The organism is Halioglobus sp. HI00S01, from assembly GCF_001635445.1.
Lineage (GTDB): Bacteria > Pseudomonadota > Gammaproteobacteria > Pseudomonadales > Halieaceae > Halioglobus > Halioglobus japonicus.
In genome coordinates this window covers 168590-282379 of the sequence record NZ_LWEE01000110.1, presented here as the reverse complement: position 1 = coordinate 282379, position 113790 = coordinate 168590, and the positions used below count along the sequence as shown (strand labels likewise).

Here is a 113790-nt window from a genome sequence, read left to right as displayed (position 1 = left end):
GAATACTCGCGCGAGCCCGGTGACATCCTCGTTGTTGTAGGTTTCGAGAGGCTGGCCTTCAGTATCCGTGCGCGGCGTGCCATCCGCATTCAGCTCGAGCAGTCCAATTGTGAAGAGCTGCATGATTTCGCGGGCGTAGTTCTCGTCGGGGACGCGACCGGTTTCCAGGTCCCCCTTCTCATTGCCCATGTAGGTCAGGTAGTGTCCCATCGCGGGTGCGTAAGTCACTGCCTCCAGCAGATCACGGTAATTGCCGAAAGCGTGCTCAATCAGCAGGTCCTGGTAGTAAACGACGGCATCGGGAATGTCCGTGAGGAGTCCGCCACCGCTGTTGGAAACCACAAGTAGCTCAGACAGGGCAAATGCCATGCGTTGTCGCAATTGGTCCCGACCGACAATGGCGTTGCGCCAGAAACCGAACGTGGCGGCCTCGTTCTCCAGCAGAACAACTTCCTCCTCGGCTTCAGGAGTGTTCTGACGATACTCGAGTAGAAACGGCATAAGATAGTTGGGCGGCTCTTGCAGTTGGTCGAGGAACCACGCTGAGGCACTGGTCTGGGCCAGGCGGCTGATCTCGTCTGGTCTGGGACCAAAAGTGGCCTGCGCTAAAAATCGAGCGGTCGTTTTCGGTGTTACGAAAGCGTCGTCTGCGGCGTGTACGGGCGGTAAAGACGCGAGAGCAGTGGTTCCGCAGAGAATAATTAGCGTTTTCCAATCGGGCATCCTGAATCTCCTGCATAGGCAATCGATGTTGGGCTGGCCCTAGTTTATGCCGTCCTCGGTCCCTGTGGGATTACAAAGAGGAGCGTGAATTTATACATATCTGTATAAGTTCATGCCGATCGCGCCTTGCAGTCCGGCGCCCTATGGATTGGTGGGAAAGATACAGTCAAACACCGTGCCTTTCTGGCCTTGTAGTAGTGTGATGTCGGCACCGTGCAGCTGAGAGACAGAGCGAACGATGGCAAGGCCCAAGCCGTTCCCCGGTTCCGAGCGGCTCGCGTCTGCGCGATAGAAACGTTCGAAAATCTGTGAGTGATGCTCTGGGGGAATGCCGGGGCCGTCGTCGCCCACCTGGAGTAGAACGCCGCTTTTGGAACTCTGAAGACGAACCCAGGTTTTTCCTCCGGGATTCCCATGTTCAATGCTGTTCTCCAGAAGGTTGGTGAGCATTTGTGTCAGCATGTTGGTGTCACCTTCAATCCTTAGATCGGGCAGGATCGCCGGCTCGAGCCTGCGGCCGGCGTCGACGAACACTGGTTGGTAACTTTCAACGACATCTTCGACCAGAGTGGAAAGCTCAACCTCGCTGAAGCGTTTGCCACGGTCAGCTGACTCGATTTCACTCAGCCGGAGTAAGTTACTGAATACCTGCAATACAGTCTGTACTTGCTGCTCGGCACTGGTCAGGTGCGCCTCTAGTGCCACCGGGTCTGCCAAATCTTGGTGCATAAGCTGCAGACGATTGGAAATGCGCGACAGAGGTGTCTTAATGTCATGGGCTATGCCTATCGAGACGGATTCGATATTGCGATGCATCGCCTCGAGCCGATCCAGCATGGAGTTGACCTGAGTCGCAAGCGTGTCAAATTCGTCATTGTGTTTGCTCACAGATGCGCGTTGATCAGAGTTACCCATGCCTATCTGCTCCACTGCGATGGCGAGGTCATCCAAGCGCCTGTGAACCCGCTTGCTCAACGCATAGCCTATCACCAGTGATAGTGGAATGCTGATAATGATGAGGAAGAATAGACCTGCGTTCAGCGTATCCTTGAGGACGAAATAATCCCAGCTTCGATTACGGGCCACGGTGATCACGTGATCACGGACCGCGTCCCCGCGATAGACCCGCGTCTCCAGTTCCTCATCCAAATCCTCAAAGTAAAAAAGTTGCTCGGACAGGCCTGTGGGTGCATCTTTCAGAAATGGTAGGCCCAGCAGCGGCGTTCCATCGATGCCACTAATCAGGGCGGCGAAATCTCCGTCTTCTAAGATCCAGAAAGCCTCCTCATCGGGTTGAAGCCAGGGCTCGTTTTCTTCGCCTAGTTCATTCGCCAGGGCATCGAGGCCGTCTTCCGCGAGCAACTCGGTAAGCCACCCGTGGTGGTCGAGCAGTTCTTCCTGCTCGCGGGCCTCTATGTCCTTCAGGCTAAGGGCACCCAGAAAACCACCCAGCAGTATCACCACCAGGAAAAAGCCAAGTGATGCTAATAGTGTCAGGCGAAAGACCGAAGATCTGAACACTGGCTCAATCCGCCTTCAGCATGTATCCAGAGCCACGCACGGTTTTAATCAGCTCGGTGGTGAACGGTTTGTCGATTTTTGTACGCAGGCGACTGACGTGGGTTTGCACGAGCGAAGTCTTTGGGTCAAAGGTATAACCCCAAACGCGATCCAGTAGCATAGTGCGGGTGATAACTTGGCCCGGGTGCATGAGAAAAAGCTCCAAGATTTGAAATTCACGCGGCAGAAGCTCAATAGTTTGGCCTGCGCGTTGGACAGTGCGCGATGCCCGATTCAAGGCCAGGTCTCCCGCTTGGAGCTCAATCTCATCTTTGAGCAGGGGCTTGCGCCGGGCCAGAGCCCTGACCCGGGCGAGTAATTCCGAAAAGGCGAAGGGTTTGACCATATAGTCGTCAGCGCCAGCTTCTAGTCCTGCCACACGGTCATCGATACCCGATAGGGCGGTCAACATGAGTATGGGCGTATCCAGTTTGCTACCCCGCAAAATGCGTACAGCGTCAATGCCATCCATGCCTGGAAGTAGCCGATCGAACACGATGACATCAAAGTCGCCAGATGCTGAGGCCAACACGCCCGAAGGGCTGTCGCTCTCGTGTTGAACTGCGTAGCCCTGCTCGCGCAGACCGCGAGTGACGAATTCAGCAGTGTCCAGGTCGTCCTCAATCAGCAGGATATTCACAATGTCTCCTAGTCATGTCACTCCTATGGTAGGTGATATTAGCGCAGCGTGAATATACAAATATGTAAAGCGGGCTGGTTTTCAGCTCTACAGTGCGCGGAAGAATCTGTTCAGCGCCTCAATTGCGTGTATCAAATTTAAATTCTGCGACGGGAGAAAACTTATGAATATCCTCATTGTACTGACTTCACACGATAAACTGGGTGATACAGGTGAGAAAACTGGATTTTGGCTGGAGGAGTTTGCGGCCCCTTATTACCGGATGCTCGACGCCGGTGTCGAATTGACTATCGCATCACCCGCCGGCGGTCAGCCGCCGCTGGACCCCAAGAGCGACGCCCCCGACGCCCAGACCGACGCGACACAACGATTCAATGCAGATACGGCGGCGCAAGCGGTGCTTGCTGGCTCGCGTGTGCTTGCAGAGCTTCATAGCAATCTACAGGCCGGCCGCTGAAATTGTCAGAGCCATGGTAGCGGATGTCAGTTCTGATGTCCGGGGCGTAGTCGATGAGATTGACCAGCACCTCATTAGCGATGGTCTTACCGCTAACGCCAAGTAGCAGCAGAGTCATCAGGAAACGCATAAGCATGTTGTGTGCTCCTGTCCGGTGGCTGTATTCAGTGCGAAATCGCTAGATCGACATGCCCAGCAGTGCAAAGGCGGCGGTGGCACAGCCGCCGGCGAGCAGGGCATAGGGTAACTGGGTGCGCACGTGGGCGATGTGGTCAGACCCTGAGGCCAGCGAGGAGATCACGGTGGTATCGCTGATGGGTGAGGAGTGATCACCAAAAATGCCCCCGGACAGCACCGCCGCAAGAAACGGTGCCGGTGGCAGCCCCAGGGCCATGCCGGCCGGAATGGCAATGGGAATCATGATGGCAAACGTACCCCAGCTGGATCCCACGGAGAAGGCGATAAATGCCGAGCTCAGGAATACCGCAGGTAGCAACAGGCTGGCGGCCAGATCCTGTGGAATTTGCGAGGCGACCCAGGGGCCGGTGCCGAGTGCCTTGGCGGTGTCGCCCAGCGCCAGGGCCAGCAACAGAATGATGGCCATCGGCAACAACCTACCCGCACCCTCCAGGAAAATATCCATGAGCTGAGAAACGTTCATCTGCCGTTGGCCCAGCATCAGCAGCCAGGTGCAGGCTAGCGCTGCCAGTACCGCCCACAGTACTGAGGTGGAGCCGGAACCCTGGGCGAGGTTGCCCTTACCGGTAATCCAAAGTCCGAGCGGCATGGTGGTAATCAGCACGATCAGCGGCAGTACCATATTGATGGCCTTGCCGCCCTCGGTTTCTTTGTCGCTCTCTGACACTGGATCCTGGGAGGCAGCCCGTGCCTCCGCTTCGCGCATGGGGCCAATATTCCAGTTAAAGGCGATGACCAGTGCGGTGAGTCCCACGGCAAACCAGGCATAGAAATTCATGCTGATGGACTCGGCGAATACGCCCAGTGGATTGTCTACATCCAGGTTGCCCAGCAGGCTGAGATTGAAAGCGCCCCAGGCATTGAGCGGAATCAGAATACAAATGGGCGCTGAGGTTGAATCGATGATGTAGGCGAGTTTTTCCCGGGCGACACGGTAGCGATCAATCAGCGGCCGGGCCACGGTGCCTGCCACCAGTACGGTGATATTGGATTCGATGAAGATGACAATGCCGCTGAAAAACGCCAGCCACTGGGCTCGCTTGCCGCTGTTACCCCAGCGTCTGGATTCCAGCCAGCCAATAAAACCACGCACGCCACCGCTGGCCTCAATGGTGGCAATGAGGGCGCCTATGAGCAGCGTAAAGGCAATGACTCTGGCGTCCCCGGCATTGCCAAGCACCGCGATAATACTCTCGATAGCATCCGCCAGCCCGGAGAGCGGGTTGCCGCCCGCCAGCAGCGTGGCTCCCAGCCATATGCCACCTGCCAGGGCCAGATAGACCTGGCGCGACCAGAGGGCCAGGCCAATGGCCAGCAGGGGAGGAAGGAGTGATGTCCATCCGGGTTCGTACATGGTGCGTTCTCACTCAGCAATGGTGTGCATGGCAGCTACTGCTGGCCATAAAAACACTGGTGCCTGTGAGGTTGCAAGTATGGGGGGCTATCGGACAGGCACAGGCCTGTCCGATTCAGTCCGTAGAGGTGGCCGCCTCGATTTCGACGACGATCTCATTGCGCCGCAAGAACGGTGGGGTCCAGGGTGGGTTGTACTGATTCAGGGTAGGCTCGCCCCGCAGGTTGATGCCGTTCTCGCTCAGTGTGGTGAGCAGGGTGCGACGATAGCGGTTAATTTTGCTGCTGGTGGCCCACCCGGAAAAGGTCACTGCTGCTACCAGCCGTTCCGGGGTCTCGTGCAAAGTCACACTACCGTTCTCTGGGGTCGGAAGATCGTCCATGCTATAGGCTCCGGGCATGGTGAAACTCATGACCGGATTGTCGCCCGACAGGGTCTCGCCAACCGGGGCGGTCATGGCAATCTTCGCTCCCTCGTCGTTGCCACCAAAAATGTAGCCCGCCAGTCGCTGAAAGCCGCCACTGCTCTCGCGACCGCTGCGTAGCGGCGTGCGCGCCTCGATGCTGGGAGCATAGCGCCTCAGCTCGACGTCACCGAGCGTGTCCAGCAAATCCCAGTGGGGTTCTTCCAGTGCTTTAGCCATATTGGGTATGAGTAATATGGCCACGCACAATAAGATCGATCGCAACATCATCCACGTGTCACCTCTGTGCTTACATTCACGAGTGTGTACGCACCAGCGGTAGTGGTAGATTAGTGGCCCTGGTCAGTTGGCAACGAGTGAGTTAGGTGTATGAGTGCACAGGATAGTGGGCGCGACGATCCGCGTTTCAGGCAAATTGAGTCCATCGGTGAGTACTTGGGTTCAGATCTTGCGCGCACCCACGGTATCACTAAGCGCGAGCAAGCTGCAGGTCTTGACCCGGACCAGATTCAACGTGAACACGACCAGTTAATGCACGACGGCTACATTATCCTGCACGGCCTGGTCAGTGCCGATGAGCTGCAGTTACTGCGCGATACTTCCGCCCCTTATCTTGAGAAGATGGGCCGTAATTCTTTCGAGGGCGAGCGTACCCAGCGCATTTATGGTGTGCCCGAGAAACTGCGTGCCGCGGATCGGTTTATTGAACACCCGCATATTCTCGCGCATCTCGATCGATTGCTAATGCCCAACTATCTGCTGTCCCAGGCGCAGGTGATTAATATCCTCGATGGCTCCCCGGCACAGCCGCTGCACATCGATGACGGTTTTTACCCCTGGCCTCGGCCGCGCCCGGCCTTGTCTGCGGCCACGGTGTTTGCGGTAGATGACTTTACTGACAACAATGGCGCTACAGTCGCGATTCCAGGCAGTCATGCCTGGGGAGAAGAGCGGCTTCCCGGAGACGACGACATTTGCGTCAAGGCAATTATGCCCGCCGGCTCCGCCATTCTGTTTCTGGGCAATCTCTGGCACGGGGGCGGCGCAAACTATTCAGCTCAGAGCCGCCTTGCAATCACCGCCCAGTATTGTGAGCCCTGGGTGCGCACTCAGGAGAACTACTTTTTGTCGGTGTCTCGCGAAACGGCGGCGAATGTGTCTGAAACCCTTCGCAGCATGCTGGGGTACTCGATTCATCCACCGTTTATGGGCATGGTTGAAGGCATGCACCCCAAACGCAAGCTGGACATCCACGGCTAGGTGTTATCGGTCGAATACCTGGCCGTCGAACAGAATGATGGATGGGTCAGGGCCATCGGGGTCTACCACCATCACCGCGCCCACATAGAACACGTGCTCGCTGTCGAGCATGGCGACGTGGCCGGGGTTTTGCGGATCGAGGTTGTTGGTGTTCAGGCGACAGACGGGGTCGGTGAAACCTGAGCATAGATGACTGGGAGCGTCGCTCCAGCGCTCGAACATATAGCCTGGCTCAGCGACCACCTGTAGGCGCATGTCCGTCGTGAAGTGTGCGAAGTCGATTTCGCAACGTTCTCCGGGCAGGCAGAAAAATGTCAGGTCGCCGGAGACAACCGCGCCGTGATCCGGCGCCACGACAACCACTTTGCAAGCGTTCAACGCGCAGACGAACAACAGCAAGCAAATCCTTCTCATCATCAGCCAGCGTCCTTGTGGCCGGGGCGGGGTGCCCCGATGAACCTGTGTCGCCATGATGACTAGATGGTGCGGCGGATAATTGCCTAGATTAAAACCTGATTTCAGCTAAAGCTTTTAAATATCAATTGCTTACTGGGGTTCGTTGGTGACGCGGCGGATATCGGCCCCGAGGCTGGCCAGCTTGTTTTCGAGGTGTTCATAGCCGCGATCGAGGTGATAGATACGGCTGACCTCGGTTTCGCCTTCGGCGACCAGGCCTGCCAGCACCAGGCAGGCACTGGCCCGCAGATCGGTGGCCATCACCTGGGCGCCGCTGAGGCCGCCGCGCTCGCCGCGCACCACGGCCACCTGGGTCATGGGGGTAATGTCTGCACCCAGGCGCACCAGCTCCTGAACGTGCATAAAGCGATTCTCAAATATGCCCTCGGTGACCACCGATGTGCCCTTGGCCTGGGTCATCAGCGCCATCAGCTGGGCCTGCAAATCGGTGGGGAAGCCGGGATAGGGCGCTGTCGAAATGTCGACGGCGCGACAGTTCTCGGCGGCTTTCACGGTGATGGCATCGCCTTCCACGTCGATACGGAAGTCGGCGTCGCGCAATTTGTCGATCAGTGATTGCAGGTGCTCGGGTACGCACTGGTTGACGGTGACCGTGCCACCGGTAATGGCGCCGGCCAGCAGTAGCGTGCCCGCTTCAATTCGGTCAGGAATAATCCGATGTCTGGCGGGCTTTAGCGTTTCCACGCCTTCAACCGTGATGACACTGGTACCGACGCCAGTGATCTTTGCGCCCATGCTGATCAGACAGTTGGCCAGATCCACCACTTCAGGCTCCTTGGCAGCATTTTCGATGACGGTGGTGCCGCTCGCCAGGCTGGCGGCCATCAACGCATTCTCAGTACCGCCGACGGTGACCTTCTCAAACAGAATGCGGCCGCCCTCCAGGCGCTGGGCCCGGGCGATAACGTAGCCGCCGTCGCTGGTGATGTCCGCCCCCAGGCGGCGCATGGTTTCAATGTGCAGGTCAATCGGGCGCGAGCCAATAGCGCAGCCCCCGGGCAGGCTCACCCTGGCCTCACCGTAGCGGGCCAGCAGGGGGCCCAGGCACAAAATGCCCGCTCGCATTTTGCGCACCATATCGTAATCGGCGACGTGATCGCCGTCGGAGCGAACCTCCACAATAAACTTGTCGCCCTCGCGGTGGCAGCTGGCGCCCAGGGAGTTCAGCAGCTGCTCGGTGGATTCAATGTCCTTGAGGTAGGGCACGTTGTCGAATTCGTGGCGACCGTCGGCCAGCAGCGATGCAAACAGAATCGGCAGGGCCGCATTCTTTGAGCCGCTGGTTGAGACTGTGCCTTCAAGGCGGCGGCCGCCTTTGACAATAATTGAATCCAAGTGAGTGCTCCGTGGGGAAGGGTCATGAAACTGGCTGCGAGGCTGTGCACCTGCAGAGGCGGCTAGGGTACCAATATGGCGGGAAAGAGTGAACCTTGGCGGCGCGGGTTTACCCCCTTCGGTTGAGGGGTTATGGTGGCCCCATTTTCCCCTTCGGATAGCCCCAGCCTATGACCGCAACCGCCAATATCTCCATTGAGCAGTGTGTCGCACTCAAGTTGATGGTGGATATCCGCCTGTATGACAGTGGCGACGGCGCGCAGCCAGTGCTCAACCTGCCGGCGGCGCTGGCCGACGGCCTTGCTCGTTTGCAGCCTGGCGGGGTGATTGTGTTCCGCGAGAACCTCGCATCCACATCCCAGGTGCGCGAGCTTACCGATGAGTTGCGAGCCTGTATCTCGCCCGAGCTCCTGATTGGCATCGATCAGGAGGGCGGTCGAGTGACGCGCCTGCCCCGGAGGCAGTGCACCAGTTTTAGCGGCAATATGGCGCTTGCGGCCTGTCCTGAAGACGACCGCAACTCCCTTGCCAGAGACATGGCCGTCGCCCAGGGCGAAGAGCTTCGGGCGCTGGGTATTAACTGTAATTTTGTCCCGAGCCTGGACGTGAACAGCAACCCTGCCAATCCCGTGATTCACGTGCGGGCGTTTAGTGATGATCCGGCACTGGTAGCGGAACTGGGAGCCGCGGTGACTGCGGGCATTCAGTCGGTTGGGGTTGCCGCATCGCTCAAGCACTTTCCCGGGCACGGCGATACCAGTCAGGACAGTCACACCGGCCTGCCGCGGGTCGACCGAACGTGCGCACAGGCACAGGCTATGGATCTAGCGCCCTTTGCCAGCGTCATCGACACGACTTCCCCTGCCATGGTGATGACAGCGCACATTCAGTATCCGGCGCTGGACAGCAGCATGTTGCCCGGCACCGATATTGTGCGCCCGGCCACCCTGTCCCGGACCATTCTCACCGATGTGTTGCGGTATAAGCTGGGTTTTGCCGGGGTGGTGATTACCGATGCGATGGATATGCGCGCTATCAGCGCCATACTGACGCCACAGGCGGCGGTGCTGGAAGCTTTCCGGGCAGGGGTTGATATTGCGCTGATGCCAATGTTGTTGCGCGATGCGCAAAGCCTTGCGGCCATGTTCACCCTCGTGGATGACATCGCAGCCGCAGTCCGTAGCGGTGAGTTGGACGAGCGCGAGCTGCGCGATTCCGCTGAGCGTGTACTGGCCCTGCGCCATGCCTATCCGATTGCTCCACACGGCGCGGAGCCGGCCGTGATCGGCAGTGCCTCACACCGCAAACTCGAACAACGCATTGCGGCGGGCAGTATCACCCTATTGCAGGGTGATGGCGTGCTCGGGCCTGAGGTAGGCGCCGTTCATCTGCTGATGCCGGGTGATTCAACGGCCCGCGCCCTGGCGGCAGCGCTGCAGGTGGCGAATCCCGATCTGGCGATCAGCTGGCAGTCGCTTGAGAACTTCGACCTCGATGCCGAGCGCCGCCAACTGGCCGCCTGCGATGCCTATGTGGTGGGTGTGAGCGAACCTGCCATCAGCGCGGTCGTCGCCGGCGGTGCTGAAGATTTGCCAGACCTACCAGACCTGCATCCGGCCACCGTTGTTAAAGCCTTGCTGGCCGGGGCGCAGGATAAGCAGCGTATTGTCGCCATGCTGTACTCGCCCTATAGGGCCGCCGAGTTTTTCGGTTGTGCCGACAGCATACTTGCTACCTATGAAGGTGCGGCAGAGGGATTTGGCGGTGCGCCGGGGCCTGCTTATGTGGCGCTGGCAAAGGTGTTGGTGGGTGAAGCTGTAGCGCCGGGTGCATTGCCCGTGACGCTGTAGGTAGATGCTGGCGCCGCGGTCGCGGCGCCTGGATGAGTCAGCGGTTTACAGCGGTGGGAACTGTGCGAGGACGCGCTGGGCTGCCTCATCAATCTCGCCTGGTTCATCCTCGTGTTTCTTGCCCTTGAGCTTGGACTGAGTTACCGAGCGCCATACACTCTTTTGCAGGTTAGGGTCGATCATGTCGATGATAAACGTACCCTCGGTATAGTTGCTGACGCGTACTTCGGTGTTAGTGCAGTTCCAGCAGTTGTACATGCTGTAGCGGTTATAACCGCCGTAGTACCCATAGCCCATGCTCATGGTGGCAGGCGTTTCGTAGGTGCGCACGTCGGTTTTTTCATGGGTGCCGAGGTGCCAACTCATCAGCATGTCGGCCTGGTTTGCGTCGTCTACTACATTGAAGCCCTTTGTCTGTAGTGCGCGCGCCAGGGCATCATCAATACGTTCCTTCTGGAAGTCGCTCAGTTGCAGCGGGTTGTCGCCACTGACTTCACCGGAGCCCTTATAGAAAGCGATATTGCGCACACCGCTGAAATCGTAGTCATGCTTGAAGTCGAACACCGGCTCGGGCGCTGTGGTACAGGCGCCGAGTAACAAGGCGATACTCAGGGTGATGAAGGTGGCGGAAATGCGCTTCCAGCGAGTCATGGTGTTCTCCAGCGGATATGGTTATTGCCATCTAGTGTAACGGAAACTATGACCGGAGACACCGCTGTCAGTTCCCGTTAATGCCGCCGCAGGGTTTGAGCAGGTTTTGCAGATTCTGAACGTGGCGTGCTGGCGCCTCACTATAGGCGCGCAGATCGCGATCCCGAGCCTGCTGCCAGTGTCGATAGTCTGTCGGCAGCACCGCTTGCAGTTGCGCCTCCAGTGCTTGCAGCGGGGGCATGAGGTCGTGATAACGCCTGCCCAGCATGGCTGCGCGGGGCTGGATTCCCTGGATAAAAAACTTCCTGACCACGGTTGGCAGCACATCCGCAGCCGCTGGCCTGATTCTGCCCTGGCATAGCGGACCGTTGGCCGCCCGTTGTCGCAGCACCTGGTCTGCGCCCTCCAGCCAGGCTGCCTGCTGGTCCAGCGCCAGCCACAGCGAGGCGCCGTCGCCGGTGGATAAGTCATACAGCAATAATTCAAATTCTCGGTTGTCGACCCGGTAGTCGCCAGCCAGCCACTGCCGAGCCAGGGCGTTGATGCTCGCCAGGGAGGTAACCGGCACCGACGATGTATTCTCCGGGTAGCTCGGATTGACTTCACTCACACGCCAGAATGAACCGAACTCGTCATTGGCCAATGTGGCATTGAAAATTCGGGCGGGCAATTGCTCCCGCTTAATCGTCACGTTGCGCTGCAACTGCTCCGCCAGCGCCTGCTGTCCGTTACTCATCAGCTTGTCTACGCAGGGTGGGGCGAGCCGCAAAAATTCCAGCTCCAGGAGCAGGCGCTGTGAGTCTCGCGCGTGACGCCCCAGAATACTGTTGCGCTTGCCAATCGTTTCTTGCAGCGCACAGCCACGCAATTCCATAAAGTCCAGAACATCCAGGTCATCAGCCGGCACTGCCAGGCGCAATTGCCCGGGCCGCGGACGGCGCGGCACACCGGTGGTGGGTGTTGGCGGGCTGATCCGCTGGTCGAGTGTATTTTGCAGACGCGCCAGGTATTGGGCGTAGGGGGTGTGCTGGTCGGGCCTGTCGCAGGCAGTGACCAGTAGGAGCAGCAGTGTGAAGAACCAGAAACGCATAGCGCTTTTATAACGCATTGCAGGGCAATTGTGGTCAACGATTCCGGCCTTTGTCTATACTGTGCCAATGCTATCTGGAAGAGTATTGCGCATGAAATGGTTTGCCCTGCTGGTGCTGCTCGTTGGCGGCCAGGCGGTTGCTAGCGATGATTTGGCGGCCCGGGATATTATTCGCAAGGCCATGGACCATTATCGCGGCCAGACGTCTTACTCAGAAATGACCATGGTGATTCATCGCCCTGACTGGGAACGCAGTATGACCATGCGCGGCTGGAGTGAGGGTGACAAGAAAACTCTGGTGCGGGTAACCGACCCCAAGAAAGATGCCGGCAATGGCACCTTGTCTGTGGATGGCAACATGTGGACCTATACTCCGCGGATTAATCGCGTCATTAAGGTGCCCTCGTCGATGATGAGCCAGAACTGGATGGGCTCTGATTTCTCCAACAAGGATATCAGCAAGGATACGGCCATTATTGATGAGTACGACCACACCCTAGTCGAAACCGGTGAGCATGACGGCCAGACACTCTGGGTGATCGAATCCACTCCCCACGAAGAGGCAGCCGTAGTGTGGGGCAAGGAAGTGCTGAGTGTGCGCGAGGATTGGGTGCTTATCGAGCAGCAGTTCTGGGACCAGGACGGCGTGCTGGTAAAAACGCTGAAGGCCCACGAGATACGCGAGCTGGGCGGGCGCACGACGGCGACGCGTCTGCGAATGTCGCGCGAGGATGCGCCGGAGGAATGGACAGAGGTCCGTACCGACGCGGTGGATTTCGACATCGAACTTCCCGGTAACTTGTTTACCCTCTCCAATTTGAGAAATCCCCGGCAGTGAACGTTAACTGGCGCCTGGCCTGGCGAAACCTGTGGCGGCATCGTCGCCGCACCTGGCTGACGGTCGCCGCCATGGTGTTTTGCAATACCTTATTGATGTTCATGATCTCGCTGCAGCTGGGCACCTACGACATGATGATTAACAACAGCCTGGCGATGGTCACGGGGCACGTGCAGGTGCAGCAGAAAGATTACCTTGAGAATCAGCGAATGCGCGACTCGGTGCCCGCCGTGGAGGCGCTGGCTGCCAGCGTGGCGAATGAGCTCGGTTTAGATACAGTGGCGGCCCGTGGTCAGGCATTCGCCCTGGCCTCCAGTGAAGATCGTTCTTTCGGGGTATTGCTGGCGGGGGTGCAACCCGACAAGGAGCCCGGTGTTTCCAGCCTGCCGGGGCTGGTGTCCGAGGGGCGCTATCTCGCAGCTGACGATCGCGATGCCATTGTGATTGGCGCCGTGCTCGCCAAGAACCTTAAAGTTGGCTTAGGCGATGAGCTCACATTCCTAGGGAGTGGCAGGGATGGTTCCTTCGCCGCCGGCCTGGCTACGGTGGTCGGCATTGTGCATACCGGCATGGATGAAATCGATCGCGGCATAGCCCATGTGCCGCTGGCCTGGTTTCAGGAGACTTTCAGCATGGGTGACCACGGCCACACTGTGGTTGTGCGAATGCCGGACCTGGCACTGGTAGAGGGGGCGGTGCAACGTGTCGCGGCCCTGCTGCCCGAGGGACAAAATCTGGTGGCACTGGATTGGGATGCACTGCAGCCCGGCTTGCGGCAGGCCATTCGTTCCGACCTGGCCAGTGGTTGGGTGATGTATGCGGTGTTCATCGTGCTGGTGGCATTCAGCGTGCTGAACACGCAGTTGATGTCGGTGCTGGAACGCACCCGTGAATTTGGAGTCATGCTCGCGCTGGGGATGGGGCCCGGTCGGTTGGCAAAGCTGGTGACGATCGAGACGTTTCTCCTGTCATTGCTGGGCTTGTTATTGGGGCTGCTGTTCGGTGGCTTGGTGGTGCTGTGGTTATCGCATGCGGGGTTCAGTTATCCCGGCATGGAAGAGATGGCCGCGGAGTTCAATATGGACAGCCGCTTTTACCCCGAGGTCAGTTTTGTGGCTCTGATGTGGGGGCCTTCCACCGTGTTCCTGTTTACCATGCTGGCCGCAATTTACCCGTCGTTGCGACTGTATAAGCTTGAGCCTGTGCAGGCGATGAGGGCGGTGTAGTGGCGGGCTCGCTGAATGTGACTGCACGTCTGGCCTGGCGCAATTTGTGGCGCAACCATCGGCGCACGCTGATCATGTTGCTCGCGATTGGCACCGGTGTCTGGGCGATGGTGTTTATGTCGGCGCTGATGCGCGGGATGACAGATCAGGTATTGCTTAACGGATTGCACAACCTGCCTGGTGAGGCGCAAATACACCATCCCCAATACCGCGCCGATCCCAGTGTGGTGAACTCCATGCCAATGCCCGCCGGCACTTTGTATGAGGCCCTTGGCGAGGTACCTATCTCCGCCTGGTCTGCACGCGTGCGGGTACCGGCGGTGATTGCCAGTGAACGCGAGAGTCGCGGCGTTACGCTGCTGGGGGTGGACCCCGTAACCGAGGCGGGCGTCGGCGCGCTGCCAGATGAGATTGTTGAGGGCCGCTTCCTGAATGGCCCTGAAGATCGCGGCCTGGTGATCGGTGCCTCCCTGGCCAGGCGCCTGGATACGGACCTGGGCAAGCGTGTGGTCATCATGTCCCAAGACCCGGAGAACAATGTCGCCGATCGAGGTACGCGGATTGTCGGTATTTATCGGGCGCGCCTGGAGGGCACCGAGGATCAACTGGTGTATGCCGGGCGCAACGTGTTGCAGGAAATGCTCGCCGTGGGAGATCAGGTCTCGGAAGTGGCGGTAACGGCCGGCGACTACCGGCGCGTGTCCGCCTGGCTGCCGGCGTTGCAGCAGGCAGCGGGCGATGATCTGGAGGTGTTGTCATGGATGCAACTCCAGCCCTTTCTGGACAGCATGCTCGGTGTGCAGGACGGGTTTACCCTGATCTTCATGGTGGTGATTTTTGTCGCGCTGTCCTTTGGCCTGGTAAATACCCTGGTGATGGCGGTGTTTGAGCGCACCCGCGAAATCGGTCTGCAGCAGGCGCTGGGTGTGCGGCCGACGCTCATCATGTTGCAGTTCTTACTGGAGAGCCTGTTTCTGCTGGTGCTGGGGCTGGGGGCGGGAAATTTACTGGCGTGGCTGACAATCAAGCCGCTGGAGAGCGGTATCGATATTTCGATGGTCGCCGAGGGCATGGAAATGATGGGCATGGGCACGACGTTGTATCCCGCACTGCAGACTTCGGATATGTGGATGTCGACGGCCATCGTGGTCATTCTCGGCCTTGTGGCCAGCCTGTTACCGGCGTGGCGGGCGTCGCGACTCGACCCCGTGCGGGCGCTTAACAAAACCTGAGGGAAAGCAGTTATGAGCACCGTTGTATGCCGGGATTTGTGCCGGATCTTTCGCCAGGGCGATCAGGAGATTACCGGCCTGGACCAGGTGAGCCTGAATATTGATGCCGGTGAATTCGTGTGTCTGTCCGGCCCCTCCGGTTCAGGGAAAACCACGCTGCTCAATGCGATCGGAGGGCTGGATACCCCGGACAGCGGCGAGGTCTCTGTGGGCGGTCGGCGTCTGGATGCCATGTCCAAGGGCGAGCTGGCAGATATGCGTCTCAACAGCATCGGCTTTGTCTTTCAGGCCTATAACCTGGTGCCCGTGCTTTCGGCCCGCGAAAATGTCGAATTTGTGATGGAGGTGCAGGGCGTTCCCGCCCAGGAGCGGCGCAAGCGAGTGGATGCGGTGCTGGCTGAGGTGGGGCTGGCAGGCTTGGAGGAGCGTCTGCCTGCCGAGCTGTCTGGCGGTCAGCAGCAGCGTGTGGCGGTGGCTCGCGCCATCGCCAGTGAGCCTGAATTGGTGCTCGCCGATGAACCCACTGCAAATCTGGACAGTCACAGTGCGGCCCAGCTAATGGAGCTGTTCGTTGCGCTCAATCGGGACCAGAATATTACCTTTGTGGTGTCTACCCATGACACCCGGGTAATGGCCTACGCGCGGCGGCTGGTGAAGCTGCGCGATGGTCAGGTGGTCAGCGACGAGCCGCAGGGTGATTGATGCGCCGTGCCGTAGGGTTAGCGCTATTCGCACTCAGTGGTACCGCCATTGCAGAGTTACCACTGTTTGACGGCGGTCATGTCAAAGGCGTCTGGCTGACCTCCAGTTATCCTGATGACAGTGTTTTCCGCGAGGAGCTTGGCGCCGTAACGCAGGACCAGGCCATAGATGTGCGCTTCAAGTTCAGTGTCGATGCCGGCGCCTGGCAGGTACAGGCGGACTATCAGCTCCTGGGCCGCCACGGCGAGAGCATTGGCGGCGGTGGCGCGCTGGACAACCAGTTTGTCCCGCAGCGAATTGTGGTCGATGACGATCGTCGCTGGTGGGATCTCACCTCGGAAATCAATAGTGGTGACGAGCACGTATTGCTGCATCGTTTGGATCGGCTGAATGTGGCCTATCGTGGCGATAAAACCGTGGTGCGTTTTGGGCGACAGGCGGTGAGCTGGGGAAACGGCGTGATTTATAACCCCATGGACTTCTTCAACCCCTTTGATCCCGCCGCCGTGGACACTGAATATAAAGTGGGTGACGACATGATTTACGGGCAGTACCTGCAGGATTCGGGGAATGACTGGCAGGCGGTTAACGTACAGCGCCGGGATGCAGCGGGCGATGTGAGCGCCGAGGTGAGCTCTACTGCCGTCAAATACCACGGATTTGGACTGGATCGGGAGTACGACCTGCTGCTCGCCCAGCACTACGATGAAGCGATTGTCGGGGTCGGTGGGGTGATCAATGTTGGCGACTCAGTGGTACGCGGCGATGTGATGGTCAGCGAAACGGATCCGAAGTGGGTAACCAGCCTGGTCGTGAACTGGTCTTACTCCTGGGTCTGGGGCGACACCAATGTCAGCGGCGTTGCGGAGTACTTCTTCAACGGCTTTGGCCTGCGGGAGCAGGACTATTCGGCGGAGAAAATCGCTGCAGCAGAGGATCTCGTGGCTCGTCTGGCGCGCGGCGAGCTGTATACCTTGGGCCGCCATTACCTGGCGAGTTCGCTGATGATGGAGGTCACGCCGCTACTGAACGTGACGCCGGTATTGTTTTTTAACCTGGGAGATCAGTCGGCCCTAGCGCAAGTGAGTGTCCAGTGGGACTTTGCCCAGGATTGGCAGGTGCTCAGTGCGCTGAATGTGCCCCTGGGGCCGACAGGTACCGAGTTTGGGGGAATCGAAGGCAGCCCCGAGGGCATGACGCTGGCCACCGGCACAACGGTATTCGTGCAGGTGGCGCGTTATTTCTGAGCAGGTAGGGGCGGTTACAGCCCCAATTCGGCGTTTACCCGCGCCAGGTAGGCATGCACTGTCTCAAGTTCTTCACCCGGTTGGGCTTTAACCCACCCTGAGAAGCTGTGAATGACGGCCATGTCGATGTCCGCCAGGGAGAAGCTGTCGCCGGCCAGCCAGGTTTTGCCTTCCAGCTGCCGGTTCATGTCCTGCCAGCCGAATTCCAGACGGCTTCGGCCACGCGCCTCCAGTTCGGGAATCTGGGGCAGATTCAGTGGGCCGGGTATGGCGCGGTCGACAAAGCCTTTGCTGGTGTTGCGCAGTACCTCGGCAACACCCAGAAACATGCTCATAAACAGCTTGTGATCCCAGCTGATGACCTGGGCGCGCTCCCGGGCATTGGAGCCCAGCAAGGGTTTCTCCGGATACAGCGACTCCAGGTAAATGCACTGGCCAATCACCTCGGTGAGCAGGGTGCCGTCGTCTAGCACCAGGGCGGGAACGGTGCGCTCCGGGACAATGGAGGTATAGGCTTCGCCCAGCTGCTCCTGGGTCATCAGGTCAATCTGCTGGGTTTCGATCTCAACGCCCTTGTACTTCAGGAACAAGGCCAGGCGCTGGGGGTTGGGGGCCGGGTCGTAGGTATAGAGTTTCATTGCGTTGAATCCTTAGCAGTATTGTTCTGGACAGGGGTGGGTCATGGTAGGGGCAATCGGGCCTTCTGCCAATATTCCCCTTGAGGTGAGTTTTCCCCACACCTCAATAGTCGCTATAATGCGCGCCGGACTGACAGAGGACCCTATTGTGATTATTCGTTACGCCCTTGGCCTGGCGGCCATGATTCTGGCACTGGGTGCCACCGCTGAACCCACCGCAGAGCAGCGCACTGCGATTGAAGATCGTATCAAGCCGATTGGTGAAGTCTGCCTGCAGGGCGACAGCGAGTGCGGTGGCGCGGCTGTGGCTGCATCCAGTGGCCCTCGCTCTGGTGAAGATGTATACAATTCTGCCTGTATGGCCTGTCACGGCACTGGCGCCGGTGGCGCACCGGTACTGGGCGATGTTGTAGCCTGGGCGGATCGTATTGCCAAGGGTAATGATGCGCTGTACGCCAGCGGCATTAATGGTGTTCCAGGCACTGGCATGATTGCCAAGGGTGGTTGCATGAACTGCTCCGACGAGGAGATCAATGCTGCGGTTGACTACATGGTCGCCGGCAGCCAGTAGCTTATCGAATCTCGAAAGGCCGCGGTGCATTAGCATCGCGGCCTTTTTTTTTTTGCTACATTTATAGGTCTGTTCTCCGGAGTTAAGTCTATGCTGCGCCCCCTGTTTGCTGTGCTCACATTATCCCTGGCTGTCGGCTGTTCTGAAGAGGCCCCGCCGCCGCCCATGATAGAGGTGATTACCGACAAGGTGGTTCTGGAACCCTATCAGCCCGAACAGGAGTTCGTCGGCCGCTTGCAGGCCATTGATGATGTGGCGATACAGGCCAAGGTGGGCGGCTATGTGCATAGTCGGGACTTCCGCGAGGGTGAAATTGTGGAGGCGGGGGCCATTCTCTATACCCTGGACGCCTCCGAGTACGACGCTGCCCTGGCCCGCGCACAGGCCGGCCTGGCGGCCGCCGTGGCCAATCAGGCCAATGCCGAGCGCAACTATAAGCGCGGCATGGGCCTCATTCCTTCGGGTTCGATTTCCCAGTCCGAGATGGATGATCTGACCGCAAAAAAACTCGATGCTGACGCCCAGTTCGAATCCGCCCAGGCGGAGGTGACCAGCGCCGAAGTCAATCTCGGTTACACCACGATTCGCGCACCGATCTCGGGCCGCATTGGTCGCAGTATTGTCAGCGTGGGTGATCTGGTCGGGCCCAGCACCGGCAACTTGACCACATTGGTCAGCATCGACCCGATCGAGGCCTTGTTCCGCGTGAGTGAGTCGACTTACGTGGCGGCCATGAAGCAGCGCTTTACCGAAGAGCTGGATGTCGAGAAGCTCCGGTCTGTGGAAGTAACCCTGGAGCTGACCAACGGCCTGGTCTATCCGGAAGTGGGACGTATTGACTACTTCGCCAACCGGGTGGATCAGACCACCGGCACACTGGAAGCGCGGGCTCTGATTCCCAATCCTGGCTCGCTGCTAGTGCCCGGTCAGTACGTGCGGGTCATCCTCCATGAAACCGAACTTCTGGAGGGGCTGTTCATCCCCCAGGCGGCGGTGCAGGCGGATCAACAGGGCGCCTTTGTGATGATGGTCAACGCTGAAAGCGAGGTCGTGCGCCGCAATGTCGAGCTCGGCTTCCGCCTGGATACCAACGTGCTCGTGTTGGAAGGGCTGGTTGAGGGCGATGTGATCATTGTGCGCGGTCTGCAGTTGGTGCGCCCGGGGATGACGGTGAAGGCGACACCGATGCCGCCGGCCGCCGATGCGCCGACAACAGCACCGGCAGCAGCGTAAGCGAGGGCCTTTTATGTTTAGCGCCTTCTTTATTGATCGGCCCAAGTTCGCAATCGTCATCGCTATTGTGCTCACCCTGGCGGGTGGCTTATCTATTTATGCCTTGCCTGTGAACGAGTACCCGGCGATTTCCCCGCCCAGCATCATAGTCAGTGGCGTGTATCCCGGTGCCTCAGCTGAAATTGTCGAAACAACCGTGGGTACTCCCATCGAAGATGCCGTGAATGGCGTTGAGGACATGATTTACATGTCTTCCAAGAGCGCCAACGATGGTAGCTATGCGTTGACGGTCACCTTTGAGGTAGGCTCAGATCCGGATATGGCGCTGGTGCGCGTGCAGAACCGGGTGAAGTTGGCAGAGCCTTCACTGCCGGCGGAAGTGACCGCCATGGGGCTGAATATTTCCGAGCGTTCGCCGGACATGCTCAAGCTGGTCAGCTTTACCGCGCCCGGTGGCAAGTTGGATTACAAGTTTGTGTCCAACTACGTGAAGATCAATTTGCAAAGTGCCCTGGCACGTCTTCCCGGTGTATCCGAAGCAACGATTCTTGGCGAGGCCGACTACGCCATGCGCTTGTGGCTGAACCCGGACAAGATGGCGATTTATGAGCTGTCGGTGAATGAGGTATACGCGGCACTGCACGAACAGAATGTACAGGTGGCCGCCGGTAAGATCGGCGCTCCGCCTTTTGAAGGGCCGCTGCAGTCAGAGTTTACCCTGCAGACCAAGGGGCGCCTGCAGGAAGTCGAAGAGTTTGAAAATATTGTGCTGCGAGCCACAGCTGATGGCTCTGCGATTTTCCTCAAGGACATCGCCCGGGTTGAGCTCGGGCAGTCCGCCTACAACTTTTACGGCGAGACTAACGGTGTGTCGGCGGTGAACCTGGCCATATACCAGTTGGCCGACGCCAATGCGCTGGAGGTGGGCGCTGAGGTGGATGCGCTGCTGGAGCAGATGTCGAAAGACTTTCCTGAGGGCATGGATTACCTGATGCCCTATGACACCACGCGCTACGTCAGCACCGCGGTAAGCCAGGTGGTGAGCTCGCTGTTTGAAGCCGTGGGCCTGGTCATCCTGGTAACATTTATTTTCCTTGGATCGTTCCGGGCCACCCTGGTACCGGCAGTGGCGATACCCGTATCGCTGGTCGCGACCTTTGCCATTCTGCTGGCCACCGGGATGACCATTAACACGGTGACACTGTTCGGCCTGATTCTGGCGATTGGTATTGTGGTGGACGATGCGATTCTGGTGATCGAGAACTGCGACCGCCACCTGCGGGAAGACCCGACGATGTCACCGACTGACGCCGCCAAAATCACCATGCACGAGGTGGGCAGCGCTATTGTGGCTACGACATTGGTACTGCTCGCGGTGTTTGTGCCAGTAGCCATGTTGCCCGGTATTACCGGCGTGATGTACCAGCAGTTTGCGGTGACCATTTGTGTGGCCGTGCTGTTCTCTTCTGTGAACGCGCTCACCCTGAGCCCGGCGTTGTGTAGTCTTTTGCTGAAGTCCGGCGAACGGGCCCAGGCGGCGTGGTACCAGCGTTTCCTGGGCGGTTTTGGCCGCCTCACCAACAGCTACGACAGGGGCGTGGGTTGGTTGCTGGGGCGTCTGCGCATGACTGCCATGGTGTTCATGGGGCTAACCGCGGCGGTAGTGTTCGGATTCATGACAACCCCCACCGGCTTTGTGCCCGATGAGGACAAGGGCTCCATGATGGTCAGTGTGCAACTGCCCGACGGTTCGTCACTGCTCAGAACCAAAGAGGTGATGGATAAGCTCAGTGGTCTGATTTCCAAAAACCCCGCGGTCGAGACGGTGACGGCGGTTTCCGGTTTCAGTCTCCTGTCCGGTGCCATGAGCAGTAATGGCGGAACCCTGTTCGTTGGCCTCAAGCCCTGGGAGGAGCGCGAAGACTTTACGTCCAGCTCTTTTGGTGTGGCACAGACCATTAACGCGCAGGGCTTCCAGATGGTGCCTGAGGCACAGGTGTTTGCGCTCACACCGCCATCCGTGCCCGGCATGGGTGCCTCCGGCGGCCTGGAGGTGGTGTTGCAGGACACACTGTCGCGCAGTTCCCAGGAACTGGCGTCAGCGCTCAACCACCTGATCGTTGAGGCCAACCATACACCGGCGCTGCAAAGTGTCTTCAGTACGTATCGCGCCAATGTGCCCCAGTATTTTGTTGATGTGGACCGGGTCAAGGCGAAGAATCTCGGTGTAAGCCTGGATGAGATCTTTGCGACGCTGCAGGCGCAGATGGGGTCCCTGTATATCAATGATTTCAACAAGTTCGGCCAGACCTACCGGGTGATTATGCAGGCCGAATCCACCTACCGCTCGGATCTGTCTGACCTCGATCGTTTCTATGTGAAATCCGGCGCTGGCGAAATGGTCCCTCTGAGCACACTGGTTACCACCCGACCCATTCTCGGGCCGGATATCTCCAGCCGCTACAACCTGTTCCGTTCCGCCTCTGTACAAGCCAGTGCCGCACCCGGTTACAGCACCGGTCAGGCAATGGCGGCTATGGAGAAGCTCGCGCGGGAAACTCTGCCAGCCGGTTACAATATCGATTGGACCGGTATGTCTTATCAGGAGCGTAAAGCGGGAAGTGCGGCGATATACGCCTACTTGCTGGCGCTGATCTTCGTGTACCTGTTCCTGGTGGCCCAGTATGAGAGCTGGTCAATACCGGCGGCGATTCTGCTGGTGGTGCCCATCGCTATTGGCGGCGCCATTACCTCGCTTATACTCAGTGGCATCGCTCTCAATATGTATGCCCAGATCGGGATCGTGTTGTTGATTGGTATGTGCGCCAAAACCGCCATTCTGATGGTGGAGTTTGCGCGCCAGAAGCGCGAGCAGGATGGTGAGGAAATTCTGGTGGCGGCCAGGGATGCGGCCAAACTTCGCTTTCGTGCCGTCTGCATGACGGGTATCTCATTTGTACTGGGCATTCTGCCACTGGTGCTGTCCTCCGGTGCGGGTGCCGCAGGGCAGCGCGCCCTGGGTATGACCGTGTTCGGCGGCATGCTGGCTACCATGGTGCTGGGTGTTTATTTCGTGCCGGCGTTCTATGCCATGGTGCAGGGCACTCGCGAGCGGCTCAAGACCATTGGCCGCCAGTGATTGCCATATCCGTAAAATGGCATACACCTAGGGATTTTTCCCCCCTGGCTGTGCGTCGACATGGAGTTACGGCAGTTTGTTAGTGAGCTGAAAAGCAGAAAGGTTTGCCGTACTGCGGCGGTCTATTGTGCAGGCGCATGGGCTTTCTTGCAGGTGGCGGACATTATTTTCATCGTGGTGGGCCTGCCAGATTGGACCGTCACCGCGGTTCTGGTTATCGCCGCCCTCGGTTTCCCGCTTGCCCTTATTCTGTCGTGGTTGTTCGAGTTGACGCCTGAAGGCCAGGGTGCCCATCTGGCGGAGGGCGAAGCGAGCGCTGAAATGCCTTTCTCGTCGGCCCGAATTATCGAGCTGACGGTAGTCCTGACTCTCTGTGGCCCGGTGGGCTATCTCTATGTGGGCCGCCTCGCCAACCCGCCGGACACCACGTCTATCGATCCCACCATCGCTGATGCCTCGATCGCGGTTATGCCCTTCGTCAATCTCAGCGAAGATGAGGAACTGGGGCAACCCCGTTGATGCCTATCGCTACGCTTCCGAGCAATGATATCGCCGGACCAATGTATGAAAATGCACTCAAGCTGGCAGAAAGGCATCTGGCGATCAACGAGAACAATCCCCAGACGCCGGCCTTAATGGCTCACTACCATGCAGCCCTGGGCAATGCACCGTTGGGTCACACTTTCATTGAGCGGGCGCAGGCAATTGCGCCCAATGATGTCTATGTTAAGTACTTCCACAGCGACGGCATTGTCGTCGCTGGGTGAGTTCGATATTGTCATGCAGTCATTGGCGTCTGCGCTGGATGACGGTTATCCAATGAATCTGGCGCTGGCAGATGCGAATTTGACAGGGCTTAAAGAATTGCCTCGTTTTGGGGCGTTAATGGCGCAGGGGGAATGACGCGCTAAATCCAAATGGAGATAAATATGAAAAGAGTTGAACCTATACAATTGTCAGGGATGCTGTCGGCTGCTGCGCTGCTCGTATCTTGCTCAGCAATGGGTGTATCCAAGGAGGGCGCCGAAGCGGGTGTGAGTCAGGAGGTTTTCGATACAATGCGTACGGTGGAAATCAACAATGTGTCTTACAACATTGTAGCTTTTCGTGAGCGCAAGGATGATACGGGTAAAACAGTGTATTGTCCGTTCAGAATTAAGGATCTGGTGACCGAACTCGATACCAAGCTGCCCAACCAGTATGGTGCCTGGCAGGCCTATGCAAAAAATGCCAACGGCAAATGGGCCCCTGCGGATGTCGAATACTCGGTGTGGTTTGACCCATTTCAGGGCCCAGTGTCACTTGTACCTGCGGAGGATATTGCGGGTGCAATGCGCACGGACGTACCGATTTTGACCGACGCGCCAAGGTTGGAAAATGGTGCCCTGTATAAATTCACCATCGCCGTCGAAAGCGAGGCCTGCCCTCCGCTGGATCCATACTTCCGCGTTATTGAGTAAACATGCTCATCAGCCCGGCCAGGGTTTCCTGGCCGCGCTGCTCATTCGCCCCTTCCTCTTCATCCTCACCGCCCTGCCAAGTCAGATCGTCCGCCGGTAGTTCATCCAGGAAGCGGCTGGGTTCACAGTTAATGGTTTCGCCAAACTGGCGACGGGTGCGGGCCATGGTCATTGCCAGCGTCTCCCGCGCCCGGGTAATGCCCACATAGGCGAGTCGGCGCTCTTCCTCGACATTGCCGTCTTCTACGCTGGAGCGGTGTGGCAGCAGGTTTTCTTCCATGCCGATGATAAAAACATGGGGAAATTCCAGACCCTTGGATGCGTGCATGGTCATCATCTGCACGTTGTCCGGGCTCGCGTCTTCCTCTTCCTGTTGTTCCATGAGGTCGCGCAGAATCAACCGTGAGATCGCCTCGTTCAGGCCCACCTCTTCGTCGCTCATCACTTTGTGCAGTGAGTCCACCAGGAAGTGTATGTTGCTCATGCGCCGCTGCGCCACATCCTCGCTGGAGCTTAGTTGCACGAGGTGGTCCTCGTAGCGCATGTCGCGAATCATTTCGCGCACGGCGGCAATGCCGTCACCGGTCTCTACGCGGCGGCGGAAGCTGTCTACCCAGGTACGGAATTCCCGCAACCGATTCAGGCCGGCCTCGGGTATATCGCCGCTATCGGCCCGGCCGCAGGCCTGGCTTAAACTGCACTGGCGCGCATTGGCGACATTGCCTAATGATTCCAGAGTGGAGGCGCCGAGCTTGCGGCGCGGCACGTTGGCAATACGCAGAAAGGCATTGTCGTCATCCTCGTTCACCAGCAGGCGCAGGTAGGCCATGATGTCCTTGACCTCGTTGCGACTGAAGAAGCTGGTGCCGCCGGACAGGTGATAGGGCACTTGCTGTTGCTGCAGGGCAATTTCCATCAGGCGGGCCTGATGATTGCCGCGGTAGAGAATGGCGTAATCACCAAAGCGGGTTTTCTTGCGCAGCTTGTGGTCGATTATCTCGGCCACCACCTGCTCGGCCTCGTGGTTTTCATCGCTGCAGCGGATAACGCGCAGTGGGTCGCCGTAGCCCAGCTCACTCCACAGTGCCTTGTCGAAGACGTGCGGGTTGTTGGCGATAAGCGTATTGGCGGCTTTGAGAATACGGGAGGTGGAACGGTAGTTTTGTTCCAGTTTCACCAGCTTCAGGGCGGGGAAATCCTCCTGAAGCATGGCCAGGTTTTCCGGTTTGGCGCCGCGCCAGGCGTAGATGGACTGGTCGTCGTCGCCTACCACGGTGAGTCCTCCGCGCAGCCCTACCAGTTGTTTTACCAGCAGGTACTGGCTGGAGTTGGTGTCCTGATATTCGTCCACCAGCAGGTAGTGAATCTGGTTCTGCCATTTCTCCAGCACCGCGGGGTGCTCCTCGAACAGTACCGTGGGCAGCAGGATAAGATCATCAAAGTCCAGGGCATTGTAGGCCTTAAGCGCGCGCTGGTAGCGCAGATAAGCCTGGGCGCACAAAATCTCCGCCGGCGACTTGGCTTTGGCCACTGCCTGTTCTGGCAGCAGGCGGTCGTTCTTCCAGTTGGATATCTGGTTGGCAATCGTCTGGGCCTGGTCGCCGTCTGAACCGTGCTCCTGAATCAGCAGGTCCTTGATCAGGGCCTGGGTGTCCTGGCCGTCAAAGATTGAAAAGCCGGTTTTGAGGCTCAGGTATTTACGCTCGTGACGAATGATCTTCAGGCCCAACTGATGAAAGGTGCTCACGGTAAGCCCCTCGCCATTATTGCCCAGCAGTTTGCCAACCCGCTCCTTCATTTCCCGGGCCGCCTTATTGGTAAATGTCACGGCGGCAATCCGGTTGGCGCGATAGCCACAGGTCTGCACGAGATAGGCAATTTTCTGGGTGATTACGCTGGTTTTGCCGGAGCCGGCACCGGCGAGCACCAACAGCGGGCCGTCGATGTAGCGGACAGCCTCGCGCTGACGTGGATTTAACTGGGTCACTGAATCTTACAACTGAAAATCGAACAAGCCGCAGAGTCTACCAGATTGTGGCGAAATTACCGGCGACTTATAGTCCAGGTGGCGAGACGGAGCTCGCGCCAGATCGTTGCGGTGGCAGAAAATGTCATACGCTTCTGGCCGAATGGCACAGTCGCCGACGGCAGGTAGTTTAAATGGATAAACGCCGCTTCCTAATTCCTTCGGAGCGCTTGTGGCGTCTCTGTCTTGGGGTATGTTGAGCGCCTCAGTTTGATGTCGCAACGGACCCACACATGACCCAAGACGCTTTTATTTACGACGCTATTCGCACCCCCCGTGGCAAGGGCAAGCCGGGTGGCGGCCTCTACGAGGTCAAGCCCATTGACCTGGTGACCAACCTGCTGGAGGAGATGAAATCCCGCCACAACCTGGATACCACCCAGGTGGAGGATTTCATCTGTGCCACCGGTGAACCGGTCAACGAGCAAGGGCAGAATATTGCCAAAACTGCATTGGTGTATTCCAGCTGGAATAATATTACCGTCGGTGCCCAACTGCACCGCTACTGTGCCGGTGGCCTCGATGCAGTGAACAACATCGCCATGAAAATCATGTCCGGTATGGAGTCCATGGGCGTTGCCGGTGGTGTTGAGAGTATGTCCCGCCTCGGCATCGGTGCATCCGGTGCGGCCGCAGGCGATGCCTGGGTGGCTATGCGGAGCTATGGCATATCCCAGGGCCTCGGCGCTGACCTGATGGCGCATCTGGACGGCTTCAGCCGTGAAGACGTCGACCGCTATGCCTGTGAGTCACAGCGCCGCGCTGGCCATGCCCGTGACAATGGCTATTTCGACAAATCAATTGTGCCGGTCAAGGACCTCAATGGCGTCACTGTGCTCGATCGCGATGAACTCATCCGTCCCACGGACATGGACAGCCTGGCCCGTCTCAATCCGTCTTTTGCCATGTTTAACGATTTCGGCCATGGCGATTTCCTCAAGTTCAAGTATCCGCAGGTAGAGAAAATTAACTGCGTACATACCCCGGGCAACTCCTCCGGTGTCGTCGATGGCGCCTCGCTGGTGCTGCTCGGCAGCAAGCAGGCAGGGGACGACCAGGGCCTGAAGCCGCGTGCGCGCATCAGGGCGATGGCCGTTACCGGCAGTGAACCCACCATTATGCTGGCCGGTCCGGCACCTGCCTCAGAGAAAGCGCTGAAGATGGCGGGAATGACCGTCGACGATATCGACCTGTTCGAGCTCAATGAGGCGTTTGCTTCGGTGGTGTTGCGCTATCAGCGACTCATAGGCGTAGCCGATGACAAGATCAACGTGAACGGCGGCGCGATTGCCATGGGGCATCCCATTGGCGCCACCGGTGCCATTGTGCTGGGAACGCTGCTGGATGAGTTGGAGCGTCGCGATTTGAACACCGGCCTGGTCACCCTGTGTGCCGGTGGCGGTATTGGCATTGCCACTATCATCGAGCGTGTTTAAGGAGAAGTAGAGATGAGTTATATCCGACTGGAAAAAGACGCCGATGGCATTGTTGACCTGATTTTTGATCAGGAGGGCAAGTCGGTGAATGTGATGGGTGAAGAATACGCCGAGGCCATGCCCAAAGCACTGGACGAACTGGAAGCCATGGGTGATGAGCTTAAGGGCCTGTATATTCGCTCGGGTAAGCCAGGTCAGTTCTTTGCTGGCGGCGACATTACCCTGATGCTGGAGATGGACCTCAATCCGTCTCAGGAAGAGCGGGAAGAAATGTACCGGGGACTGCTCGATGCCAAGGAGCCACTGGCCCGTATTGAGCGCCTGGGCGTACCGGTAGCCGTGGGTATTAATGGCCCGGCACTGGGTGGTGGTTATGAGATTGCGCTGGCGTGTCATCACCGCATTGCACTGGATTCCCCGAAAGTGAAGGTCGGCCTGCCCGAGGCCATGCTGGGCCTGTTGCCCGGTGCCGGCGGCATTGTCCGTATGACGCGCATGCTGGGTATGCAGGAAGCGCTGGGCCTGATTTCGCAGGGCAAGCAGCTGGTGGCAGCGAAGGCACTTGAAAAAGGCCTGATTCACGAGTTGGCGGCCGATGAAGAGGCCATGGCCGCGCAGGCCAAAGCCTGGATTAAGGCCAACTCGGACGCTAAGCAGCCCTGGGAGCAGCCCGGCTACAGCATTCCGGGCGGAGGCCCGGAGGATGAGGCCACCCAGGGGCTGACGTACTTCGGCCCGGTGAATGTCATGAACCAGACCAAGGGCAATATGACCGCACCGCAGGTGATTATTGCCGCGGTGATTGATACCGCCCGGGTGGACTATGTCACCGCGCACAAGATTGAGGCGCGCTATTTCCAGCGCCTGCTGCTCGATCAGGTATCGCGCAACATGATGACTACATTCTTTGTACAGATGAACGCTCTGGATGCCGGCGCGTCACGGCCCGAGGGTATTGCCAAGACCGAGGTGAAAAAACTCGGCATTCTCGGGGCGGGTGTGATGGGTGCAGGTATTGCGTTCAATGCGGCCAAGGTAGGGATGGATGTTGTCCTCAAGGACCTGACTCAGGAAAACGCGGACAAGGGTAAGGCCTACGCTGCCAGTGCCTGCGAGAAAAGTCGGCGAATCGACGAGCAGCAGGCAGAAGAGATTCTTGGGCGCATTCAGCCGACGGCGGATGTTGCTGAGCTGGCAGATTGTGACCTGGTCATTGAAGCGGTGTTTGAGAATCGCGATGTGAAGGCTGCGGTTACCCGCGAGACCGAGGCGGTACTGGGTGAGCAGGCAGTGTTTGCTTCCAATACCTCGGCGCTGCCTATTACTGAACTGGCGCAAGCTTCAGTGCGCCCGCAGAACTTCATCGGTATGCACTTCTTCTCCCCGGCGGAGCGCATGCCCCTTGTGGAAATCATTACCGGCGAGCAAACCTCAGATGAATGCCTGGCCTGGGCCTTTGACCTGGCGCAAAAAATGGGCAAGAAGCCGATTGTGGTCAAGGACGCTCCCGGCTTCTTTACCACCCGGGTCATCGGCCAGACCATTACCCAGGGCCAGCGCATGTTGGCTGAAGGGGTAAACCCGGCGCTGATCGAAAATGGCGCAGCCTTCAATGGCTCACCCATGGGGCCGCTGGAGACCCTCGACACGATCTCACTGGAGACCGCTTATCACGCGGCCAATCAGCAGCGCGTCGATGCCGAAGCCCGCGGTGAACAGGTGGAGCCCTCCGCCGAATCTGAAGTGATTCGGATCATGGTGGAAGAGGCTGAGCGTGTGGGACAGGCCAAGGGCGCCGGTTTCTACGACTACGACGATAAGGGCAAGAAGGTGGCTACCTGGGCGGGCCTGAAGGCATTGTTCGCCAAAGATGGCTATAAGGACGTGCCCTATCAGGACGTGAAAGACCGCCTGCTGTTCTCCCAGGTGCTGGAGGCCATCCGCATCATGGAAGAGGGTGTGCTCACCAGTGTCGGTGACGGCAATATCGGCTCCATTATGGGCATTGGTTTTCCGCCGCACACCGGCGGTGTGTACCAATGTGTGAACGCCTACGGCGTGCAGGCGTTTGCCGATCGGGCAAAGGAGTTGGCGGCAGCCTACGGTGAGGCCTTCGAACCGCCGCAGTTGCTGCTGGATATGGCAGCTGACGGCAGAACGTTTGGCTGATGTCCTGACCCGGCGCCCGTATTGGCGGGCGNCGGCGATCCCTCAATTGTTGAGATATCTTGCCGTGACGGCGGCCTTGTAGGCCGCCGTACCCAGCGGCTCACCCGTGGCCCGTTCGATCAGTTCGTCGGGCAGGTACAGGCAGCCCTGAGAGCGAATATGGGTGTCCAGCCAGCCGTATAGCGGCTTGAGATTACCTTCAGCCAGCCCCGGCATGATTTCCGGTACAGCGCGATTGGCAGCGGCAAATATCTGTGCAGCGGCCATTGCTCCCAGTGAATAAGTGGGGAAGTAGGCGAACAGGCCTTCGGGCCAGTGCACATCCTGCATGACACCATCCGTATCGCTGGGTGGGGTAATACCCAGATAGCGCTGCATCATCTCGTTCCACGCGCCGGGCAGGTCGTCGATGGCGATGTTGTCCGCGACAATAGCCTTCTCCAGCTTGTAGCGCAGTATCACATGCAGCGGATAGGTCACCTCGTCGGCATAGACCCGGATCAACCCGGGCGCAACCTTGTGCTGCAGGCGTACCAGGTTGTCGGCCTCCCAGGCCGGGCCGCTGCTACCGAGGGTGTCGCGGATAATCGGTGCCAGGTGGCGAATAAACGCCTCTGAACGCCCCGCCTGCATCTCCAGTAACAGCGACTGGCTCTCGTGCAGGGTCATGTCCCGGCTGTTTCCTACTGGTTGGCTGAGCCAGTCTTTGGGCCGGCCATCTTCGTACAGGGCGTGGCCCACCTCGTGCACTACGGCCATGAGACTGGCGGTAAAGTCGGACTCCTCGTAGCGAGTGGTGATTCGATTGTCGCCGTCGGCGCCGCCAGAGAAGGGATGTGCTGCCACATCCAGCCGGCCGCGATCGAAAGGGAAATCCAGAACTTCCATGACGGCCCGGCTCAGTGCCTCCTGCTTGTCCAAGGCGAAAGGCCCCTGCGGCTGCAGGATGGCTGGTCCCTGAGCCTGTTTCTCCAGCACCTGCTGCAGGAAGTTGGGTAAGAACCCTGCCAGATCATCGAAGATGGCATCGATCTGCACTTCGCGACGGCCCGGGTCGTACTGATCGAGTAGCGCTTCGTAGGGGGTAATGCCGAACAGCTCTGCCTTAATCCCTGCCTCTTCGCGTTTGAGATCGAACAGGGCTTTCAGTTTGGGGGCGAGGCGTTTGAAGTCATTCGCCGGGCGTGCCTCACGCCATACCATGGTGGCCTCGTGACGGGCGTGGACCATTTTTTCCACCAGGTCTGCCGGTACTGCATTGGCGTGGCGGTAGAGGCGTTTGATTTCGCGCAGATTGGCTTGCTGCCACGGGTCCAGTTGCTCGCGTTGCTGTTCGGCTTCGGCGATGGCATCGGCCATGGCAGGGTCAGTCTGGATCTCGTGCTGCATGACACTGAGTTCGGCTTCGACCTCGGCGCGGGCCTCGGCTGCGCCCGATGGCATCATTGTCTCGTGATCCCAGAACAGAATGCCCTCGGCATTGCGCAGGGCCGACAGGCGCTTGTGGGTGGCTTCGAGTTTCTGGTAGGCGTTCATGGTGCTGTTCCCCGGAATTGGCCGGGGAGAATAGCACAGGCAGAGTGTTCAGGCGTGGCCGCGACAATGGCCGCGGCGCAGAGGGGTCAGGCTGCGTCGGCGCCGGCTTCTGCGTCGAAGCTGATGCGCATTTCCTTCATGGCGTTGACGAAGAATGAGCGCACGAACTGGGGTTCTTCGGCAAACTTCGGGTTGCGCAGGCGCGGGATAATTTCCTCGAACATAACGTTCAGTTCCAGGCGTGCCAGGTGGGTGCCAATGCAAAAGTGCTGGCCAATGCCAAAGGAGCGCAGCTGGTTGTAAAGGTCAGGCATGCGCTCGGCGCGAGTAATGTCGAATTCTGTGGCATTGTCCCCAAACACATCTTCGTCGTGGTTGGCAGCATGGTAATGGAGAATAATCTTGTCGCCGGCCTTGATCTGCTGGCCGGCGAGTTCGCAGTCTTCGGTCGCGGTGCGGCGCATGGAGATAAAGGCCGTGTTGTAGCGCAGAATTTCCTCGACGGCGTTGCTAATCTTGTCGGGGTTGTCCACCAGGTATTGCAGCTGATCGGGGGTTTCCATTAGCAGGCGCATACCCTGGGCAATCACGGTACGTGTTGACTCGTTGCCGCCCACCAGAATCAGGATAAACATCCAGGCGAACATCTCTTCGCTGACCGGCTCGCCTTCGAGTTCAGCGTCCAGCAGCGCGCCGGTGATGTTGTCCATCGGCTCCTGGCGGTGTTTCTCCACCAGTTGCATAGCATAGCCAATGGCCTCCATGGCGGCGATCTGGGCATCCTCTTCTGAGGTGGCCATATCCGGGTCATCCGCGAAAATCATGGTGTTGGTCCAGTCGAAGAACTGTTTGCGGTCTTCCTTGGGCACACCCAGCAAATCCAGAATAGCGATCAGCGGCAGTTCTGCAGCGACCTCCTCGACAAACTCGCATTCGCCGCGACTGGCGACTGCGTCGACAATGCTCTTGGCATGCTGGCGAAACATGGGTTCGTAAGAATCCACTCGCTTTGGGGTAAATGCATTGCGCACGATCCGGCGCACCTTCTGGTGCCGGGGCGGGTCCATGTTAATGATGGTGTTCTTCTGCATTTCCAGTGAAGCCTCTTCCATCTCCATGGGAAAGGCGCCGCGTTTTTCGGAGGAGAACAGCGCCGGTTGCTTGGACACCTCGTCGAGGTCCTTGATACGGGTGACAACCCAGTAGGGAATGCCCGTCAGCGGATCTTCCATTTTTACCACTGGGCCTGCCTTGCGGATGTCGCTCAGCATCTGGTAAGGCATACCATCTTTATAAGTGTCGGGGTCGAGCAGATTGGAAAAGGGGCACTGGCTCATGGCGATGTCTCCCGGAGGGCAGTTGGAAAAAAGTAGCCAAACTAATGACTATTAGTTTGTAGGAAATTGTGGCATAGCGACACTGACAGGTAAAGCGGGGTTGGTCTTATCTATTGGACTGGGAGGGGCAGTCAGGCGGCCCGATAGGCCAGCGCTTCTGCTACATGGGCCTCCTGAATATGCGAGGAGCCTTCCATGTCCGCCAGGGTCAGCGCCACACGTAATGTACGATGCAGCCCGCGGCCGGACAGCTTGAGCTGGCCCGCTGCCGCTTCCAGTAGCGCGCGTGGGCCCTCATGTAGCTGGCTGATTTCAAGTAACTGGTCATTACTGAGGCGGGCATTGACGCATTGCTGACGGTGCAGTTGCCGAGCTCTGCATGCGCTCACCCGTTGGCAGATGGTCGCTGACGATTCACCGCGGCCGCCGCGGCGCAATAATTGCGCGGGTGGGAGGCGTGTGACCGGGACATGTAAGTCGATGCGGTCCAGCAGCGGGCCCGAAATACGCCCTGCATAGCGCTGAATCTGCTCTGGCGAGCAGCAGCAGGGGTGCTCCGGGTCGCCGAGGTAGCCACAGGGGCAGGGATTCATGGCCGCCACCAATTGAAAGCTGGCGGGATAGCTGACCCGGTGTCTGGCCCGGGCGAGAGTCACCTGCCCGGACTCCATCGGCTCGCGCAGCATGTCTAGGCTGTGGCGGGAGAACTCTGGCAGCTCGTCGAGAAACAGCACACCGCCGTGTGCCAGCGACACCTCGCCGGGCTGTGGATTGCCGCCGCCACCAATAAGCGCTGCAGCGCTGGCACTGTGGTGTGGTGATCGGAAGGGCCGCTGTGCAGATTCACCGGGCTTTGCCAAGCCACAGAAGTCGCGCAGCGCCAGAATGACCAGCGCTTCCTGTGGATCCGGTGGTGGCAGAATCCCCGGCATACGACTGGCGAGCAGGGTCTTGCCGGTGCCGGGTGGCCCGGTTAACAGCAGGTTGTGACCGCCACTGGCGGCGATTTCCAGGGCACGTCGGGCGCCTTCCTGACCCGTTACTTCGGCAAGGTCGGGTGTGTTATTGGCCGTGGGCTGGTCGGGGCTTGTAGCAAAGCTGGGCAGTGGTTCACTGTCATTGAGGTGTGCGCATAGTGTGAGCAGGTCAGGTGCACCGAGGAGGGCTATGTCATCGACGACGCTGGCAGTGGCTGCGCAGCTCAGCGGTACTATCAGGGGCCGGTTGCATGCGCTCGCGGCAAGCGCGGCGCAAACAATGCCCGTGACCGGTTGTAAGCCGCCGTCCAGTGCCAGTTCTCCAAGACATTCGCAGTGATCCAGCTTGTGCCCCGGCAGCTGCCCGGAGGCCACCAGAATACCCAGTGCAATAGGCAGATCGAAGCGCCCGCCTTCCTTGGGCAGGTCGGCCGGGGCGAGATTGACGGTAATTCGGCGATCAGGGAATTCGAAGTGGGAGTTGAGAATAGCCGAGCGAACCCGGTCTTTGCTCTCACGGACAGCGGTCTCGGGCATGCCGACGATGTGAAACGCAGGCAGCCCGTTGGAGAGATGGGTTTCGACCCGAACAGGTGGCGCCGAGAGCCCCACCAGGGCGCGGCTGTGAACAATTGATAGTTCCATGGCTCATCCTTGAGCGCGGGGCTGTTCAGATAGGTGAAAAGGCCTCAGGGGCCCTCGGACAGGGCTTCCAGTTCGGTGGTCAATTGGGCGAGTTCGGATTCGAGTTCCGCTACCCTTTCGCGAGTGCGTCTGAGAATCTCCGCCTGCACATCAAACTCTTCCCGGCTCACGACATCCAGTCTATTCAACGCTCCCTGTGCCAGCGTCTTGACGCCTTTGTCGACCTCATCGCGCAGGCCGGACTGGCCCACCATGTCGCCGACTTTTTGGAGGACGTCCCAGGGGGGGGGAGGGGGTTTGATCGCCATGTGCCTGCCTTTTCGCTATGCCTTTGCTGCAGATTCTAGAGGATTTCCCGGGGTATACCCAGATCAGAAGCGTCCACGGGTGGCGATTTCTAGTGCGCTTTCCAGTGTGCGTCATTTTGGTGCACCAAGATGGTGCGCGTGACAACTTTGGTGCGCGCGCGGTGCCTTCTTGATGCAGGAATACTGCTTCAGGTGCGTCGGTTTATTGTTAAGTAATTGATATTAATAACTAATAAAGACTTTGGCACACCATCTGCAATAATTCGGGTGGATTTGTATAGCGCGCACAACGTGCCCGAAATTAGACGAAGCAATACCAATCTGACACTCAAAACGACTTTTTGGAGATTTGGAACATGTTGAAAAAAGTACTTCCCGCTGCCGTTGCCGCCTCGCTGCTGGCTGGCGCGACTGCAACTACAGTACAAGCGGCTGAAATCAGCGCCAATGTAGCCCTGACCAGCGACTACCGTTTCCGCGGTATTTCCCAGTCCGACGAAAGCATCGCCCTGCAGGGTGGCTTCGACCTGGCGTTCGATAACGGCATCTACGTTGGTACCTGGGGTTCGTCCGTAGACTTCGATTCCAATGACGGCTTCGACGGCTCTCTGGAACTGGACTACTACGTGGGCTGGGGCATGGACATTGGCGAGAACTCCGCCATTGACGTGGGCTACCTGTACTACGATTACCCCGGAGATGATGGCGCCGAGGGCGACTACCAGGAGCTCTACGGTTCCTTCTCATTCTACGATTTCACCGTGGGCATGGCGTACTCTGACGACTATTACGGCGAGACCGATACTTTCTTCTACTACTACGCTGACTACAGCCTGGGCCTGGGAGAGAACTTCTCCCTGGACTTCCACGTTGGCTTCAACGATCTGGAAGAAGATGGTGGCTTCCTGGCAACCAGCGAAGATTCCTACACCGATTACTCTGTTGCCCTGAGCACTTCCTGGCTGGCCGTTGACTGGTCCATCGCCTACGTGGGCACCACTCTGGATGAAGAAGACGTGTTCGACACCGATTGGGGCGAAGACACTGTTGTATTCACCGTTTCCAAGAGCATGTAAGCACGTTTGAAGGCTTATCCCATGGCGCCCCCAGCGGGCGCCATTTAAGAACTCCAGGAGAGAAACATGAAACTAATCACGGCTATTGTGAAGCCCTTTAAGCTGGACGACGTGCGCGAAGCATTGTCAGAAATCGGCGTGCAGGGCATCACCGTGACTGAAGTAAAAGGTTTTGGCCGCCAGAAGGGACACACTGAGTTGTACCGTGGCGCGGAGTACGTTGTCGACTTCCTGCCGAAGGTGAAGATCGAAGTGGCCGTTGCCGACAGCGTAGTCGACCAGACCATTGAAGCCATTACCAAGGCAGCCAATACCGGCAAGATTGGCGACGGTAAAGTCTTTGTATCACCGCTTGAGCAGGTTATCCGTATTCGTACGGGCGAAACCGGCGAAGAAGCCATCTAACCCTTTTACTGTCCGTAGAGAGTATTCCCATGGAAAACAATATTTTCGAACTACAGTACGCAATGGACACGTTCTACTTCCTTGTCTGTGGCGCACTGGTTATGTGGATGGCAGCAGGCTTCGCAATGCTCGAAGCTGGTCTGGTCCGTTCCAAGAACACAACTGAGATTCTTCTCAAAAACGTTGCCCTGTTCGCAGTGGCATCCACCATGTACCTGGTTTGCGGGTACCACTTCATGTACGACGGTGGCATCTTCCTGTCGGAAGTAACTACTGTTGCTGGTATGGACGACGCGGCTGTCGCTGCTGTACTGGAGGCCTCGAAGGAAGCTGGCTTCGCCGATATGGGTGAATATGCCGGTGCTTCTGACTTCTTCTTCCAGGTGGTATTTGTTGCAACCTGTATGTCTATCGTGTCCGGTGCTGTGGCCGAGCGTATGAAACTGTGGGCCTTCCTGGCTTTTGCGGTTGTCATGACTGGCTTCATCTACCCGATCGAAGGCGGCTGGACCTGGGGTGGCAAGGCTGTTCCCTTCATCGGCGAACTGAGCTACTCCGACTACGCGGGCTCCGGTATTGTTCACATGGCAGGTGCTGCTGCAGCCCTGGCTGGTGTACTCCTGCTGGGCGCACGTAAAGGCAAGTACGGCCCCGAAGGCCAGGTTAACGCCATTCCCGGTGCCAACCTGCCGCTGGCGACCCTCGGTACCTTCATCCTGTGGATGGGCTGGTTCGGCTTCAACGGTGGCTCTACCCTGAAACTGGGTGGCATCGGTGTTGCCAACGAAGTTGCTAACGTTTTCCTGAACACTAACGCCGCCGCTTCCGGTGGCCTGATCGCCGCCCTGATTGTTGCGCGAATCATGTTCGGCAAGGCTGACCTGACCATGGCTCTTAACGGTGCGCTGGCTGGTCTGGTGGCGATTACTGCTGAACCTGCTGATCCCTCGCCCCTGCTGGCGACCATTATCGGCGCGATTGGCGGCATCATTGTAGTGTTCTCCATCGTGACTCTGGACAAGCTGAAGCTCGACGATCCTGTTGGTGCCATCTCCGTACACGGTGTTGTGGGTATCTGGGGCATCTTCGCGGTACTGCTGTCCGATTCCGACGCGACCTTCATGGGTCAGCTGGTAGGTACCCTGGTCATCTTTATCTGGGTATTCGTAGCAAGCTTCATCACCTGGTTCGTACTGAAAATGATCATGGGCATCCGTGTCACTGAAGAAGAAGAGTACGACGGTGTCGACATCCACGAATGTGGTGTGGAAGCCTACCCGGAATTTACCAAGTCATAACCATCTTGCGGGCGCATTGTATAATGCGTGTACTTGGGGGGCCTTTTGGCCCCCCTTTTTTTATTTACAAGGATGTAATGTACGTCCGCAGGAGCCATGGATGGTGATCGGACGTGGCTGGGAATGAAAGCCCAACTCGTCCCAGCTCCGCAGCAGCCAGGAAGGCGCATCCCTANCCANCCCCCTCTCAATTTACATGCCCGCCAATAGCTCCTATAGTTATCCGCTCGCAACCAAGGAGTCGCTGTATGAAACTGGTCACAGCCATTATCAAGCCTTTCAAACTGGATGACGTGCGTATGGCGTTGTCACAGATCGGTGTTCAGGGTGTCACAGTGAGCGAGGTGAAGGGCTTTGGCCGGCAGAAGGGCCATACCGAGCTGTATCGCGGCGCAGAATACGTGGTGGATTTCCTGCCCAAGGTGAAGCTGGAGATTGCGGTGGCCGACAGCGATGTTGAAAAGGCTATCGAGGCAATTATCTCGGCAGCCAACAGCGGCAAAATCGGCGACGGCAAGATCTTTGTCTCGCCTCTCGAGCAGGTGATTCGGATTCGTACCGGCGAGACCGGCGAAGACGCTATCTAGCCCGGATTAACTGGACTTAGCGGCCGCTATCCGCGCAATCGCTGCGGGTAGTTCTCCCAGAGAAGTAACTTCTTCATGTGCTCTTGGCCCGTCGGGCCAGGGCGTGTCGCGGAGGTTCATCCACACGGTATACATCCCCACCTCCAAAGCCCCGCGCACATCGTGATCGGGGTTGTCCCCCACATGGACAATTTCATCGGCGCGGGCACCTGAGCGCGCCATCGCGGCCTGAAACATATCCGGCGCGGGTTTGGCTGAGCCAAATTCCTCCGCCAGAAAAGCAAAATCAAAGTATTCCCCGGCGTCGGTTTTGTAGATGTCGGCGTTGCCATTGGTCAATGCGCCAATACGATAATCTCGCGCCAGTGTCTGCAGAACATCGAGGGCCTGTTCATACAGCTCGACTCGGTGTCGCTCATTCAGAAATGCCGCGAAGCCCGCCCCGGCGCCCGCCTCCGCCTGCCGCTCGTCGTACCCAGCTGCCTGCTGTAGCTCCCGCAGCATCTGCATGCGCATGGCAGTCACGTTGTGAATCAGTTCGGGGTGGCGCTTCCAGAGATCTTTTTTAAACGCCCATAAAGCCTCGTCATCATAGCGCTCGATGGTCCCGGGGCGGTGTTCCAGTAGCCAGGCGCGCTGGGCCTGTTCGGCCCGAATCAGGGCCGGCTCGACGTCCCAGAGGGTATTGTCCAGATCGAAGGTAATGACCTTGATACTCATGTTTTGTCCTGTTTGCGCCGCTTGGCTCGGGGGTGGGCGGCATCATACACCTTGGACAGATGCTGGAAATCCAGGTGTGTGTAAATCTGGGTGGTGGAGATATTGGCGTGCCCGAGCAGCTCCTGGACGGCGCGCAGGTCGCCGGAGGATTCCAGCATGTGGCTGGCGAACGAGTGGCGCAGCATATGCGGGTGCACGTCCTGATGCATGCCGGCCTTGCGGCCCTGCAGTTTCAGACGCGCCTGAATATTGCGTTCGCTGATGCGTTTGCCGCGGTTGCTGGTAAAGAGCGCGCCATCATCGTCACCGGCCATGGCCGGTGGTCGCGCCGCCAGCCAGGCGTCAATCGCCTCGAGTGCAGCAGAGCCTACCGGCACCGTGCGGGTTTTGCTGCCCTTGCCGGTCACGGTGAGCAAGCGTGAGTCGCGGTCAAAGTCGTCTACATCAATGGCTGCCAGTTCCGCCAGGCGCAGACCCGAGGAGTAGAACAGCTCAGCCATTGCGCGATCGCGCACGCTGGTGGGGTTGTTGTCGTCGAATTCCAGGTAGCGCCCGACCTGATCGGCGTCGAGTGTCTTGGGCAGTTTGCGCGGCTTGCGCGGTGCCTGCACGCTGGCCGCCGGGTTGCGGGGGTGGCCGTTCTCCCTGCCGAGAAAGTTGAAAAAAGAACGGGCTGCCGACAGGCTGCGCTGGATACTACTGCCGGCCAGGCCGCGGCGATGCAGCAGGCTGATCCAGGCGCGGATATCCGCCTCGTTCAGCTCGGCCGCGCTGGCGCGTTGATTATTGCTGGCCCAGGCCTGCAGCGATTGCAGGTCGCGTTGGTAGTTGGTGAGGGTGTGAGTTGAGAGCTGGCGTACGTCCCGCAGGTAGTCGATAAACCGCTCGCAGGATCGGGCCAGGGCCTCGTTCACATCAATCCGCCGTGTCTAACTTGGGCAGCAGGCGCACAATGACTTCGGCAATATGCGACAGGAACAGGGTGCCCATGCTGCTGCTGTATTTGCCGGCATCGGAGCTTCCCACCGCCAGCAGGCCGATTTCACCGTTCTTGACCAGTGGCATGAGGGCCGCCGAGCCCACTTCCCCGGCATCCGGGAACAGGTAGTTGAGTTCTTCCTTGCGCAGTACACCGCAAACGGGCTTGTTGCCGCGCAACAGGCTGCCGATTTCGATTTTGGCTGACTCCAGGCTTTCGATACGGCATTCGCCGGCGCTGCCCGGCTCGCCAAAGAGAATCATGCTGGCGTGTTCGACTTTGAAGTCTTCCGCCATAGATTGCATGAAATGCTGATAAAGCTGCTCCCGGTTTCTGGCGTCGAGCAGTGACAGCACCAGCGCACGGGTCTGGTCGTAAAGCTTGTCGTTGTCGCGCGCATTGGCGGTGAGGGTGTTGAGGCGGTGGCGCATTTCCATGTTGCGCTCGCGCAGTACGCTTACCTGTTTTTCGACCAGCGATACCGCTGAGCCGGACGCGTGGGAAATATGCAGATGATCGAGCATATCCGGGTTGCGCTGGAGGAAATCGCCGTTTTCCTTGAGGTACTCCCTGACCTGCTCGTCGCTCAGATCCAATTCGGCTGTGGCCGCCTGGGCTGGCTCGTTTACTGCTGACATAGTGTCGCTCCCCCGCTGCTGGGGGCGTATGCCCCTCAGACTTTTATTGTTCCCTCGAACACCACCGCGGTGGGTCCGGTCATAATCACTCCGTGGCCGTCCCCGGGCCAGGATATGGACAGCTTACCCCCGGGCAGCTGAACTGTCACGGAATCCCGCAGCCAGCCGCGCTTGAGGCCGTATACCACGGCGGCGCAGGCGCCGGTGCCGCAGGCCAGGGTTTCGCCTACACCGCGTTCAAACACGCGCAGACGAATTTCACGCTCGCTGATGACCTGCATAAAACCGGCGTTCACGCGCTCAGGAAAATCGCTGTGGTTTTCGACCTGTGGACCCAGGCTGTCCAGGTCCAGGGCGTCGACTTCGTCGACCCGGGTCACCGCGTGGGGGTTGCCCATGGAGACCGCGCCGATTTCCAGCGATTGGCCAGCGGCCTCGATCTGGTAGCTGTCCTGCTCCGCCGGGGTATTGAAGGGAATGCGCGCAGGTATCCACTCGGGCGCTCCCATGTCCACCTCAACCTGATGCTGATCGCGAACGCGCAGGGTAATGACGCCGCTGGCGGTTTCCACGCTAATCATCTTTTTGGCGGTCAGCTTTTTGTCGCGTACAAAGCGGGCAAAGCAGCGGGCGCCGTTGCCACATTGCTCTACCTCGCCGCCATCGGCGTTGAAAATGCGGTAGCGAAAATCCACATTGGGGCTGCCGGGAGGCTCCACCAGCAGAATCTGGTCGCAGCCCACGCCAAAGCGCCGGTCGGCGATCTTGCGAAAGTCCCGGGACCGGAGTTTGCAACGCTGGCTGATCAGGTCGATGACGACAAAGTCATTGCCCGCGCCGTGCATTTTGGTGAACTTCAAAATCATAGGGCTAGTGTAGCGTTTACTCCGGCAGGCGACACTCGCCGCGCACCATGTCCTCGAACACCTCGCGGGCGCGCACGACGTGTGCCCGGTCGCCATCGATCATGATCTCGGCCGCCCGCGGGCGCGTGTTGTAGTTGGAGCTCATGGTAAACCCGTAGGCACCTGCGCCCGACAGGGCCAGCAGATCCCCTGGGGCCAGGGTCAATTCCCGCTCTTTGCCGAGAAAATCCCCGGTTTCGCACACGGGCCCGACTACATCCCACTGGGCTGTCTGGCCCTGTGCGCCGCGGTCCACCTGGCGAATATCCAGCCAGGCCTGGTAGAGCGCCGGCCGGATCATGTCGTTCATGGCGGCGTCCACCAGGGCAAAGTGGTGGGCCTCGGTGGTTTTCAGGTAGTTCACCCGGGTCACCAGCAAACCCGCATTGGCGGCAATGGAGCGGCCCGGTTCGAAGACCAGCTGCAGTGGCCGGTCGCCCAGTTCAGCGCGCACGGCGCCAATGTACTCGGCCACCGAGGGCGGTTGTTCATCCTTGTAGCAGACGCCGAGGCCGCCACCCAGGTCCAGATGATGTAGGGTAATACCTTCTGCTGCCAGTTGATCGACCAGCGCCAGAAGGCGCTTGAGGGCGTCGATGAACGGGCTGATCTGGGTGAGCTGCGAGCCAATATGGCAGTCGATACCCACAACCTCGATGGCGGGCAGTTCAGCGGCGCGACGGTAAACCGCCATGGCCTCGTCAGTATTCACGCCAAACTTGTTTTCGCGCAGGCCCGTCGAAATATAGGGGTGCGTCTGGGCATCGACATCGGGGTTAACCCGCACGGATACGCGGGCGACCGTGTTTTTGTCCGCCGCAACCTCTGCCAGAACTTCCAGCTCCTGGGCGGATTCGAGGTTGAAACACGCGATGTCCAGATCGAGGGCGCGCGCCATCTCTGCGGAGGTTTTACCCACCCCGGAAAAAACAATCTTCGCCGGATCGCCGCCGGCCGCAATCACACGCTCCATCTCTCCGCCGGAAACAATGTCGAAACCCGCGCCCATGCGCCCCAGCACATCAAGTACTGCCAGGTTGGAATTTGCTTTTACCGCGTAACAAATGAGGTGATCGGCACCTGCCAGGGCATCCTGGTATTCCTTGAAGCGCGCCTCCAGGGCAGCGCGGGAGTATATGTAGCAGGGGGTTCCAAATCGCTCCGCGATGGCGGCAACCTGCATGTCCTCAGCGTAGAGCTGATCATCGCGATAGGTGAAGTGATCCATGGTTTATTCCGTCGGTTCGGTGGGAGTGGCGTCGGCAGGTTCTGCAGGCGGCGCTTCAGGCGCGGGCTGTGAAGCCCGGGGAGGTGCTTCGCCCGGCAGGTACAGTGGTCCGGTCTGGCCACAGCCCGCGAGCGCGGCTATCAGGCCCAGTGCAGCTAACAATCGCATGGTGCTTCCCCAAAATGCAAAAGCGGCGATTATACCTGCCGGTAGTAAGCGGTGCGAGCAGCGCTTATTATGGGCGTCCACACTCATCGCATTGGATTGATCGTGATATCAGAGAGCGAGTTTGGTGAGCGCGTTGACGCCACCTTTGAAGCAGTAGAGTTGGCCCTCGACGAGATCGATAGCGATCTGGACTACGAGACCGGTGGCGGCGTTCTCACTGTGGATTTCGAAAATGGCACCACCATGGTCTTCAGCCGGCAGCCACCCGTACGGCAGCTATGGCTGGCGGCCCGCTCTGGCGGTTTTCACTTTGAATACGACGCCGAAGCCGGTGATTGGCGCAACACCCGCGACGGCCAGCTGTTCCGCCCGTTTGTGATTGAACAAATGCGCGAACAGGCCGGCCTGGAGTTCCAGTGGCAGTAAAACGGTTTGCCGGTACCTGCCTGCTACTCGCCAGCCTGCCTGCGGCAGGGCAGGGCAACGAGCCGCTGTACGCCAAAAACCTGAGCCCGGTCAGTGGCCTGTTCGGCCTACCCAGCCAGCGTTTTGCCGGTACTGGCCCCGCCGGTGCGCTCGATATCAACCTGCACACCAGTATCGCCAACAATTATGTGGCCGAGTTTCGCGGCGACGAGCAGGTCAACCTCGATGGCGAAACCCTGCGCATGGCGCTGGAGTTCCGCTACGCCCTCGCCGACAACTGGGATCTACAACTGGAAGTACCTTGGCTGGACCACTCCGGCGGCTTTCTCGATGCCACTATCGACGGCTGGCACGACTTCTGGGGCATGTCCGACGGAGGTCGCTCCCGGGTTGAACGCGATTTACTGGATTTCAGCTATGCCGGCCCCGATGCCCGGTTTGTGTTGCTCGACGATGCCTCCGGCGTCGGCGACAGCACGCTGACCCTGAGCTGGCAGTTTGCCCGCGACGATATTTTTGCCGCCAGTGTGGCCGCCGGCTACAAGTTCGCCACCGGTGACGAGGACGATTTCCTCGGCAGCGGCGAAGACGACGTCTATCTGGTAGTGCGCTTCTCAGGCGATCATCGCAACGATGACGTCCCGCTGCGCTGGCATGGCCAGGCAGGTTACCTTGACGCCGGCGAATCTGATCTCTTGGGCAAGGCCCAGGAGCAGGATTTATGGTTTGTTGGCCTCACCATGGACTGGGTGCTGAATCCGCGCTGGTCACTCATCGGTCAGCTCGACGCCCACGCCGCGCCCATGAACAGCGAGATCACCTCGCTAGGCGACGAGGCCATTATGCTCACCGCCGGCGCCCGCTGGCGCTTCGCGCCGGATTGGGCCGTCGATTTTTCCGTCGTGGAAGACGTGCAGGTGGAAACCGCCCCCGATGTTACTTTCCAGGCCAGCCTGCGGTACCGGGTTAACTAGCGTTTCATTGTTTACGTGGTGCTCCGCGGCCGCAGCCGCGGGAGCAAGCCATGCGGCAGTGAGGCGGAGCTGAAGCCGCCGCGAAGGGGCGGCGGGTGAAGCCGTTATCGCTGATCCAGCAATGCGTTTGCGCGCACCGTAGCCGCAGCTACCTGCGTTGGCGCCGTGCCACCGAGGTGATCCCGCGCCCCAATCGAGCCTTCCAGCGTCAGCACATCGAACACATCCTCGCCGATGTCCGCACAAAAGCCCTGCAGTGTCGCCAGGTCCATCTCCGCCAGATCCAGCCCCGACTCAACGCCGTGGGCCACCGCCTTGCCCACCACCTCGTGAGCGTCGCGGAAGGGCAGTCCCAGGCCTACCAGGTAGTCCGCCAGATCAGTGGCAGTTGAGAAGCCCGAGCGGGCCGCTTCGCGCATATTCGCTTCGCGCGGCTTGATCGCAGGCACCATGTCGGCAAAAGCGCGCAGGGAATCCAGTACCGTGTCGATAGTGTCGAACAGCGGTTCCTTGTCTTCCTGGTTGTCCTTGTTGTAGGCCAGCGGTTGGCTCTTCATCAGCGTGAGCAGGGAAATCAGGTGGCCATTAACCCGGCCCACTTTGCCGCGCACCAGCTCCGGTACGTCCGGGTTTTTCTTCTGGGGCATGATCGATGAGCCCGTGCAGAAGCGATCCGGCAGCTCGATAAAATTGAATTGCGCTGAGGTCCAGATGACCAGTTCCTCAGACATGCGCGACAAATGCGTCATCAGCAGTGAGGCGAATGAGCAGAACTCGATGGCGAAATCGCGATCCGAGACCGAGTCCAGCGAGTTTTCTGTGGGTTTGTCAAAGCCCAGGCTGGCCGCCGTCTGGGCGCGGTCGATCGGGTAGGTCGTGCCCGCGAGTGCGGCGGCTCCCAGTGGTGACTGGTTCATGCGTGCCCGGCAGTCCATAAGGCGGCCGTAGTCGCGTTCCAACATCTCATTCCAGGCCAGCAGGTGGTGGCCGAAGGACACTGGTTGGGCCGTTTGCAGGTGGGTGAACCCCGGCATGATGGTCGCAGTGTTATCCGCGGCCAGGCCAATCGTGCCGCGCTGCAGGCGGGTCAGCTCCTCGGCAATGCGGTCAATGGCGCCGCGCAAGTAAAGGCGGATATCGGTTGCGACCTGGTCATTGCGCGAGCGGCCCGTGTGCAGTTTTTTGCCGGTAATGCCAATCAGCTCTGTCAGGCGTGCCTCAATGTTCATGTGCACGTCTTCCAGTTCAATCGACCACTGGAATTCGCCCGCTTCGATTTCTGCAGCCACCTGATCCAGGCCGTCCTGGATCTGCTGGAGTTCTTCTGCACTCAGAACGCCAGCGCTGGCGAGCATGCTGGCGTGGGCACGCGATCCCGCGATGTCTTCGGCAGCCATACGTTGATCGAACGTGACCGAGGCCGTATAGCGTTGTACGAAGCTGTCGGTAGGTTCGTTGAAACGTCCACCCCAGAGTTTGCTGGTGTCCTTGTCGTTGCTCATGGCCTGTCCTGTCCTGTTGCCGCTGCCAGTGGTAAGGGCCGCGAAGTATACCAGCTTCGCAGCCGCGACAGTGTTATCATGCGCGGCACAATTTAACGCCCGCTTCCAGCACCAAGGAATACCCATGCCCCGCAAATTGACCATAGCCACCCGTGAGAGCCCTCTCGCCCTGTGGCAGGCCGAATATGTTCGCAGTGCCCTGCAGGCCGCGCATTCAGGGCTTGATGTGGAACTGCTGGGGATGACCTCACGCGGCGACCAGCTGCTCGATGTGCCTCTGGCTAAAGTCGGCGGTAAAGGATTGTTTGTGAAAGAGCTGGAAACGGCGTTACTCGACGGCAGTGCCGACATTGCCGTGCACTCCATGAAGGACGTTCCCATGGAGTTTCCCCCAGGGCTTGGGCTGGGTGTCATTTGTGAGCGGGAAGACCCCACTGACGCATTCGTGAGCAATACCTACCATCGTCTGGAGGATCTTCCTGCCGGCAGTGTCGTGGGTACCTCCAGTTTACGACGCGAGTGTCAGCTGCGTGCCCGGCGTCCCGATCTGGAGGTGAAGTTTCTGCGAGGTAACGTCAATACCCGGCTGCGCAAACTCGATGACGGAGAATACGATGCGATTATTCTTGCCAGTGCTGGCTTGATTCGCCTGGGCTTTCAGGATCGTATTGCCGCCACCATCAGTGTCGAGGATTCACTTCCCGCCGGTGGGCAGGGAGCCGTAGGCATTGAATTGCGCACCGACGACAGCGATACGCTGGCGCTATTGCAGCCGTTACACCATGCGCCAACGGCGCATCGAGTCACCGCCGAGCGGGCCATGAACCTGGCGCTGCAGGGCGGCTGCCAGGTGCCCATAGCCTGTTTCAGCGTTTATCGTGATGACCAGCTCTGGTTGCGCGGTCTCGTGGGCAAGCCCGACGGTAGCGAGATTCTCCGTGCAGAGGCACAGGCGCCTGCTGACCAGGCTGAAGCACTGGGGCAGACGGTTGCCCGGGATTTATTGGGCCAGGGTGCGGGCCAGATTCTCGCCGAGGTCTATGGTGACTGAACGCGGGCGCGTTCTTGTCACACGTCCTGCTGGCCAGGCGGACAGCCTACTCGCGCGACTTGAACAGGCGGGCTATCGTGCCAGCCATCAGCCGCTGCTGGCATTGGCGCCGCTGGCTGAGCTCGCACCATCGCTGCGGCAGCGGGTACTGGACCTCGACCTCTACGCCCATGTGATTTTTATCAGTGGCAACGCCGTGCGCTACGGACTTTCTATTATCGATGACTACTGGCCCCAGTTGCCCACTGGGATTAACTGGTATGCCATCGGGGGAACCACGGCTCGGCTCTTGGCCGAGCGCGGCCTCGTCGCCACAGAGCCAGGTGCGCAAATGAACAGCGAAGGTCTGCTGGCGGTGCCAGCGTTGCAGCAGGTCGCCGACCAGCGGGTGTTGATTGTGAAAGGGCAGGGCGGTCGCGAACTCCTGCAGCGTGAACTGACGGCGCGCGGCGCGCGGGTCGACGAGCTAGCCTGCTACTCGCGCGCATGTCCGCCACTGGAGCAGGGTGCTCTGGCACGGACAATCAGCGAGGGCGGGATAGAGACAGTGCTGATTTCCAGCGGCGAAGGTCTGCAGAATATGCTGACATTGCTTAGCGGGGAAGAAACCACTAAGTTTAGGGATGTACGCCTTGTGGTGCCTTCTCCGCGAGTGGAGAAGCTGGCGCGCGAGGCGGGTTTTACGCAAATTGATACGGCGGCCAATGCCTCAGATGAGGCCATGATGGCAGCCCTGCAAGGGCGGTAATCCGGAGATCATTGAGTGAGTGACGAGAACAACAGCACGACCGGGAACAAGGCAGATGAAGTCGCCCCGCCTGATACCGGCAAGGATGAAGCTGCAGCTTCCGAGCAGGGTGATACGCCCGGGAAACAGGGCAGTCCGCTGGTAGAGAAGAGCGCGGCTTCTGCAACGCCCCCTGCGCCGGTGGTGAAGAAAGGCTCTTCGCTCGTCGCCTGGTTGGCGCTGGTACTGGTGTTGGTGCTGGCTGCAGCAGCAGGCTGGACCGTGCAGCAGGGCATGCAGCGTGAGGCCGCGCTGGTGCAGCGCATTGAATCACTCGGCACTGAGCTGGCTCCTCCGGAGGTCGACCTGGATGGTCTCGAACGCAAGCTGCGCCAGCAAATAGATCGCAAATCCAAGCAATCCAGCGATGCTATCAGCCAGCAAAATGCCCAGCTGGACGAGCTTCGCGCCCAGATCCGCGACCAGCAGGAGCGCCTGGCATCCTTTAGCGCCAACGATCACGACGCCTGGCTGAGAGCGGAGGCGCAGTACCTGTTGCGGCTGGCCAACCAGCGGCTCATCATGGCCCGTGATGTCGTGTCTGCCCAGGCCTTGCTGGGCAGTGCCGATAGCATTCTGGATGAATTGAACGATCCCACGCTCTACGATGTGCGGGCCGCCGTTGCCTCGGAACAGGCAGCACTGCGGGCCGTGCCCAAGGTGGATGTGGAGGGCATCTACCTGAGCCTGTCGGCCCTGATAGAACAGGCTGATTCGCTGGTGATCTTCCAGATGCAGGAAACCGAGGCGCAGCCCGAGGCCGAGCCCACTGAGGGCTGGCAGAGCCGCCTGGCCCGCGGCTATGAGGAAGCTGCACAGAAACTGTCGGATTATGTCGTGATCCGGCGTCGGGACGTACCCATGCGGGCATTGATGGATCCGCAGTGGGAAGGGCTGGTACGCCAGAACCTGAGAATGTTGCTGGAGCAGGCCCAGGTGGCCCTTTTGTCAGGGAACCAGACACTGTACACCGAGAGCCTGCAGCGTTCGCTGCACTGGGTAGAGCAGTTCTACGATTCTGATGAGGCGGCCGCGAAGGCGATGGCGCGAGAGATTCGCCAGCTCGAGCAGCGCACGGTACAGGTGACCATGCCCGATCTGACCCGCTCCCTGAAAGCACTGGATAAGGCCATGAGGGAAGCTATCGGGCAGGGAGAGGCGGGCTAAGTCATGCGCAAACTATTTCTGCTCGCCCTGATCGCCCTACTGCTCGGTGTCGGTATTGTCGCCGTTATCGAGACGGATCCCGGTTATTTGTTGGTGGCCTACGGCAACTACACAGTAGAAACCAGCCTGTGGGTAGGCCTGGTGATTCTCGCCTTTTTCACCCTGGCCATTTATTTGTTGGTGCGCTTGTTCCGCCGGGTGGTGGGCGGACAGAACTCCCTCGCCAGCTGGTTGGGAGGCCGCCGTTCGCGCGCCTCTTCTCGCTTGACCACCCGCGGCATGATCAGTTTCATCGAGGGCAACTGGCAGCGTGCCCGCAGGCAGTTGCTGCGTGGCGCCAAAAATAGCGAAGCCCCGCTGATCAATTACCTGATGGCTGCTCGCGCCAGCTACCGACTAAACGAGCCCGACCAGATGCGTGAGTATCTCGGCGCCGCAGAAGAGGCCGAGGCCGAAGCGGGCATAGCGGTCGAGCTGACCCAGGCCGAGATGAAGCTGCATGCTGGGCAGTATGAGCAGGCCCTGGCTACCCTGGTGCGCGCCCGCCGCAACGCGAGCCGCCATCCCTACGTGCTGGACCTGTTGCACCGCGCCTATTACGGCCTCAAGGACTGGGGGCAATTGTTGGAATTGCTGCCGGAGTTGCGCAAGTACAAGGTGCTGGATGAGGCCGCGCTGAATACACTCGAGCGCGAAGTGTATATCGCGCTGTTGGCCGCACAGGCGGCCGGCGAAGACAGCGGCGATCAATTGCGCCAGGTGTGGCAGAAGGTCCCTTCTGCACTTAAACAGGATCCGGAAATTCTCAACCGCTACGTGGCAATGTTGGTCGCCGGTGGTCACGAGGCCGCTGCGGACAAGGTGATTGTGCGCGCACTGAAGCAAAACTGGCAGCCCAGCCTAGTCCGCCACTATGGCTATCTGGGCCTGGAGCAGCCCGCCCGTCAACTGGCCCAGGCCGAGAGCTGGTTGGCCAGTCACCCGCAGGATGCGCAGCTGCTGCTGTGCCTGGGTCGTCTCAGTGCCAGGGAAAAGCTCTGGGGCAAGGCGCGCGATTACTTCGAAAGCAGTTATCGCCTGGAGCGCTCAGAGGAAATCTGTGCGGAATTGGGGAGGTTATTGCTCGCACTCGGCGAGCCAAAAGTGGCTGCGGCCTATCACTGCGAAGGTTTGCAAATCAGTCAGGGCGAGACCTTACCGGAGTTGCCCATGCCAGAGGCAACTCAGCCTCCGGCACGGCGTCAGGCCTGATTAGAGCGGGTATTTCTGGAAGACCAGTGAGGCGTTGGTGCCACCAAAGCCGAAGCTGTTCGACATCACGCGCACCAGGTCCACGTTGTCGTGGCGTTCGGTGGCAATGGGCAGACCTTCCGCTTCCGGATCCAGGTTTTCGATGTTGGCCGAAGCGGCGATAAATCCACGCTGTTGCATGAGCAGGGTATAAATCGCCTCCTGCACGCCGGCGGCGCCGAGGGAGTGCCCTGACAGCGACTTCGTAGAGCCGACCACCGGGATGCTGTCCATGTCGGCGTAGGCCTCTTTGACGGCCTTGAGTTCCTGGATGTCGCCCGCTGGCGTAGACGTGCCATGGGCGTTGATGTATTCCACTTTGCCCTCGACAGTGGACAGCGCCTGTTGCATGCAGCGTACTGCGCCCTCGCCAGAGGGGGCGACCATGTCGTAGCCATCCGAGGTGGCGCCATAGCCGACTACTTCTGCGTAAATTTTTGCACCCCGCGCCAGGGCGTGATCCAGCTCTTCCAGAACCAGCATGCCGCCACCGCCGGCAATTACAAAGCCGTCGCGGTCCGCATCGTAGGCGCGCGAGGCGCGCTCGGGGGTTTCGTTGTATTTGGTGGAGAGCGCGCCCATGGCATCAAACAGGCTGCTCAGGGTCCAGTGCAGTTCCTCACCGCCGCCGGCAAATACGATGTCCTGCTTGTTGAGCTGGATTTGCTCCATGGCGTTGCCGATGCAGTGCGCACTCGTGGAGCAGGCCGAGGAAATGGAGTAGTTCACGCCCTTGATCTTAAAGGGGGTGGCCAGACAGGCTGACACGGTGCTGCCCATGGTCTGGGTGACCCGGTATGGGCCCACCCGGCGCAAGCCGCGCTCACGCAAAATATCCGCAGCTTCAGTCTGGCTGGCAGAGGAGGCGCCGCCGGAGCCGGCGATAATGCCGGTGCGCACGTTGGATACCTGCTCTTCAGTTAAGCCAGCGTCTTCAATGGCCTGCTGCATGGAGACGTAGGCATATGAGGCGGCATCGCCCATAAACCGCAGCTGCTTGCGGTCGATCAGGGATTTGATGTCGATGTCCGGGGAGCCGGCGACATGGGAGCGCATGCCCATGTCGATATGTTCCTGGCGAGTGCTAATGCCCGATTTGCCCTCGTACAGTGCCTGCGCAACTGTCTCGGCATCATTGCCCAGGCAAGACACAATGCCCAGGCCGGTAACTACAACGCGTCTAGTCATTGCTTTAGAAAGACTCCGTGGATTGGAAAAGGCCGACCCGCAGGTCGCTTGCTGTATAAATTTCCCGACCGTCTACGGAAACACTGCCGTCGGCGATACCCATCACCAGTTTGCGTTCGATGACGCGCTTCATGTTGATGTTATAGACCACTTTGCTGGCGGTCGGGAGAATTTGGCCGGTAAACTTCACTTCGCCACAGCCCAGAGCGCGGCCGCGGCCCGGATTGCCGCGCCAGCCCAGGAAAAAGCCGACCAGCTGCCACATGGCATCAAGGCCCAGGCAGCCCGGCATTACCGGGTCGGACGGGAAGTGGCAGTCGAAAAACCACAGGTTCGGATTGATGTCGAGCTCGGCGACAATCTCTCCCTTGTCGAACTCGCCGCCCTCGGAGCTGATATGGGTGATGCGGTCAAGCATCAGCATATTGTCCACCGGCAACCGGGCATTGCCTTCGCCAAAGAGCTCTCCGTGGCCGCAGGCTACCAATTCGTCCTTGGCGTACGCGCTTTTTCCAGTCATGTTGTTTCCAGGCTAATTAGGTCCGTCGCCCGTTGCGGGCTGGGAAGCGTGCCCATTCTAATAGTTGCGGGCCACAAGTCCAGCCTAGGCGACTGTCGGGAGTGGCTTGCAGGGACTGCTTTGGTTACTATGTTTGAATAGTGGTGCTCTCGCACAGGTTTCATTATTTCTGCAGGCAAGTCGATTTCCAAGTTTTACTTCAAGGATTGAACATGTTGACTCCCGTTCTTCTGTCCGGCGGCGTGGGCAGCCGGTTGTGGCCTGTGTCGCGCGAGGCCCATCCCAAGCAGTTCCAGCCCCTGGCTGGTGAACTGTCCATGCTGCAGGAGACTCTGCGGCGCACCTCAGGCCTGGAGGCGACCGCCCCCCTGGTGGTGTGTAATGAAGATCACCGCTTCATGGTGGCCGAGCAGTTGCGCCAGGTGGATTTACGGGCTAGCGCGCTGATTCTCGAGCCCGCGGGCCGCAATACGGCACCGGCGGTGGCCCTGGCTGCCCTGCGTGCGGTGCAGGATGACCCTGAGGCGCTGTTGCTGGTCTTGCCTGCTGACCACGTGATACAGAACGTGGCTGCCTTCTCTGCGGCAGTGTCGCATGCTATTCCTCTGGCCCAGCAAGGGCGGCTGATGACCTTTGGTGTGGTACCCGCCAGCCCCGAGACCGGCTACGGTTATATCAAGTGTGGCGACGCCCTGGGTGATGAGCTATACGACCTCGAGCGTTTTGTCGAAAAGCCTGACCTGGATACCGCGAAAACCTACGTCGAGAGCGGCAGCTACCTGTGGAACAGCGGTATGTTCCTGCTCCGCGCCGATGCTTATCTTGCTGAACTGGGTGAGCACAATCCCGCCATGCGTACCGCCTGTGAGCAGGCCATGGCCAGCGCGGCGACAGACATGGATTTTGTGCGGCCAGATGCGGAAGCTTTCGCGGCCTGCCCAAGCGACAGCATTGATTACGCGGTGATGGAAAATACCCGCCTGGGTGGCGTGGTGTCGCTGGACTGTGGTTGGAGCGATGTCGGCGCCTGGTCGGCACTGTGGGACGTCCACCCCGGCGACGAACGTGGCAATGTGGTGCAGGGCGATGTGATGATCGACAACTGCGATAACAGCTACTTCCGCAGTGAATCGCGTCTGGTGGCAGCCACCGGCGTAGAAAACCTGGTTGTGGTGGAGACCGCCGATGCCGTGCTGGTGGCTGAGCGCGAGAAGGTCCAGGATGTTAAGAACATTGTCGCTCGACTCAAGACAGAAGGGCGCCCCGAGCACAGCCTGCACCAGTGCGTATACCGCCCCTGGGGCTGCTATGAAAGCCTGATCGTCTCGGATCGTTTTCAGGTGAAGCGCATTACGGTGAACCCCGGTGAGCGTCTGTCACTGCAATTGCACCACCACCGTGCCGAGCACTGGATAGTGGTCAGTGGCACGGCGGAAGTCACCTGCGAAGACAAAGTTTTCATGCTGGGCGAGGATGAGTCGACTTACATCCCGCTCGGCCACAAGCATCGCCTCGCCAACCCCGGGCGCATTCCCCTCGAACTGATTGAAGTGCAGACCGGCACCTATCTGGGTGAGGATGATATTGTAAGATTTGACGATCAATACGGCCGCAGTGAGTAGGTCTTTTCAAGGAGAATAAGGATGATCAAGAAGTGTCTCTTTCCCGTGGCAGGGTACGGCACCCGGTTTTTGCCCGCGACAAAGAGCATGCCCAAGGAAATGCTGCCCATCGTGAACAAGCCGTTGGTGCAGTATGGGGTTGAGGAAGCCATAGAGGCCAACATGACGACCTGTGCGTTCGTCACCGGTCGCGGCAAGCGCGCCATTACCGACCATTTCGATATCAGCTATGAGCTTGAACACCAGATATCCGGCACCGGTAAAGAGGCCTATCTGGAGAGTATTCGCTCGGTGCTCGATAAGGGCGTGTTTACCATGGTCCGCCAGCGCGAGATGAAGGGCCTGGGACACGCGATTCTTACCGGCCGCTCGCTGGTGGGAAATGAGCCTTTCGGCGTCCTGTTGTCAGACGATTTGTGCCTCAATGCCGAGGGCATGGGCGTACTGGCGCAAATGACCGAGCTCTACAACCAGTTCCGCTGTTCTATCGTCGCTATCCAGGAAGTGCCCATGGACGAGGTGCATAAGTATGGCGTGATCAAGGGTGAAAATCTGCGCGATAGCATTTACCGGGTCGACGACATGGTGGAAAAGCCGGCCCAGGAAGACGCTCCTTCCAATCTGGCGATTATCGGTCGCTATATCCTCACTCCGGATATCTTTGAGATTCTCGAGGAAACGCCCCCCGGAGCCAACGGTGAGATTCAGCTTACTGATGCCTTGCAGATCCAGGCCAAGCGCGGCCTGGTCATGGCCTACAAGTTCAAAGGCCAGCGCTTTGACTGCGGCTCCGTGCCCGGGTTTGTCGAAGCGACCAATCACGTTTACGAAAACTACTACGGCAAGGACTGAGGCCAGCGTTGTGAGCGAAATTACCTGTTTCAAGGCCTACGATGTTCGTGGTCGGGTGCCCGATCAACTCAACGAAGACATCGCTCGCCGCATTGGTCGGGCCTACGCAGAGGTCATCAAGCCCAAGCGCGTTGTGGTCGGTCACGATATCCGCCTGTCCAGCGAAGCTATTAAGGCGGCGCTCAGCGAGGGGCTCATGGAACAGGGTGTCGATGTTTACGACATCGGCATGTGCGGCACCGAGGAAATCTACTTCGCTACCTCCCATGCCAGTATGGACGGGGGCATCGTGGTGACCGCCAGCCACAATCCCAAGGATTACAACGGCATCAAGTTTGTGCGCGAGGAGTCCAAGCCGATCTCTGCAGACAGCGGCCTGGGAGAGATCAAGGCGTTGGCGGAGCAGAATGATTTCACAGCGGCGGCGGAACGCGGTCAGCTGCAGCCGCTGGACACGGCCGGCGCTTATGTCGAGCACCTGCTGTCATATGTTGATGTGAGCAAGCTCAAGCCCCTGAAAATTGTGGTGGATGCAGGCAATGGCGGTGCAGGCCGGGTTGTCGACCTGCTCGAGCCGCATCTACCGTTTGAGTTCATCAAGCTGCATCATGAGCCCGATGGCAATTTCCCTAATGGCATTCCCAACCCGTTGTTGCCCGAAAACCGCGCCGCCACAATCGCCGCGGTCAAGGAGCACGGCGCCGACCTGGGTATTGGCTGGGACGGCGATTTTGATCGCTGCTTTTTCTACGATGAAAACAGCGAATTTATCGAGGGCTATTACGTGGTCGGCCTGCTCGCCGAGGCCTTCCTGAAGCTCGAGCCCGGCGCCAAGATCGTTCACGACCCGCGCCTGACCTGGAACACGGTAGATCAGGTGTTGGCGTCTGGCGGCCAGCCGGTGCTGACCAAGTGCGGCCACGCCTTCATCAAGGAGCGTATGCGCTCCGAGAACGCGGCCTACGGCGGCGAGATGAGTGCCCACCACTACTTCCGTGACTTCGCCTACTGCGACAGTGGCATGATTCCCTGGCTGCTGGTCACCGACCTGATCAGCACCACGGGTAAGCCCCTGAGCACCATGGTGTCGGAGCGCATGGCGGCCTACCCCTGTTCCGGCGAGATCAACCGATCAGTCGACGATGCCAAGGCGGTGCTGGCCACAGCGGAAGCCACCTATGGCGATCAGGGTGAGGTTGATCACACCGATGGCGTGAGCGTCGATTGCGGCAGCTGGCGCTTTAATCTGCGGATGTCCAACACTGAGCCTGTCGTACGGCTCAACGTTGAGTCGCGGGGCGATGTTGCACTGATGGAGTCCAAGACTGCTGAGCTGCTTGCTTTGATCGAGGGCTAGGGGTTAAGGCTATCCGCAGTGCTCATTACCGTTTTCCGCCCCATATTTGGTAGTAGGTATGCCTGAGTCTATTCAGCAGCCGGAACAGAGCCCCGCTGCCGGGTTTGGGATGCTTGTACGCTAGTCGCAACGTCACTGGATAGAGGCGGGCGGAACGGCCACAAAGCTCCGCTCCGGCAGCTCCGGTCGCGGCGTAACTCGGAGTAGGAATTGCAGCGCAATTCCAAAACACTCCTCAAAAACCCACCGCGAAAAGCCCTGCGCTGCCTCCCGCTGCGCAAAAAGCGTGGCCTTATGGTTCCGTCCACCTCTACCCAGTGACGTTGCTCTGGTTTGTTCTCTGAGCAAATAACGCGCCGTCTTTTACACGCAAGTCTGCTCGGCGTTTAGCTTGATCGGAGCCATGCCGGCGGGCGATAGGGTTTTCGAGCCATCAGGCCGTGCTTATATCTTGCAGAAGCAGCGAAGGGCTTTCCGCAGGGAGTGTTTGAGGCGTGCCTGAGGATTGCAAAGCAATCCCACGCCGAGTTGCCCTGCGGCCGTAGCTGCTGTTGCAAAACATACGGCCGCGAGGAAACGCTATTGCCCGTCGGCAGGGCGGATAGTCGGAAATGGCCTAGTCCTGCGCTTTCTGCCAGGCAGCAATCAAGCGGTCGGTGGCAGGATCCATCGCAGCGTTGGTGCTCTCGCCCACCATGATGCCGTGAATCTGGACACCGATTTCCTTGCCCAGCTCGACACCCCATTGGTCAAAGGAGTTGATGCCCCACATGACGCCGCTGCAATACGTGCGGTGCTCGTACAGGGCAATAAGGGCGCCCAGGGTCGTTGGTGTGAGGGCTTCCATTGTGATGACGGAGTTCGGTCGGTTGCCCTGCATGGCCAGGTGAGGTGCCAGTTCCTCCGCTCGCGCTGGGTCGACACCACGCTCGACCAGTGACGCATACGCCTCCTGCAGCGAGCGGCCCACCATCATGGTACGGCTCTGGGCCAGGCAATTGGCGACCAGGCGGCGGTGTTGCTCGGTCATGCCCGTGTGGGTCGTTAGCGGCAGGATGAAATCGGTCGGGCACAGTTCGGTGCCCTGGTGGAGTAGCTGGTGGAAAGAGTGCTGGCCCATGGTGCCGGCTGAGCCCCACAGCACCGGCCCCGTGGCGTAGTCCACAGGCTGGCCAGATTTGCTCACGCCTTTGCCGTTACTCTCCATGGTGAGTTGCTGGAGAAAGTCCGGGAAGCGCTGTAGCGCGTTGTCGTAGGGCAGGACGACGTGATTGCCGGCGCCAAAGAAATTGCAGTACCACACCTCTAGCAGGCTGAGCAGTACGGGTAGATTCTGCTCGAGCGGCGCCTCGGCGAAGTGCCGGTCCATGGCGGCAGCGCCTGCCAGGAACTGTTCAAAGTTGTCCCAACCCACGGCGATGGCGCAGGACAGGCCGACGGCTGACCACACCGAGTAGCGGCCACCGACCCAGTCCCACATGGGCAGGCAATTGTCGGCGTCAATGCCGAACTCGGTTGCGGCCTCGAGGTTGGTGGTAATGGCCAGGAAATGCATGGCCAGGTCGGCCTCGCTGGCGCCGGCGTTGAGCATCCACTCGCGGGCCACCAGGCTGTTGGTCAGGGTTTCCTCGGTGCGGAAGGACTTGGAGCAGACAATAAACAGGGTAGTGTCCGGGTTCAGGTCCCGCAGGGTGTTTTGTAAATCGGCCGGGTCCACGTTGGCCACGTAGTGGCAGGCCACGTCTCCCTGGAAGGGGCGCAGTGCTTCGGTGACGAGTCGCGGCCCGAGATCAGAGCCTCCGATGCCAATGTTGACCACGTCGGTAATGACGGCGCCACTGAAGCCCAGGTGCTGGCTGTTGTTGAGGCGCTCGGCCCAGTCGCGCATGGTGGCTCGGCTGCGTTGTACTTGTGCCAGTTTGTCTTCCAGGCCGGGTGCGCTGGTCGCGCGCAGCAGGCTGTGCAGTGCCGGTCGCGCCTCTGTGTTGTTGACCTCAGTGCCATCGAGCAGGGCCGTGGCTGCGTGCTCCAGATCCGCCTCGCGAGCCAGGGTGTAGAGCGCCGCGAGGGCGGTGTCATCGAGCAGGTGCTTGCTGTAGTCGAGCGTGATGCCCGCAGCATCCAGGGTGTATCGCGAGGCGCGCTCAGGGTCGGTTGTGAATAAGTCGTTGACTGAGCTGTCGCTCATCGCCAGCGCCATATCAGAGAGCTTCCCAAAGCTGGGAAGTTGCGAAAGAAGGGTAGCAGCCATTGCCGTCGTCCTTGTTGTTAGTGCGGCGAGTGGTTGTAGGCAGCTTTGTGTTTGTAGGAATGCTGCGATGGGGCCCTGAGTATAAAAACAGGCGCCCGCGGACGCAATCTAAATCAGTGATCCCGGTCGATCGAGAGCGCCGTTACCGCTGCCAGCGCAGTGCGCGCCGCACTGTCCTGCAGCTCTTCGAGGTTAGCCAATGCCATGTCGTGATAGCGCCTGGCTTCCGAGCGGGTGTAGTCAAGCGCGCCGCAGCGCTGTACGGCAGCCAGCACCTGGTCGATATCCTCGGCCGTCTTTTCGGAAATCGCCTTGCGCACCAGGGCCTGCTCTTCTGCGGTCCCGTGCTCCAGGGTGTAGATGAGGGGCAGCGTCGGTTTACCTTCAGTGAGATCGTCGCCGACATTTTTACCCATGGTGGCCGGGTCCCCTTCGTAGTCGAGCACGTCGTCGATCATCTGGAAGGCAATGCCGAGGTTCAGGCCGAAATCGTGCATGGCCTGCCGCCGGTCGTCGTCACAGCCGCTAAGTACTGCCGCACCGTAACAGCCTGCAGCAAACAGGATGGCTGTTTTACGAGTGATGACCTCCAGATACTGGGCTTCGGTCGTATTTGCATCGCCGGCCCTGACCAGTTGCAGTACTTCGCCCTCAGCGATAGTGTTGGTGGTATCAGCCATCTGCCGCAGTATGTCCATGTCCGCGAGCTCTACCATGAGCTGGAACGCCCGGGTATAGAGGAAGTCGCCTACCAGAACAGATGGTGCGTTACCAAACTCCGCGTTGGCGGTGGGCCGGCCGCGGCGCAGGCTGGAGATATCGACCACATCGTCGTGGAGCAGGGTGGCGGTGTGAATGAATTCGATCACCGCGGCAAATTTAATGTGGTCCTGCTGGCAAGGACCCAGGGCCGCTGCACTCAACAGCACCAGCAGTGGGCGCAGGCGCTTGCCGCCGGCGTCGACAATGTAGTGGCCGATATTCTCGACCATGTCCACTTCCGAGTGGAGCTGTTCAACAATCAGTTGGTTGACCTGCTCGAACTCAGAGGCCACGGCGGCGCGTATGTTTTGCATATAGATGAAGCAACAAGAAATGGCCCGGGCATGCTAGGGCCAGCCCCCACCCCTGTCAAGCGCACGGCGGCAGAGGTCCCGGCCAGCGCAAGCTATTGTTTTTAGCCAATAATTAACCCTTGCGAGGGTGGGTGGTTTTCAGTAAAATCGCCGCCCTCTGACTCCTGCTGCACCCTATGGGTTGCCGCAGATGCTTTAACCAACTGTTTGTGCCTGGCTCTGCCCCCTTGATTTATAAGGGTTTTTTCCAAATGCGAGCAGGCTAATTAAACGGAGTGCAATATGTACGCAGTAATCGAAGCCGGTGGTAAGCAGCACCGCGTAGTTGAGGGCGAAACCCTCAAGCTGGAAAAAATTGAAGCCGCCACTGGCGAAACTGTCGAGTTCGACAAGGTTCTGCTGGCCGGCGCAGGCGAAGACGTCAAAATTGGCACCCCCGTCGTAGACGGCGCCAAGGTCACCGCTGAAGTGGTTGCCCACGGTCGCCACAAGAAAGTGAAAATTGTTAAGTTCAACCGTCGTAAGCACCATCGGAAAGAAACTGGCCACCGCCAGTGGTTCACCGAAGTGAAAATCACTGGTATTTCGGCGTAAACAGGAGGGTTTGAAGAATGGCTCATAAAAAAGCTGGTGGTAGTACCCGTAACGGACGCGATTCCGAGAGTAAACGCCTTGGCGTTAAGCGCTACGGCGGTCAGGAAGTCCTGGCAGGCAACATTCTCGTGCGTCAGCGTGGCACCAAGTTCCACGCCGGTGAAAACGTAGGCATGGGCAAGGATCACACTCTGTTTGCCCTGCAAAACGGCAAAGTAGAGTTTGTTACCCGCGGTCCAAAGAACCGCAAGTTCGTTCAGGTGGTGAGCGCCTGATCGCACTGACGCGATATGCACCAAAAGGCCTCGTCAAATGACGGGGCTTTTTTTTATCTTTCAAAGAAGTAATGACCGCACCTTCAGTGACTGTGCGGTGAGCAGCAAGAAACTACGCTATCCTGCTGCTTTTGCCGCACTCGAGCGACGCGGCAGAGACTGGTTTACCGATGGACTGTATGAAGCAGGGATGCCGATTATAAGCCTCCATGGACGGGTTCACGGCGGGTCCAGCGGTAAACCAATCTTTGCCGGGGCGCACGGAACTAGCGCACCGGAGCAACCAAGATGAAGTTTGTAGACGAAGCGAACATCACAGTACATGCAGGCAAGGGCGGCAATGGTGCCCTGAGTTTTCGCCGTGAGAAGTACATCGCCAAAGGCGGCCCCGATGGGGGCGATGGCGGTGACGGCGGGAGCGTGATCCTGGAGGGGGATAACAACCTCAACACCATGGTCGACTACCGTTTTGTTCGCACTTACAAGGCAGAGCCCGGCCAGGCCGGCCAGGGCCGTAACTGCACCGGCAAGAGCGGCGATGACCTCGTGCTCAAAGTGCCCGTGGGCACGACGGTGCTGGACGAAGATACCGGTGAGATTCTCGGCGACATCCAGGCGGATGGTCAGCAGCTGAAGGTGGCCCAGGGTGGTTACCACGGCCTGGGAAATACCCGTTTCAAATCCAGTACCAACCGCGCACCGCGGCAGACGACGCCTGGCAGCGACGGTGAGATCCGTTCGCTGAAACTCGAGCTGAAAGTGTTGGCGGATGTGGGCCTGCTCGGCCTCCCTAATGCCGGCAAGTCCACCTTTATTCGCGCGGTGTCCTCCGCCAAGCCCAAAGTGGCTGATTACCCCTTCACCACTTTGGTGCCCAACCTCGGCGTCGTTAAAGTCGAGGCTCATCGCAGTTTTGTGGTGGCCGATATCCCCGGTCTGATTGAGGGTGCCTCGGAAGGTGCCGGGCTTGGTATCCGCTTCCTTAAGCACCTGACCCGCAACCGAATTCTGCTGCACATCGTAGATATGGCGCCCTATGACGGCGTGGAACCGGCGGATGCTGCACTGGCGATTGCCGGTGAGCTCGGACGCTTCAGTCCGACACTGGCCGAGCGCGAGCGGTGGCTGGTGCTCAACAAGACCGACCTGGTAGATGCCGAGACGTTCGCCGAACGCAAAGCCAAAGTGCTTGAGGCACTGGACTGGCAGGGCCCTGTCTACGAGATCTCAGCGATCAAGAGCGAGGGTACCGACCGCCTGTGTGGTGACCTCATGGCCTACCTGGAAGAGCTGCGTGAGCGCGAGGCGGCCGACCCCGAGCTGGCGCTGGCGGATGTGGAGTTGCAGCACCGCATGCAGGACGAGGCGCGCCAGCGCATTGAAGAGCTGCGCAGTCAGCGCCGCCGCGGACCTGATGCCGATGCCGAGGATGGCGACGATTGGGACGAAGATGACTATGACGTAGATGTTGAGTACGTACCCTGAATGACGAATAGAGCCGAGATAAGCGCCAGCCGTCGCTGGGTCGTCAAGGTCGGCAGTGCGCTGCTGACGGACGACGGCCGCGGCCTCGACGAGAACATGATCCGCACGATTGTGGCGCAGCTGGCACAGCTGCGGGCCAGCGGCTGCGAAGTGGTGCTGGTGTCCAGCGGCGCCGTGGCTGCCGGCATTGTGCGCCTGGGAATGAATGCCCGCCCAAAGCTGCTGCACGAGTTGCAGGCCGCCGCCGCTGCCGGGCAATCGGTACTGATACAGGCCTACGAGAACGCCTTCGTTGAACATGACATTATCTCCGCCCAGGTGTTGCTGGGGCACGACGATATCATAGCGCGCGACCGCTACCTGAATGCCCGTGGCACGCTTAAAACCCTGCTTGGCCTTGGCGTAGTGCCCGTGGTGAATGAGAACGACACCGTGGTGACTGACGAAATTCGCTTTGGCGACAACGATACGCTGGGTGCACTGGTGGCCAACCTGATCGACGCTGATGCGCTGTTGTTGCTGACTGATCAGCAGGGCTTGTACCGCGAAGACCCTCGGCAGAACCCCACAGCGAAGTTGGTACAGAGCAGCGACGTCAATGCGCCGGAGCTGGATGCCATGGCCGGGGAAGGCGGTGCACTGGGCCGTGGCGGTATGGTGACCAAGCTGCGGGCCGCGCGCGTCGCTGCGCGGTCCGGTACGGAAACTGTGATTGCCGGCGGCCGCGTTGAGGGTGTGATTTCGCGGGTGACTGCTGGAGATAATATCGGAACCTGGTTGCGGACCGGGAAGCAGCCGCAGAATGCGCGCAAACAATGGCTGGCCTCAATGGTTCAGGTGCGCGGCAGTCTGGCGCTGGATGATGGCGCTGTGCGGGTACTGCGCGAGTCAGGCCGCAGCCTTTTGCCTGTGGGCGTGCGCGGCGTGCAGGGTGATTTCCAGCGCGGCGACATGGTGTCCTGTCGCGACAGTGAAAACCGGGAAATTGCCCGTGGGCTGGTGAATTACAGTGCTGTTGAAACCCGCCAGATCATGGGTTCTGCGTCCAGCGAGATCGAGGGAATTCTGGGCTACACCGGTGGCGAGGAGCTCGTGCACCGGGATAATCTGGTGATTAACTGAATCGGTGAGACGACTTAGCCGTCCGCCAGCATGCCCCAGTCTTCGGCGGGGTTGAGTGACAGACGCACGTTGTCGATCAGGCGAGTGCTGCCCAGTCGGGCCGCGGCCAGAATGGCTATCTCTTCACTGTCTTCAGTGACTGCGCGCAGGGTGCGGGCATCGCGAATGGCAAAATAATCCGGCTCAAACCCGGCCTGCAGCAGCTTCATACGGGCGTGGGATTCCAGTTGCAGGAAATTATCGAAACCGCAGGCAATGGCCTCGCGGCAATTGTTCAGAGTCTCGTGCAGTAGCGGTGCGATCTCGCGCTCGGCGCCGGTCAGGTAACCATTGCGCGAGCTCATGGCCAGGCCATCCTCGTCGCGGCGCGTCGGAACGCCGACAACCTTCACCGGCATACACAGGTCGCGAACCATCTTGCGAACAATCGACAGCTGCTGGAAATCTTTCTCGCCAAAAGCCGCCACGTCCGGCTGGACGATGTTGAACAGCTTGTTGACCACCGTGGTTACGCCGTCGAAGTGGCCCGGGCGACTGCTTCCGCACAGTGTGTCACCGAGATCGGGCACCTGGACGACGGTCTGGACGGCCATGCCCTCGGGATAAATGTCTTCCACGCCGGGGGCGTACAAAACCTGGGCGCCTTCGCTGAACAGCTTTTCTTTGTCGGCGGCCATGGTGCGGGGGTAGGCATCCAGATCTTCGTTGGCGCCAAATTGGAGAGGATTGACGAAAATGCTGACGACGACAATGTCGCAGAGCGCCCGCGCTTTGCGGACCAGATCGAGGTGACCCTCGTGCAGATTACCCATGGTGGGCACAAAGGCAATGGTCTGGCCTTCGCGGCGCAGTTTCCCGAGAGCGGCCTGCAGTTGGGCGGCATTGTTGTAAGTTCGCATATCTAACCCTCTCCCACGCGGTGGGTGGTGATGCTAAACCAGCAAAGAACACTCACTGAATTCCCCCAAAGCTTGTGCAGCTTTTGAGGGCAGGCAAGTATGCCCCATGCCCCAAGTGTGGGCAATGGGGATTTATGAAAAATTCACGCCGATTGTTACTTTAGGAAGCGTTCTTTTGTAACAAATGGGTATATGGACCACAAAAAAGCGAAAGCGAGGTGGGTTTTTGTGCACCAAAAAGGTGCGGAAAATCAGCTGTAGCTGTGCTCTTCGCGTGGGTATTGGCCGGCTTTTACCGCCTGCACAAAGGCTTGCAGGGCGCCCTGGATGGTGGTTTGTCCGTCCATGAAGTTTTCCACGAAGCGCGCCGTGTGTTCGGACAGGCCAAGCAGGTCGTGCATCACCAATACCTGGGCGTCAGTGCCAGCGCCAGCGCCAATGCCAATGACTGGAATATCGAGCTTTTCGCTGATGTCTGTCGCCAGGTGGGAGGGAATACACTCCAGCACCAGCAGGCTGGCGCCGGCGTCCTGAATCTCTACCGCGTCAGCAAGAATCGACTTGGCTTCCTTGGGGGTGCGGCCCTGAACCTTGAAACCGCCAAACTGGTTGACAGACTGGGGGGTGAGGCCGAGGTGGGCACAGACTGGAATACCACGCTCCACCAGCATACTGATACTGTCCGACAGCCAAGTGCCGCCTTCCATTTTGACCATTTGCGCGCCCGCCTGCATGAGGGCTGTGGCGTTGGCCATCGTCTGGTCGTGGGTGGTATAGCTCATGAAAGGCATGTCGGCGATCACCAGTGAATCTGGCTGGGCGCGGCACACGCACTCGGTGTGATAGGCCATGTCATCGACAGTGACCGGGATGGTGCTGTCGTGTCCTTGCAGGACCATGCCGAGGGAATCACCCACGAGAATAGTTTCAGCGCCGGCCTCGCTAACAAGTCGCGCAAAGGTGGCGTCGTAGGCGGTGATGCAGACGAACTTCTCGCCGGCGGCTTTCATCTTGTCCAGGGTGCTGGTGGTTACCTTGGCCATGGCGCAGACTATCCAAAAAATGTTGGGTTGAAATAATGGCGGCCACTGCGGATATCCAGCATGTAGTCCACCAGGTGTCCATAGTCCCGCTCGCCGTTGGCCAGGTCGATCTCGCTGGCATTCACGATTAGCAGGGGGGCGCCATCGTAATATAGAAAGAACTCACTGTACACTTCGTTCAGACGCTCCAGATAATCCCTATCGATGGCCTGTTCGGCGGGGATTCCACGCTGATCAATTCGCGATTGCAGCACGTCAGTGGACGCCTGCAGATAAATGACCAGATCGGGTTTAGGGGCATCGATGGTCAGTTGCTGATACACCTTCTCATAGAGCTGGAACTCTTCTCTGTCCAGATTGATACGTGCAAACAGTGGGTCTTTCTCGATCAGGAAGTCCGCCACTCGAACGGGCTCGAAGATGTCAGCCTGGCGCAGGTCCTGGAGTTTTTGTGCTCGCTGGAACAGAAAGAATAGTTGGGTGGCGAGGGCGGCCTGCTGGCGATTGCGATAAAACTTCTCAAGAAACGGGTTCTGTTCCGCCTCCTCGAGCAAGGTCTGGTAGTTGAACGTGGCTGCCAGGCGTTTGGTTAGCGTGGTCTTGCCGACCCCAATAGGGCCCTCGACGGCGATGTAGGCGGGCGGGTTGCGCCCCTTCAGGTCGATCTTGATGGCCGGGTCTCCGAATCTGGGCCTGCATTGTCCGGGGCGATAGTCAGTTCTGTGCGAACCAGTCCACCCCTGGGGCATCGGCCTAGTAATGTATCAAGTTCGCGGCCGTCCGGCAGCATCATTTTTGGTGGCGCGATGTCGGCCAGTGGTTGCAGCACGAAGTCGCGCTCTGTCATGCGCGGGTGAGGGACCTGCAGACGCGGTTCGTCGATCGTTTGCTCGCCATAGAGCAGCAGATCCAGATCGAGGGTCCGCGCCCCCCAGCGCTCGGCACGCAGGCGCCCCTGCTGGTTTTCAATGGCCTGTAGTGCGTCCAGAAGTGCGGTGGGGGTGAGGGTTGTATCGATACTGACGACGGCATTCAGGTAGTCCGGTTGCTCGCCGGGGCCCACGGCTTTGCTGCGGTAGGCGAGCGAACTGGCGATCAACTGACTGTTAGGAAGTTTGGCCAGAGCCATGACGGCCTGGCGCAATTGGGTCAGGGGCTGGGCCAGATTACTGCCCAGGGCGATATAGGCGCGAATCATTCGCTCTTGTTGCTGCGCCGACGGCGCGGGCGTCGGCGGCGACGCGGCCCGTCGCGTTCTGGCTGTCGGTGCCGGTCTTGCGGTGCCAGGTGTTGGTACTGGGTCCAGAAATCACCGAGGCCATCGGTTTCCTCCCCGGCCTGTTCGCGCAGCAGCAGGAAATCGTAAGCGGCCCGGAATCGGCGATGCTCCAACAGCTCCGCCGCCTTTTTCCCCTGGCGCTTTTTGAGGCGCAGCTGAAATTCCCAGATCTCGCGCATGGGCTGGCTGAAGCGGCGCGGAATCGATACGAATTGAACCGCTTCGGCAATGGTTTGCTGGGCTGCGCTGTGCATGGCAGGCATGGGCGGCTCGCCCCGGGCCTCAAGTTGGCTGGCCAGGCGACTGGCCACGGGCCACAGCAGCGCGGCGAGCAGGAAGGCGGGGGTAACCGGTTTGTCCTGGGCGATGCGCTCGTCAGTATTAGCCATGGCGGCTCGTACGAGGGCGAGGTAGTGCTCATCCTCTAGCAAAAGCTCGCTCGTTTCCGGAAACAGGAACTGGAGCAGGTCGTGGCGTAGTAGTTGTTCCAGGGTGGCCGCCGCGTAGCCGGACAGGAACAATTTGAGAAACTCATCAAACAGGCGGGCGGCGGGAATGTCTCGCAGCAGGTGGGCGCATTCGGGGATAGCGGCTGCGGTGTCGCTGTCGATACCAAAGTCGAGTTTGGCGGCGAAGCGAACCGCCCTCAGCATGCGTACCGGGTCTTCCCGAAAGCGCACCTGCGGATCGCCAATAATGCAGATGTGGCGCTTTTCCAGGTCTTCCAGGCCGTGTACGTGATCGTAAACCTCGAACGTACCGGCATCATAGTAAAGCGCGTTGACCGTGAGGTCGCGACGCACTGCATCTTCTTCCAGGGTGCCGTAGACGTTGTCTCGCAGCAGCATGCCGCTGGCGGACTGTCGCGAGTGGTTGCCGCTGTTGGCTCGGGCGTCTGCTTCGCCGTTGTCGTGGTGGCCGCGGAACGTGGTGACCTCGATGATCTCGCGTCCGAAGCGCACGTGGACGATACGGAAGCGACGGCCGATGATGCGCGAGTTGCGAAACAACTGGTGCACTTCCTCTGGGGTGGCGTCGGTGGCAATGTCGAAGTCTTTGGGGTGGCCGCCAAGTAGCAGATCGCGCACGGCGCCGCCGACCAGATAGGCCTGGTGGCCCTGGCCGCGCAGGCGCGACATGACCTTCAGTGCGCTGTCGCTGATGTGTGTGCGGGAAATACAGTGTTGATCCCTGGGGATTACGTTCAAGCCAATTCTGCCTGTATCAGGGGGTGGTAACTGGCGCGCAGTCTATCACAAGGTTGCTGTTGGTCGGTTTTCAAAAGGGGAAATGAATAATGGGGAAAACAGAGTTTTCCCCATCCAGGTCTCACATCGAGAGTTATTATTATTTCTAAGGTGCTGTTATTTTTATAGACACTTATCAAAACATGGTTTTGTTAAATGCCCAATCGCTCATAACTGTAAAAGTTACAACCAAGGCAAAGACCGACAATATCGCTAGCCAAACCCTACCTGTGGGATTTTATTGTTATGAAATTGAAGGGGAAGAAGTTCTTCCCCATCCAGGTCCATAGTGATAAGTATTATTGTTATTAACGCATCTGTTATTTTTATTGGTGATGCGCGCTTTAAAATGCAGTTGCTGTGCCAGATTTTGAAATAATGTTTAAAAACAATAGCTTAGTTTTTTTTAGTGAAGGCTATGATACCCCTTTCATCCGTGTTTGTTACCTTAATACCCCGGCATTCGTAACCACATAGGGGTAGGGTAACGTTACGTTTCAGGACTGAGCGGCGGTTTTTCTGCGTCGAGGGGTGTTGCCCGCCTTGCTTCTGGGGATGCCAAAGCGCTGGCGACGCTCCCAGAGACACTTTCGACTGACCCCGAGCTTCTGTGCCAGCTCGGTCTCGCTCATCGAGTCCTGGTGCTCCAGGACGAAGCGCTGGAAGTAGTCTTCCAGGGAGAGGTCTTCCTGGGGTTCGCTGGTTGATCTGGTGCGGGGAGCAGGTGTGGCAGCAATGCCCTCCTGGCCGCGAATGCGATTGATGTTCACCAGCTCCAGATCGATACCCAGGCTTTCGTTGTCGATTTCGGTGCCACTACTGAGGACGACAGCGCGCTCGATGGCATGCTCCAGCTCGCGGACGTTGCCTGGCCACTGGTAGGTGGTTATAGCCTGAATGGCCTTGGGAGCGAGCTGCATGGCCGGTCGGCCCAGCTTTTGTACCTGCGACTGCACCATACTCTCGGCCAGATGGAGAATATCCTTGCCGCGCTCGCGCAGTGGGGGCAGTGACAGGCGCAGGACATTAATTCGGTAGTAAAGGTCCTGGCGGAATTGGCCCTCGGCGGAAAGCTGCTGCAGGTTGCGGTGGGTGGCGCAAATCAGGCGCACGTTGACTTTGCGTGAGTGCACAGAGCCGATTCGGCGGATCTCGCCTTCCTGAATAAAGCGCAGCAAGCGGGCCTGTGCCTCCATGGGCAGTTCGCCAATTTCATCGAGGAACAGGGTGCCGCCATCAGCGGCTTCGATGAGACCCATGCGACTGGTGTTCGCCCCGGTAAACGCACCCTTCTCGTAGCCAAACAGTTCGGATTCGATCAGCGTGTCGGGGATGGCGGCACAGTTCACCGAGATCAGCGTTTTCTCTGCTCGGCTGCTGCGCTGATGGACGCTGCGAGCCACCAGTTCCTTGCCTGTGCCGGTCTCGCCCAGTACCAGCACGGTCGATTCAGTGGGTGCGAAACGCTCGATATGCTCGAACAGGGTGAGCATAGCGGGGCAGTTGCCAATAATGCCAGTGATGCCAGCGGCGTTGCTCGCCCGGCGCTGGCTCTCTTTCTCCCGCTCAGCGCGTGCGGTGGGATGATCGGCAATAATTCGCTCCACGGCGCTGATCATATCGGCGTGATCAAAGGGCTTGGCGATATAGTCGACTGCGCCCATACGCATTGAGTCCACTGCGGAGCGCAGGCTGGCATAGCTGGTCATAATCAGCACGGGTACATCGCCGGCCTTCTTGATAAGGTCGGTGCCGGGTGCGCCGGGCAGGCGTAAGTCGCTGATAATTAGGTCAAAATCCTCAAAGTTGAACTCTGCCTCGGCCTGTTGGACCGAGCCGGCCTCACTGACCTCGTAGTTGCTCCGTTCGAGCAAGCGGCGCAAGGCAGTACGAATAACACTTTCGTCTTCAACAACGAGAATTTGCTGCATGGGTTGTTACCTGTTGTGTACAACTGACACAACATACTCCTAGCGCGGCCAAGTTGCCAGCTTGTGGGGGGTTAAAGTGTGGGCGAGAGTTACATATCGAACTGGCTACCGTAACTGCTGGTAGCAAGCTTGAGCGTAAAGCGAGTGCCGGGATGAGGGCCCTCCTGGAGGGGGCTGGTGAGCTGCACAGAGCCGCCCAGGTCGTCCATGATGCTGTATACGAGGGCGAGTCCCAGGCCGGTGCCGGCGCCGGGATCCTTGGTGGTGAAGAAGGGGTCGAACACCTGGTTTTGCAGCTCTGCTGGGATCCCGCTGCCGTTGTCGTCGACATCCACGAGGATGTGTTCGCCGCGGGTATAGGCCTGTACCTGAATGTGCCCCTCATCGTCACAGGCATCCCGCGCATTGCCAATCAGATTGACGAACACCTGCAGCAGGCGCTGGCTGTCGCCCAGCACCACCAGCTCCCGGTCGCAGTGGTTGGTGTATCGCACCTGGCGGGCATCCCGGTCCAGCGACAGCAGGTGGATGGCCTCATCGATACAGTCGGCGAGATTGCAGGGACCCAGCTCAATGGATTCGTTGCTCGAGCCTGCGTGGGAAAAGTTGACCAGCGACTCCACGATTTTAGTGACCCGGTCGGTCTGCTTGAGAATATCCTGGGCGGTGAGGGCTATCTCTTCGGGGTCGTCCGCATATTCCAGATTCTGGGCCAGGCATGCGATACCTGTGACCGGATTGCCGATCTCGTGGGCGACCCCGGCGGCCAGGCGACCGATCGACGCCAGCCGCTCGCTGTGTAGCAGTTCTGCCTCGAGGCGTTCGTAGGCGGTAATGTCCTCCACCAGAATAACGGTGTCGCCATCGGCTGCGCTGGTTTTGTGCAGGCTAACCCAGCGCGGGTCCGTGGGGTCGGTGGTGATTTCGGCACTGAGCACAGTATCGTCCTCGCTGCGTTGGAAGTCGGCCAGCAGCGCCTGCCAGGGATCGGGCAGCGTTGTCAGTAGCGAGCCCTGTACATCGTCGGCAGTGACCTCTGTCAGGTCTTCCATGGCCGCGTTCCACATCAGCATTTCACCGTCAGTGCCGATAGAGCACACCCCGATGGGCAGCTGGTCCAGTGTCTCCCGGTAGCGCCGTCGCAGTTTATCCAGATCGGCGGCGAGGCCGGTGAACTGGACCTGACCTGAATCCAGGTTGCGTTCGATCAGGTTGATATCTTCGGTGCCGCTGTCTACGAATGGGATGGCCTGCTCGATAATAGTGTGGGCCAAGGAGGGGCCAAGCAACCCGGAGAGATTTGCTTCAATACGCCTGCGCAGCCGACGCAAAGCGTAGGGACGGTTCTCGTCCTCCCCAAAATGGAGTTCTGCCAGGGCGCGTTGCACCTCGTCGGCTGCCGCCTTTTCGCCCAGCACCGGCGCCAGTTGCTCACTGAATCCGGCGGCAGACGCCAGTGGCAGGATCTGCCGAGTGGGGCGGGCCAGCTCATCCATGGCGCAGATTTCCGCCGCAATACGCTCATCAGCGGTCGGTTCGGTAAGCAGTGATACCGCTGCAAACAATGCCACGTTAAAGCCCAGTGACAGGATGGTGACCATGGCCCACATGCTGACTCTGTCTGCGGCCATGGAGGGAAACAGGGCGTCGAGGATTTGGGGGTCGCCGAGAATGGCGGGCATCATGATCAGTGCCAGCCACACGCCCAGGCCGCCGGCGAGCCCGGCCAGCAGGCCGCGGCGATTAGCCCTTGGCCAGTGCGGTGTGGCAATGATGCCAGGCAAAAATTGCAGCGTACCGGAAAAGGCCACCAGTGCCAGGGCGGTCAGGTTCTGGCTGTCGTCGAGCCCTAGGTAAAACCCGTAACCCGCCAGGATAAGCACGACGATGAATGCTCTGCGGATATGTCGCAGCGGCCGATAGATATCGGCTTCTTCAGCTAATTTGAGCAGGCCATAGGGCAGGATCAGGTGGTTGAGGCACATATTGGCCAGCGCCAGGGTGGTCACCACAATCGTCGCGGTGGCCGCCGACAAGGTAGCGATGAAGGCCATGATCGATACATTGGGCAGGTTTAGATGCTGGCCGATGGCAATCCCGGAGTAGGCCATGGGTATGGGGTGTTCCAGCATCATGCCACCCCAGGCCAGCGGTAAAACCGGCAGGCTCAGGCACATCAAGTACAGCGGGACACCCCAGGAGGCCGTGTACAGGTGCTTGCTCTCGGTGTTCTCGGCAAACATCATGTGGAATATGTGGGGCATGCACACTGCGCCGGCAAAAAATACCAAGAGCAGGGTGTGGGCGTTTTCAAAGCTCAGCTGGGTCGTGAGTTGCTGGCGAACAGGCGGGTATTCCCGCAGCCATTGGGCGAGATCGTCAGGACCGCTGAAGAGCTGATAAATCACCGCGAACATAACGCCCAGCAGGGCCAGTAACTTGACCAGTGACTCGAACGCCATCGCAGTTACCAGGCCGGTATTGCGGCGCCGGGATGAGGCGTGCCCGGTGCCGAACAGGATCGCAAACAGGGTAATCACAATGCACACCATGAGTGCCACCGAGGTCTGCGGAAAGTCGGAATGAGCTTCGCCAGCACCGAAGCCTGTTAAATAGTGCACACTGTCGCTGACCACCTGAATTTGCAGGGCCAGCAGCGGCAGCATGGCCAGGCTCATCGTGATGGTAATCGCGGCGCCCACCCGCGAGCTGCGGAAGCGGAAAACCAGCATGTCGGCCAGAGACGCGAGTTGATAAACCCGCGACAGGCGCAGAATAGGTACGAGTATCAGGGTGCCCAGCAGAAAGACCAGGCCCGCGCCGCAGTAATACACCAGGAAGTTGTAGCCGTAACGATAGGCCACTTCGATCACCACGTTGCTGCTCATGACGCCGGCAAACACACCGAGTGACAGCACGTAGGTGAGCGGATGATGAGTGACGGCGCGGGGAATAATCTGCCGCTCTGCCAGGTGCGCAATGGCAAATAGCAGCGACAGGTAGCACGCTACCAGAACCAGTATTTCAGTGAGGCTAAAGGTCATCACCCTGCCTCGGTCGCTGGGCCAGCCAGGCGACAAACACGATGGCAATCCACACCAGGTACGGGCGCAGCCATGCGCTGAAATCGCTGGTTAGCCAGTCGGTAATAAAAGGGAAGCACACCAACAGGACAACAATAGCCAGCAGCAGAGTGCGTTGGATGTACATGGTGCGGCGGTGTCCCTGTGGTTGAGAGCCTGGGGGGTTACCCGGGCGATACTACGCGGGCGGGGCAGGTCGGTAAAGCTCAGGCCGTCGGCAGTTGTGCGGCGGGTAGGCCCATTACCCCGGGAATCGCGCCCGGCTGCCAGTGCTGACAGGCGTAGTCGAGAATCTCTTGTGGCGAGCCTGCGTCTGCCGGCGGTACACTCTGGTGCAGAAATGCCAGTGCCTGGCGCAGGTTGTGTGCGGCCCGGTCGCCATCGAGGGCAGGCGCGTGATTCTGTTTGCTGTATTTCTGCCCCAGTTCGTTGGTAATCACGGGCAGGTGGCCATACGCCGGGTGGGGCAGGTCCAGGCAGCGCTGCAAATAGTATTGCCGCGGAGTTGAGTCGAGCAGATCTGAGCCCCGAACAATATGGCTAATAGCCTGGAAACCATCGTCGACAACCACGGCCAATTGGTAGGCGTAGAGCGTATCTTTGCGCTGCAGGGTGAAATCGGGCAGCGCGCTGCCCAGGGCGTCCTGTTGAGGGCCCTGATAGGCATCTTGAAACTGGATGACGGTGCTCTCCGGCACGCGAACACGCCGTGCGCAGGGCGGTTTGAGTTGTTCCTGGCGGGGCAGGCAGCGTCCACGGCAGGCGCCGCCAGGGCCGAGCGTTGCTCGCGTGCAGTCGCAGCTGAATAGCAGTTGTTTACGCTCTAGTTCTGCCAGCGCCGCGGTATAGGCTTCGTGGCGCTGGCTTTGCCAGAGCACGCTTTCATCCCAGGTCAGGCCGTGGGCTTCAAGGCTGCGCAAGATACTGTCCGCTGCACCCGGTTGCTCCCGGGGAGGGTCGAGATCTTCCATGCGCACCAGCCAGGTACCATCGCTGGCGCGGGCATCCAGATAGCTTGCAAGAGCGGCAATCAGAGAGCCCAGATGAAGCGGGCCGGTCGGTGAGGGGGCGAAGCGCCCCCGATACGCAGTGGGAGAGTGGGGCAAGGCGCTTAGCCCAGCTCCTGCTTCTCCTTGATTTCATCGAGTGTTTTGCAGTCAATGCAGAGGTTGGCAGTAGGGCGGGCTTCAAGCCGCTTGATGCCGATCTCAATACCGCAGGTATCACAGAAACCGTAGTCTTCCTGCTCGATACGCTCGATGGTGGAATCGATCTTTTTGATCAGCTTGCGCTCGCGGTCGCGAGTGCGCAGCTCCAGGCTGAACTCTTCTTCCTGGGTAGCGCGATCTGCCGGATCGGGGAAGTTGGCGGCCTCATCTTTCATGTGAGTCACGGTACGATCCACTTCTTCCATCAACTCGGCTTTCCAGTTCAAGAGGATGGCTTTGAAATGCTCGCACTGCTTCTCGTTCATGTACTCTTCGCCGCGCTTGGGCTTATAAGGCACGAAGTTCTTGAACTCGACGGAGGCTGCTTTTTTGGCGGGCTTTTTAGCTGCTGCTCTAGGCATGGTTGTCTTCCATAACTAAAAACATTGACGACACAATACTCACAGAATGGCCGATTGGGAAATCCCGATCAGGCCAAGGGCGGAGAAACTACCAGATTCATTGACTGCGTGCCAGCTTTTTAGTCTGTTGCTAGAATGGCCCCTTGATAAGCGGGGGATGTATGCAGAATAAATCAAGGCCCGGTGGCTTCGCCCGGCGCCTGCAGGAAATAGAGCCATTCAGGGTGGTGGAAGTGCTGACGCGGGCCCGGGAGCTGGAAGCCCAGGGGTGCGATATTGTGCACCTTGCCGCCGGCGAACCGGATTTCGCCAGCGTGGCGCCGATTGTTGAGGCGGGGNGCAAGGCGCTTGCCGACGGCGCCACCTATTACTCCGAAGCAGCCGGGCTGCCGGTGTTGCGCGAGGCGCTGTCGACGTTTTATCAGACAGAGTATGGCCTGGATATTTCGCCCCGCCGAATCATGATCACCCCGGGAGCCTCCGGTGCCTTGCTGCTGATTGCCTCGCTGCTGATGAATCCCGGTGACGGCATGCTCATGGCTGACCCGGGTTATCCTTGCAATCGCCACTTCCTGCGCCTGGTCGAGGGGAAGGGGCAGTTGGTGCCTGTTGACGCCAGCACGCGCTATCAGATGACACCTGAACTGATGGGCGATCACTGGCGAGCTAATACCATTGGCGCCATGCTGGCCTCACCGGCCAACCCCACCGGCACCGCGCTGTCGCGCGAGGAGCTGGCAGCTGTCGCCGCCGCAGTGCGGCAGCGCAAAGGCTACCTGGTGGTCGACGAGATTTATCACGGCCTGGGCTATGACGCGGCCACGCCGAGCGTGCTCGAGGTCGATGATGACGCATTCGTCATCAACAGTTTCTCCAAGTATTTCGGTATGACGGGCTGGCGCCTCGGCTGGCTCGTGGCGCCGGAGGCGGCGGTAGAGGAGATGGAGAAGCTGGCACAAAACCTGTTTATCTCCATGTCGACCATGGCTCAGTATGCGGCACTGGCCGGTTTTGAGCCGGCAACGCGTGAACTGCTGGACGAGCGCCGGGATATTTTCCGGCAGCGACGTGACTTTCTCTATCCCGCAGTACAGGCGCTCGGCTTTGACGTGCCCTGCAAGCCTGAAGGGGCATTCTACATTTATGCCGATGCCTCCAGGTTTACCGATAACAGTCAGGCGTTTTGCCTGCAAATGCTGGAAGAGCACGGTGTGGCGCTGACCCCAGGTCTGGACTTCGGCCACCATCGCGCCGCAGAACACCTGCGCTTCTCCTACACCGCGTCAATGGACCGGCTGGAGCTGGCGGTGGAGCGCCTCGCTGGGGTGTTGCGGTGAGTGACCTGATCGAAGGCACCTTGATCAAGCGGTACAAGCGCTTCCTGGCCGATGTGGAGCTCGACAGCGGTAAAGTGATTACCGTCCATTGCCCCAATACCGGTGCCATGACCGGTTGCGCCGAGCCGGGCTGGCGGGTGTGGCTGAGCCGGTCGGATTCGAAAACCCGCAAATATCCGCACACCTGGGAACTGGTGGAAACGGGCACCGGTATGGCCTGTATCCACTCGGTGCGGGCCAATGCCCTGGTAAAGGAGGCCTTTACCAGCGGTCTTATCCCAGGTTTTACGGACTACCCGGAAATTCGCACTGAGGTGAAATACGGCAACGGCAGTCGCGCTGACCTGTTGCTTGAGGGTGACACTGGCAAGGTCTATGTGGAGGTGAAGTCCGTGACATTGTGCTCGGCGCGTGGCCAGGGTTTGTTCCCGGACGCGGTCAGCGACCGCGGCCGCAAGCACCTGCAGGAACTGCGCGACGTGCTGGGCCCGGCCACCCGTGCGGTGATGTTTTTCTGTGCCCTGCACGAGGGCATCGACCATGTGAGTGCCGCCAGTGAGATCGACCCGCGCTACCGGGACACGCTGGCTGAGGTTATCGATGCCGGTGTGGAGGTCATGGCCTGGGGCGCTTCCGTCTCGCCGCAACAAATGGCCCTTAGCAGGTCGCTCACGTTTAGCGTGGATCCCCAATGACGCTCTCGCTGTCTCAGCTCACGGGCCGCGAAGAATCCCATCTGGTAGCGGCGGACACCCCGGCGCGGCTGAGTCCTGCCGCGGCAGCCGCGTTTGCCCGGTTGCAGGCGGATGCCAGGGAGGCCGGCTTCGACCTCGCCCCCGCCAGTTGCTTCCGCTCCTTTGCGCGTCAATTAGCTATCTTCAATGGCAAGGCGGCGGGTGAGCGAAGCCTGCACGATGATGCGGGCAACCTCCTTGATGCCGATGCCATGACCCCTGTCGAGCGGCTCCACGCCATTCTGCGCTTTTCAGCGCTACCGGGTGCGTCACGCCATCACTGGGGCACCGATCTGGATGTGTTTGACGCAGCCGCACTGCCCGAGGGTTATCGCCTGCAGTTAAGTCCAGAGGAGATTGCCCCGGGTGGCATGTTCGATCCGCTCCACTGCTGGCTGGATGAGCGTATGGCCCAGGGGCAATCGCATGGCTTTTACCGGCCCTACGGTGAAGATCGTGGAGGTGTTGCGCCCGAGCGCTGGCATCTTAGCTACGCACCGCTGGCCACGGGCTGTGAAGGGGCATTGACGCCGCAGTTGTTGCACCAGAGTTGGGAAGGTATTGAGCTGGGCTTGCGCGCCGAAATCGAAGCAGACCTGGAGCAGATTTTTAACCGCTACGTGCAGGTGCCTGAAGGATGGTGTCCCGCGTAAAGAGAGCGGGGGGGAGAATGCCCGGCGCGCAAGGCGCCGGGCGCTGAGAACTTAGCCGTTCTCTTTTTCCTTGGCCGCTTCGTGCAGGTGGCCATAGTGGTTCCAGTAATCTTTCTCAGCAGCAGCGATCACCTTGAGGGCTTCGTCGCGACCGTAGACGTGGTCCACCTTGATGTTCACATCCTTCCCGGGCACCAGCTTGTAGGTGGAGAAATAGTGCTGCAGACGCTCTACCTTGATCTTGGGCAGGTCAGCGATATCGTGAACGTCGCCCCAGATGTTGTCGCCTTCCAGTACCGCGATAATCTTATCGTCGGCTTCGCCACCGTCGATCATCTGGATGCCACCGATAACACGGGCGTTCAGGATGATGTCGGCACGGGTGATATGGCGCTCGGAGAATACGCAAACGTCCAGCGGATCGCCGTCAGCTTCGTCGGCATCGGGGCACAGAGCTGCTACTTCCTCGGCACAGTGAGTGCGGGGCAGGAAACCGTACAGCGCGGGGGGGCTGGAAGTGGTGCGCTGGGGGCGGTCAACCATCAGGAAGCCGGATGCCTTGTCCAGTTCATACTTGACCACGTCGTCAGCGGTCATTTCGATGTACACCTGGAAGATATCTTCAGGGGCTTCATCAGCCTTGATGTGCAGGCCGTGCCAGGGGTGACGGCGCCAGCGGTTAAAATCGCGATTGCTGTACATAATCGTTTCCTTCAAATGGGTTGCTTCACTAGGACGGCGCGCATTGTACAGGGATTGATCAGCAAAATCCGCTCTACTTGGGTTGAATTTTTGGGTTTGGGGGGCGATTTGGATTTGATGAAGGCTATCCGGCACAGAACTTCCGCACAGCCTTACGAAATCGCTGCAAGGCCATCCATGGCGCGCTCCGGCGTCCGCCATCCATGGCTCCCGACGGTTTCGTAAGGCTGTGCGGAAGCTCTGTACCTCTTATTGCTCGCGACATCAGTTTGATGTCGTGCATAAGGCTGCCAGGAAACATGCGCTGACGCCAATGGTTCGAGTTGTTGCGTGAGCAAGTGCACAGGTCCGGGGGCAGGTAAGGTGTTCCCGGGATGTGCGGAGCCATGGATGGCTGAGCCGCAAGCCTGCCATGGATGGCGCTTTAGGCGGTCCCGGGGATGCCTTACCTGTTCCCGGGCCGCCGGGCAGAGAACCCAGCTAAACCTTAAACGACTTCCGCAACTTCTTGGGCACCATCACATTCTTCAAGCGAACATACTTCGGCATGCCGCGCTTGTAGTCAGGATAAGCCTCACCCTGAATCAGCGGCTCAAGATAGGCCCGGGCCTCGTCCGTGATGTTGAAGCCATCGCGGGTGATGTAGTTGCGCGGCATCATTTTCTCGACATTGGCCACGTCTGCCAACGGTGCCTCGACGATGGACCAGCGATAGCGCTTGCCCTCGCCGCGGACGATCGCAGGCATGACCGCGTTCTTGCCCGCCAGGGCCATCTCAACGGCGGCTTCACCCACCGCGTAGGCCTGGTCGACGTCAGTCTGGGAGGCGATGTGACGTGCGGCGCGCTGCAGGTAGTCGGCGACCGCCCAGTGATACTTGTAGCCCAGCTCGTCCTTGATCATTTGCGCGAGGTTGGGGGCCAGGCCACCCAGCTGGCTGTGGCCGAAGGCGTCCTTGAGGCCCGATTCGGCGAGGAAGGTGCCGTCTTTGTATTGGGCACCCTCGGAGGCCACGATCACGCAGAAGCCGTGCTTCTTCACCGTGCGTTTGACCTTGGCCAGGAATTTCTCACGGTTAAAGGCCACTTCCGGGAACAGAATGATATGAGGTGCATCGCCCTCCTGTTCGGCGGCCAGGCCACCGGCGGCGGCAATCCAGCCCGCGTGGCGGCCCATGACTTCCAGAATAAAGACCTTGGTGGATGTCTCGCACATAGAGGCGACATCCAGGGCAGCTTCGCGGGTGGAGATGGCAATGTACTTGGCAACAGAGCCAAAGCCTGGGCAGTTGTCCGTAAGCGGGAGGTCGTTGTCGATAGTTTTCGGTACGTGAATCGCCTGTATGGGATAGCCCATGGATTCACTCAGCTGCGACACCTTCAGGCAGGTGTCAGCGGAGTCGCCGCCGCCGTTGTAGAAAAAGTAGCCGATGCTGTGCGCTTTGAAGACCTCGATCAGGCGCTCGTACTCGGCGCGATTCTCTTCAATGCTCTTCATTTTGTGGCGGCAGGAGCCGAACGCGCCCGAGGGTGTGGTGAGCAGGCCGCGGATGGCTGCGGAACTTTCCTTGCTCGTGTCGATCAGTTCTTCACGTAGGGCGCCGATAATGCCGTTGCGGCCGGCGTAGACTTTGCCGATATCGGATTTGTGTTTGCGGGCTGTTTCAATGACGCCACAGGCGGAGGCATTGATGACAGCAGTCACCCCGCCCGACTGGGCGTAGAAGGCGTTTTTCTTTGGCATGTGCGGTGTCCCTTTTGGTGGCGCAGCCAGCGCCAGCGGGTTTTGTCGGTGCGCTAATGATACGGCAAATAGTGGCGTTCTGACACGTCCGCCAGGGAATTGGATCAACGCCAGGTATGCGGCGTGATACCATGACGCCCTTAATCAAGGAGAAGCTTTTTTGAAAGGCCACATTCATATCCTGGGAATCTGCGGTACTTTTATGGGTGGTATCGCACTGCTGGCCCGGGAGCTGGGCTTCGAGGTCACTGGCTCGGATGCCAACGTCTATCCACCAATGAGCACGCAGCTGGAAGCAGCGGGTATTACCCTGATGGAGGGTTATCACCCAGAGCATCTGCAGCCTGCGCCCGATTGCGTCGTCGTGGGCAATGCCATGACCCGGGGTAATCCCGCAGTAGAGTACATGCTCGATCAGGGACTGGCCTATACTTCGGGGCCGCAGTGGCTGGCGGAGAACTTGTTGCAGGGCCGATGGGTGCTGGCGGCGTCGGGTACGCACGGAAAAACCAGTACCAGCAGCATGCTGGCGTGGATTCTGGAATATGCGGGCATGGCCCCGGGCTTTCTGATTGGCGGTGTCCCTGCGGATTTCGGGCTCTCGGCACGTCTCGGTGACACCGATTTTTTTGTCGTGGAAGCCGATGAGTACGACACCGCCTTTTTCGACAAGCGCTCCAAGTTTGTTCACTACCGGCCGCGCACCCTGATTATCAATAATCTTGAGTTTGATCACGCCGATATCTTCCCCAATCTGGCGGCGATTCAGCGCCAGTTTCACCATGTGGTGCGCTGCGTCCCCGCCCTGGGGCGGATTGTGCACCCGGCGCACAGTGGCGCGGTGGCCACAACACTGAATATGGGGTGCTGGACGCCGCGGGTGAGCTTTGCCGCGGGTGATGACGGCGACTGGTCTGCGCAGCTGCTGGCCGCCGACGGTTCTGCTTTCCGGGTGAGTAGCCCCCGCGCCGAGGATGTGGAGGTGCGGTGGTCTCACTGTGGCAACCACAACGTAGAAAATGCACTGGCTGCCATGGCCGCAGCTGAACATGTTGGCGTGGTGCCGCCCGTCGCCGCCCAGGCATTGGGTGAGTTTCGCGGCATTAAGCGCAGGCTCGAGCATCTGGGTACGGCCGCCGGTGTTGCGGTGTATGACGATTTCGCACATCACCCCACGGCGATTGCGACGACGCTGGCAGGCATGCGGGCGCGTCATAATGGCGGCCGGTTGTTGGCGTTGATCGAGCCGCGCTCCAATACCATGCGTATGGGTGAGCACCGGGAACGGCTGGCGCCGAGCACGGCTGATGCCGACCGGGTCTACTGGTATCAGGGCGCGAACGTAAATTGGGACATGCAGGACGTGGTCGACGCTTGTGGCCACGCCAGTCTGAGCAGGGATATCGACGAATTGGTACAACAGGTAACAGCACAGAGCGAGCCGGGTGACAGCGTGGTGGTGATGAGCAACGGCGGGTTTGGCGGTATTCACGGCAAACTGCTGGCGGCACTGGAGGCAAAGGCATGAGTCTCGCGCAAACCTATAACCGGGTTGTATTGGGGCGGCCCTGGCTGTGGCTGATGCTGGTGGCTGTGCTGGTGGCGAGCGCCGCGAGCCAGATACCCAAAATCAAGCTCGATGCCTCTGCCGATTCGCTCATGTTGCAGGGTGACCCGTCGTTGGAATTGTTCCGTGAAACGGGAGCACGCTATGCATCCGAGGATTTTTTGCTCATTACCTGGCAGCCGGATGGACCGCTGCTGGCGCCGGCATCGTTGGAGCCATTGCGCGCCATGGCCGACGAGCTACGGCAGTTGCCGGGAGTGTCTTCGGTGGTCACGGTATGGGATGTCCCCCTGCTGGAAAGCCCGCCGGTGGCGTTGTCCGATATTACTTCGCCGGACCCTTTGCCCAGCCTGACGGATCCTGACATTGATATCGACCTGGTGTTGCGGGAGCTGACGACCAGTCCTATTTACGCGGACCTGCTGGCCAGCCGCGACGGTACGCTGACGGCGGTGCAGATCAATCTGCGCCGCGACGATACCTATTTCGAATTGCTGGCGCAGCGTGACGCACTGCGTTTCAAGGAGGCCAAAGAAGGCCTTGGCAGTGCAGAGCAAGCTGAGCTTGCCACCGTGAAGCGGGCGTTTAAGGCACATACCGCCAAGGGCCTGGAGGCCAGCGGCGCACTGGTGCAGTCGGTGCGCGGTATTGCAGCTGACTACGAGCAGTACGCGACGCTGTTTGTGGGCGGCGTGCCGATGATCGCCTCGGACATGGTGAGTTTTGTGCGCAGCGACCTGGTCACGTTTGGCGGAGCCATTCTCGGCATTATGCTGGTGGTGCTGGCGGTGATTTTCCGCAGCCCGCGCTGGGTGGTGATTCCACTGGTCACCTGCTCTTCCACGGTGGTGGTTATGCTCGGCCTGCTGGGTGCCCTCGATTGGCGCATGACGGTGATTTCATCCAATTTTGTCGCGGTGCTGCTGACAATTACCCTGGCGATTTGTATCCACCTGATTGTCCGCTACCGCGAGCTTCACGCACTCGACCCCGAAGGGGATTTGTATGAGCGGGTGGCCAATACGGTGCGGCTGATGGCCGTCCCTTGCTTTTATACCGGTCTGACCACGGTGGTGGCGTTTGTATCGCTGGTGGTGTCCGGGATTCAGCCGGTGATTGATTTCGGCTGGATGATGACCGTGGGTATTGGTGTCGCGCTGTTGCTGGCATTTATTCTGGTGCCTTGCCTGATGCTGGTGTGGCCCTGGGGTAAGTCGCACAGTCATCACGGCAATGACCCGACGCTGACAGCCTTTTTTGCCAAGCTGACGGATCGCCACGGCGCCACGATTATCGCGGTCACGCTGGTCGTTGTGGTGGCAGTTGTGGTCGGTATTCGCAGGCTGGAGGTCGAGAACCGCTTTATCGATTACTTCCACGAGTCCACTGAGATTTATCAGGGGATGGAGCTGCTCGATTCGAAGCTTGGCGGCACCATTCCGCTGGATATTCTGATCAGTGCGCCTGATCCCGGCGCGCTGCCCGGCCTGGAACCTGTTGCCGTTGCCGACCCGGTCCCGGTGGCCGAAGACGACCCGTTCCTCGAGGAAGAGAAATCCTTTGCAGCGCCTGAGTCGGCCGAAGACGGCCTTGACGATGAGTGGGGCGATGAATGGGGTGATGAGTTTGACGGCGGCTTTGACGACTTTGCCAGCCCCGCGGGCGACAGCGACTTCCAGCCCAGTTACTGGTTTAGCCTACAGGGCATGCGCGAGCTCGATGCAGTGCACGCCTACGTAGATTCGCTGCCCGAAACCGGCAAGGTGTTGTCGCTATCCACTGTGTTTGCCGTGGTCAAGAATCTGCTGGGTGATGACATTGGCAGCGTTGAGCTCGCGCTCGTTCAGAAGAGCCTGCCGGATGACATCAAGGGGATGATGGTTGATCCCTACTTCTCCACCGAACACGACCAGGCTCGCTTGACTGTACGTGTCATGGAGACCAGCCCGTCGCTGCGACGCGACCAGTTCCTCAACGATGTCCAGTATCACCTCACCAACGAGATGGGATTTGCCGAGGAGCAGTTGGAGTTCACCGGTATGCTGGTGCTCTATAACAACGTGCTGCAAAGCCTGTTCCGCTCGCAGATTCTGACACTGGGCGCTGTTTTCCTCGCCATTCTGGTGATGTTCCTGGTGTTGTTCCGCTCTCTGTCGCTTGCTTTGCTGGCATTGGCCCCCAATATCCTGGCCGCCGGCCTGGTGCTGGGGGTGATGGGACTAGCGGGTATTCCCCTGGATATTATGACCATTACGATTGCGGCGATTGTGGTGGGGATTGGCGTGGATAACTGCATTCACTATGTGCATCGCTACACCCGGGAATTCCCGCTCGATCGCGATTACCGGGCCACTATGCACCGCTGCCATAGCAGTATTGGGCGGGCCCTGTACTACACCACGCTGACGATCGTGATCGGCTTCAGTACGTTAACGCTGTCGAACTTCACGCCGAGTATTTACTTCGGCGTGCTTACGGTGCTGGCCATGGTGGCGGCAGTGCTGGGTGCGCTGTTACTGCTACCGCAGTTGATTATTCTCTTTAAGCCGCTGGGGCCCGAAGGAGCGCAACAATGAGTGTCGCTGTCAGCATGCCCTTGTTTCCCCTTTCTGCCGTGCTATTTCCCGGCGGCCGCATGCAGCTGCAAATCTTCGAGCAGCGTTATCTGGACCTGGTGCGAGACAGCATGAAGTCCGGTGAGCCCTTTGGCCTTGTCTGGATACGGCAGGGCTCAGAGGTCGCGCAACGAGGGCAGGCCTCGGCGGCGCTGGGTGACTGGGGCTGCAGTGCGCGCATCGTCGATTGGGATCAACTGCCTAATGGCCTGCTCGGCATTACGATCGAGGGCGAGGAGCGCTTTGATCTACATGCGACCCAGGTGCGGGAAAACGACTTGGTTGTCGGCGAAGTCACGTTGCGGCCAGACCCGGGTCCGGCGCCGATGGATGCCCAGTGGCAATCCATGGTGGATGTCTTGCAGAGCCTGGAGGCCCACCCGCATGTGCAGAAACTGGCCCTGTCGCCGGATTTTTGCGACGCATGGTCGGTGGGTTGGACCTTGGCACAACTTCTGCCCCTGGAAGAGCATTTGAAATACCAGATGTTGGGTTACGATCAGGTGGAGCTGCTGATGAGCGAACTCGACCGAACTCTCAATGAGATCAGCGGAGAAGGCTGAGTTTTGAGCACTTTAGGGCAAATAATCCAGAAAAGTGCAGAAATTTTGATTCCAAGGCTTGCACATTTTGTGCGCAAATATATGTTAGTAGACCCGTGGAACCGTTTGACGTATGAAAAGGGTAGGGAGAATCTGACAAAACAGACCCGCTGACAGCTATGACCAGACAGAACAAAAAAACATCATCTGACAATCCGGTCACATACCATGAGTTGCACGCACCCAGCCTTGAGCCGGTGCCTGCCAAGAGCCCGCACCGTAAATACCTGGTGCTCGTGGCGCTGCACATGGTGCACTCGGATGACCCGGATTTACTGTGCGAAGCTGCTGACTGCAGCGAACGCACCCTGCACTATGTAAAAAATCGCCTGCGTGATCAGGACGGTGTGGTGTTCAACCACGACCGCAATGCCAAGCGTTATTTCGTCATCGAAACCGGGGTACTGGATTTGCCCAAGGTTGTCGAAATGATGCGCAAACTGTATCCCAATCGTTTTGCCTACATCCAGGAGCTCGGTGAGAAAACCGGCGCTGCTGATGAGCAACATCTCTGGCAACCCACCGACGGACCGGGATTCAGCGCCGCCGGTTAGTGTACGGTTCCTTCTTTGTAGCCCAGCGCTTCCAGGCTGGGAATCAGGTAAGTTTCACCATTAATTGTCGCCGCCGAGGCAAAGTTGCCTCCTTCGGGTAACGCCTCGGTCTCTACCTGTTCTGCGTTGACATTCATATGCGCAGCCAGCCCGCAGAACGCCAGGGCCTGGAACGGCTGCTTCGAATCTTTGTTGGCGCGGAAGATACCCACCGTGGTGTGTTGTTCGCGAGGGGCAGCATCAAGACCGCAAAAAGCTTCCAAAGACACGACCTCAATATCGTGGCCACGCCACTTCAACGTACCCAGATCTGCAGCATCACCCGCTTCGAATTTGACCTGCTGTACTTCCGCAAGTGTCAGCAGAGGCAGCAGGACCTGACGGCCGTCTGCCAGGGGCAGGGCGGCCAGATCCAGAGTTTCGTTTACGTATTCAGACATTCTCTAATTCCTCAGCTGACCATTGCGGCGTCTTGTTGCAGGTGGCGGTTAATCACCGCCTGCATACCTTCGGCGGTGTTGGCACCCTTGGCCAGGAAGCCGTTGGCGCCTACGCGTTCCGCTTCAGCGCGGTGCTTGTCAGCGTCTCGCGACGACACCATCACACACGGGATGTGGGCCAGGTCGGGGGCGCGACGCAGGTTGGCGATGAAGTCGAAGCCATTCATGTTCGGCATTTCCAGGTCGGTGAAGATAAAGTCCGGGATCTGGGTGGCCTGCGACAGGTAGTCGAGCGCGTCGGCACCGTCTACCGCCGTAACGACGGTGTAACCCAGGCTGGCAAGACGCTTCTCGTAAGTGCGGCGCATCATGACCGAGTCGTCCACACACAGCACCAGGGTGCTGGTTTCCTGTTCGGTGGCAGTGGAATCCGCCATGGCATCGGCGTGTTCAACCTGGAGGATGAATTCGTTCAGGTCCAGAGCAAGTACCGGCTGACCATCGGACTTCACCGCACCGCCCGCGATGCCAGGTACGCCAGTGTACTGCACACCGAGCGTCCGAATCACCATGTCCTCCGCAGTGCTCAGACCGTCGGCGAAGAACGCCACGCGACGGCGATTTTGCTGTGCGTAGAGCACCGGCACGAAGTCGGGCATGTTCTCCAGCGTGGGTGTAGGCAGGGTGCCACGCACCGCGCCCAGGTAGCGTACCTCGTACTGCTCGCCACGGAAGGAAATACGACCGTCGGTCTCGCTGGCCACCTTGTGTACATCTTCGCGGCGGTGGAATTCGGAGCCTTTCAGTGACGTCAGCGGGATCGCAATTTCTTCTTCGCCGACCGTTGCCAGCAGCGCTTCGTTCACCATGATGCTGGCGGGAATGCGCACGTCGAACTGGGTGTAGAAGCCGGGCTTGGATTGAATGTCGATGGTGCCGCCAGCCTGGCTGATGGACTGGTAAACCGCGTCCATGCCCACACCGCGACCGGACACATCGGTGACCTGCTTGGCGGTGGTGAAACCTGAGCGGAAGATCAGGCGCAGTGCCTCTGCATCGGAAATCTTGTCGTTCTTGTTAATCAGGCCCAGGCCGACAGCTTTCTTGATCAGCGCATCCGGGTCGATACCGTTGCCGTCGTCTACCAGGCGGATAAGGAACTCAGAGCCGGAGCGGGAAATGCTCAGCTTGACGTTGCCGTGCTCCACCTTGCCCTGGCCCTGGCGCTCGTCAGGAGTGCCGATACCGTGGTCAATAGCGTTGCGCAGCATGTGTTCCAGGGCCACGCGGATCTGTTCGAAGACGCGGATATCGAGGCCGCCCTTGCCGCAGTCGAATACAAAGTCGATCTGCTTGCCCAGCTGGCGGCTGACCTGGTGTACCAGGCGGCGCAGGCCGGGGCCGAGGCGGGAGAATTCAACCAGACGCAGCTGGCGCAGCTCGGACTGATTAGTCTGCAGCAGGCGGCCAGAGCTCTGGGCTTCACGCAGAGCATCGTCCAGGTGCATGCCCAGTTCGCGGGATTCTTCCTGCAGGTCGTAGGCTGCCTCGCGCAGAATAGCGGCGAGTCCCTGCTTTTCTGTAAGGCGGTCCATCTCCAGCGGGTCGAACTGTTCGCTTTCTGTGAGCTCGGTTTTCGCCTGGATCTCGGTGTCCAGCTGCAGCGACAGCTGGTCTACCAGTGCCAGTACGCGGCGTGACAGATTCTGCACTTCGCTGCGGTCGGCACCCGCGGCGTCCAGCGCCTGGCGGGTCCGCACGTTGCTCATGCTGATCTCCAGACCCATATCCAGCAGCTTGTCGATGCGCGGGGTATCGACGCGTAGTGTGTCGGCACGGCGCTCCTCGCTGTCGCCGCGATCCGCGGCCTGTTCGATAGCCGCTTGCTCCAGCTCTTGTTCGCTGGCATCGCCGCTGGCCAGATTGGGATTCCAATCGGTCTTGTTGACGCGAACAAAGCGCGTCGCATCGTGGAATTCGCTGGCCAGGTTCTCAATAGTGGCGCGGGATTCCTTGGAGTTGATATCGCCTTTGAACTCCAGATCGCCGAGTTGGGTCTCAAAATCGTGGACCATGCTGCCCATGGTGGTCAGGCCAATGGAGTTGGCCGCGCCCTTCACGGTGTGCAGGGTGTTCTTGAGGTCACGCAGGGCGTCGGGTTCACCGGCGGCCAGGGCCGTCAGGGCTGAATCGATGGACTCGGTGTACTCGTCCAGGGTTTCGATAAAGAGGTCGAGCAGTTCGGTGTCGATCTCTTCCTCTTCCACGGATTGTTCGATGGCCTGCTTGCGCAGCACCACCACATTATCGGGCGCTTGCTGGACGGGCGCTGCGGGCGCCACATCCTCTTCTTCGGGTGCCACCAGCTCCAGCAGCTTGCAGAGCAGGGCAAGCGCCGCATTGTGGACGGGGATCAGCGCTTCAGTGTCGTTGATCTGGTCGAGGTAGCCGTACAGGCTGTCGCTGGCTGCCGCTGACAACTCGATGCGGCTCTGACCGTCGGCAGACTCTACCAGCCCGTACACGGCGCCACTGGCGATGTGCTCGAGGCGGGGCAGGCCAAACAGGTAGGCCACGTTGTCGGTGCTCAGGGTTAGGTCGGCCGCGTCGCGCAGTTCGATCAGCGCGGGCACTGCAGCTTCTACCAGCTGTTGCGACTGCTCGATAACCGCACGATTCTCGTTCGCCTCGGCGGCTTCCAGCAGCGTGCCAATGGCCGCCAGCAGTTGCGGAGCCGGCGCGCTTGCCCACTGCTCGGGGGCGTAGGGCAGGGCCACTTCTTCCACGACAACCTCTTCGGCGGGTTGCTCGATTGCGGCCGCCTCGGCGGGTTGTTCCTCGGCAACTGCTGTGCCTGTGGCGGGCAGTTCAACCGTGAACTCGTCGGTAAATGACTTGTCGGAGATAGCCGCGGCAATCGCATGCGGAATCGCAAAGTCTTCTTCCTGCAGCGGAATGCGTTGTGCAATCAGCTCAGAGTAGGTGTTGAGTTTGGCGGCGACGACGCTGACAAATTCAGCGATCTCGGCGGTGCCTTGGATATAACCATCGCGCAGGGAGTTAAAGATAATCTCCATGTCGTGCATGAATTCGCCGTAGGCGTGCAGTTCGATGGTTTTGGCGCTGCCTTTCATGGTGTGGAACACCACGCGCAGGTCACCAATGGCGCCCTTGTCGGTGGGGTCGGCCGTGAAATTGGGTATCGCAGCGTCGAGGCGGTTCACATACTCGCCACATTCCTCAACGAAGCATTCGCGCAGTTCCTGGTCGATCTCACCCTCGGGACCGTCTTTGAGGGGCTCCGGATCGCAGCTGATAGCAGCTTCGGCCCAGTAGGCCATGCCATCGCGCCAGGAGGCTGCACCACCGGCGCTGGCTGCAGCAGCAGGCGCCTCGGTCTCTTCCAGTGCCATGGACAGCAACTCTTCTGCCAGGGCATCCGGATCTTCGCTTTCCACTTCACCGCCGATCAGGTCGACGATGCTGGCATCGTCAATGCCGTCGAGCATCTCGGATTCAACCGCAGGCTTGCTGGTGAATTCGAGCACATTGCCTTCGGGGTTCTGCATGTTCTCGCGAAGCGAGGTATAGGATTCGAGCTCTTTCGACAGTGATTCAGCGCGACGCAGATGTTCGGCGGGGTTGCCTTTGGGGTCAACCAGGCGAGATTCCATGTACTGTTCCAGCGCGGCAATGCTGGAGGCAAAGCACTGCATGGAATCGTCATTGATTAGGCCGCCCATCTCAACCGCGCGCTCCAGGTAGGCCGCACAGCGTGCCAGTACCTCGTTTTCCTGTTCCTTGGCTTCGAGCATGCCGAGTACCGACAATACCTGATCGAGCTCGGAGCGGGCGCTGGCGACAAAGTCGTCGCTGCCAAACTGATCCAGCAGTTTTGTGCCAATGGTGAGCAGGGTGACGCCTGTCGGGAAGCCGTTTTGTTCCCAGAGCTCTACAGCGTCGAGCAAATCGGTTTCGCCGAGCTGGCGAGCAGCCCGGAACAGCGGACGCAGGCCGCCGATGGAGATATCGAGATCTTCCGGTGCGGTATTGGTCAGCACGATGAGGTCGCGGCGGGCGAACTCGCGGTTGATCTTGTCTTTCATGCCGCGCAAGCAGCGTGTGACCTGTTCGGTAATGGCTGCTTCCAGGTCCAGCGTGGCGGCGTCGCCCTCTGCTGACAGGCCGTGCTTGAGCTTGTATTCGATAATGTCGCGAACATTGCTCAGGGCGCCACCGAAATCAATCAGGTTGGCGGGATCGGCGGGCTGGTCCTGTTCGGCGTAGCTGCGCAGGACTTTAAATTGTTCATTGATAATGGAGGCCTGCTCGGGCAGACCGACCACGTGCAACTGCAGGCCCACCTGCTGCAGGCTGGGCAGTGTTTTTGCCGTCAGCGTGGTGTTGGCGTTGCAGATGTTCTTGTTCTCGCCGGCGAGGAAGCCCATGACTTCCACCAGCTGCTGCTGGGTCTGTTGCAGCGCGTCCAGGAGGTCGTCTTCCTGGATCATGTGATCTTCAGTGGCCGCGGTGTAGCGATCCACGTCTTCAATTCTGAAGGCTATTAACAGGGCCTTGTGCTCTTTCGCGGGGCGCTTTTGCTTGCCGATGTAATACAACATCTTCTTGATGTTGGCGGCAGCGCCGGCGCGATCGAGGGCTTCATAGCCCTTCTCTTCCAGCAGGCGCAGAGTGTCGAAACAGTGCTGGAAAAGCTGTACGGTAACTTCGTCTGTTTGTGCTGTTCCCTTACCCAGGGCTTCAACATAGGCGGTGAAGCAGCTGAAATAGGGTTCCAGGGCTGTGCCGGCCAGTGCATGACAGGCCAGTCCGCCGGTAGTGCGCAACTGCGCCAGCGCTTCCTTGCTGCTCTTGGTTGCCGCTTCGGTGTGTTGGTGCATGGATTTCATGGCCTGCTTGGCCATGGCTTTGATTTCTTCTTCGAGGGCTACCGGTACATCGCGGTTAATACCCGCGCTGTCCGGCAGCGGAGGATTGAAGAACAGCGATTCAGGGAGGCTGGGACGGTGATCCAGAGCGCGCAGGTCATTCACTACCGAGGCGATACTGCCCGGAGTCACCTCGCGCTTGGCGCGAACACTCGCCAGATAAGCGGGCAGTGCCTCGATGGCAGCGACCAGCTCGGTCATGGCCAGCTTGCGCTTATCACCTGCGATGTTGCCTTCACGCAGTTCACCGAGAACCCGTTCAATTTCCTCCGCGAGGAGGGCGGCGGGGTCCAGGGCGCACAGGCGCAGTGCGCCCGCGGCCATGTGGATGTTGCGCTCTGCTTCCAGCAGGTGCTCTGTGGTGTCGGGCTCGCGTTGGAAGCGATGCAGGCAGGTACGCGCCGCTTCCATTTCGTCCCGCAGGTTTTTCTCAACCCACCCCAGTGCGACAAAGTCTACAAATTGAGTCATAGCTGTTGTCCGTTTACCTTATTGTCCAGCTTAAATCCCTGATTCTGTTCGGGCGGTGCCTAGCTTGCTTTCTTGGCCAGGTCGCCCATGTCGACTGTTTTCTTGCCAGTGGCATCGGCGACGTTGGTTATCACGTCAGCGCGAGGGCCCTTGGCGGCAGTCTCTTCAGCGAGCTTGAATCGCGCGGTGTCTTCCGCCAGGCGGTCGAACAGTTCACGCAACTCATTGGTAGCGGAGTCCATTCGGTCCGCAGCACGCTGTGTTTGCAGGGTTTTTTCCAGAATGTCAGATACTGATTCAGTCACTCGGCTTGAGGACTCACCGGACTGAACGATCTGGCCGCTCATCTCTACCATGTAGTTCCGGGCGTTCTCGGACATGGACAGAATGTGACCGAAACGGTTACGTACGTCACCGGCAATACCAGTCAGTTTCACCAGCGACTGCGTGGCACCTTCCATGTTGCGGTTAGATTCCGCCATACGGTTAGATACCGAGCGAATCGCGCGGTCAGCTTCCTGTACAATTTCGTTGGTCTGGTTAGCCAGCTTACCGGTTTCGTCGGCAATACCCGCGAATCGCTGACCACCCTCACCGGACTGCGACGCAGCCTCAATACGAGTGTTCATCGCCAGAGTAGAAATCGCGTTCGCAACCTCACGAATACGGAACAGCAGGTCGGCTACGATCTCGATGTCGTCACCCAGACGCTTGGAGGTTTTAGCAACGGTCTGCTGCGATTCGCGAATGTCTTCTACCGACACCATCAGGGTTTCAATACCAACGTCACCCTCACGTGCCGCGGTTACCGCCTCTTCAGATGCTTTCGAGGTAGTTTCCGCCAGCTCGGACATGTGGCTGGAGATTTCACGCAGTTCCACCGAGGTGGAGGCCGTGTCTGCCACGATGCTACCCACTTCACCCAGGGACACTTTTACGTCGCCGGATGCCTGGGAGGATTCTTCTACCGCCTCACGAACCTGCTCAGAAGAGTTGTTCACCGAGGTTACCACCGAGCGCATCCAGTCGAGCAGCTGGTTTACAGCCACCGCAATCGGCTGGGTAATACCCTTGGTTACGGTGAGGTCACGGCTGAGGTTGCCCTCGGTCAGCGGCTCAATCTCACGTACCTTCTGCTGTACCTCGGCTTCCATGGCCTGGGCCTGCTCCTGCTGCTGACGCTCTTGGGCGCGTGAGCCGTTGAAACGAATGCCGATGGCCGCCAGTAGACCAATGCCTACCAGTACCAGGAAGATTGCCGTGGTGCCGGACCAGGTGCGGTTCTCCGCCAGCTGGTCAACGTGAACCATGGCGTTACCCACCGATACGCTCAGTTCAGGCGTGGTGGCAGTAATAGATGCTGCTGCCTGGGCCGCGCGGATCAGTTCCTGGTGCGAGTCATAAATGTCGTTTACTGAGCCAGAGACCTGAGCGTACAGCGTTTCTGCTTCATTCAGCACGTCCAGGGCGTCGGCGCCACGCAGGCGGTCGATACCGCGGGCGCGGTCGCCGTCACGCAGGCCTTCCATGGTGCGCTGGAATGACAATGCATCCTGCTTGAATTCCTCAGCAGCACTGGCAGCGTCGTCGCCGCCGGCAAGGATCCGGTCAATGTTTCGGCCGATACGTTCAATCAGGAACAGCTGCTCCTGGGCGGCCAGCAGGGTCTCGTTGGACACGTTGCTGTCACCGAGAATGTCCACCAGATCCTTATACTGGGCCTGAATCGTCTTGATGTTGGCGTTCAGGTTGGTGGAGATCTCACGAACAAACAGAATCCGGTCCTTGGCGTCCAGGATCGCGTCTACATCTGCGCCTACGGTCGCCCACTGCTCGGCAATGCGGTTGGTGTAAGGCGCCATGGATTCACCCGGTGCCTCGAGTTCCTCGGTGCCATTCTGGAGTGCGTCCAGCTGGCCCGGGAACTGGCTGCGGGAGAATGCCAGTTCGTCAAACGCGGGAGTCAGGCCACTAAAGGCCTCACGGGATTCCACGTTAATGTCCTGAGTCAGTACGCGCAGGTCAGAGGCAATGCTGCGGTATTGGTCGTCCTGTTCGGCGCCGGCTGACATCTGGTACATGTTGATACCCAGACCGGCGACGGTGGCTACCAATGCCGCACCGGCGAGCAACAGCACTGAGTCAGTGGCTCCCTTTTGTTTTAGAATTATAGAACTCATGGTTGTTCTCCTGCCCTAGCTAGATGTTATGACGCTGGCTTCAGTGAAGTTGGCGTCTATTAGTAATTTTGAGGTATCGAACAGGGCGTAATCCCCGTCGTTGGTGCTGAAAACACCGCTGATATAAGGCTGCAGCTCATCTGCTACCTGGATATCTGTGCGTAACTGCTCGGTGGAGAGCCTTACGCCGCCATAACTTTGCTCAATCATCAGGCCGGTGTGGATACCGCGACCGTTGACGATAAGAGCCTGCTTGCCCCCGGAGGTCTTGGCGCCGCCGGAGAGGAATGAAGTCAGATCGGAGATGGCCACAACACGACCTCCGACGTTGGCCAGGCCACGCACCCAGTGTTTGACGCCGGGCAGGGGAATAGTGTCACCCAGATCCACGATCATGCGGGTCTCGTCGGCGCTGATTACACAGCGGGTGCCGAGCACGTCAAAGGCCGCCCCGTGCCAGTTCTGGATGAGTTCCTGCGTGGCGGGTACTGGCGCGGCAAAGTCGATGACTTGCTGCGATAATGCGCGCAGGGTCTGGAAGGCATCCGTGCTCATTACACGGCCACCTGGATGGAGAGGAACTCCTTGAGGACGGCTTTCAGCGCTTCCATATCCAGGGGCTTCTCAAGATAGGCGGAGCAACCGCGGTCCTTGGATTTGCCCATGGTGAAAACGTCGTCGTGGGAGCTCAACATGACCACGGGCGTATCTTTGAAGTCGCCCTTACTGGCCCGGATAAGGGTCAGGGTCTTGAAGCCGTCCAGCGGCTCCATGGTGATATCGAGCAGGATCAGGTCTGGCTTACAGTCATCCAGTTGGGTGACGGCATCCCAGCCGTTCTCCGCCGTGGATACTTCGCAGCCACACTGTTCCAGCATCTTGGTTGCCTTGAGCCTGATGATCTTGTCATCGTCGACAAGAAGTACCCGTCGCTTCTGGCTATTCTGTTCCTGAGACATGGTTGTTATTTCTCCTGTCAATCCGGTGGGGCCTGTCGGCCGCCGGGACGTTTCTGTGTTCGAACACTTTCGAGTATTGAGGGCCATTGAGGCAGTGCAAACTAAAAAGTGTTGTTTTTGTGATCGAGTTCCGCGTTTTGCAAGTAAGCTGCAGTAGTCTGCAATTAACTTGCAGTGGCCTGAAAAAACGCGAATTGATTAACATTTCTGCAGTATTTCGCTTGAGACTGAGGGCGGGGTATAGCACCTTTGCTATGAGCCTATAAAAGAACTATTCAGGACGCAGGGGCATAATAATGCTTAATTCCATGTGGGCAGGTTTCCGCAACCTGGCCGTTTTCACTATTCTGGTGTCCGTCGTGGCCCAGCCGCAGGCGCAGGGACGCCTCGATCTGGCTGGACTGGCGGTATACACCGACACTGCCCGAGATATATATGTCGCGGGTTTGCGCACGGCTGACGGTCAGCCGGTTCCCGATTTGAGTGCCCTGCAGGGCCCGATAATCATGGAGTACCGGATTACCACGCGCCGGATCAGTGCTCGAGGATTTTCCGGCACCCTGCTGTTGCAGGCGGAGCTGGGGTCCGGCGAGCGAGCCCCGGATGCCGTGGTAGATGCACTGGGTGAACTCAAGCGCACCATGAAAGGATCGCTGCTGATGGGCGATCAGTTTGAAATTGGCCTGACGGAGCGGGGTAATACCGTATTCAACCTCGACGGCACGCGCCTGTTCGATGTCGATGGCGCTGAAACCTTTGCGTTCCTGATCCAGGGTTGGCTGGGTTCATCCGCCTCTGCACTGCTGCGTGAGCCGCTGAGCTCGCGTAGCCTCGACGATGGCATCATGACCCGGTTTGAGAGCCTGATCCCTCTGAATGAGCGGGTTGATACTGTGGCCGCCTGGGGCAACGACGCGGCTGAAGAGCCTCAACAGGTGGCAGCTGCGCCCGAACCGGCCACTACACCAGAGCCCGAGCCGGAACCTCAGGTTGCCGCCGCGCCTGAACCCGAGCCCGAGCCTGAAGTAGATGCCGGGGCCGCTGCTGCGGCAGCCGTTGCCGCCGCCGCTACGGCCGCTGCTGCGACGCCAGAGCCCGTGCAGGTGGCTTCAGCACCCGAACCTGAGCCTCAGCCCGAGCCGCTACCCGAATTGCCGCCGTCTTCTGAGCCTGTGGTGGCGCAGTTGGAACCAGAGCCTGAGCTCGAGCCTGAGCTCGAGCCCGCTGCGCCGGCCACGGACGATCGCGCCTCCGCACTGGCCGAAATGGACGACCGCGAGTACCAGCGTCAGCTGAATGAGTACCTGGCACAGGTGCTGGGTATGGTGTTCCGTGAGGTTCGCTATCCTCGTCGCGCGGTCAACCGCGAACTGGAAGGCAAAGTTGAAATGCTCGCCGAGATCAGTCTCGAGGGTAAGCTGCTGGGGGTTGAGGTGCTGGAGACTTCTGGTCACGGCCTGCTCGACCGCGCTGCGATTGCCGCCGTAGAGGAAGGAGCACCCTTCCCGCCCCTGAGTGCGGTGGCCCAGGAAGAATTCCTGTCAGACGATGGTGAGAACTACGTGCTGATGATTCCCGTGAATTTCCGGCTGCAGTAAAGCGCAGCCGGCGAATCATTCCTGACCGAAATCAGGTAGCCAGCCGCCGGACTCCTTCCAGCGGTTAACCACATCACAGAACAGCTCTGCAGTTCTCGCAGCGTCATAGGCCGCTGAGTGAGCTGCGCTGTTGTCAAAGGCAATGCCGGCCTCGGCGCAGGCCTTGGCGAGCACCGTTTGGCCGTAGGCCAGCCCCGACAGTGTGGCGGTGTCAAAAAACGAGAACGGGTGAAAAGGGTTGCGCTTGAGATCGCAGCGCTCCACGGCCGCGTTAATAAAACCGGCGTCAAAATGGGCGTTATGGCCTACCAGAATGGCCCGGTTACAGCCCTGTTCGCGAATTTCCTTGCGCACCGCGCGGAAGATGTCACCCAGTGCCTCGGCCTCGTCGACCGCCTCCCGGAACGGGTGGTAGGGGTCGATGCCGGTGAAATCCAGCGCGGCCTGTTCAATATTGGCTCCCTCGAACGGTTTGACGTGAAATTCGAGGGTGCGATGTACGTCCATCATGCCGCTGTCGTCCATGCGAACCAGGGTCGCTGCAATCTCCAGAATGGCGTCGGTGCCGGCGTTAAAGCCGCCTGTCTCTACGTCGATAACCACGGGGAGGAAACCGCGGAAGCGATCGGCAATGCGATGTTGGAAATCTTCCACGGCGCTCAGGCAACCTGCCAGTGCATGGATTCGCCCGCCGACAGGGGCTTGAGATGGTCATTGCCCAGTGGAATCTCGGCAGGCACGTCCCAGGCCTGCTTGCGCAGGGTAATGGTATCGGTGTTGCGCGGCAGGCGATAAAAGTCTGGCCCGAAGTGGCTGGCAAAGCCCTCCAGCTTGTCCAGAGCATTGCACTCTTCGAACACCGAGGCGTAGAACTCGATTGCCGCATGCGCTGTGTAAACACCGGCGCAACCGCAGCTGCTCTCTTTGGCGTGACGCGCATGGGGGGCGGAGTCTGTGCCCAGAAAAAACTTCGAGTTGCCCGACGTGGCCGCTTCAATCAGCGCCTGCTGGTGTGTGCTGCGCTTGAGAATGGGCAGGCAGTAATAGTGGGGGCGAATACCGCCGACCAGCATGTCGTTGCGGTTAAACATCAGGTGGTGGGCGGTGATGGTGGCGGCCACATTGCTGCCTGCATCGCGTACAAACTCGACCGCGTCGCGGGTGGTGATGTGTTCAAACACAATGCGCAGGCCCGGGAAGCGTTCGGCAATAGGAATGAGGTGGCGATCAATGAAGGTCTTCTCGCGATCGAAGATGTCGATATCGTGGTCCGTGACTTCGCCGTGAATAAGCAGCGGCAGGTCGGACTCCTCCATTGCCGCGAGCACCGGATACAGCCCATCGAGTTGGGCCACGCCAGCCTCGGAATTGGTGGTGGCGCCGGCGGGGTAGAGCTTCACGGCGTGGACATAGTCAGATGCTGCTGCCAGCTGAATCTCGGCCGCGTCGGTCTGGTCGGTGAGGTACAGCGTCAGCAGGGGTTCGAACTGGCGCGGCAGGGCGCTCATCGCCGCCAGAATACGCTCTCGATAGGCCGCGGCCAGGGCCACGGTGGTCACCGGTGGCGTCAGGTTGGGCATGACGATAGCGCGGCCGAAATAACGGGCCATATCGGCGCAGGTTTGCGCCAGTGCATCGCCGTCGCGCAGATGTACATGCCAATCGTCGGGGCGGGTGATCGTAATTTCGTTCACTGGAGTTCTGCCGGGTCTGGGGAAAGTCGGCATGCTACCACAAACGGGGTGAATTCTTTATGACGGGCCACACTATGCCGGGCCGCGGCTGCCAGAACCGGTGAATTTAGTACCTGCATCGCGTAGAATACGCGGCCTTTTGCGTAATATTGAACGGAGCGAACCATGTCAGACGTGAAAAAAGTCGTACTGGCCTATTCCGGCGGCCTCGATACCTCGGTCATCGTGCGCTGGTTGCAGGACACCTACAACTGCGAAGTGGTCACCTTTACCGCCGATATCGGCCAGGGTGAAGAGGTGGAACCTGCCCGCGCCAAGGCGGAGGCCATGGGCGTCAAGGAAATCTACATTGACGATCTGCGCGAAGAGTTCGTGCGTGACTTCGTGTTCCCCATGTTCCGTGCCAACACCGTTTACGAAGGTGAGTATCTGCTGGGCACCTCTATTGCCCGTCCCTTGATCGCCAAGCGCCTGATCGAAATTGCCAACGAAACCGGCGCCGATGCGATTTCTCACGGCGCCACCGGTAAGGGCAACGACCAGGTGCGCTTCGAGCTGGGTGCTTACGCGCTGAAACCGGGTATCCAGGTGATTGCGCCCTGGCGCGAATGGGAGCTGGGTTCCCGTGAATCCCTCATGAACTACTGCGCCGAGCGCGATATCCCCGTGGATTTTGCCAACGCCAAGAAAAAATCTCCGTACTCTATGGACGCCAACCTGCTGCACATCTCCTACGAGGGCGATCTGCTGGAAGACCCTTGGGCCGAGCCTGAGGAAGATATGTGGCGCTGGAGCGTCAGCCCGGAGGCGGCCCCGGATGCGCCCACCTACATTGAGTTGACCTTTGAAAAAGGTGATGTTGTGGCGATCGACGGCGAAGCCATGTCACCGGCGACGGTACTTGAACACCTGAACAAGGTGGGCGGCGCCAACGGTATTGGCCGCGATGACATCGTGGAGAACCGCTACGTGGGCATGAAGTCCCGCGGATGCTACGAGACGCCAGGGGGCACCATTCTGCTCAAGGCGCACCGCGCGATTGAGTCCATTACCCTGGACCGCGAAGTCACGCATATGAAAGACGAGCTGATGCCGCGTTACGCCAAGCTGGTCTACAACGGTTACTGGTGGAGCCCCGAGCGCAAGATGCTGCAGGCGGCGATCGACGAGTCCCAGAAGGTGGTTAACGGCACCGTGAAGCTGAAGCTGTATAAGGGCAACGTTATTATTGCTGGCCGCAAGTCGGAAGACAGCCTGTTTGACGAGAGCATTGCCACCTTCGAGGATGACGCTGGTGCCTATGACCAGAAAGACGCCGAGGGCTTTATCAAGCTCAACGCGCTGCGGATGCGCATTGCCGCCAACAAAGGCCGGGATCTGCTGTAAGGCATGAAACTGTTCCTGAAATGGCTCGCCCTGGGGCTGGTGCTGGTAATCGCCGGCCTAGCCCTGACCGCGTCCTGGTATCTGCGCTGGGACGAGATTGAACCGCCGCCGTTGCCCGGCGAGGTGGTGGCCGGGGCTATCGATCACAGCGGCTTGCAACGCCATTGGCAGGCCTTTGTGCCTGAGACCTCCGGTGCCAATGCACCCCTGGTGATCGTACTGCACGGTTCCTTGTCTGACGGTAATGTCGCCCGTGCGAGCACCTTCTACAGCTTCGATGTGGTGGCGGCCCGGGAAGGCTTTGTGGTTGCCTACCCTGATGGCATTGACCAGCACTGGAACGATTGCCGGGCTAACGCCAGCTACGCGGCGAACCAGCTCAATATCGACGATGTGGGCTTCGTACGCACGCTCGTAAGTGAACTGGCGGAACGATTGGGCATTGATCGGAACCGCGTGTTTGTCACAGGTTTCTCTAATGGTGGGCAGATGGCCTATCGCTTGGCGATGGAAGCCCCTGACCTGATTGCGGCCGCGGCACCCATGGTGGCCAATATGCCCGCCCCCGGTAATAACGCCTGTGAGATGGCGGATGTCGCTGTCCCCATGCTGATAGTCAATGGTACAGCCGACAGTATTAATCCCTATGAGGGCGGTGTGGTTAACCTGTTCGGCGACACCAGTCGCGGCGAAGTGCTTTCGGCCGAGGCGAGCGCCCTCTACTGGGCGGACCTTGCCGGTTACACGACCGAGGGCGAGCGCGAGATGTTGCCCGTCACCCAGCAGGACGATACGACGCGCCTCGAGCGCCTGGCCTGGGAGAGCAGCAACCGGCCTTCCGTCGTACTTATCGGTATGCAGGGCGCCGGCCACCAGTTTCCCCACCCAGTTTTCACCGGCATGCGTGCCCTGGGGCCCACCAGCCACCAGGCCGACGGCGCCGAACTCATCTGGAACTTCTTCTCCAACACCCTGGGGTCAGGTCTCTAATTTCTCAGACAACTCTGGGGTCAGGGCTTAAATGTCTGAGAAATTTAAGACCTGACCCCAGGGTTGTCTGAATGGTTTACGGTGTGGGGTAGGGGAGAGGGAGGACAATGCTGAGGGCTTCGCTGGGGCCCTGGTGCAGGTTGCGGTAGCCGTGTTTCTGGTCGCCGGGGAAGGCCAGCACATCACCCGCGTCCACTTCCCAGTTCTGGCCGCCGACCGACACACCCACACATCCCGTTAACGTCACGAGATACTCCTTGGTGCCCTGCAGGTGTGGCTTGCCAGCCATGGAACTGCCCTGGGCGAGGTGGATGCGGTCGATCTCAATACCCCTGACCTTGTCGGGCATAAGTTTGTGTACGGCCACCTTGCCGCCGCTGCGCATTTTGATGGGGACCTGGTCAGCTTTGAGCAGGCTGCATTCATTGCGCGGTCGGGATAACAATTCCTCGATGCTCACGCCGAGGGCAGCGGCGAGTTTGCAGAGGTTGGTGAGCGACGGGTTGCCGCCACCGGATTCCATGTTCGTCAGCGTAGATCGCGGTATGCCGGCTTTGGCTGCTAGCTTGTCCTGACTCAGTTCGCTGCGCTTGCGCAGGGCAATAATATTGTCGGCGAGATAGGCCGAGACGTTCTCCAGCTCGCTCATCGATGACTCCATTGGCGCTATGGCAATATATTAGCCAAAATGACGAAATAATGTCTAGATTGGTTAGGCTTTACCTGTCGCTGACGCACAACAGGAGGAAGCATCATGCGAATTGAACATGCCAATATCACCGTAAGTAACGTGAACGCCAGTGTCGCTTTTTATCAGAAGCTATTCGGCGCCAGGATCCGCTGGGAGGGTACTAACAGCTCGGGCAACCGGGCAGCACATGTGGGGCTGGATGACACCTATTTGTCGCTGTTTGAGGCGGATGCCAGCGGGCGAGCGCCGGCCGGCTATGGCGAGGTGGGCTTTAACCACCTGGGTTTTGAGGTGGATAGCCTCGATGAGTTTCGAGCTCGCCTGGGCGATCTGGGCGTGGAACCCAATGAAGTCGAACCTTATGAGCCAGGCCAGCGCCTGTATTTCTTTGACCCGGACGGCAATGAAGTAGAGCTGGTCCAATACTAGCCCGGGGTCTTCTATCCCAAGCGTCCTAAAGGCCGGCATTCGTGCCGGCCACCCACCGAGATTTGGGGTAGGCACGGTATTCTTGCTTCGACGCGAAATGCCGCGATGTTGATGCCTTTACGTTGAGGCACGTCACTTGTCAGTACCGAAATCGCTTCTATACACATCTGAAAATAAAAAATCTCCAGATAAAGATGCTAAGTGTCTGAAGTAGAAAAAAACCGAGTGGCGTTCGTTTTTGCTGGTGGTGTTTCTCGCACCTGCTCTGACGATAGCCATCGTCGGTGGCAAGAGGTTTATTGTCTGGATTAGCCAGATCATTTTCGGGCCACCAGGGGTACAACCATGCGCCTGAACCGATGCGCCCTGCTCAGGGGGGGGGCACTGCTCCCACCAGCGTGCATATTTCCAGCCCTGTCGTTCACTGCCGTCAGAACGCTATTGCCGACCTGATCGAGAAGATTGAGGCCCACCCCCGAAGCATCTGTGCCCCAGCACAGTGACGAGGGCAAACTGGTCGTCCTGCTGGAGACCGCCAACGAATCCGTGATCATGGAACGTATTAGCAGCTTTGAGCACCTCTCCGGTGTCATCAATGTGGCTATGGTGTATCACCAAATCGATACCGACCCACACGAAGCACCCCAGACAGACGTTGAAGCTGAAATGGAGAGCCCTGCATGAGTACCACGCGTCGCGATTTTATCCGTGCCAATGCGGTTGCCGCCGCCTCTGCCGCCGCCGGCATAGGTACCACGGCCACTGCCACAAACCTGATTACGACCGACACCAAGTTGAAGTGGGCGAAAGCGGCCTGCCGTTTCTGTGGTACCGGTTGCAGTGTCAATGTGGCGACCCGGGATAACAAGGTGGTGGCCACCCACGGCGACATCAACTCGCCGGTGAACCGTGGCCTGGCCTGTGTGAAGGGCTACTTCCTGATTTTCTGGGGCGGCTTTAACACGGCCATGGAGTTCACCAACTCCGATGCGTTTTGTACTGGTTGCCATGAGATGAATGACAACGTCTACCAGGAGCTGCAGTCCACCATTCACTTCACCAATCGCTCTGGAGTGCGGGCGCTGTGCTCGGACTGCCACGTACCCCACGCTTGGACGTACAAAATCGCTCGCAAGATGCAGGCCTCCAAGGAAGTGTGGGGCAAGATCTTCGGCACCATCGACACCCGCGAGAAGTTTCTGGCCAAGCGTCGCGAACTTGCTGAGCACGAGTGGGCACGGCTCAAGGCGAATGACTCGCTGGACTGCCGTAACTGTCACGATTTGGAATACATGGACCTCACCTGGCAGAGCCAGCGTGCTGCGCAGCAGCATTCCACGGCACTGGCCAGTGGCGAGAAAACCTGTATCGATTGTCACAAGGGTATTGCTCACCAGTTGCCTGACATGGCCGGCGTAGAGGGCTGGGATTAATCCAGCCCTAGTGGAAGTTGCGGGATTTGAGCCGTAGCTTGTCCAGCGCGTGCGTGTAATCCTCGAGCTTCCCGGCAATCACGTGGATGACGTTGTCCACGGTTTCTACGATGCCGGTGACTAACAGTAACTGCCCTGACATCAGCGCCTGGCGGAAGTTCTCCTGAGTCCGCTGCCACACCACAATATTACTGTTGCCGGTTTCATCTTCCAGTGTGAGAAACAACACGCCCGAGGCGCTGCCCGGCCGTTGCCGACAGGTGACGAGCCCGGCAATACGCACAAACCGTTTATTGCCCACTGCGGCCAGATCGACATGGCGCTTGCAGCGATTAAAGGGCGGCCGTTCGCGCAGCAGGCTCATGGGGTGGGCGCGCAGGGTGAGCCCGGTAGCCCGGTAATCCGATAACACTTCTTCGGCTACCGCCGGTGCCGGCAGCTGCACATCGTCGTTGAAGTAGCGGGCACTCTGAAACGCCTCGTCGTGCAGCAGCGGCCGCGATTCCTCCAGCGCCATAATCTGCCACTGGCTCTGATGGCGGTGGCCGCTCAATGACTGCAGGGCGTCGGCGTCGGCCAGTGCCTCCATATCGCGCTTATGTAGTTGTGCCCGGCGGCGCAGATCGCTCACCTGCCTGAAAGGCGCCTGCTGACGGGCCTCCACCAGGCGCTGGGCTCCCTCGCGGCTCAGGCCTTTCACCAATCGCAGGCCCAGCCGCACCGGGCGCCTGGGCTCGTCGAGGAGTTCGTGGTCCCACAGGCTCTGGTTCACGTCGATAGCCAGCACGAGTACACCGTGACGGCGGGCGTCCTGCACCAATTGTGAGGCGGAGTAAAATCCCATCGGTTGGCTGTTCAGCAGGCCGGCAAAAAATGCCGCCGGGTGGTGGCGCTTGAGCCACGCCGAGACATAGGCCAATAGCGCAAAGCTGGCCGAGTGCGATTCGGGAAAGCCGTAGCCGGCAAAACCCTTGATCTGATTGAACAGGCGGCGGGCGAAGTCTGCATCGTAGCCGCGCTCAATCATGCCCCGGGTGAGTTTTTGCTCGAATTCACCCAGGCGGCTGTCGCGCCCCCAGTTGGCAATGGCCCGGCGCAGCTGGTCTGCCTCGCCGCCGGAGAAGCCCGCCGCCACCATGGCCAGCTTAATGACCTGCTCCTGGAAAATCGGCACGCCCAGGGTGCTCTTCAGTACCTCCTTGATCGCCTCGGAGGGATAGGTTACCGGTTCCAGTCCCTGCTTGCGGCGCAGGTAGGGATGTACCATGTCACCCTGGATCGGGCCCGGCCGCACAATCGCAATTTCTATTACCAGGTCGTAGAAACAGGATGGTTTGAGCCGCGGCAACATGGACATCTGGGCGCGGGATTCGATCTGGAAAACGCCGATAGTGTCGGCCTGCTGCAGCATCTGGTACGTGGCCTTGTCTTCCTTGGGAATATCGCTGACCTGGCCAATGGCCGGGTTGTAGCGATGCACCATTTGCAGGCTTTTGCGAATGGCAGAGAGCATACCCAGGGCTAGCACATCCACCTTGAGCAGGCCCAGGGCTTCGATATCTTGTTTGTCCCATTGGATAACGGTGCGATCGACCATGCTGGCATTCTCCACCGGCACCAGTGTGGAAATCGGGCTGCGGGTAATTACAAAGCCGCCCAAGTGCTGGGACAGGTGGCGCGGGAAGCCGAGAATCTGCTGCACCAGGGAGTAAAACAACTCTGCCTGGCGGCTGTGCTCCGCCACGCCCTGCTCCTCAAAGCGCTGCTTGAGATCGCCGGTGCGATCCCACCAGGCCATAGAGCGCGCCAGGTCATCGACGAAAGCCGGGTCCAGCCCCAGCGCCTTGCCTACATCGCGTACGGCGCTGCGGGCCCGGTAGGTGATCAGGGTGGCCGCCAGGGCGGCGCGCTTGCGAGTGTACTTGTTGTAAATGTACTGAATGACTTCCTCGCGGCGCTCGTGTTCGAAGTCCACATCGATATCCGGGGGCTCATCCCGCTCTTTGGAAATAAAACGCTCAAACAGCAGCGATATCTGCTCCGGCGAGATCTCGGTAATGCCAAGGCAGTAGCACACCACCGAATTGGCGGCTGAGCCCCGGCCCTGGCACAAAATGCCCCTGTCGCGGGCAAAGCGAACAATGTCGTAGACGGTGAGAAAGTAATACTCGTAAGACAGCTCTTCAATGAGTGCCAGTTCCTTGTCGATGCGCTCGGCTACGGCTGCGGGTACGCCGCCGGGCCAGCGCTGCTCGCTGCCCTCAGCTACGAGCGCGCGCAGATAGCTGTTGGCGCTGTGATCTTCCGGCACCACCTCTTCGGGATACTCGTAGCGCAGCTCTTCCAGGCTGAACTGACAGCGACGGGCGATCTCCAGTGTTTCCAGTAGTAGTTGGGGGTGGTAGAGGGGGGTGATTTTATTCGCTGAGCGCAGGTGTTGCTGGCTGTTGCCCAACCGGCGCATGCCCAACTGGGCAATACTGGTGTTGTGGTGCAGGGCGGTGAACACATCGTGCAGTGGCTTGCGCGCCGCCTCGTGCATGCGCACATCGCCACAGGCCACCGGTGGTATCTTCAGTGCCAGAGCCAAATCCAGTAAGGCCTGCTGCCTGACTGCTTCGTTATTACCCAGCAGGTGGCTGACTCCCAGCCACACTCTATCCCGGCACAAGCGGGCCAGTTGCTTGCCCCAGGCCTGGTTCTCGGTGGTGTTACCCTCTGGTAGCCAGATCAACAAGCAGCGCTTGAGGTGAAAAATCACATCCCGCATCGACGCCTGGTATTCGCCCTTGGGACTGCGCCGACGGGCTGTGCTGATGAGCCCGGAAAGCTCTGCATATGCCGCTCGGCTGGGTGCCAGTGCTACAACCCGGAAGCCCTCCTCAAGCCGGAACTCACTGCCCACAATCAGTTGAATGCCCGCTTCCTTGGCGGCGACGTGAGCCTTCACTATTCCCGCGAGCGAGCATTCATCGGTAATAGCAATCGCCGCATAGCCCAACTGCGCCGCCCGGGCCACCAGCTCGTGGGGGTGCGAGGCGCCGCGCAGGAAGCTGTAACAGGACAGGCAGTGGAGTTCAGCGTAGATTGACATATACTGTATATTTATACAGTATTGGGGGGTTCGTCAATCTTGACGGTTCATCGATTCAAAGGATTCATGGCGCACTGTCGTGGAGCCCTGAAGGTGCACAACGATGATCGCATTGTATAGTCTCTAAGTGTGATGCCGTCGAGCCCATGATTCGGCACCATATAAAACCACTGGGGCCGGTGAAGTTTTATGTGGAGTTTTATCGTTAGGCATTGGCAAGGGTTGGAGCCGGTGTTTTCATTTTCGAGCTGTCGACCCCGACGGTTTTATCCGCCGCGATGGCTATGCGGATAGTTCGGAGTAGGGTAGTGAGCAGGAGAAAAAACATGTCTGGCGAAACCCATCTGGCAAAACTGATTGCGGCAATGTCCCCCGAACTGTCGGACGAGGAGTATGTGTTTTGCACGTTTGAGAACGCTCACTACGGTGATCATGCAGCGTTACAGCCCATCGCGGCAATGCATGAGTCAGAGGGACTGACCCTGGTTGTTCCCAGGGCCAGCGCAGAGCGTGCCAAACTTGATTACGACGCGGTGTTTCGCCATATCAGTTTGCGTGTGCATTCCAGCCTTGAGGCAGTAGGTCTTACCGCCGCATTTTCGAGCAAGTTGGCCGAGCACGGTCTGAGTGCCAATGTGGTTGCCGGGTACTACCATGACCATATCTTTATACCGGCCGGAGACGCCGTCCCAGCGATGGCCGCACTTGGGGAGTTGTCCGGTGCGTGAGTATCAGCGCGACGCTGTCGTTGATCGCTGGTTATGCCTCAGGCGAGGCGACACAAAGGAGCGAGGTTAGTGCAAAGAATCCTTATTTTCGGAAATTCAGGCTCAGGTAAATCAACCCTGGCCGGCAGGCTCAGTAAAGACCACGGTCTTGCACACCTTGATCTGGATACATTGGCTTGGCTGCCCACAATTCCGCCAGAGCGGATGCCGCTGGCGGCGTCGCAGGACAAGATCGTCGATTTTATCGGTGCGAACCCTGGGTGGGTGATTGAGGGCTGTTATTCAGATTTGCTGGAGATGGCGGTGCCGGAGGCCAGTGAAATGATTTATATGAACCTCCCGGTGAATGACTGTGTAGAGAATGCCCGTAGCCGCCCCTGGGAGCCACACAAGTATCCGTCCAAAGAAGCGCAGGACGAGAATCTCGACATGCTCATCGAGTGGATCTCCCAGTACTCGGATCGAACAGATACCTTTTCGGCTGCAGCTCACAAGGCTCTCTATGAGGAATTCACGGGTACAAAGCGAGTGGTGACCAGCAATGGCGACACGCTGTAGCACTGGTGTCGAGTGCCGCATCCGTCGATGGCGCCCCTGTTGGCTGTGTGGAGTACGTAATTTGATATGAAGCTCCTATCTATTATTGTCTTTTCACTGTTGCTGCCACTGCATGCAAGTGCCGATGAGCTCCCGCGTAACCTGTTCGAGTCGATTAATGAGCGTCTTCACTATATGGAAGACGTCGCCTTGTTCAAGGCGGTGAATTATCTGCCTATTGAAAATGTGCAGCGAGAAGAGGTGGTGATTGAGCAATCCAAACGTGCAGCTTTTGAGAGAGGACTGAATCCACAGTCCATAGAGAGCTTCTTCCGGGTGCAGATCGGTATCGCCAAGGCGATTCAGTTCAGATATCGCGCAGACCTGCTCTCCGAGCCAGTCCCCAAAGAGCCTGTGGACCTTAATGACGTAATTCGGCCGGAGTTACTCCGACTTGGTGACGAGATTGTGTCGCGGATTTCTGACTATCTGACGCGGCATGGTTCGTTTGATCAGGTTCCTTTCACCGAGTTTGAGGCGATAATCACGGCCAGATATGTCACCGCTGCAGATAAGCAGCGCTTGTTTGACGCCTTGAAAGAAGTAGAGCTTTTGTGAGTGAGTCTGGCGATATTGAGTTGCGGCAAATGATAACGTCTGACCGTCACTTTGAGACGCAAATACTGCGCAAGAACACTGATTCATCGAGTAGGAAGTATGAAGATATTACATAGCGAACTAGTGCACCATGACATCCAGAAACTGGTGATATGCTCTCTGGAGCAGGCGCTTTACCAGGCTGTTGTGGTTATCGATGATGAAGAGCACGTGGTCTGGAAGGACAACAAGCAGTGCCTGCGCAGCCGTAATCTCACCAGTCTGCGCGAGTGTTTCGGGCACCTTGGGATTAACGAGGTCGTGCTACGCCAGGAGAGCGCATACGATGAAATGATCGGTGCTCCCTCCAAACAAGCGAGTAATCGCATGGAGGTGCCGCTGGGCGCGCCTGCTTATGTCGATCCCACATCCAGGCGAGATCATTAGCGCCTGAGTGTTACTGTTGTCGGCAATATAGAGGCGGCTTGAACACCACGGGTTTTGGAAACAAGGTGAATCACGAGCGACGAGCACCTCATCGACGACGAGGCCAAGCTGGAAGCACTTATCGGTGCGCCCCTAGATATTGTGAAGGCCAAAGTGGTCTCGGCGCTTGATGATCCTATGCGGAAGTTTGTGGCCTCCTCGCCACTGGCGTTCGTGTCTACTATCGATGCGCAGGGCAGGGCAGATATTTCACCCAAGGGCGACCCGGTAGGCTTTACCTGGATTGACGACAAGGGCAACCTGATTATTCCGGAGCGGCCCGGCAATAAACTGGCTTTCGGCTTTCATAATCTCCTCAGAGACAATCGTATCGGTCTGATATTCGTGGTGCCCGGCATGCGCGAGACCTTGCGCGTAAAAGGCACTGCCACGTTGCGTAAAGACTCCGACATGCTCGAGCAGTTACAGGTAAACAACAAGCCGGCGCTGATGTACACCTATGTGGAGGTGGAGGAGTGTTTCTTCCACTGCGGCAAGGCGATGATTCGTTCAAACCTGTGGAAGCCCGAGAAATGGGGCGAGCGGGGAGAATCGCTGATGGTGCGTCAGATAAGCGCTGCCATGGGTGGCGATGCGCAGTTGGAGAAGGTTCTCGAAGAAGAGATTGAGAAGAACTACAAGAATGAGCTGTATTAGACTGCTTGTCGGCTCTTGAAGTTAGCGCCAGCACTTGGTTTTAAGCTGGCTGCGTGGTGCGCCATTAGCTTAAATGGCCCACCTTTACATAGATCAGCGCGCCATCTTCCTTCGTAAAAGGTGTGTGTTTACTCAGGTGTGGGCTGCGCAGCCAAGATCCTTTTGGATAGCTGCCGTACTCGTCATGAAATGTTCCCTCCAATACCAGGATTTCTTCCCCGCCCCAGTGTTGATGGGGCTGGAACTGGGTGTGTGGCGCCCATTTCACCAGCGCCACATGTTCGCCTTCGTACTCATGCAAGGGCATTACCGAGAGACCCTCTACCAACCCCGGCCGCCAGGCTTCGGTGCGGGTATCGATGGCCTTCTGCTCGGTGTCGCCGGCATCAAACTGCTGGAGCTTGACGAAGATCGTGGCCCCCTCATCGCCGATGCTGGGGGTATGTGATGTGCCAATGGGATTGCGCACATAACTGCCTTGGGCGTAATCCTGATGCTCGTCGGAGAAAACACCTTCGAGAACGATAAACTCTTCACCGCCACCATGCGTGTGAGGGGAGAAACTGCTGTTGGGCGCGTAACGCACAATCGATGTCGCGCGGGCAACTTCATCGCCAACGCGGTCGAGCATCATGCGCTCGACGCCGGGCATGGGTGAATCTACCCACCGATAATCTTCGGGGAGAACAACAACGCGTTGTTCAAAATCGGCGTTGATCAATGTGGTCATGGTTGGGTGCCGCGCAGAGTGATTGGTCTAGTGTCTGCTGGTTTCGCATACCGCGTCAATGCCACGCTTCGGCTGTCACGCCGGTAACAGGTGAGTTCAATATCCATGGCATGTTCACAGAATGTGGTAGTGTCAGTATCCAGATGACCCAGGGATATCTGTGATGAGTATCGAATTTCGACCAGCTTCCAGGCAAGATCCCCATTACCTGTCCATTATTTCGCTGTAAAAGCAAGCCTTTGCCGGCGCGGAGCGAATACCCACCTGGCTGCTAAAATTCAAACTACGGCATGGTAAGCCAGGATTCTACGCAATCTATGACGATGCGCAGTGGATTGGCCTGATGTATGCCAATGACTATCGAGATATTGTGTTTATCCAGTTCCTGGCGATAGCTGAGCACTGTCGTTCATCTGGATACGGGGGCCAGGTTCTGAGCCATCTGGCTGAATTACACCCGGGCAAGAGGCTTGCGTTGAATATTGAAGTGCTCGATGAGAGCGCGGAAAACTATAGTCAGCGAGTGCGGCGGAAGGCGTTCTATACGAGGAACGGTTTTGCCGCCTCTGGCTTCCTGGTCAAGGAGCCGGCCGAGAAACTGGAGATGCTGGTTCGCGGCGGAGCTATTTGTGAGGAGGAAATCGAGGCCATGTACCGGCACTTGTTTGGGCGTATCGTGGGCTTGTTCGTCCGACCCCAGGTGATGAGGGTATAGCAGATGAAAGTTGTCTTACTGCTGGTCACGCTTTTGCTGGGCGCCTGTATGCACGGCGACTCCAGAATCGCATTGAGTGAATGGCACATGGGTGAGCTGGCACTGCAGCAGGATATGTTGATCAGTGTTGATATCCTGACCGCGGCATTTCCCGGATATCAGGTGGAGGAAATCGCATGGCAGCAGGATGGGCCCACCACGGTCGGTTACAGGGTGTCGAAGGGTGGCGATCTCATCGCGATGTTCAAGGCGCAGGACGAGAGGCGGGATCTTGTCGACATGATCTACACAAGGAAAGCGATAGATGAATACGGCATTGCCGCCGGTTCATCTTATCGGGAAATTAAAACGGCCCGCCCTTCGGTAAGCTTCGATACCGGCTACCATTATAAAATGGTTGCTCAGCTCAGCTCAGCTCAGCTCAGCTCAGCTCAGCTCAGCTCAGCTCAGCTCAGCTCGGCCGGCATTGAGGTGACAGTGGATCCCGAGGAGTACCCGAACGGGCGTTTCGCCAGGCTGTATGACCCTGAGGGTAACCCGATCGAGCTGTGGGAGCCCCGCTAGATCAATGTTGCAGCGGGGCTTCGTATGATACTGGGCGCCATAGTCGGGCTCGCGTGTGTTATGGCGTTGTGGTGGGCCGTTCGCCGTGGTGAGCGTAAACACCAGGCACGGCAGTTGGCGCTACTACAGCAAAAAATCGCCCGTCGCGAAGGCCAGGAGAAGGCCGGCAGCGTCAATGACCCGGAACCATAGGCACCACCACTGTCTGCCAGGGCTGCGCTTGGCAAAAACTCGTATGCATCGGTCTCCATGTGAGGTCAATGCGTAAAACCTGAGAGGAAAGAGATGGAAGATCTGACAACACTAACGACATTTATTGGTTGGTGTACCGTGATCAGTATCGGCCTGTATCTGTTCAGTGCTATTGTGCTTCTGATCTGCAGAGAGCAGGTAAAGACGTTACACTCGAGAATGGCCAACGTGCCTGCGGAAAAACTCGACGAGATGTACTTCACGTTTCTCGCCAACTTCAAGCTGGCGTTTATCATGCTTAATCTTGTGCCCTATGTCGCGCTCAGGCTGATGCAGGGCTGAGTATGCGCAGTATCAAATTCGCCAATCTGGGGGGCTGACTGACTTGATGAAAGAGATTACCGGAATTAATCATGTTGGCCTGCGCGTGCGAGATATGCAGGTATCACGGACGTTCTACGAACAACTGGGGTTTGAGTTTATTGTCGGGCCGGTGGGGCCTGAGCCGGTAGCGATTATCGAGCACCCCAGTGGGGTGAACTTCAACCTGATTCTCAATGCCGCGCCGATGCTCCTCAGGGCAATGTGTTAATGGAGGAGCCGGTGAAATATCCGGGTTATACCCACATTGCATTGGAAGTGACTGATGGCCAGGCTGTTGCGGCCAGGGTGCGTGATATGGGTATTACCATTACTGAAGAAGTGCGTTTTGAAGGCGCATATTTTTTCTTCATCTGCGATCCGGATAACAACGTCATCGAATTCCATCAGCCTGCCTGACGTTAACCGGTAGCAGGCTAAGCACCGAGGATTGGAAGAGCGCCTATGGACTGGAAAGTTTTCCTAACTGTCTTCGCGGCGGTTTTTATCGCAGAGCTGGGTGATAAGACGCAGCTGGCGACGATGTTATTTGCCACCGACAAAGAGGTGAGCAAGTACACCGTGTTCTTCGCAGCCTCTGCAGCACTTATTGTTGCCTCAGCGCTTGGCGTGCTGGCAGGCGCGCTGCTCGCTGAATACATCAATGAAAAGTACCTGCACTACGCCGCAGGTATCGGCTTCATTGGCATTGGTGTGTACACGCTCTATCACGCCCACTGAGGGGCGGGGCGATGGCAATTTACGACCGGATAGGGAAAGGGTACAGCCGGCGCAGAGTGCCCGATCCGCGCATTGAATCCCAGCTGGTCGCACGCCTGGGCGACGCTACCAGTGTGCTCAATATCGGCGCCGGTACAGGCTCCTATGAACCTCGACACCTGCCGCTGGTTGCGCTCGAGCCATCCTTCGAGATGATCTCGCAGCGCTCATCTGGCGCTGCGCCTGTAGTACAGGGGGCGGCAGAGCGGTTGCCATTTACTGACAACAGTTTCAGCCACGTAATGACGGTATTGTCGATGCATCACTGGCAGGATGTGAATGCAGGGCTACGGGAAATCTGCCGTGTGGCCCGTGATGGTTTTGTGGTGCTCACCTGGGATCCGGAGGCCCAGCCTTTCTGGCTTACGCGTGATTATTTCCCTGCATTCTATGAGCAGGACTGTGGCATGTTCCCCTCTATGACGCAGATCGGTGCCCATTTTAAAGAGGTTGAAGTGGCGCCCTTAATGATTCCCGCTGATTGTATGGATGGTTTTCTGGCAGCCTATTGGTGTCGCCCCGAGGCCTACCTGGATGCCGATGTGCAGCAGTCTATATCTTCGTTCTCGCGTTACCCGGATACCGCCTCGGGGCTGGAGAAGTTGCGTGCGGATCTGGCTTCGGGCGCATGGGCGCGGCAAAATAAAGCCCTGATGTCACGGGAGCATATCGACGCGGGTTACCGGTTGTTGGTAGCCCGGCTGTAGGGAGGCAATCTATGGAAACCATACGTGATTCTTTGGCGCTGGAGCGCACGCGATTGGCCAATGAGCGGACGTTCTTGGCTTATGTGCGTACGGCACTGTCGTTGATTGCCGGCGCTGTGGTGTTATTCCAGTTCTTTCCGGAGCAGCACACCCATGTGGTGATGGCCTGGTTGCTGTTGATTTTCGGCGTGTGTGTTTTTGTGATGGGTATTTATCGCTTTTATGCGGTGCGCGCATCCTTGATGCAGGACCAGATCAAGGAGAGTGATCATGACGAGTGAAATTCGGTTCCGGGCACTGGCAGAGCTAGATGAGCAACTCGCACATATTGCGGCGGCGCCGCGTGATGAGGGAAGTGTTGAGTTGATTGTCTGCCGTCCGGCGGTGGGCGAGCGACGCGAGCTGGATGCGGGTGAGCTAAGCCTCGAGTTGGGCCTGGTGGGCGACAACTGGAGGGCGAGGGGCAAGCGCAACAAGGCCGCCCATCCGGATATGCAATTGAACCTTATGAATATGCGTGCCCTGGCCGCCATCGAACCGGACCCGGCGCGCTGGCCGCTGGCCGGTGACCAGTTTTATGTGGACTTCAACCTGAGTGACGAAAACCTGCCTTCGGGAACCCAGCTCACTCTTGGCGAAGCCGTCATTGAAGTGACGGCAGAACCCCACCTGGGCTGCGCCAAGTTCCAACAGCGTTTTGGTCGCGATGCGGTGGCCTTTGTTAATTCTGAGGCGGGTAAGGCGCTGAATCTGCGCGGCATTAACGCAAAGGTAGTGCAGCCCGGCTGGGTGCATATAGGCGATCGCATTGGCAAACGCTAAACGCATACTATTGGCGCTACTGCTTTTTTTGTCGCCTCTGTTAGTTAAGGCTGGGCGCGACGATGGCGTTATGGAAGTCAGCGCAATCGCCCCGGGAATATATCGTCACGTCTCTTATGGCAGGCTGCCGAACATCGGTTATTACCCCTCCAATGGCCTAGTGCTGGTTCATGATGCGAGTGCTTATATTATCGATACCCCTTGGCAGGTGGCCGATACCAGGAAGCTGGCGCAGTGGATAGCGAATCAGGGCTGGACGTTGAAGGCCAGCATCTCCACGCATTATCACGATGACCGCGCCTCGGGCATCGCCTGGTTAAACGCACAGGGTGTAGACACCTGGGCCTCTGCGCAGACTAACGAGTTGTTGGCCTCGCAGGGCGACGCGCTGGCCAAACACACATTTTCTGGAGAGGGGCACTGGCTGTGGAGTGAGCAGGCCTACGCCTGGTACCCCGGTGGTGGTCACACGGCGGACAATATTGTGGTGTGGCTGCCCCAAGCGAAAGTCTTGATGGGAGGTTGTCTGGTGCGTGCTATGCAGACCCAGAGCATGGGCAATACCCGCGATGCGGTGATGTCTGAGTGGGGCGACTCTGCCCTGCGGGTATTGGACAGGTTTGAGGACGCGCAGTTCGTTGTGCCGGGGCACGGCGATGTCGGCGGCCCGGAATTATTGATGCATACGGCCGATCTTGCAGAGGCCGCCAATAGAGAGATAGTAGATGACGAATAGTGACCATTACCGCGCGCTGGAGAGCCTTTACGCCACAGCACCGGTTAACGACTTTTATCATCCGGTGATGAGCGTAAGCGAAGGCGAAGCGGAAATTATTATTGAAGCGGGTCTACAGCACTGCCACGCCGCGGGTGGCGTGCACGGCTCCGTGTATTTCAAGATGCTCGACGATGCCGCTTTCTTCGCCGCCAATTCTCTCGAGCCGGAGGTGTTTGTCCTGACAACGTCGTTTACCACTTATATGACGAGACCCATGTCACCCGGCAATATGCGTGCGGTTGGCAAGGTGGTGAACTACAACCGCAGCCAGTTTATCGCGGAGGCGGTGGTCTATGATTCACAGGGACGGGAAATCGGGCGCGGTAACGGCATTTTCGTGCGCAGTAAAATGAAGTTGGCTGATATGGCCGGTTATGCAGGCTAAGCGCTGCCGCTAACAGGAGAGGATCGATGAGCGATTTACCCTGGGCGAATTTCAATACCATAGCCCTGAAGAAGGTGGGCAATGGCGAGGGCTTTTCTGCGTCAGCGGCGCGCTTGGGCGAACTGCTGGGGATGCAGCGAATGGGCTGCAGTATTGTTGAGCTGGCGCCGGGCGAACGTGGCTGGCCGTTTCACCTGCATTATGGCGAGGAAGAGTTGTTCATCGTTGTCGAGGGCAGTCGGACCATGCGCTATGACGACGGTGAGCATGCGATCGGGCCGGGGGACGTATCGTTTACTCCGCCGGGTGATGGCACAGCGCACCAGATTATCAATACCTCGGATGGGCCGCTGCGATACCTCGCCCTGAGGACGCATGCGGATCCGGCAATGTGTTACTACCCTGACTCTGGCAAGTACGCGGCTTACGCGCAGCAGCCGGATGGTTCCTGGAAGTCCTTTATTGCCCATGAGGACAGCCAGGTCAACTATTACGAGGGAGCGTGAATGTGTTCGCGGTGATTTTCAGGGCGACCATCAAGGCGTTGGATCAGGAATATGTCGATACCGCTGAGACGCTACGCCAGCGCGCCCTAAG

General features: G+C 58.9%; 111 protein-coding genes and 2 pseudogenes (2 of these 113 only partly in view). 65 read left to right on the top strand and 48 right to left on the bottom strand.

The features are described 5' to 3' along the window. The 3 genes from A3709_RS14105 to A3709_RS14095 all read right to left on the bottom strand — a co-directional run. Positions 1-723, bottom strand: the 5' portion of a protein-coding gene (locus A3709_RS14105; RefSeq protein WP_082850115.1) for a DUF1800 family protein. 1020 nt of this gene lie to the left of the window's left edge; the window shows 723 of its 1743 coding nt (coding positions 1-723); it begins with the start codon at positions 721-723; its stop codon lies beyond the left edge, outside the window. Between the two features lie 141 nt (positions 724-864). Continuing rightward, positions 865-2244, bottom strand: coding sequence for a cell wall metabolism sensor histidine kinase WalK (locus tag A3709_RS14100; protein ID WP_066055771.1), 1380 nt, complete (start codon positions 2242-2244; stop codon positions 865-867). A gap of 4 nt (positions 2245-2248) precedes the next feature. Beyond that, positions 2249-2923 carry a response regulator transcription factor gene (locus A3709_RS14095; protein ID WP_066055768.1) on the bottom strand — a complete coding sequence of 225 codons (675 nt, stop codon included), beginning with the start codon at positions 2921-2923 and terminating at the stop codon, positions 2249-2251. A 163-nt stretch (positions 2924-3086) separates the two neighbouring features. Here A3709_RS14095 and A3709_RS14090 point away from each other — a divergent pair, with 163 nt between their 5' ends. Further along, entirely contained in the window at positions 3087-3380 is a 294-nt protein-coding gene (locus A3709_RS14090; protein WP_197484194.1) for a hypothetical protein, read from the top strand. Between the two features lie 178 nt (positions 3381-3558). Here the strand turns inward: A3709_RS14090 and A3709_RS14085 are convergent, their stop codons facing one another. Further along, on the bottom strand, positions 3559-4932 hold the full coding sequence (locus A3709_RS14085; RefSeq protein WP_066055765.1) for a Na+/H+ antiporter NhaC family protein: 1374 nt from the start codon (positions 4930-4932) through the stop codon (positions 3559-3561). A 115-nt stretch (positions 4933-5047) separates the two neighbouring features. Next, on the bottom strand, positions 5048-5626 hold the full coding sequence (locus A3709_RS14080; RefSeq protein WP_066055762.1) for a heme-binding protein: 579 nt from the start codon (positions 5624-5626) through the stop codon (positions 5048-5050). 99 nt (positions 5627-5725) lie between these two features. On the opposite strand from A3709_RS14080, the gene A3709_RS14075 reads away from it, so the two are divergent. Then, positions 5726-6616, top strand: coding sequence for a phytanoyl-CoA dioxygenase family protein (locus A3709_RS14075; protein ID WP_066055759.1), 891 nt, complete (start codon positions 5726-5728; stop codon positions 6614-6616). 3 nt (positions 6617-6619) lie between these two features. Here A3709_RS14075 and A3709_RS14070 read toward each other — a convergent pair whose 3' ends face one another. Further along, complete coding sequence (locus A3709_RS14070; protein WP_156507765.1) at positions 6620-7033, bottom strand: hypothetical protein; 414 nt, start codon at positions 7031-7033, stop codon at positions 6620-6622. Between the two features lie 129 nt (positions 7034-7162). Then, complete coding sequence (gene murA / locus A3709_RS14065; RefSeq protein WP_066055753.1) at positions 7163-8428, bottom strand: UDP-N-acetylglucosamine 1-carboxyvinyltransferase; 1266 nt, start codon at positions 8426-8428, stop codon at positions 7163-7165. 170 nt (positions 8429-8598) lie between these two features. Between murA and A3709_RS14060 the strand changes: the two genes are divergently transcribed. After that, positions 8599-10278, top strand: coding sequence for a glycoside hydrolase family 3 protein (locus A3709_RS14060; RefSeq protein ID WP_066055750.1), 1680 nt, complete (start codon positions 8599-8601; stop codon positions 10276-10278). A gap of 45 nt (positions 10279-10323) precedes the next feature. Here A3709_RS14060 and A3709_RS14055 read toward each other — a convergent pair whose 3' ends face one another. Together A3709_RS14055 and A3709_RS14050 are read right to left on the bottom strand one after the other, a co-directional pair. After that, positions 10324-10929 carry a DUF4136 domain-containing protein gene (locus A3709_RS14055; protein WP_066055747.1) on the bottom strand — a complete coding sequence of 202 codons (606 nt, stop codon included), beginning with the start codon at positions 10927-10929 and terminating at the stop codon, positions 10324-10326. A gap of 67 nt (positions 10930-10996) precedes the next feature. Next, complete coding sequence (locus tag A3709_RS14050; protein ID WP_231871185.1) at positions 10997-12037, bottom strand: DUF3080 family protein; 1041 nt, start codon at positions 12035-12037, stop codon at positions 10997-10999. A gap of 73 nt (positions 12038-12110) precedes the next feature. Between A3709_RS14050 and A3709_RS14045 the strand changes: the two genes are divergently transcribed. Genes A3709_RS14045 through A3709_RS14025 form a run of 5 tightly spaced genes read left to right on the top strand, consistent with a single transcriptional unit; the run spans position 12111 to position 17264 of the window. Next, entirely contained in the window at positions 12111-12857 is a 747-nt protein-coding gene (locus A3709_RS14045; protein ID WP_066055744.1) for an outer membrane lipoprotein-sorting protein, read from the top strand. Further along, a complete protein-coding gene (locus A3709_RS14040; protein ID WP_082850114.1) occupies positions 12854-14083 on the top strand; it encodes an FtsX-like permease family protein in 1230 nt (409 codons plus the stop codon). Before A3709_RS14045 ends, A3709_RS14040 begins: the two co-directional genes overlap by 4 nt. Beyond that, positions 14083-15315 carry an FtsX-like permease family protein gene (locus A3709_RS14035; protein ID WP_066055741.1) on the top strand — a complete coding sequence of 411 codons (1233 nt, stop codon included), beginning with the start codon at positions 14083-14085 and terminating at the stop codon, positions 15313-15315. The genes A3709_RS14040 and A3709_RS14035 overlap by 1 nt, the downstream gene beginning before the upstream one ends. Before the next feature lie 12 nt (positions 15316-15327). Then, positions 15328-16017 (top strand): ABC transporter ATP-binding protein, encoded by a 690-nt coding sequence (locus A3709_RS14030; protein WP_066055739.1) that lies wholly within the window; start codon positions 15328-15330, stop codon positions 16015-16017. Continuing rightward, the gene (locus A3709_RS14025; RefSeq protein WP_066055736.1) at positions 16017-17264 is read left to right on the top strand and encodes a hypothetical protein; all 1248 of its coding nucleotides are present in this window, start codon (positions 16017-16019) and stop codon (positions 17262-17264) included. The genes A3709_RS14030 and A3709_RS14025 overlap by 1 nt, the downstream gene beginning before the upstream one ends. A gap of 14 nt (positions 17265-17278) precedes the next feature. Here the strand turns inward: A3709_RS14025 and A3709_RS14020 are convergent, their stop codons facing one another. Beyond that, positions 17279-17902 carry a glutathione S-transferase family protein gene (locus tag A3709_RS14020; RefSeq protein WP_066055733.1) on the bottom strand — a complete coding sequence of 208 codons (624 nt, stop codon included), beginning with the start codon at positions 17900-17902 and terminating at the stop codon, positions 17279-17281. 43 nt (positions 17903-17945) lie between these two features. On the opposite strand from A3709_RS14020, the gene A3709_RS14015 reads away from it, so the two are divergent. The 6 genes from A3709_RS14015 to A3709_RS13990 all read left to right on the top strand — a co-directional run bounded on the left by A3709_RS14015 (position 17946) and on the right by A3709_RS13990 (position 24305). Next, positions 17946-18473 (top strand): cytochrome c5 family protein, encoded by a 528-nt coding sequence (locus A3709_RS14015; protein ID WP_231871184.1) that lies wholly within the window; start codon positions 17946-17948, stop codon positions 18471-18473. Between the two features lie 90 nt (positions 18474-18563). Next, a complete protein-coding gene (locus A3709_RS14010) occupies positions 18564-19706 on the top strand; it encodes an efflux RND transporter periplasmic adaptor subunit (protein ID WP_066055727.1) in 1143 nt (380 codons plus the stop codon). Positions 19707-19719: 13 nt separating this feature from the next. After that, a complete protein-coding gene (locus tag A3709_RS14005) occupies positions 19720-22845 on the top strand; it encodes an efflux RND transporter permease subunit (protein ID WP_066055724.1) in 3126 nt (1041 codons plus the stop codon). 153 nt (positions 22846-22998) lie between these two features. Then, positions 22999-23364: a hypothetical protein gene (locus A3709_RS14000; protein WP_156507764.1), complete on the top strand. Its 366-nt coding sequence runs from the start codon at positions 22999-23001 to the stop codon at positions 23362-23364. Between the two features lie 41 nt (positions 23365-23405). Beyond that, a complete protein-coding gene (locus A3709_RS13995) occupies positions 23406-23612 on the top strand; it encodes a hypothetical protein (RefSeq protein WP_156507763.1) in 207 nt (68 codons plus the stop codon). Between the two features lie 162 nt (positions 23613-23774). Continuing rightward, positions 23775-24305, top strand: a complete 531-nt coding sequence (locus A3709_RS13990) for a hypothetical protein (RefSeq protein ID WP_156507761.1) — start codon at positions 23775-23777, stop codon at positions 24303-24305. Here A3709_RS13990 and rep read toward each other — a convergent pair. Next, positions 24295-26292 carry a DNA helicase Rep gene (gene rep / locus A3709_RS13985; RefSeq protein WP_066055712.1) on the bottom strand — a complete coding sequence of 666 codons (1998 nt, stop codon included), beginning with the start codon at positions 26290-26292 and terminating at the stop codon, positions 24295-24297. The two genes, A3709_RS13990 and rep, sit on opposite strands and share 11 nt — an antisense overlap. 272 nt (positions 26293-26564) lie before the next feature. Here rep and A3709_RS13980 point away from each other — a divergent pair, with 272 nt between their 5' ends. Then, complete coding sequence (locus A3709_RS13980) at positions 26565-27767, top strand: acetyl-CoA C-acetyltransferase (RefSeq protein ID WP_066055709.1); 1203 nt, start codon at positions 26565-26567, stop codon at positions 27765-27767. A gap of 12 nt (positions 27768-27779) precedes the next feature. Continuing rightward, positions 27780-29936 carry a 3-hydroxyacyl-CoA dehydrogenase NAD-binding domain-containing protein gene (locus A3709_RS13975; protein ID WP_066055706.1) on the top strand — a complete coding sequence of 719 codons (2157 nt, stop codon included), beginning with the start codon at positions 27780-27782 and terminating at the stop codon, positions 29934-29936. A 42-nt stretch (positions 29937-29978) separates the two neighbouring features. Here A3709_RS13975 and A3709_RS13970 read toward each other — a convergent pair whose 3' ends face one another. The 4 genes from A3709_RS13970 to A3709_RS13955 all read right to left on the bottom strand — a co-directional run bounded on the left by A3709_RS13970 (position 29979) and on the right by A3709_RS13955 (position 34739). After that, complete coding sequence (locus A3709_RS13970; RefSeq protein WP_066055703.1) at positions 29979-31472, bottom strand: carboxypeptidase M32; 1494 nt, start codon at positions 31470-31472, stop codon at positions 29979-29981. Between the two features lie 86 nt (positions 31473-31558). Next, positions 31559-32809, bottom strand: coding sequence for a cytochrome P450 (locus A3709_RS13965; RefSeq protein WP_066055700.1), 1251 nt, complete (start codon positions 32807-32809; stop codon positions 31559-31561). 131 nt (positions 32810-32940) lie between these two features. Beyond that, positions 32941-34431 (bottom strand): YifB family Mg chelatase-like AAA ATPase, encoded by a 1491-nt coding sequence (locus A3709_RS13960; RefSeq protein WP_066055697.1) that lies wholly within the window; start codon positions 34429-34431, stop codon positions 32941-32943. A gap of 44 nt (positions 34432-34475) precedes the next feature. Further along, positions 34476-34739 carry an accessory factor UbiK family protein gene (locus A3709_RS13955; RefSeq protein ID WP_066055694.1) on the bottom strand — a complete coding sequence of 88 codons (264 nt, stop codon included), beginning with the start codon at positions 34737-34739 and terminating at the stop codon, positions 34476-34478. A 356-nt stretch (positions 34740-35095) separates the two neighbouring features. On the opposite strand from A3709_RS13955, the gene A3709_RS13950 reads away from it, so the two are divergent. The 4 genes from A3709_RS13950 (at position 35096) to A3709_RS13935 (ending at position 38105) form a co-directional block, all read left to right on the top strand. Continuing rightward, on the top strand, positions 35096-35815 hold the full coding sequence (locus A3709_RS13950) for a TorF family putative porin (protein ID WP_066055691.1): 720 nt from the start codon (positions 35096-35098) through the stop codon (positions 35813-35815). Between the two features lie 66 nt (positions 35816-35881). Continuing rightward, the gene (glnK, locus tag A3709_RS13945; RefSeq protein ID WP_066055687.1) at positions 35882-36220 is read left to right on the top strand and encodes a P-II family nitrogen regulator; all 339 of its coding nucleotides are present in this window, start codon (positions 35882-35884) and stop codon (positions 36218-36220) included. 29 nt (positions 36221-36249) lie between these two features. After that, entirely contained in the window at positions 36250-37518 is a 1269-nt protein-coding gene (locus A3709_RS13940; RefSeq protein ID WP_066055685.1) for an ammonium transporter, read from the top strand. Positions 37519-37766: 248 nt separating this feature from the next. Further along, positions 37767-38105: a P-II family nitrogen regulator gene (locus tag A3709_RS13935; RefSeq protein WP_066055682.1), complete on the top strand. Its 339-nt coding sequence runs from the start codon at positions 37767-37769 to the stop codon at positions 38103-38105. Between the two features lie 6 nt (positions 38106-38111). Here A3709_RS13935 and A3709_RS13930 read toward each other — a convergent pair whose 3' ends face one another. The 6 genes and pseudogenes from A3709_RS13930 to A3709_RS24565 all read right to left on the bottom strand — a co-directional run. After that, positions 38112-38825 (bottom strand): HAD family hydrolase, encoded by a 714-nt coding sequence (locus tag A3709_RS13930; RefSeq protein WP_066055680.1) that lies wholly within the window; start codon positions 38823-38825, stop codon positions 38112-38114. Continuing rightward, positions 38822-39739, bottom strand: a complete 918-nt coding sequence (gene xerC, locus A3709_RS13925; RefSeq protein ID WP_066055677.1) for a tyrosine recombinase XerC — start codon at positions 39737-39739, stop codon at positions 38822-38824. The genes A3709_RS13930 and xerC overlap by 4 nt, the downstream gene beginning before the upstream one ends. Position 39740: 1 nt before the next feature. After that, positions 39741-40442, bottom strand: coding sequence for a DUF484 family protein (locus A3709_RS13920; RefSeq protein WP_066055674.1), 702 nt, complete (start codon positions 40440-40442; stop codon positions 39741-39743). Between the two features lie 35 nt (positions 40443-40477). Next, entirely contained in the window at positions 40478-41308 is an 831-nt protein-coding gene (gene dapF, locus A3709_RS13915) for a diaminopimelate epimerase (protein ID WP_066055672.1), read from the bottom strand. Between the two features lie 16 nt (positions 41309-41324). Next, entirely contained in the window at positions 41325-42575 is a 1251-nt protein-coding gene (gene lysA, locus A3709_RS13910; RefSeq protein ID WP_066055669.1) for a diaminopimelate decarboxylase, read from the bottom strand. 84 nt (positions 42576-42659) lie between these two features. After that, a pseudogene (locus tag A3709_RS24565) lies at positions 42660-42743 on the bottom strand (lipoprotein); the annotation flags it as partial. A 69-nt stretch (positions 42744-42812) separates the two neighbouring features. Here A3709_RS24565 and cyaY point away from each other — a divergent pair. Beyond that, positions 42813-43169, top strand: a complete 357-nt coding sequence (cyaY, locus tag A3709_RS13905; protein ID WP_231871183.1) for an iron donor protein CyaY — start codon at positions 42813-42815, stop codon at positions 43167-43169. Further along, a complete protein-coding gene (locus A3709_RS13900) occupies positions 43160-44143 on the top strand; it encodes a DUF3187 family protein (protein ID WP_066055666.1) in 984 nt (327 codons plus the stop codon). The genes cyaY and A3709_RS13900 overlap by 10 nt, the downstream gene beginning before the upstream one ends. Before the next feature lie 104 nt (positions 44144-44247). On the opposite strand, the gene argH is transcribed toward A3709_RS13900, so the two are convergent. Further along, positions 44248-45645 (bottom strand): argininosuccinate lyase, encoded by a 1398-nt coding sequence (gene argH / locus A3709_RS13895; RefSeq protein ID WP_066055663.1) that lies wholly within the window; start codon positions 45643-45645, stop codon positions 44248-44250. A gap of 124 nt (positions 45646-45769) precedes the next feature. Here argH and hemC point away from each other — a divergent pair, with 124 nt between their 5' ends. Genes hemC through A3709_RS13875 form a run of 4 tightly spaced genes read left to right on the top strand, consistent with a single transcriptional unit; the run spans position 45770 to position 49901 of the window. After that, positions 45770-46696: a hydroxymethylbilane synthase gene (hemC, locus tag A3709_RS13890; RefSeq protein ID WP_066055660.1), complete on the top strand. Its 927-nt coding sequence runs from the start codon at positions 45770-45772 to the stop codon at positions 46694-46696. After that, positions 46686-47444 carry a uroporphyrinogen-III synthase gene (locus A3709_RS13885; RefSeq protein WP_066055657.1) on the top strand — a complete coding sequence of 253 codons (759 nt, stop codon included), beginning with the start codon at positions 46686-46688 and terminating at the stop codon, positions 47442-47444. Before hemC ends, A3709_RS13885 begins: the two co-directional genes overlap by 11 nt. 15 nt (positions 47445-47459) lie before the next feature. Continuing rightward, positions 47460-48650, top strand: a complete 1191-nt coding sequence (locus A3709_RS13880; protein WP_066055654.1) for a uroporphyrinogen-III C-methyltransferase — start codon at positions 47460-47462, stop codon at positions 48648-48650. Between the two features lie 3 nt (positions 48651-48653). Then, positions 48654-49901 carry a heme biosynthesis HemY N-terminal domain-containing protein gene (locus A3709_RS13875; RefSeq protein ID WP_066055651.1) on the top strand — a complete coding sequence of 416 codons (1248 nt, stop codon included), beginning with the start codon at positions 48654-48656 and terminating at the stop codon, positions 49899-49901. On the opposite strand, the gene fabB is transcribed toward A3709_RS13875, so the two are convergent. Both fabB and fabA read right to left on the bottom strand, forming a co-directional pair. Next, complete coding sequence (gene fabB, locus A3709_RS13870) at positions 49902-51128, bottom strand: beta-ketoacyl-ACP synthase I (RefSeq protein ID WP_066055648.1); 1227 nt, start codon at positions 51126-51128, stop codon at positions 49902-49904. Between the two features lie 4 nt (positions 51129-51132). Further along, complete coding sequence (gene fabA, locus A3709_RS13865; protein WP_066055645.1) at positions 51133-51648, bottom strand: 3-hydroxyacyl-[acyl-carrier-protein] dehydratase FabA; 516 nt, start codon at positions 51646-51648, stop codon at positions 51133-51135. Positions 51649-51860: 212 nt separating this feature from the next. Here fabA and A3709_RS13860 point away from each other — a divergent pair, with 212 nt between their 5' ends. Genes A3709_RS13860 through A3709_RS13850 form a run of 3 tightly spaced genes read left to right on the top strand, consistent with a single transcriptional unit; the run spans position 51861 to position 55479 of the window. Continuing rightward, positions 51861-53270, top strand: coding sequence for a mannose-1-phosphate guanylyltransferase/mannose-6-phosphate isomerase (locus tag A3709_RS13860; protein WP_066055642.1), 1410 nt, complete (start codon positions 51861-51863; stop codon positions 53268-53270). Positions 53271-53291: 21 nt separating this feature from the next. After that, on the top strand, positions 53292-54122 hold the full coding sequence (galU, locus tag A3709_RS13855) for a UTP--glucose-1-phosphate uridylyltransferase GalU (RefSeq protein ID WP_066055639.1): 831 nt from the start codon (positions 53292-53294) through the stop codon (positions 54120-54122). A 10-nt stretch (positions 54123-54132) separates the two neighbouring features. Then, on the top strand, positions 54133-55479 hold the full coding sequence (locus A3709_RS13850; protein ID WP_066055636.1) for a phosphomannomutase/phosphoglucomutase: 1347 nt from the start codon (positions 54133-54135) through the stop codon (positions 55477-55479). Positions 55480-56095: 616 nt separating this feature from the next. Here the strand turns inward: A3709_RS13850 and pgi are convergent. Together pgi and A3709_RS13840 are read right to left on the bottom strand one after the other, a co-directional pair. Then, positions 56096-57730, bottom strand: a complete 1635-nt coding sequence (gene pgi, locus A3709_RS13845; RefSeq protein ID WP_066055633.1) for a glucose-6-phosphate isomerase — start codon at positions 57728-57730, stop codon at positions 56096-56098. 113 nt (positions 57731-57843) lie between these two features. Next, complete coding sequence (locus A3709_RS13840; RefSeq protein ID WP_066055630.1) at positions 57844-58806, bottom strand: polyprenyl synthetase family protein; 963 nt, start codon at positions 58804-58806, stop codon at positions 57844-57846. 282 nt (positions 58807-59088) lie between these two features. On the opposite strand from A3709_RS13840, the gene rplU reads away from it, so the two are divergent. The 4 genes from rplU (at position 59089) to proB (ending at position 62282) form a co-directional block, all read left to right on the top strand. After that, complete coding sequence (gene rplU, locus A3709_RS13835; protein ID WP_066055627.1) at positions 59089-59400, top strand: 50S ribosomal protein L21; 312 nt, start codon at positions 59089-59091, stop codon at positions 59398-59400. A 17-nt stretch (positions 59401-59417) separates the two neighbouring features. Continuing rightward, complete coding sequence (gene rpmA / locus A3709_RS13830; RefSeq protein WP_066055624.1) at positions 59418-59675, top strand: 50S ribosomal protein L27; 258 nt, start codon at positions 59418-59420, stop codon at positions 59673-59675. Positions 59676-59963: 288 nt separating this feature from the next. Further along, the gene (gene cgtA, locus A3709_RS13825; protein WP_066055621.1) at positions 59964-61160 is read left to right on the top strand and encodes an Obg family GTPase CgtA; all 1197 of its coding nucleotides are present in this window, start codon (positions 59964-59966) and stop codon (positions 61158-61160) included. Continuing rightward, a complete protein-coding gene (proB, locus tag A3709_RS13820) occupies positions 61161-62282 on the top strand; it encodes a glutamate 5-kinase (RefSeq protein ID WP_066055618.1) in 1122 nt (373 codons plus the stop codon). It begins immediately after the preceding gene. Positions 62283-62296: 14 nt separating this feature from the next. Here proB and panC read toward each other — a convergent pair whose 3' ends face one another. The 10 genes from panC to dksA form a co-directional block, all read right to left on the bottom strand. Further along, the gene (gene panC / locus A3709_RS13815) at positions 62297-63181 is read right to left on the bottom strand and encodes a pantoate--beta-alanine ligase (protein WP_066055615.1); all 885 of its coding nucleotides are present in this window, start codon (positions 63179-63181) and stop codon (positions 62297-62299) included. Positions 63182-63432: 251 nt separating this feature from the next. After that, positions 63433-64224, bottom strand: coding sequence for a 3-methyl-2-oxobutanoate hydroxymethyltransferase (gene panB, locus A3709_RS13810; RefSeq protein WP_066055612.1), 792 nt, complete (start codon positions 64222-64224; stop codon positions 63433-63435). An 8-nt stretch (positions 64225-64232) separates the two neighbouring features. Next, positions 64233-64973 carry a deoxynucleoside kinase gene (locus A3709_RS13805; protein WP_231871182.1) on the bottom strand — a complete coding sequence of 247 codons (741 nt, stop codon included), beginning with the start codon at positions 64971-64973 and terminating at the stop codon, positions 64233-64235. Next, on the bottom strand, positions 64880-65422 hold the full coding sequence (gene folK / locus A3709_RS13800) for a 2-amino-4-hydroxy-6-hydroxymethyldihydropteridine diphosphokinase (protein WP_066055608.1): 543 nt from the start codon (positions 65420-65422) through the stop codon (positions 64880-64882). Before folK ends, A3709_RS13805 begins: the two co-directional genes overlap by 94 nt. Then, positions 65419-66711 (bottom strand): polynucleotide adenylyltransferase PcnB, encoded by a 1293-nt coding sequence (pcnB, locus tag A3709_RS13795; RefSeq protein WP_066055606.1) that lies wholly within the window; start codon positions 66709-66711, stop codon positions 65419-65421. The genes folK and pcnB overlap by 4 nt, the downstream gene beginning before the upstream one ends. Positions 66712-67247: 536 nt before the next feature. Further along, a complete protein-coding gene (locus A3709_RS13790) occupies positions 67248-68681 on the bottom strand; it encodes a sigma-54 dependent transcriptional regulator (protein WP_066055603.1) in 1434 nt (477 codons plus the stop codon). A gap of 89 nt (positions 68682-68770) precedes the next feature. Beyond that, the gene (locus A3709_RS13785) at positions 68771-71725 is read right to left on the bottom strand and encodes an ATP-binding protein (protein ID WP_066055598.1); all 2955 of its coding nucleotides are present in this window, start codon (positions 71723-71725) and stop codon (positions 68771-68773) included. Next, a complete protein-coding gene (locus A3709_RS23310; RefSeq protein WP_156507760.1) occupies positions 71715-71891 on the bottom strand; it encodes a hypothetical protein in 177 nt (58 codons plus the stop codon). Before A3709_RS23310 ends, A3709_RS13785 begins: the two co-directional genes overlap by 11 nt. Before the next feature lie 79 nt (positions 71892-71970). Further along, a complete protein-coding gene (gluQRS, locus tag A3709_RS13780) occupies positions 71971-72870 on the bottom strand; it encodes a tRNA glutamyl-Q(34) synthetase GluQRS (protein ID WP_066055595.1) in 900 nt (299 codons plus the stop codon). Positions 72871-72875: 5 nt separating this feature from the next. Continuing rightward, positions 72876-73334, bottom strand: coding sequence for an RNA polymerase-binding protein DksA (gene dksA / locus A3709_RS13775; RefSeq protein ID WP_066055592.1), 459 nt, complete (start codon positions 73332-73334; stop codon positions 72876-72878). A gap of 161 nt (positions 73335-73495) precedes the next feature. Here dksA and A3709_RS13770 point away from each other — a divergent pair, with 161 nt between their 5' ends. From A3709_RS13770 to A3709_RS13760, 3 genes are read left to right on the top strand one after another with little or no spacing between them, the layout of a single operon-like run. Further along, a complete protein-coding gene (locus tag A3709_RS13770; RefSeq protein ID WP_066055589.1) occupies positions 73496-74671 on the top strand; it encodes a pyridoxal phosphate-dependent aminotransferase in 1176 nt (391 codons plus the stop codon). Continuing rightward, positions 74668-75366, top strand: a complete 699-nt coding sequence (gene sfsA, locus A3709_RS13765) for a DNA/RNA nuclease SfsA (RefSeq protein WP_066055586.1) — start codon at positions 74668-74670, stop codon at positions 75364-75366. The genes A3709_RS13770 and sfsA overlap by 4 nt, the downstream gene beginning before the upstream one ends. Continuing rightward, positions 75363-76058 carry a M15 family metallopeptidase gene (locus A3709_RS13760; RefSeq protein WP_066055583.1) on the top strand — a complete coding sequence of 232 codons (696 nt, stop codon included), beginning with the start codon at positions 75363-75365 and terminating at the stop codon, positions 76056-76058. The genes sfsA and A3709_RS13760 overlap by 4 nt, the downstream gene beginning before the upstream one ends. Before the next feature lie 51 nt (positions 76059-76109). On the opposite strand, the gene A3709_RS13755 is transcribed toward A3709_RS13760, so the two are convergent. Beyond that, the gene (locus A3709_RS13755; protein WP_066055580.1) at positions 76110-76760 is read right to left on the bottom strand and encodes an inorganic pyrophosphatase; all 651 of its coding nucleotides are present in this window, start codon (positions 76758-76760) and stop codon (positions 76110-76112) included. 480 nt (positions 76761-77240) lie between these two features. Then, the gene (locus A3709_RS13750; RefSeq protein ID WP_066055577.1) at positions 77241-78503 is read right to left on the bottom strand and encodes a 6-phosphofructokinase; all 1263 of its coding nucleotides are present in this window, start codon (positions 78501-78503) and stop codon (positions 77241-77243) included. A gap of 202 nt (positions 78504-78705) precedes the next feature. Between A3709_RS13750 and mpl the strand changes: the two genes are divergently transcribed. The 4 genes from mpl (at position 78706) to A3709_RS13730 (ending at position 83841) form a co-directional block, all read left to right on the top strand. Next, positions 78706-80031: a UDP-N-acetylmuramate:L-alanyl-gamma-D-glutamyl-meso-diaminopimelate ligase gene (gene mpl / locus A3709_RS13745; protein ID WP_066056208.1), complete on the top strand. Its 1326-nt coding sequence runs from the start codon at positions 78706-78708 to the stop codon at positions 80029-80031. Then, positions 80028-82646: an RND family transporter gene (locus tag A3709_RS13740; RefSeq protein ID WP_066055574.1), complete on the top strand. Its 2619-nt coding sequence runs from the start codon at positions 80028-80030 to the stop codon at positions 82644-82646. The genes mpl and A3709_RS13740 overlap by 4 nt, the downstream gene beginning before the upstream one ends. Continuing rightward, complete coding sequence (locus tag A3709_RS13735) at positions 82643-83248, top strand: LON peptidase substrate-binding domain-containing protein (RefSeq protein WP_066055571.1); 606 nt, start codon at positions 82643-82645, stop codon at positions 83246-83248. The genes A3709_RS13740 and A3709_RS13735 overlap by 4 nt, the downstream gene beginning before the upstream one ends. Before the next feature lie 158 nt (positions 83249-83406). Then, complete coding sequence (locus A3709_RS13730; RefSeq protein WP_066055568.1) at positions 83407-83841, top strand: hypothetical protein; 435 nt, start codon at positions 83407-83409, stop codon at positions 83839-83841. Here the strand turns inward: A3709_RS13730 and A3709_RS13725 are convergent. From A3709_RS13725 to A3709_RS13705, 5 genes are read right to left on the bottom strand one after another with little or no spacing between them, the layout of a single operon-like run. Continuing rightward, the gene (locus A3709_RS13725; protein ID WP_066055565.1) at positions 83838-84281 is read right to left on the bottom strand and encodes a chemotaxis protein CheW; all 444 of its coding nucleotides are present in this window, start codon (positions 84279-84281) and stop codon (positions 83838-83840) included. The genes A3709_RS13730 and A3709_RS13725 overlap by 4 nt on opposite strands. A gap of 11 nt (positions 84282-84292) precedes the next feature. Further along, a complete protein-coding gene (locus tag A3709_RS13720) occupies positions 84293-89701 on the bottom strand; it encodes an Hpt domain-containing protein (protein WP_066055560.1) in 5409 nt (1802 codons plus the stop codon). Positions 89702-89760: 59 nt separating this feature from the next. Continuing rightward, complete coding sequence (locus tag A3709_RS13715) at positions 89761-91881, bottom strand: methyl-accepting chemotaxis protein (protein ID WP_066055557.1); 2121 nt, start codon at positions 91879-91881, stop codon at positions 89761-89763. Positions 91882-91896: 15 nt separating this feature from the next. After that, positions 91897-92436: a chemotaxis protein CheW gene (locus A3709_RS13710; RefSeq protein WP_066055554.1), complete on the bottom strand. Its 540-nt coding sequence runs from the start codon at positions 92434-92436 to the stop codon at positions 91897-91899. Next, complete coding sequence (locus A3709_RS13705; protein WP_066055551.1) at positions 92436-92840, bottom strand: response regulator; 405 nt, start codon at positions 92838-92840, stop codon at positions 92436-92438. Before A3709_RS13705 ends, A3709_RS13710 begins: the two co-directional genes overlap by 1 nt. A 296-nt stretch (positions 92841-93136) precedes the next feature. Between A3709_RS13705 and A3709_RS13700 the strand changes: the two genes are divergently transcribed. Further along, on the top strand, positions 93137-94438 hold the full coding sequence (locus A3709_RS13700; protein WP_066055549.1) for an energy transducer TonB: 1302 nt from the start codon (positions 93137-93139) through the stop codon (positions 94436-94438). Between the two features lie 15 nt (positions 94439-94453). Here the strand turns inward: A3709_RS13700 and rnt are convergent, their stop codons facing one another. Continuing rightward, positions 94454-95092: a ribonuclease T gene (gene rnt, locus A3709_RS13695; protein ID WP_369795152.1), complete on the bottom strand. Its 639-nt coding sequence runs from the start codon at positions 95090-95092 to the stop codon at positions 94454-94456. Positions 95093-95097: 5 nt separating this feature from the next. Then, positions 95098-96132: a dihydroorotase gene (pyrC, locus tag A3709_RS13690; RefSeq protein WP_197484193.1), complete on the bottom strand. Its 1035-nt coding sequence runs from the start codon at positions 96130-96132 to the stop codon at positions 95098-95100. 165 nt (positions 96133-96297) lie between these two features. Between pyrC and A3709_RS13685 the strand changes: the two genes are divergently transcribed. Continuing rightward, positions 96298-97518, top strand: a complete 1221-nt coding sequence (locus A3709_RS13685) for an argininosuccinate synthase (protein ID WP_066055540.1) — start codon at positions 96298-96300, stop codon at positions 97516-97518. A 3-nt stretch (positions 97519-97521) separates the two neighbouring features. Continuing rightward, positions 97522-98508: a PHB depolymerase family esterase gene (locus tag A3709_RS13680; protein ID WP_066055537.1), complete on the top strand. Its 987-nt coding sequence runs from the start codon at positions 97522-97524 to the stop codon at positions 98506-98508. A gap of 76 nt (positions 98509-98584) precedes the next feature. Here the strand turns inward: A3709_RS13680 and A3709_RS13675 are convergent, their stop codons facing one another. Next, complete coding sequence (locus A3709_RS13675) at positions 98585-99157, bottom strand: helix-turn-helix domain-containing protein (protein ID WP_066055534.1); 573 nt, start codon at positions 99155-99157, stop codon at positions 98585-98587. Between the two features lie 105 nt (positions 99158-99262). Between A3709_RS13675 and A3709_RS13670 the strand changes: the two genes are divergently transcribed. From A3709_RS13670 to A3709_RS13660, 4 genes and pseudogenes are all read left to right on the top strand, one after another. Beyond that, positions 99263-99628, top strand: a complete 366-nt coding sequence (locus A3709_RS13670; RefSeq protein WP_066055532.1) for a VOC family protein — start codon at positions 99263-99265, stop codon at positions 99626-99628. A gap of 226 nt (positions 99629-99854) precedes the next feature. Continuing rightward, positions 99855-99983: pseudogene (locus tag A3709_RS22665) on the top strand (periplasmic nitrate reductase, NapE protein); the annotation flags it as partial. Positions 99984-100090: 107 nt separating this feature from the next. After that, positions 100091-100312: a chaperone NapD gene (locus A3709_RS13665; protein WP_082850109.1), complete on the top strand. Its 222-nt coding sequence runs from the start codon at positions 100091-100093 to the stop codon at positions 100310-100312. Then, complete coding sequence (locus A3709_RS13660) at positions 100309-101061, top strand: NapC/NirT family cytochrome c (protein ID WP_255359742.1); 753 nt, start codon at positions 100309-100311, stop codon at positions 101059-101061. The genes A3709_RS13665 and A3709_RS13660 overlap by 4 nt, the downstream gene beginning before the upstream one ends. Positions 101062-101068: 7 nt before the next feature. On the opposite strand, the gene A3709_RS13655 is transcribed toward A3709_RS13660, so the two are convergent. After that, a complete protein-coding gene (locus tag A3709_RS13655; protein WP_066055527.1) occupies positions 101069-104155 on the bottom strand; it encodes an error-prone DNA polymerase in 3087 nt (1028 codons plus the stop codon). 326 nt (positions 104156-104481) lie between these two features. On the opposite strand from A3709_RS13655, the gene A3709_RS13650 reads away from it, so the two are divergent. From A3709_RS13650 to A3709_RS13630, 5 genes are all read left to right on the top strand, one after another. Then, positions 104482-104883: an ACT domain-containing protein gene (locus tag A3709_RS13650; RefSeq protein ID WP_066055524.1), complete on the top strand. Its 402-nt coding sequence runs from the start codon at positions 104482-104484 to the stop codon at positions 104881-104883. 69 nt (positions 104884-104952) lie between these two features. After that, positions 104953-105441, top strand: coding sequence for an AAA family ATPase (locus A3709_RS13645; RefSeq protein ID WP_066055521.1), 489 nt, complete (start codon positions 104953-104955; stop codon positions 105439-105441). 66 nt (positions 105442-105507) lie between these two features. Beyond that, positions 105508-106038 carry a chorismate mutase gene (locus A3709_RS13640; RefSeq protein ID WP_066055518.1) on the top strand — a complete coding sequence of 177 codons (531 nt, stop codon included), beginning with the start codon at positions 105508-105510 and terminating at the stop codon, positions 106036-106038. A gap of 99 nt (positions 106039-106137) precedes the next feature. Beyond that, positions 106138-106464 carry a DUF6482 family protein gene (locus tag A3709_RS13635; protein ID WP_066055515.1) on the top strand — a complete coding sequence of 109 codons (327 nt, stop codon included), beginning with the start codon at positions 106138-106140 and terminating at the stop codon, positions 106462-106464. A 69-nt stretch (positions 106465-106533) separates the two neighbouring features. Further along, complete coding sequence (locus A3709_RS13630) at positions 106534-107160, top strand: MSMEG_1061 family FMN-dependent PPOX-type flavoprotein (protein ID WP_066055512.1); 627 nt, start codon at positions 106534-106536, stop codon at positions 107158-107160. Between the two features lie 64 nt (positions 107161-107224). Here A3709_RS13630 and A3709_RS13625 read toward each other — a convergent pair whose 3' ends face one another. Next, complete coding sequence (locus A3709_RS13625) at positions 107225-107890, bottom strand: cupin domain-containing protein (protein ID WP_066055509.1); 666 nt, start codon at positions 107888-107890, stop codon at positions 107225-107227. Positions 107891-108146: 256 nt separating this feature from the next. Here A3709_RS13625 and A3709_RS13620 point away from each other — a divergent pair, with 256 nt between their 5' ends. The 13 genes from A3709_RS13620 to A3709_RS13565 form a co-directional block, all read left to right on the top strand. Next, positions 108147-108605, top strand: coding sequence for a GNAT family N-acetyltransferase (locus tag A3709_RS13620; protein WP_197484208.1), 459 nt, complete (start codon positions 108147-108149; stop codon positions 108603-108605). A gap of 3 nt (positions 108606-108608) precedes the next feature. After that, positions 108609-109169, top strand: a complete 561-nt coding sequence (locus A3709_RS23760; RefSeq protein WP_066055505.1) for a VOC family protein — start codon at positions 108609-108611, stop codon at positions 109167-109169. A 285-nt stretch (positions 109170-109454) separates the two neighbouring features. Next, positions 109455-109703, top strand: a complete 249-nt coding sequence (locus A3709_RS13610) for a DUF6868 family protein (protein WP_066055502.1) — start codon at positions 109455-109457, stop codon at positions 109701-109703. A 46-nt stretch (positions 109704-109749) separates the two neighbouring features. Next, positions 109750-109953 carry a VOC family protein gene (locus A3709_RS23755; protein ID WP_197484191.1) on the top strand — a complete coding sequence of 68 codons (204 nt, stop codon included), beginning with the start codon at positions 109750-109752 and terminating at the stop codon, positions 109951-109953. 11 nt (positions 109954-109964) lie between these two features. After that, entirely contained in the window at positions 109965-110141 is a 177-nt protein-coding gene (locus A3709_RS23750; protein ID WP_197484190.1) for a VOC family protein, read from the top strand. A gap of 45 nt (positions 110142-110186) precedes the next feature. Continuing rightward, positions 110187-110462: a TMEM165/GDT1 family protein gene (locus A3709_RS13600; protein ID WP_066055498.1), complete on the top strand. Its 276-nt coding sequence runs from the start codon at positions 110187-110189 to the stop codon at positions 110460-110462. A gap of 11 nt (positions 110463-110473) precedes the next feature. Then, positions 110474-111208, top strand: a complete 735-nt coding sequence (locus A3709_RS13595; RefSeq protein ID WP_066055495.1) for a class I SAM-dependent methyltransferase — start codon at positions 110474-110476, stop codon at positions 111206-111208. Positions 111209-111219: 11 nt separating this feature from the next. Continuing rightward, a complete protein-coding gene (locus tag A3709_RS13590) occupies positions 111220-111489 on the top strand; it encodes a YidH family protein (protein ID WP_066055492.1) in 270 nt (89 codons plus the stop codon). After that, positions 111479-112030: a hypothetical protein gene (locus tag A3709_RS13585; RefSeq protein WP_066055490.1), complete on the top strand. Its 552-nt coding sequence runs from the start codon at positions 111479-111481 to the stop codon at positions 112028-112030. The genes A3709_RS13590 and A3709_RS13585 overlap by 11 nt, the downstream gene beginning before the upstream one ends. A 70-nt stretch (positions 112031-112100) precedes the next feature. After that, positions 112101-112766, top strand: coding sequence for a subclass B1 metallo-beta-lactamase (gene bla / locus A3709_RS13580; RefSeq protein WP_156507759.1), 666 nt, complete (start codon positions 112101-112103; stop codon positions 112764-112766). Beyond that, positions 112756-113193, top strand: a complete 438-nt coding sequence (locus A3709_RS13575) for a PaaI family thioesterase (protein ID WP_066055484.1) — start codon at positions 112756-112758, stop codon at positions 113191-113193. Before bla ends, A3709_RS13575 begins: the two co-directional genes overlap by 11 nt. A 26-nt stretch (positions 113194-113219) precedes the next feature. Beyond that, positions 113220-113699, top strand: coding sequence for a cupin domain-containing protein (locus tag A3709_RS13570; protein ID WP_066055481.1), 480 nt, complete (start codon positions 113220-113222; stop codon positions 113697-113699). 2 nt (positions 113700-113701) lie between these two features. Continuing rightward, a protein-coding gene (locus tag A3709_RS13565) for an antibiotic biosynthesis monooxygenase (protein WP_066056202.1) crosses the window boundary here: on the top strand, positions 113702-113790 show its start. It continues 211 nt past the right edge of the window; only the first 89 of its 300 coding nucleotides appear in the window; its start codon is at positions 113702-113704; its stop codon lies beyond the right edge, outside the window.

Excerpts from the sequence above, each read along its gene's own strand:
- A3709_RS14090 (WP_197484194.1), top strand. The coding sequence starts at position 3,087 with ATGAATATCCTCATTGTACTGACTTCACACGATAAACTGGGTGATACA.
- pgi (WP_066055633.1), bottom strand. The coding sequence starts at position 57,730 with ATGGCTGCTACCCTTCTTTCGCAACTTCCCAGCTTTGGGAAGCTCTCT.
- A3709_RS13660 (WP_255359742.1), top strand. The coding sequence starts at position 100,309 with ATGAGTACCACGCGTCGCGATTTTATCCGTGCCAATGCGGTTGCCGCC.
- A3709_RS13640 (WP_066055518.1), top strand. The coding sequence starts at position 105,508 with ATGAAGCTCCTATCTATTATTGTCTTTTCACTGTTGCTGCCACTGCAT.
- A3709_RS13650 (WP_066055524.1), top strand. The coding sequence starts at position 104,482 with ATGTCTGGCGAAACCCATCTGGCAAAACTGATTGCGGCAATGTCCCCC.
- A3709_RS13785 (WP_066055598.1), bottom strand. The coding sequence starts at position 71,725 with ATGACCTTTAGCCTCACTGAAATACTGGTTCTGGTAGCGTGCTACCTG.
- A3709_RS13710 (WP_066055554.1), bottom strand. The coding sequence starts at position 92,436 with ATGAGCACGGATGCCTTCCAGACCCTGCGCGCATTATCGCAGCAAGTC.
- A3709_RS23760 (WP_066055505.1), top strand. The coding sequence starts at position 108,609 with ATGAAAGTTGTCTTACTGCTGGTCACGCTTTTGCTGGGCGCCTGTATG.
- A3709_RS13715 (WP_066055557.1), bottom strand. The coding sequence starts at position 91,881 with ATGAGTTCTATAATTCTAAAACAAAAGGGAGCCACTGACTCAGTGCTG.
- A3709_RS14030 (WP_066055739.1), top strand. The coding sequence starts at position 15,328 with ATGAGCACCGTTGTATGCCGGGATTTGTGCCGGATCTTTCGCCAGGGC.
- A3709_RS14060 (WP_066055750.1), top strand. The coding sequence starts at position 8,599 with ATGACCGCAACCGCCAATATCTCCATTGAGCAGTGTGTCGCACTCAAG.
- A3709_RS13655 (WP_066055527.1), bottom strand. The coding sequence starts at position 104,155 with ATGTCAATCTACGCTGAACTCCACTGCCTGTCCTGTTACAGCTTCCTG.
- argH (WP_066055663.1), bottom strand. The coding sequence starts at position 45,645 with ATGAGCAACGACAAGGACACCAGCAAACTCTGGGGTGGACGTTTCAAC.
- rplU (WP_066055627.1), top strand. The coding sequence starts at position 59,089 with ATGTACGCAGTAATCGAAGCCGGTGGTAAGCAGCACCGCGTAGTTGAG.
- panB (WP_066055612.1), bottom strand. The coding sequence starts at position 64,224 with ATGGCCAAGGTAACCACCAGCACCCTGGACAAGATGAAAGCCGCCGGC.
- A3709_RS13995 (WP_156507763.1), top strand. The coding sequence starts at position 23,406 with ATGTATGAAAATGCACTCAAGCTGGCAGAAAGGCATCTGGCGATCAAC.
- A3709_RS13740 (WP_066055574.1), top strand. The coding sequence starts at position 80,028 with ATGAGTCTCGCGCAAACCTATAACCGGGTTGTATTGGGGCGGCCCTGG.
- cyaY (WP_231871183.1), top strand. The coding sequence starts at position 42,813 with ATGGGCGTCCACACTCATCGCATTGGATTGATCGTGATATCAGAGAGC.
- A3709_RS13725 (WP_066055565.1), bottom strand. The coding sequence starts at position 84,281 with ATGTCTGAATACGTAAACGAAACTCTGGATCTGGCCGCCCTGCCCCTG.
- A3709_RS13980 (WP_066055709.1), top strand. The coding sequence starts at position 26,565 with ATGACCCAAGACGCTTTTATTTACGACGCTATTCGCACCCCCCGTGGC.
- A3709_RS13965 (WP_066055700.1), bottom strand. The coding sequence starts at position 32,809 with ATGAGCCAGTGCCCCTTTTCCAATCTGCTCGACCCCGACACTTATAAA.
- A3709_RS13635 (WP_066055515.1), top strand. The coding sequence starts at position 106,138 with ATGAAGATATTACATAGCGAACTAGTGCACCATGACATCCAGAAACTG.
- mpl (WP_066056208.1), top strand. The coding sequence starts at position 78,706 with ATGGGTGGTATCGCACTGCTGGCCCGGGAGCTGGGCTTCGAGGTCACT.
- A3709_RS14085 (WP_066055765.1), bottom strand. The coding sequence starts at position 4,932 with ATGTACGAACCCGGATGGACATCACTCCTTCCTCCCCTGCTGGCCATT.
- A3709_RS13935 (WP_066055682.1), top strand. The coding sequence starts at position 37,767 with ATGAAACTGGTCACAGCCATTATCAAGCCTTTCAAACTGGATGACGTG.
- A3709_RS13570 (WP_066055481.1), top strand. The coding sequence starts at position 113,220 with ATGAGCGATTTACCCTGGGCGAATTTCAATACCATAGCCCTGAAGAAG.
- rpmA (WP_066055624.1), top strand. The coding sequence starts at position 59,418 with ATGGCTCATAAAAAAGCTGGTGGTAGTACCCGTAACGGACGCGATTCC.
- A3709_RS13930 (WP_066055680.1), bottom strand. The coding sequence starts at position 38,825 with ATGAGTATCAAGGTCATTACCTTCGATCTGGACAATACCCTCTGGGAC.
- A3709_RS13625 (WP_066055509.1), bottom strand. The coding sequence starts at position 107,890 with ATGACCACATTGATCAACGCCGATTTTGAACAACGCGTTGTTGTTCTC.
- A3709_RS13685 (WP_066055540.1), top strand. The coding sequence starts at position 96,298 with ATGTCAGACGTGAAAAAAGTCGTACTGGCCTATTCCGGCGGCCTCGAT.
- A3709_RS13950 (WP_066055691.1), top strand. The coding sequence starts at position 35,096 with ATGTTGAAAAAAGTACTTCCCGCTGCCGTTGCCGCCTCGCTGCTGGCT.
- A3709_RS13750 (WP_066055577.1), bottom strand. The coding sequence starts at position 78,503 with ATGCCAAAGAAAAACGCCTTCTACGCCCAGTCGGGCGGGGTGACTGCT.
- A3709_RS13940 (WP_066055685.1), top strand. The coding sequence starts at position 36,250 with ATGGAAAACAATATTTTCGAACTACAGTACGCAATGGACACGTTCTAC.
- A3709_RS13700 (WP_066055549.1), top strand. The coding sequence starts at position 93,137 with ATGCTTAATTCCATGTGGGCAGGTTTCCGCAACCTGGCCGTTTTCACT.
- A3709_RS13675 (WP_066055534.1), bottom strand. The coding sequence starts at position 99,157 with ATGAGCGAGCTGGAGAACGTCTCGGCCTATCTCGCCGACAATATTATT.
- A3709_RS14045 (WP_066055744.1), top strand. The coding sequence starts at position 12,111 with ATGAAATGGTTTGCCCTGCTGGTGCTGCTCGTTGGCGGCCAGGCGGTT.
- A3709_RS13720 (WP_066055560.1), bottom strand. The coding sequence starts at position 89,701 with ATGACTCAATTTGTAGACTTTGTCGCACTGGGGTGGGTTGAGAAAAAC.
- hemC (WP_066055660.1), top strand. The coding sequence starts at position 45,770 with ATGCCCCGCAAATTGACCATAGCCACCCGTGAGAGCCCTCTCGCCCTG.
- A3709_RS13970 (WP_066055703.1), bottom strand. The coding sequence starts at position 31,472 with ATGAACGCCTACCAGAAACTCGAAGCCACCCACAAGCGCCTGTCGGCC.
- fabA (WP_066055645.1), bottom strand. The coding sequence starts at position 51,648 with ATGACTGGAAAAAGCGCGTACGCCAAGGACGAATTGGTAGCCTGCGGC.
- dksA (WP_066055592.1), bottom strand. The coding sequence starts at position 73,334 with ATGCCTAGAGCAGCAGCTAAAAAGCCCGCCAAAAAAGCAGCCTCCGTC.
- A3709_RS13760 (WP_066055583.1), top strand. The coding sequence starts at position 75,363 with ATGACGCTCTCGCTGTCTCAGCTCACGGGCCGCGAAGAATCCCATCTG.
- A3709_RS14080 (WP_066055762.1), bottom strand. The coding sequence starts at position 5,626 with ATGATGTTGCGATCGATCTTATTGTGCGTGGCCATATTACTCATACCC.
- fabB (WP_066055648.1), bottom strand. The coding sequence starts at position 51,128 with ATGACTAGACGCGTTGTAGTTACCGGCCTGGGCATTGTGTCTTGCCTG.
- A3709_RS13585 (WP_066055490.1), top strand. The coding sequence starts at position 111,479 with ATGACGAGTGAAATTCGGTTCCGGGCACTGGCAGAGCTAGATGAGCAA.
- A3709_RS13705 (WP_066055551.1), bottom strand. The coding sequence starts at position 92,840 with ATGTCTCAGGAACAGAATAGCCAGAAGCGACGGGTACTTCTTGTCGAC.
- proB (WP_066055618.1), top strand. The coding sequence starts at position 61,161 with ATGACGAATAGAGCCGAGATAAGCGCCAGCCGTCGCTGGGTCGTCAAG.
- glnK (WP_066055687.1), top strand. The coding sequence starts at position 35,882 with ATGAAACTAATCACGGCTATTGTGAAGCCCTTTAAGCTGGACGACGTG.
- A3709_RS14070 (WP_156507765.1), bottom strand. The coding sequence starts at position 7,033 with ATGATGAGAAGGATTTGCTTGCTGTTGTTCGTCTGCGCGTTGAACGCT.
- cgtA (WP_066055621.1), top strand. The coding sequence starts at position 59,964 with ATGAAGTTTGTAGACGAAGCGAACATCACAGTACATGCAGGCAAGGGC.
- A3709_RS13990 (WP_156507761.1), top strand. The coding sequence starts at position 23,775 with ATGAAAAGAGTTGAACCTATACAATTGTCAGGGATGCTGTCGGCTGCT.
- A3709_RS13680 (WP_066055537.1), top strand. The coding sequence starts at position 97,522 with ATGAAACTGTTCCTGAAATGGCTCGCCCTGGGGCTGGTGCTGGTAATC.
- A3709_RS14055 (WP_066055747.1), bottom strand. The coding sequence starts at position 10,929 with ATGACTCGCTGGAAGCGCATTTCCGCCACCTTCATCACCCTGAGTATC.
- A3709_RS13575 (WP_066055484.1), top strand. The coding sequence starts at position 112,756 with ATGACGAATAGTGACCATTACCGCGCGCTGGAGAGCCTTTACGCCACA.
- A3709_RS14010 (WP_066055727.1), top strand. The coding sequence starts at position 18,564 with ATGCTGCGCCCCCTGTTTGCTGTGCTCACATTATCCCTGGCTGTCGGC.
- A3709_RS13920 (WP_066055674.1), bottom strand. The coding sequence starts at position 40,442 with ATGTCAGCAGTAAACGAGCCAGCCCAGGCGGCCACAGCCGAATTGGAT.
- galU (WP_066055639.1), top strand. The coding sequence starts at position 53,292 with ATGATCAAGAAGTGTCTCTTTCCCGTGGCAGGGTACGGCACCCGGTTT.
- A3709_RS13670 (WP_066055532.1), top strand. The coding sequence starts at position 99,263 with ATGCGAATTGAACATGCCAATATCACCGTAAGTAACGTGAACGCCAGT.
- A3709_RS14015 (WP_231871184.1), top strand. The coding sequence starts at position 17,946 with ATGGTAGGGGCAATCGGGCCTTCTGCCAATATTCCCCTTGAGGTGAGT.
- A3709_RS14020 (WP_066055733.1), bottom strand. The coding sequence starts at position 17,902 with ATGAAACTCTATACCTACGACCCGGCCCCCAACCCCCAGCGCCTGGCC.
- lysA (WP_066055669.1), bottom strand. The coding sequence starts at position 42,575 with ATGGATCACTTCACCTATCGCGATGATCAGCTCTACGCTGAGGACATG.
- A3709_RS13840 (WP_066055630.1), bottom strand. The coding sequence starts at position 58,806 with ATGCAAAACATACGCGCCGCCGTGGCCTCTGAGTTCGAGCAGGTCAAC.
- dapF (WP_066055672.1), bottom strand. The coding sequence starts at position 41,308 with ATGATTTTGAAGTTCACCAAAATGCACGGCGCGGGCAATGACTTTGTC.
- bla (WP_156507759.1), top strand. The coding sequence starts at position 112,101 with ATGGAAGTCAGCGCAATCGCCCCGGGAATATATCGTCACGTCTCTTAT.
- A3709_RS23310 (WP_156507760.1), bottom strand. The coding sequence starts at position 71,891 with ATGTACATCCAACGCACTCTGCTGCTGGCTATTGTTGTCCTGTTGGTG.
- A3709_RS13595 (WP_066055495.1), top strand. The coding sequence starts at position 110,474 with ATGGCAATTTACGACCGGATAGGGAAAGGGTACAGCCGGCGCAGAGTG.
- folK (WP_066055608.1), bottom strand. The coding sequence starts at position 65,422 with ATGATTCGCGCCTATATCGCCCTGGGCAGTAATCTGGCCCAGCCCCTG.
- A3709_RS14025 (WP_066055736.1), top strand. The coding sequence starts at position 16,017 with ATGCGCCGTGCCGTAGGGTTAGCGCTATTCGCACTCAGTGGTACCGCC.
- A3709_RS13735 (WP_066055571.1), top strand. The coding sequence starts at position 82,643 with ATGAGTGTCGCTGTCAGCATGCCCTTGTTTCCCCTTTCTGCCGTGCTA.
- A3709_RS13730 (WP_066055568.1), top strand. The coding sequence starts at position 83,407 with ATGACCAGACAGAACAAAAAAACATCATCTGACAATCCGGTCACATAC.
- A3709_RS13790 (WP_066055603.1), bottom strand. The coding sequence starts at position 68,681 with ATGCAGCAAATTCTCGTTGTTGAAGACGAAAGTGTTATTCGTACTGCC.
- A3709_RS23755 (WP_197484191.1), top strand. The coding sequence starts at position 109,750 with ATGAAAGAGATTACCGGAATTAATCATGTTGGCCTGCGCGTGCGAGAT.
- A3709_RS14050 (WP_231871185.1), bottom strand. The coding sequence starts at position 12,037 with ATGCGTTATAAAAGCGCTATGCGTTTCTGGTTCTTCACACTGCTGCTC.
- A3709_RS13885 (WP_066055657.1), top strand. The coding sequence starts at position 46,686 with ATGGTGACTGAACGCGGGCGCGTTCTTGTCACACGTCCTGCTGGCCAG.
- A3709_RS13755 (WP_066055580.1), bottom strand. The coding sequence starts at position 76,760 with ATGTACAGCAATCGCGATTTTAACCGCTGGCGCCGTCACCCCTGGCAC.
- A3709_RS13975 (WP_066055706.1), top strand. The coding sequence starts at position 27,780 with ATGAGTTATATCCGACTGGAAAAAGACGCCGATGGCATTGTTGACCTG.
- A3709_RS13805 (WP_231871182.1), bottom strand. The coding sequence starts at position 64,973 with ATGCCCCAGGGGTGGACTGGTTCGCACAGAACTGACTATCGCCCCGGA.
- A3709_RS13610 (WP_066055502.1), top strand. The coding sequence starts at position 109,455 with ATGGAAGATCTGACAACACTAACGACATTTATTGGTTGGTGTACCGTG.
- A3709_RS13875 (WP_066055651.1), top strand. The coding sequence starts at position 48,654 with ATGCGCAAACTATTTCTGCTCGCCCTGATCGCCCTACTGCTCGGTGTC.
- A3709_RS14075 (WP_066055759.1), top strand. The coding sequence starts at position 5,726 with ATGAGTGCACAGGATAGTGGGCGCGACGATCCGCGTTTCAGGCAAATT.
- panC (WP_066055615.1), bottom strand. The coding sequence starts at position 63,181 with ATGCGAACTTACAACAATGCCGCCCAACTGCAGGCCGCTCTCGGGAAA.
- A3709_RS14005 (WP_066055724.1), top strand. The coding sequence starts at position 19,720 with ATGTTTAGCGCCTTCTTTATTGATCGGCCCAAGTTCGCAATCGTCATC.
- A3709_RS13960 (WP_066055697.1), bottom strand. The coding sequence starts at position 34,431 with ATGGAACTATCAATTGTTCACAGCCGCGCCCTGGTGGGGCTCTCGGCG.
- A3709_RS13600 (WP_066055498.1), top strand. The coding sequence starts at position 110,187 with ATGGACTGGAAAGTTTTCCTAACTGTCTTCGCGGCGGTTTTTATCGCA.
- A3709_RS13860 (WP_066055642.1), top strand. The coding sequence starts at position 51,861 with ATGTTGACTCCCGTTCTTCTGTCCGGCGGCGTGGGCAGCCGGTTGTGG.
- A3709_RS13955 (WP_066055694.1), bottom strand. The coding sequence starts at position 34,739 with ATGGCGATCAAACCCCCTCCCCCCCCCTGGGACGTCCTCCAAAAAGTC.
- A3709_RS13590 (WP_066055492.1), top strand. The coding sequence starts at position 111,220 with ATGGAAACCATACGTGATTCTTTGGCGCTGGAGCGCACGCGATTGGCC.